The following is a 112,980-nucleotide window of genomic DNA, read 5'->3' as shown; positions in this document are numbered from 1 at the left end:
TCCAGTGAAGAAGCTCGTTTTTGCGTTGTGCTTCATGGTGGCGCTGGGCGCCGTCGCGGGGTGTGCCTCGACGACCGCAACGGCCGACGGCGAGCGCCCGACCATCGGCAGCAGCAGCGGGGTGACGGTGTTCGGCACCATCGACGCGGCCGTCAGCGGCACGCGCAACCGCTCGTCGCGCGACTAGCGCCGCGCTAACGCATCAGCAGCGCCTGCCGCAGCAGCCGCGCCGCGCGGTTGCGAATGCGCCCGGGGGCGGTGCGCAGCGGTCCCTTCGGGCTCACCTTCGCGGTCGCGCAGGCCCAGAGGAAGTCTTCGAGGATGGGCGTGTCGTCCACCGTCTCGGTGCTGCCGTACTTGTGGAATTCCGGGTGCCACTGGGTGGCGGCGATGTAGCTTCGGCCACGCCCCTCTTTGCGGCGGATGGCTTCGGGTACGTGGTCGGGAATGCTCCAGGCTTCGACCTCGAACCCGGGAGCGAGATCCTTCACGCCCTGGTGGTGGATGCTGTTGACGCGCGCTCGCTCCATGCCCGGGTAAAGCTTCGCCAGCCGCGAGCCGGGCGCGACGCCGATTTCGTGAAAGTTCTGGTCGTAAGTGACGGGGTCGCGGTGGCGCAGTGCGTTGGGATGCTGCGCCTCGATGTCCTGGTAGAGCGTCCCGCCGAAGGCGACGTTGATGAGCTGCAGGCCGCGGCACACGCCGAAGATGGGCTTGCCCGCCTCCTCGAAGGCCTCGACCAGCGCGAGGTCGTAGAGGTCGCGCACGCGGTCGCCGACCCAGGCGTCCTTCAGCGGCACCTCGCCGTAGCTGCCGGGCCAGACGTCCGCACCGCCGTGCATCACCACGCCGTCGAGCCATTCGGCATAGTGCGAGAGCTTGGTGTCGCCGCGCGCCGTCTCGCCGGTGGGGCAGGGCACCATCACCACCATCGCGCCGGCCGACATCAGCCAGTGCGTGATCGACTGCTCGACATACTGCAGCGTCTTGTTGGTGAACAGCGAGCGCGCCGGGTCGGCGTGGGAGAAGCAGGCGGACAAGCCGATCTTCAATCGGCCGGAAACGGTTTGTGGCATCGCATCAAGGCGCCGCGCGGACCGCCGCGGCTTCGGTAACAGTGAGAGTATTGTGAAACGTTCCAAAGCCCCTCGCCGTGGACAGCACACCCGCCGCTGCGTCGGACACGGCCCCGGCGATAGGATCGCGGTCTTTGGCGTGCGACTCGACACACAGGAGTGACCGAATGAAGACCATCCAGGGCCCTGCCATCTTCCTGGCCCAGTTCGCGGGCGACAGCGCCCCCTTCAATTCGCTCGACGCCATCGCCGGCTGGGCCGCTGGCCTGGGCTACAGGGGCGTGCAGATCCCGAGCTGGGACTCCCGGCTCTTCGACCTGCGCCTGGCTGCGGAGAGCAAGACCTACTGCGAGGAGGTGCAGGGCACGCTGGCACGGCACGGCGTTCGGATCACGGAGCTCTCGACCCACCTGCAGGGGCAGTTGGTGGCGGTGCACCCGGCCTACGACGCAGGTTTCGATGGCTTTGCGGCACCCGAGGTACGCAACGATCCGGTGAAGCGCCAGGTCTGGGCCGTGGAGCAGCTGCGGCTTGCGGCCAAGGCTTCGGCGAACCTCGGGCTCACGGCACACGCCACGTTTTCGGGCGCCCTCGCCTGGCCCTACTTCTACTCCTGGCCGCCACGCCCGCCGGGATTGATCGAGGAGGCTTTCGCCGAACTCGCGCGGCGCTGGCTGCCGATCCTCAACGCCTTCGACGATGCAGGCGTCGATGTCTGCTACGAGATCCACCCGGGTGAGGACCTGCACGATGGCGTGAGCTACGAGATGTTCCTGGAGCGCGTAGGCCAGCATCCTCGCGCGTGCCTGCTCTACGACCCGAGCCATTTCGTGCTGCAGCAGCTCGACTATCTCGCCTACATCGACCATTACCACGAGCGGATCAAGATCTTCCATGTGAAGGATGCGGAGTTCAATCCGACCGGCAAGCAAGGCGTCTACGGCGGCTTCCAGCCGTGGATCGACCGTGCCGGGCGCTTCCGCTCCCTGGGCGATGGCCAGGTCGACTTCGGCGCGATCTTCTCGAAGATGGCGGCGTACGATTTCCCCGGCTGGGCGGTGCTGGAGTGGGAGTGCTGCCTCAAGCACCCGGAGGACGGCGCGCGCGAGGGCGCGCAGTTCATCGCCGACCACATCATCCGCGTGGCCGACCGGGCCTTCGACGACTTCGCGGCCGGTGCCGTCGACAGCGCCGCCAATCGCCGGATGCTGGGCATCCGAAGTTAGGGCCTGCCGGAAGCCCTCAAATCCCTGCTGGCTTGCGCAGCGTCTTCATGCGGTCCACCGCGTGGACGCGCACCTTGCGCGTCTCTGAACCCTGCTGCACCGTGAGCTCCACTTCGGCATCGGGCGCCGCGCGCTTCCAGAGCTGCTTGTAGAACGCCTCGAGCGTGGCCACCTGGACGCCGTCCACCTCCAGCACCACGTCCCCCGGGTGGAGCCCGGCCGCCAGCGCGGGCCCCTGGCGGTCGACGCGCACGATCTCGACATGGCCGTCGCGCTCCGACGACGACAGGCCCAGCCAGGGCCGAATGCTCGCGCGGCTGCGGCCGGTGGCCTGCATTTCGTCCAGCACCGGCCGCAGCAGCTCGACCGGCACGAACATGTTCCCCGGGATCACCCGCTGCTCCTGGCCCTGCGCCGTCTCCAGCACGAACAGGCTGCCGATGCCCAGCAGCTCGCCATTGCGATTGAAAAGAGGAGCCCCGCTGTGGTTGGGCACAGGGGGACTGGTGAAGAGGGCCGACTCGATGTGGTATTCCCAGTAGCCCGAGAAGGGCCGCACGGCCACCAGCTGGGTGAAGCCCACCTCGGTGCCGCTGTCGCCGCCGGTGGCGACCAGCAGGGGCTCGCCGGGGCTCAGGCCGCCTACGCCGGCGAGGGGCACCGGCGCGATGCCCCGCAAGGGCACCAATGGCCGCAAAAGGCCGAAGCCGGTCGCCAGGTCGTATGCGACCTGGCGCGCGGGCAGGGTGCGATCGTCCTGCGTGACGACCTCGATGGTCTCGGCTTCGAGCAGCAGATAGCCGATGGTGAGGATCAGCCCGTCGGGACCGATCACCACGCCGGAGCCGGAGCGCCGCGCGCCCAGGCTTTCGGCCGAGGTGGCGCCCTCGGTTGCGGTGACGCGCAGCGCCACGACGGCATCGCCCGCGCGCTGCAGGGCCTGGAGCTGGGCGGAGGAAGCGTAGGGCCGGGGCGGCGAGGCGGCCAGGGCCAGTGGCGCTGCGGAGAGCAGGAGCAGCCAGAAGATCCCGGCAACGAGCATCTGGAGCCGCCGGGACGACGCTGGATCTTTCATGGCCGCGCTCCTCGGAACGATGGTTGATGCGATGGTGCGCCGCGGACTGCACCCTCGCAAGCCTGCTCCGCGATGTCGTTCCGCGGTCCATGGGCTTTGGCGCCGGCGGTTGACGGCTCGAGCAACAGTCATGCCACAGCGGTTAGAATGTGGGGTTCGCTTCGATAGTCGACGAAGCATTCGTCACTCCCCGGCCGACCTGGGTTCCTCAGGTTCACTCTCGGCCGGCACACGCAGTGTGTTGGTGCACCAGACCGGGTGCCCATGAATGCCGCCACTGCCTTCGTACTCCATTGAAGCGAATAGAGCGCGCTGTCCGCTCCGGTGGGCGCCAGATCCGGTCGGCCCGCGCCCTTCTCACTGTTTCAGGCGCAAGGCGGTGTCGCCTTGCGCAGGCGCCCATTCGCAATCATCCACGCAACATTCAGAGGTCCTCATGCCCAAGGAAGAACTGATCGAAATGAACGGTGCAGTCACCGAAGTGCTGCCCGACTCCCGCTATCGCGTGACCCTGGACAACGGTCATCAACTGATCGCCTACAGCGGCGGCAAGATGCGCAAGCACCACATCCGCATCCTGGCCGGCGACAAGGTCTCGCTGGAGCTCTCGCCCTATGACCTGACCAAGGGCCGCATCACGTTCCGGCACCTGGAGCGCCGTGGCCCGCCGCCGACCGGCGGCAACAACGGCCCGCGCCGCTGAGCACTGACGTGACCGGTCCCGCCGTCGACTTCTCGACGCTGCCGCTTTCGCCGCCCGTGCTGGCGAACCTGCGGCAGCTCGGCTACCTGCAGATGACGCCGATCCAGGCGGCCAGCCTGCCGGCGGCACTCGGCGGCGCGGACCTCATCGCCCAAGCCAGGACCGGCAGCGGCAAGACCGCCGCGTTCGCACTCCCGCTGCTGGCGCGGCTCGACCCCCGCCGCTTCGAGGTGCAGGCCCTGGTGCTGTGTCCGACGCGCGAGCTGGCCGACCAGGTCACGGCCGAGATCCGTCGCCTGGCCCGCGCCGAGGAAAACATCAAGGTGGTCACGCTGTGCGGCGGCGTGGCGCTGCGCGGCCAGCTGTCCAGCCTCGCGCACGGCGCTCACGTCGTGGTCGGCACGCCCGGCCGCGTGCTCGATCACCTGGAGCGCGACAGCCTCAAGCTCGACGCACTCGGCACGCTGGTCCTCGACGAGGCCGACCGCATGCTCGACATGGGCTTCCTCGACGACATAGCGATGGTGGTGCGCCAATGCCCGAAGGAGCGCCAGACGCTGCTCTTCTCCGCCACCTATCCCGAGGGCATCGCCAAACTCGCTGCGCAGTTCATGAAGAACCCGCAGCAGATCGCTGTGGCGGCGACGCAGCATGAAGAAGCCAAGATCCGCCAGCGCTGGTACGAGGTGGAAGACAGTCAGAGGCTGCACGCCGTCGGCCTGCTGCTGAACAGTTTCCGGCCGCAGAGCACGCTTGCCTTCTGCAACACCAAGCAGCAGTGTCGCGACCTGGCACAGGTGCTCCAGGCCCAGGGCTTCAGCGCACTCGCCCTGTTCGGCGAGCTCGAGCAGCGCGAGCGCGACCAGGTCCTGGTGCAGTTCGCCAACCGCAGCTGCTCGGTGCTTGTCGCCACCGACGTCGCGGCGCGCGGGCTGGACATCGCGCAGCTCGAGGCCGTGATCAACGTCGACGTGACGCCCGACCCCGAGGTCCATGTCCACCGCATCGGCCGAACCGGCCGAGCCGGCGCCGAAGGTCTGGCGCTCAACCTGGCCAGCCTGGACGAGATGGGCCGCGTCGGCAAGATCGAGCAGCTCCAGGACCGTGCTTCCGAGTGGCACCCGCTGGCCGAGCTGGCCGCAGCCGCGAGCGATGCCGAAGGCCCCCTGCAGCCGCCCATGGCCACGCTGCAGATCACTGGCGGCCGCAAGGACAAGATCCGCGCTGGCGATGTGCTCGGCGCGCTGACCGGCGAGGCCGGCTTCACCCGCGAGCAGGTCGGCAAGATCAGCATCAACGAATTTTCGACCTACGTTGCAGTCGACCGGCGCATCGCGCGCGAGGCCGCGCACAAGCTTTCGACGGGTCGCGTCAAGGGCCGTTCCGTCAAGGTTCGGCTGCTCGATGTGGCCTAATGTCGCCCTTCCCTCTTTTTTGACCGAGCCTTCCATGACCCAGAAGATCCGCACCGAGGCCGACCGCAAGGCCACCCCCAAGCCCGTTCCAGCGTCCGGCTACACTCTGCCCAGGACGGGCGGAGGCCAGAAGGTGAGCCTGGAGCGCGGCACCGCGACCCGCAGCAAGAAGAATCCGGGCAAGCGGGCCAAGAAGGGCGGCTGAGCCCGACCGCCTTCTTCCTTCACACGAACGACGCGCCCAAGGGCGCGTTTTTTCTTGGGTGCCAGCACATGTCCGACGACTACCAGATCCACATCCCGCCTTCCTTTTTCGCGCTCTACACGGACGCGCGGCAGCGGCTGTCGCAACCCATTGCCACCGTGCGGGAGCGCTATGAGGTCTGCGAGGACCTGTCCAACCACCTCGTCTCGCATGCGCAGGTGCTGAACCATGTCGAGGTGCCATCGGAAGCGGAGATCCTCGCACGCATCCACGACGGCCTGAGCACGCCGGAGGCCGGCGTGTCCGCTGCCGAAGCCCTCTGGATCGTCCGGCGGTTGGCCGAACTGCTCGGCTGGAACGGCGAGCCTTTCGAGCAGCCGCCCACGCGCCACTGAGGCCCGCTCGCAAGGTTTTCCGTGGTTGAGGCGCTGACGATCCTTATCATGCGGGTGGGCCGAGGACAAGAGCAGTTGCTAGCATGCGCCTGCGGAGACAAAGGCCGAGCCTTCGCTCGACACTCTCCTTGGGAATCCCCATGAAAAAAGCAGGACTCGTCGGTCTGGGCGCCATGGGCGCTGGCATCGCGGCCACGCTGCGCGGCAAAGGCTATGAAATGCATGTGTGCGATGCGCGTCCAGGAGCTGCCATCGCCTTTGCCGAGCAGGGCGGCGTCGCCTGGGCCACGCCGGCACAGGTGGCGACCGAATGCGAGCTGCTGGTGTCGGTCGTGGTCAACGCCGAGCAGACCGAGGCCGTGCTGTTCGGCGAGCAGGGCGCGGCTGCCGCGATGAAACCTGGCAGCGTGTTCGTGATGTGTTCCACGGTGGACCCGAACTGGTCGATGGCGCTCGAGGAGCGCCTCGGCGCCGCGGGCATCCACTACGTCGACGCGCCGATCTCGGGCGGCGCCGCCAAGGCCGCGAGCGGCCAGATGACGGTGATGAGCTCGGCCAGGCCCGAGGCCTATGCCAGGGCCGATGCACTGCTCGACGCGATGGCGGGCAAGGTCTACCGTTTAGGCGACCGTGCGGGCGCCGGCAGCAAGGTGAAGATCATCAACCAGCTGCTGGCCGGCGTGCACATCGCCGCTGCGGCCGAGGCGATGGCGCTGGGCCTGCGGGAGGGCGTGGCCGCCGAGGCGCTGTACGAGGTCATCACGCACAGCGCCGGCAACAGCTGGATGTTCGAGAACCGCATGGCCCATGTCATTGCTGGCGACTACGCGCCGCTGTCGGCGGTCGACATCTTCGTCAAGGACCTCGGCCTGGTGCTCGACACGGCACGGGCCAGCAAGTTTCCGCTGCCGCTCGCCTCGACCGCGCACCAGATGTTCATGCAGGCCTCCAGCGCTGGCTTCGCCCGGGAGGACGACAGCGCCGTGATCAAGATCTTTCCAGGCATCGAACTGCCCACGCCTTCCAATACCGACAAGAACAAGCCATGACCTTGCTGCTGGGCTGCATCGCCGACGATTTCACCGGCGCCACCGATCTTGCCAACAACCTGGTGCGCGCCGGCATGCGCGTGGTCCAGGCCATCGGCGTGCCGAGTGCGCCGCTTGCCGCCGATGTGGATGCGGTGGTGGTGGCGCTCAAGTCGCGCACCATCGCGCCGGCAGAGGCGGTTGCGCAGTCGCTGGCCGCCATGCAGTGGCTGCAGGCGGAGGGCGCGCGTCAGATCTACTTCAAATACTGCTCCACCTTCGACAGCACGCCGGCAGGCAACATCGGGCCGGTGACCGAAGCCCTGATGGAGGCCCTGGGTTGCGACTTCACCATCGCCACGCCCGCCTTCCCGGACAACAAGCGCACCGTGTTCAAGGGCTACCTGTTTGCGGGCGAGGTGCTGCTCAACGAGAGCGGGATGCAGAACCATCCGCTGACGCCGATGACCGACCCCAACCTCGTTCGGGTGCTGCAGGCGCAGACCCGCCGCAAGGTCGGGCTGATCGACCATGCAGTGGTCGCCCGCGGGCCGGACGCGATCCGGGAGCGCGTCGGAGCGTTGCGCGCAGAGGGCGTAGGCATTGCCATCGTCGACGCGGTCTCGAACGAAGACCTGCTGCGGCTCGGGCCAGCCCTGGCGGACATGCCGCTGGTGACGGCCGGTTCGGGCGTCGCCATCGGGTTGCCGGGCAACTTCGGTATCGCGCCCTCCGCGAAGGCCGGCGTGCTGCCCCCGGCAGGCGGCTTGCGCGCCGTGGTGTCCGGCAGCTGCTCGGTGGCCACCAACCGGCAGGTGCGCCACTTCATCGAATCCGGCCGGCCGGCGCTGGCGATCGACCCGCTGCGGATCGCGGAGGGCGTCGATGTCGTGGCCGAGGCCCTGGCCTGGGCCGCTCCCTTGATCGAAGACGGCCCGGTGCTGGTCTACTCGACGGCGGAATCCGCAGCCGTGCAGTCGGTTCAGGGCCGGCTCGGAGTCGACGAGGCCGGCGCGATGGTGGAGCGCACCCTCGCCGCCGTCGCGCGCGGCCTCGTCGCGCAGGGCGTGCGGCAGCTGGTGGTGGCCGGCGGCGAGACCTCCGGTGCCTGCGTCCAGGCGCTGGGCATCGGGCAGCTGCAGATCGGCGCGCAGATTGATCCGGGGGTGCCCTGGTGCCACGCCCAAGTGGAGGGCGGCGCCGGCCTGCACATCGCGTTGAAGTCCGGCAACTTCGGCACCGACGACTTCTTCACCAAAGCATTTACATTGCTCGAATGAATGAAAACCAGGCGCGCGAAGAGATCTGCCGCATCGGCCGCAGCCTGTTCGAGCGCGGCCATGTGCACGCCACCGCCGGCAACATCAGCGTGCGGCTGGACGACGGCTATCTCATTACCCCGACCGATGCCTGCCTGGGCTTCCTCGATCCTGCGACACTTGCCCGGCTCGACGCCGGCCTGAACCAGACCAGCGGCGACCGGGCCAGCAAGACCATCGCGCTGCACGCGCGCATTCACGCCGCCGCCACGCGCTTTGATCCCGCCACGCGCTGCGTGATCCACACCCACAGCACGCACTGCGTGGCGCTCACGCTGGATGCGCCGGGCGAGGAGCTGCTGCCGGCGCTCACGCCCTATTTCGTGATGAAGGTCGGCCATGTGCCGTTGATCGCCTACCACCGCCCAGGCGCGCCCGAAGCGGCCGAGCAGGTGGCGCAGGCCATCGGGCGCTACGGCGAGCGCGGCACCCCGATTCGCGCGGTGATGCTGGAGCGGCTGGGGCCCAACGTCTGGCACGACACGCCGGCCGCCGCCATGGCCGTGCTGGAAGAGCTTGAAGAGACTGCCCGGCTGTGGCTATTGAACAAGCAGTCGGCGCTCCCGCTCGCGCCGCCCCGGATCGAAGAGCTGCGCCGTCATTTGGGCGCGCGCTGGTAAGAGCACGAAGGACACATCCCATGCCGCGATTTGCCGCCAACCTCTCGATGCTCTATCCCGAGCTCGATTTCCTCCAGCGCTTCGAGGCCGCAGCGAAAGATGGCTTCCAGGCTGTCGAGTACCTCTTCCCCTATTCCTGCGACCCGCGCGAACTTGCAGCGCGGCTCTCGGCCAACGGCTTGCAGCAGGTGCTCTTCAACGCGCCGCCCGGCGATTGGGAGGGCGGCGAGCGCGGTCTGGCCTGTCTTCCAGGGCGCGAGGCCGAGTTCCGCGAAAGCCTGCTGAAGGCCTTGGACTATGCGGAGGCCCTGGGCTGCCCCCGCGTGCACGTGATGGCGGGCCTGGTGCCGGAAAGCGTGGAGCGCGAGGCGGTGCAGCCCACCTACATCGACAACCTGGGCTGGGCCGCGGCCGAGGCGGCGAAAGCGGGGCGCGACCTGCTGATCGAACCCATCAACACGCGCGACATACCGCGCTTCTTCCTCAACCGCCAGGACCATGCGCACGAGATCGCCGAGGCGGTGGGCGCGCCCAACGTCAAGGTGCAGATGGACCTGTACCACTGTCAGATCGTCGAAGGCGACGTGGCGATGAAGATCCGCAAGTACCTGCCCACCGGACGTGTCGGCCATTTCCAGATCGCGGGCGTGCCGGAGCGTCACGAGCCTGACGTCGGCGAGCTGAACCATCCTTACCTGTTCCGGGTGATCGACGAGGTGGCGGCGCAATGCGGCTGGGAGGGCTGGGTCGGCTGCGAATACCGGCCGGCGCGCGGCGCCGTAGCCCGCGGCACTTCCGACGGGCTGGGCTGGCTGCGGGCGCTGCCGCACGCATGAAGCTCGACGCGGTACGGATCCCGCCGCGGCTGCGCGGCTTCGTGGCGGAGGGGGCGGAAGTCTTCGACGTGGTGCTCGACGGCGCCCGGGTCGCCGCCATCGCGCCCAGCCGACAGCCGGCGCACGGCACGCTGCTGAGCGCGCTGGTCGATGCGCACGTGCATATCGACAAGAACTACACCGTGCAAGACGTCGGTGCAGCTGAGGGAAGCCTGTTCACCGCGATCGACCGAACGGCCGCGCACCGCGCCGGATGGACCGCCGAGGCGCTGCGTGCGCGCATGACGCGCGCACTCGACCAGGCCTGGCGTGCCGGCACGCGTGCGCTGCGCACGCACCTGGATTGGTTCGGCGACGACGCGCCAGCCTCGCTCGCCGTCTTCGAGGCGCTGCGCGCGCAGTGGCGGGACCGCATCGCGCTGCAGTTCGTCGCGCTCGTGCCGCTCGATGCGTACGCCGACCCCGCTGCCGGCGAGCGCATCGCGCAGGCCGTACATGGCGCGGGCGGCGTGCTGGGCGCCTTCGTCTATCGCAACGAGGGCATCGTCCACAAGCTTGGGCGGGTCTTCGACCTGGCGCAGCAGTACGGCCTTGCGCTGGACTTCCACGTGGACGAAGGCCTGGATGCCGACGCCACCGGCCTGCGCAGCATCGCGCAGCTGGCGATCTCGCGCGGATGGCACGGGCGCGTCGTCTGCGGCCATGCCTGCTCGCTGTCGATCCAGGACGAGGCATTCGCCCGCGACACCCTCGCCAAGTGCGCCGAAGCAGGGCTGCACCTGGTGGCCCTGCCCACCACCAACCTCTACTTGCAGGGCGCCTGGGACCGCACGCCGGTGCCACGCGGCATCACGCGCATCCGCGAGGCGGCAGCGCTGGGTCTGCGCGCCAGCCTGGCCAGCGACAACGTGCAGGATGCCTTCTATCCCTACGGCGGCTACGACCTGGTCGAGACCTTCGGCCTCGGCGTTCAAGTGGCACACCTGGCACCGGCTGTCGACTGGCTGGACGCAGTCACCGTCAGCCCCGCGCGTGCACTGGGACTGCCCTGGGACGGCCGCATCGCGCCGGGCTGCCCGGCCGACCTCGTCCTGCTGGCGGCGCGCAACGAGTACGAACTGCTGGACGCGGCCGGACGGCGGCGCACCGTCATCCGCGCCGGCCAACGCCTCCAGCAAGGCGGATGAGCACAGGCCCGGCGATGGCCAACCAAGCCGTCGACAGCGCATCGAAAAGTTGCGCGCAAATCTCGCAGATCGTGGCATTCCGCACAACTGCCGCCCTCGTTCTTGCGTAATCCCCTAAGACCCTGAGCGCTGCGAATCGTTATCCGGATGAGCCCGGCACGATTGATGCATTGCATCGGCGAGCGGGGTTCCGCGCCACCTTTATCGATTCAGGGCACCAAGCTTTGCCGCCCGCAGGAGACGATCATGTCGCACAGTTCTTCTTCGATGCAGACTGCAGCCGCGTTCGAGATCCGGTTTCAGTCGCTGTTCAACCACGGCCGCGCGCTGGCCTTTCCCTGCGACAGCACGGGCGTGGTCAACCTCGACGCAATGAGCGAGAGGGCGCGCAACAACTATCTCTTCGCTCGCGGGATGATCGGGCGCGAGTACGCGACGCCCTTCATCCAGCCTCGCGAGCCTCACTGAGCCGCAAATGACCAAACCGTCAGATCGCTGACGCGATTTGACGGTCCGTTTCGTCGCAGCCGGCCAGCTGCTGATGACGACGGGCGCATCAGGTGTTGTCCGACAAGGGAAAGGAGGCCCTCCGGCAACAACAGACCTTCCGCTTCCGAAGGCTCGCGGGCTGCATGGTTCGACCGAACAGACGCCCCTGGGCCTTGCTGACGCAAGGAGTCCGACATGAACATTCCGACGCCCGCGCAGGCGACCGCCTCGTGTGCCGCCATCATCTCGTCGGAGCACAACGGCCCTGGCCGCCGTTGGCTTGGAGCGCTGAAATGAGCGCCGTCGCCCTCGTGTTCCCCGATCGGCAGAGGCCGATGCCCGCCATTGTCTTCGGCAGCCTGCTGGACTTGGTGCGCTTGCGCAGCGCACCCGCGCAAGCCGAAGTCTGCGACGCCTGCCAGACCATCAATGCGCGCCACGCGCGCTTCTGCAAAGGCTGTGACGGCAAGCTGCCGGCCTATTTCGCGATGGTCGAAGGCGAGGCCCATCCCTCGCCACTGATCGCGGGGAACGATGCCCAGTCCCGCAGCTCCCGCTACGGCATCCTGGCGCTGGTCGGGCTGTGGGGCACCGTGACCGCGGTTGCGTTGCTCCTCGCCCACGGCCCGCGCGATGCGGGTGTGCCATCGCGGCCCCTGGAGCACGCGGCGCTGCCGGCACCCATCGAACGCGCGGTGGCGTTTGTCGATCCGCCGGCCGCAGCCGAGACTGCGCGGCTGGCGCAGAGGCTCGTGCCGGTGTCGGCAACCCCGACCGATGCGATGCCGCTGTTGCCGACACTCGAGGCCGCCGCCCCAGACCTGTTACCTGAGTCACTCGTTGCCCCTCGGATGGGGCGGACGTCGTCCCCCGTGCCCGCGAAGCCGCGCCCGGTGCGAAACGCTGGCGTCGAGAGTCCTCTTGCCCGCTGCGGAGGCCTGAACTTCATCGCCCGTGCGGTCTGCATGAACAACCAGTGCGCTCGCCCCGAGATGCGTCGCAGCGCCTCGTGTGTCGAGACGGTGCGGCAGCAAAGGCTGGACGAAGCGCGGCGGAACCCGACCTTGATGGGCTGATGCCGTTGGTTCGGGCGGATGACGGGTCAGCCTACCGCCGCGTGCCCTGCCGCCTGCGCCAGCACCCGCGCCGTTGCCTGGGCTGCCACCTCGAGGCGCCGCACGTCGCGTTCGGACAGGTCGACGGTGCGTTCGACCGCGAAGCCGCACAGCGTCCCATAGATGCTGCCGTCCGGCATCACCACCGGCACGCTGATGTGGGTGCCGATCGGCTTGGTTACCTCCGGGAGGAGTTGACGAGTGCGCAGCACGCGCAGATCGTGCGCAAGACGGGGCACGCGGCCGTCGAGTACCTGTTGGCAGATGCTGTCTTCCATGGCATGGGAGCCGCCCACGTGGATGATGCCCCTCGCCGGGGCGGTGGCGACGTGCCGGAACACGCGCCGACCCTGGACGAACTCGGAGATGAAGAACACGTCCATGCCGAGCTGTTCGCGAATGAGCTCCAGCATCGAGGACAGGGCCTGGACCACGAGCGGGCCGTCACAGTCCAGCGCGTCGAAGACCGGCTCGCCGCCATCCGATGGGCTGCTGCCGAAGCCGCCAATGTCCTCGCTCTTGTTGTGCATGTTCGCCCCTCCTGGCTGGGGTCGATCCTAATGCGTCGAAGTAAAACGGGGTAGAACGCGTGGGGTCTGCGCAACTGCACCGTTGGCGCCGTGGGCCTACGATCTGCACAGTTCGCGCCTTCCCTGTTCGAGGAGGAACACCATGTGCATCCAGTCGAAACCACGTGACAGGCCATCGGCTCGAGATCATCACCGGGCCGGGCAGTGATACCTGAGCCGGCGGATTGCGAGGTGTTGGTCGTCGGCGCTGGCCCGGCCGGCAGCGCTTGCGCCCAGATGCTGGCGCGCGCGGGGCTGGATGTGCTGTTGGTCGATCGGCAGGAGTTCCCGCGCGAGAAGGTCTGCGGCGACGGGTTGATTCCCGATGCCCAGTGCGCGCTGGCCCGCCTGGGTGTGTTGGATGCCGTGCTGGCGCGCGCCACCGTGGCCGGCCACGTGGCCTGTGTCGCGCCAAGTGGCTTGCGGGTGGAAGTGCCGGCGAGCCTGGCAGTGCTGCGGCGCCGCGAGCTCGACGAGATCGTGCGCCGTGCTGCCTTGGAGGCGGGAGCGCGCTGGTTCGCGCCGGCGCGCTTCGAGGCGCCGCTGCCCGATGCGGCCGGGCGCGTGGCGGGTGCGCGCCTACGGCTGCGTGACGGCACCGTGCGTGCGCTGCGCGCGCGTTGGACCGTCCTGGCCACCGGGGCGGCAGCGCCGCCGCTGCTCGCGGCGGGGATGTGCAGCCGGCGCGCGCCCAGCGGCATCGCCCTGCGGGGCTACGTGAGGAACGAAGCCGCCACCGGCCGCATCCGCCAGCTCGAAGTGGTCTGGCATCGCGCGCTGCGGGGCGGGTATGGCTGGATCTTTCCGTGCGGCGCAGGCGGGTTCAACGTCGGCGTGGGCTTGCTGGACGGCCACAAAGGCATCGAGCCGGACCTCAACCTGCGCGAGCTGTTCGCCACCTTCACGCGCGAGCACGCGCCCGCGCGCGACCTGATGCAGGGCGGCTGCCTGAACGGCGAGCTGAAGGGCGCACCCTTGCGCTGCTCGCTGGAAGGCGCGCGCTGGTCGCGGCCCGGCCTGCTGGTGGCGGGCGAGGCGGCGGGCAGCACCTATTCGTTCACCGGTGAAGGCATCGGGAAGGCACTGGAGACCGGCATGCTGGCGGCCGAGGCGATCGCGGGGCCCGGCTTTGCGGCCGATGCCGCAGTCGGCGAACGATACGAGACGGCTCTGAAGGCACTCAAGCCGCGCTTCGCCGCCTACGAGCATGCCAATCGCGTCAACAACCATCCCTTGATTGCCGACTTCGTGATCTGGCGCGCCCAGCGCAGTCCGGGGATCGTCCGCAGGCTCAGCGGGGTGCTCGACGAGAGCTACAACCCTCGCCAACTGGTGACGGCCCGCGGGCTGCTGCGCCTGCTCCTGCCCGTGAGCTGAACGCGCAAGGGGCTCAACGCTTCGTCGCGAGCGCGCGGCCCAGCGCGAACACCGAGTTGGGCGCGTTCACCCGCGGTCGCTTCGTGGCCGGCGCGGCGGCAGGTACGCGCTTGACGGCAGAGCCGTCTTCGACCTTCACGCCCTTGGCCAGCTGTTCCATGACCAGGCTCTGCAGCGTGACGGAGTCGAGGAATTCCACCGTGCGGCGATTCAGCGAGGCCCAGAGTTCCTCGGTGCTGCAGCGCCCGTCGGCGTCCGCGTCGGGCCGGGCTTTCTCGGAGGGCTCCTCCTCGATCGAGAAGATGATGTCGGCTACCGTGATGTCGGATGCCTTGCGGCCCAGCGAATAGCCGCCGCCTGGGCCTCGGGTGGATTCGACCAGCTTGTGGCGGCGCAGCTTGCCGAACAGCTGTTCCAGGTACGACAGCGAGATGCGCTGCCGCTGGCTGATGGCCGCCAGCGTCACCGGTCCCGTGCGCTCACGCAGCGCCAGGTCGATCATGGCTGTGACTGCGAAACGGCCTTTGGTGGTCAGTCGCATGGAAGGGCTTCCTGTTTGTTGTGCGGGTCCGGGCTGCTGTTGTCGTGGTGGACGCGGGGTCCTTGTATGCAGCCGATCATGCCTTGGGAGTCTGAGTCACGGATTAGGTTCCCAGCCCGGGCAGGCACCTGATGCTACCGCGCCCGGCGCCGCAGCCCCAACTTTTCCGCCATGCGCTCCTGGTGCTCGACCGGGCTTTGATGTTGGTGCGGGCGATCACCCTCTTCCAGCGCCTCTGCTCGCCGGCAGCAGCTTAGCGCCGCACAACGTAGCGCGTCACCACCGGTAGCGTCTCGCCCTGGTGGAATGCCAGGCGCCGCTCGCGCAGTGCCATGTCGGCAGCGGTGGCGCGGTGGAATCGACGCAGGTGCTCGGTCCACGACTCGTCGACGATCTCCTCGACATAGCGCCCGGGCTCGGCGATGTCGTGCAGCAGCTCCCAGCCGATCGCACCCTGGCTCAGGCGAGCGCGGCGGGTCTGATGCATCACCACGTGGAAGGCGGCGGCGCGCGCCGGATCGATCATGTATTCGATGGTGACCACCACGCGGCCTTCCTCCCCCGGCGCCTCGCTTGGCGGGCCCTTGGTCCAGCCCTTGTGGGCGGGCGTGGTGTCGTCCTCCTCGCCGACGCCGTCGGTCACGTGGCGGATGGCCAGCAGCATGGCGACGGTGCCGCTCGCCGCTGCAATGCCAAGGCTGACGTAGAGCGAGGAAAGCTCCGCCACCTGGCCCCAGAGTGCCGCGCCGAAGGCGCTGGCCCCCATGATGGCCATCTGGTAGGTGGCCATGCCACGCGCGCGCACCCAGTCCGGCAGCGCCAATTGGGCGGATACCGAGAGCGAATTGGCGACCGTGATCCAGGCCATGCCGCCAAGGAACATCGCCGGAACCGCGACCCAGGCGGTGGGCGCCACCGCCATCACTGCGGTGGCGGCGGACTGCAGCATCGTGCCTCGGATCACCAGCTGGTCGCGCGTGAGCGCCTGGCGCAGCCGCGGAAGGAACATCACCGCGAGGATCGCGCCCGAGCCCATCGCGGCGAGCAGCAGCGTGAAGGTGCCGGCGCCGCCGCCGCGCAGGTTGCGCGCGAGCAGCGGCAGCAGCGCCAGCAGCGCGGTGGAATGCAGGAAGAAGATCGAGATGCGCGTGAGCACTGCACGCATCCGCTGCGACTGTCGAACGAACTGCACGCCCACGCGCATGGCGCTGATCAGCTTCTCGCGGCCCAGCGGGTTCGGCTTGTGCTCGCGCCGCCAGCGCAGCACGATGAAGCCGGAAATCAGGCACAGCGCCGCGTTGAGCCCGAACACCCACACCGTGCCCGCGCTCGCAATCAGCGTGCCGGCCAACAGCGGGCCGACGATGCGCGAGGCGTTCATGGCGACGCCGTTGAGACCGAGCGCGGCCGGCAGTTGGGTACGCGGCACCAGCTCGGGCACGATGGCCGAGAACACCGGCCAGCGCAGCGCCAGCCCAATGCCATTGGCAAAGGTCAGGGCCAGCAGCAGCGGCGCATTCATGAGGTCCATCACCACCGCACCGCAAAGAACGATGGCAGCGCCGGCGAGCCAGAACTGGGTGGCGACGAGCCAGCGCCGCCGGTCCAGGATGTCTGCCAGCGCGCCGCTGGGCAACCCGAGCAGGAATACCGGGAGGGTGGAAGCCGACTGGACCAGCGCGACCCACATCGGCGAGGTGGTCAGCGAGGTCATCATCCAGGCCGCCGCCACGTCGTTCATCCACATGCAGATGTTGGCCACCAGCCAGGTGCTCCACAGCATGCGGAACACCGGCAGCTTGAGCGGCTCGAAGGGGCCGACGCGCGGCAGCTGCACGCGCTTCGGGGCGACGGGGGTTTCCTCGGTCGAGATGGGTGGCATGTGCCGTTATTGTCCGGTCCCTGGCCTGCCGGGCTTGCCAGTCTTGCGCGCGAGATGTCCCAGCGGCAGCGCACGGCTGGCCTTGACCTCGCCGAGCGAGAAGCTGGTGTGCAGATCCTTCACGTTGGGCAGGTGCATGAGGCTGTTGAGTGCGAAGCGGGAGAAGCCATCCAGGTCCTCGGCCACCACCTGCAGCTCGAACATGCCGGTGCCGCTGATGTAGTGGCAGGCCACCACCTCGGGCAGCTTGCGGATCGCCTCCTCGATCTTGCGCGTGACTTCGCCGGTGGCGCGGTCGGTGTCCAGGCGCACGAAGGCCAGCACGCCCAGGCCGATCTTGTGACGGTCGATCTCGGCGTGATAGCCGCGGATGTAGCCGGCCGCTTCCAGCGCGCGCACCCGGCGCCAGCACGGCGCGGCCGACAGCCCCACCCGCTGAGCCAGTTCGGCGTTGGTGAGCCGGGCATCCGCCTGCAGTTCTTGCAGGATAGCGAGGTCAAACTTGTCGATGCTTTCCATCCGACGGTATCTTAAGCAAGATCCTTTCAAACAGGGGTGTTGAACGGGCAAAAAACGCAAACACCTATCAAGACGCCAGGCATACACTTTGCGAGCATGATGGCTCGGGAGTGTTCCTACCCGAACGCTTCGCCTCTACCCAAACCGCCACGCCCACAAGGCACAGCCACGGAGACAACGACGATGAACGCACCGCTGCCCCAGCACATTCGCGAGGCTCTCGAAACGGTCACGCTCGACGACAAATACAGCTTGGACTATGGCCGCGCCTTCATGAGCGGCGTGCAAGCTTTGGTCAAGCTGCCCATGCTTCAGCGCCTGCGCGACCAGCAGGCCGGCAAGAACACGGCGGGCTTCATCAGCGGGTACCGTGGTTCGCCGCTCGGCGGCTACGACCAGGCGCTTTGGAAGGCGAGCAAGTACCTCAAGGAACGGCACATCGTGTTCCAGCCGGGCGTGAACGAAGAGCTCGCAGCCACGGCGCTCTGGGGCACACAGCAGCTGGGCTTCGCGCCGCCGGGCACCAACAAGTACGACGGCGTGTTCGGCATCTGGTATGGCAAGGGCCCGGGCGTGGACCGCTGTTCCGACGTCTTCAAGCACGCCAATATGGCAGGCACCACGCCTTGGGGCGGCGTCATCGCAGTCGCCGGCGACGATCACATCTCCAAGAGCTCCACCGCGGCGCACCAGAGCGATCACATCTTCAAGGCCTGCGGCACGCCGGTCTTCTTCCCTGCCAATGTGCAGGAGATCCTCGACCTCGGCATTCACGCGTTCGCCATGAGCCGCTTTGCCGGCATCTGGTCGGGCATGAAGACGATCCAGGAGATCGTCGAATCCAGCGCGACCGCGATGATCGACCCCGAGCGCGTCGAGATCGTGGTGCCCACCGACTTCCAGATGCCCCCCGGCGGCCTGCACATCCGATGGCCGGACCATGCGCTGGAGCAGGAAGCACGGCTGATGCACTACAAGTGGTATGCCGCGCTGGCGTACATACGTGCAAACCGGCTCAACCACAACGTGATCGAGGGGCCGCATGACCGCTTCGGCATCATGGCCAGCGGCAAGGCCTACAACGATACGCGCCAGGCCCTGATCGACCTCGGACTGGACGACGCGGCCTGCCGCCAGTTGGGCATCCGGCTGCACAAGGTGGCCGTGGTGTGGCCGCTCGAAGCCCAGCTCACGCGCGACTTTGCCACCGGGCTGCAGGAGATCCTGGTGGTGGAGGAAAAGCGCCAGGTCATCGAGTACCAGCTCAAGGAAGAGCTCTACAACTGGCGGGCCGACGTGCGGCCCAACGTGGTCGGCAAGTTCGACGAGGGCGAGGTGCACGAGGTCGAAGGCTACTCAGGGGGCGAATGGTCGATGCCCAATCCGACGGCCCACACGCTTCTGCGTGCCAATGCCGACCTGAACCCCGCACTGATCGCCAAGGCCATCGCCACGCGCCTGAAGAAGACCGGCATCCTCGCGGCCGCCGGAGCGGACATGGCGGCGCGCATCGACGCGCAGCTCGCCATCCTCGAGGCCAAGGAGCGCGCGATGGCTGCACCGCAGACCGTGGGCGTGGCCGACGCTGCGCGCCAACCGTGGTTCTGCTCGGGCTGCCCGCACAACACCAGCACCGTGGTGCCCGAGGGCTCGCGCGCCATGGCTGGCATCGGCTGCCACTTCATGGCGACCTGGATGGACCGTTCGACGCTCGGCTTCACGCAGATGGGTGGCGAGGGCGTGCCATGGGTAGGCCAGCAGCCCTTCACCACCGAGCCGCACATCTTCGCCAACCTCGGCGACGGCACCTATTTCCACAGCGGCCTGCTGGCGATCCGACAGAGCATCGCAGCCGGCGTCAACATCACCTACAAGATCCTCTACAACGACGCGGTCGCCATGACCGGCGGACAACAGATTGGCGAGCGCCCCGAGGGCCATTCGGTGCTGCAGATCGCGGAGAGCCTCCATGCCGAGGGGGCGGCCAAGGTGGTGGTGGTGACCGACGAGCCCGAGAAGTATGAAGGTGTCAACATCCCCGGACAGGACGTGAAGGTGCGCCACCGCGATGAGCTGGACGAGCTCCAGCGCGAGTTCCGGGAGATCAAGGGCACCACCGCCATCATCTACGACCAGACCTGCGCGACCGAGAAGCGCCGCCGCCGCAAGCGCGGCACGGCGGTCGATCCGGCGAAGCGGGTTGTGATCAACGAGCTGGTGTGCGAAGGCTGCGGCGACTGCAGCGTGAAGAGCAATTGCCTGTCGGTGGAGCCGCTGGAGACCGAGTTCGGCCGCAAGCGCACCATCAACCAGAGCACCTGCAACAAGGACATGAGCTGCCTCAAGGGCTTCTGCCCGAGCTTCGTGACTGTCGAGGGGGGGCAGCTCAAGAAGAAGGCGAAGAACAAGGCGTCCATGCCGGTCGAGCTGGGCGCACTGGTCGAGCCAGCGCTGCCTTCGCTCGCGGGCAGCAAGGTCTGGGGCATCGTGGTCGCCGGCGTCGGTGGCACCGGCGTGATCACCATCGGCCAGCTGCTGGGCATGGCGGCCCACATCGAAGGCAAGGGCATCGTCACGCAGGACGCCGCAGGCCTCGCGCAGAAGGGCGGCGCCACCTGGAGCCATGTGCTGATCGGCGACACGCAGGACGACATCCGCACCACCCGCGTCGGCACTGCCGCCGCCGACCTGGTGCTGGCCTGCGATCCGCTGGTCAGCGTCAACGCCGAGACCCTGGCGCGCATGCGCGAGGGCCGCACTCACGTGGCGCTCAACAGCCACAGCACTCCCACTGCGGCCTTCGTGCGCAACGCCAACTGGCAGAACCCGCAGGACGCCTGCGCCGCCGAGATCGCGCGCTCGGTGGGCGCCGAGGGCCTCGGTGCCTTCGATGCCGACGCCGCCGCGACTTCGCTGATGGGCGACACCATCTACGTCAACCCGATGCTCCTGGGCTATGCCTGGCAGAAGGGCTGGATTCCGCTCGAGCACGCATCGCTGATGCGCGCGATCGAACTGAACGCGGTAGCGATCGAGAACAACAAGGCCGCCTTCGAATGGGGCCGCCAGGCGGCGCAGCGCCCCGAGGAATTGCGCAAGCGCGTCGCTCCCGGCCAGGTGGTCGAGTTCAAGAAGCGTGAAACGGTCGAGAACCTGGTGGCTCGCCGCGTCGAGTTCCTCACGGCTTACCAGAACACGGCCTATGCCGGGCAGTACAAGGCCTTCGTGGCCAAGGTGCAGCAGGCCGAGGCGTCGCTGGGCAAGTCCAGCCTCGCCGAAACCGTGGCGCGCTACCTGTTCAAGCTGATGGCCTACAAGGACGAGTACGAGGTCGCGCGCCTGCACAGCGACCGCGGCTTCCTGGAACGGGTCGAGGGCATGTTCGAGGGCGACTACAAGCTCAACTACCACCTCGCCCCGCCGATGATTGCCCAGCGCAACGCCAAGGGCGAGTTGCAGAAGCAGAAGTTCGGTCCGGCGATGTTGACCGGCTTCCGCCTGCTCGCGAAGCTCAAGGGCCTGCGCGGCACGGCTCTCGATCCCTTCGGCCGCACGGACGAACGCAGGACCGAGCGCGCGCTGGTCGGCGAGTACCGCGCGAGCATCGAGGAGCTGCTGTCCGGCCTCGACGCCAGCAATCATGCGCTGGCCCTCGAGATTGCAAGCCTGCCCGAGCAGATCCGCGGCTACGGCCATGTGAAGGAGCGCAATTTGAAGGCGGCGCGCATCCGCTGGGCCGAGTTGATGGCCAAGTGGCGCAACCCGCAAGCTGCCCTCGTCGCCGCCTGAGGCTTGCAGGAGGGCGACCGGCGAGGCGGCACTCAAAGCCCTGTTCACCCTGCCGGCTTAGCTCCGGCGGGGTGAGCGCCGCCGAATACAATGCGCGATGTTCTGCGGGGCCCAGCCCCGCCTCAGCGCGTCTGTTCCATGGCCCATGCCATGCACTGCGCAGAATCGCGAGCCCCCAGGGGGCCGCACTCATACCTTCCTCTCTGCTGGAGACTTCCCTTGTTCATTTCCTCCGCTTTCGCCCAGACCGCGCCTGCTGCTGCCGGTGGCAGCGACATGATGTCCTCCCTCGGCAGCATGCTGCCGCTGGTGCTGATGTTCGTGGTGCTGTATTTCGTGATGATCCGCCCGCAGATGAAGCGCCAGAAGGAATCGCGCGCCATGATCGATGCCTTGGCCAAGGGCGACGAGGTCGCTACCGCCGGGGGCCTGCTCGGCAAGATCACGCAGATCGGCGAGCAGTACCTGACGGTGGAGATCGCCAAGGGCGTCGAGGTGCAGCTGCAGCGCAGCGCGGTGGTCCAGGTCCTGCCCAAAGGTGCAATTAAGTAAGGAGAAAACGTGGGTGCTTCGCGCCGCGTCCTTCGAGGTTGACTAGATGAACCGTTACCCGGTCTGGAAGTACGCGATCATCGTCGTCGTGCTGCTCGTGGGGCTGATCTATGCCCTTCCCAATTTCTTCGGCGAGGCGCCTGCGGTGCAGGTGTCCTCGGGCAAGTCGATCGTCAAGATCGACGCCGGGACTCAGGCTCGCGTGGCCGAGGCATTGAAGGCGGCCGGCCTCACGCCGGACCTGCTGACGCTCGACGCCAACTCGGTGCGGGCGCGCTTTGCCACCACGGACGACCAGCTGAAGGCCCGCGACGTGCTGCAGCGCACGCTGGTGCCGGACCCGAGCGATCCGCCCTACGTCGTGGCCCTCAACCTGGTGTCGCGTTCGCCCGCCTGGCTGACCGCCCTGCATGCCTATCCCATGTACCTGGGCCTGGATCTGCGCGGCGGCGTCGACTTCCTGCTGCAGGTCGACATGAAGGGCGCCATCGACAAGAAGGCGGAATCCTTCTCCAATGACCTGCGCTCGGGGCTGCGCGACAAGAACATCCGCGGCGCCGCGGTCACACGCAACGGCCAGGCCATCGAGGTGCGTTTCCGCGACGCCGCGGCGCTGGCGGCAACCAAGGCGCTGATCCAGGACCAGTTCCCCGACCTCGCCACCACCGACAGCCAGGATGGCAGCGAGTGGCGGCTCACGGCCACGATCAAGCCCGAGGCGGCGCGCCGGCTGCAGGACGCGGCGCTCAAGCAGAACATCACGACGCTGCACAACCGGATCAACGAGCTGGGCGTGGCCGAGCCGGTGATCCAGCAGCAAGGGCTGGACCGCATCGTGGTGCAGCTGCCGGGCGTGCAGGACACGGCCAAGGCCAAGGACATCCTGGGGCGCACCGCCACCCTCGAGATGCGCCTGGTGGATGAGTCCGCCGAGGGTCGCGCAGCCGAGACCGGCAGCGGCCCGGTGCCCTTCGGCTCCGAGAAATTCCTCGACCGCGAGGGCCGCACGGTGATCGTCAAGAAGCAGGTCCTGGTGACCGGCGAGAACCTCACCGACGCCCAGCCCGGCTTCGACTCCCAGACCCAGCAGCCCAAGGTCGACCTGACCATGGACGCCAAGGGCGGCCGCATCATGCGCGACGTCAGCCGGGAGAACTACCGCAAGCGCATGGCCATGCTGATCTTCGAGAAGGGCAAGGGCGAGGTGCTCACGGCGCCTTCGATCAATGGCGAGCTGGGCAACCGCTTCCAGATCTCGGGTTCGATGAACGTAGTGGAAGCCAACGACCTGGCACTGCTGCTGCGCGCCGGCTCGCTTGCTGCGCCGATGGAGATCATCCAGGAGCGCACCATCGGCCCGAGCCTGGGCGCCGACAACATCCAGAAGGGTTTCGACAGCGTGATGTACGGCTTCGCCGCGATCATGGTGTTCATGTGCGTCTACTACATGCTGTTCGGCCTGTTCTCGTCGGTCGCGCTGGCGGTCAACCTGCTGCTGCTGGTGGCCATCCTTTCCATGCTGCAGGCCACGCTCACACTGCCTGGCATCGCCGCCATGGCGCTGGCGATCGGCGTGGCCATCGACTCCAACGTGCTGATCAACGAGCGCGTTCGCGAGGAATTGCGCAATGGCGCCTCGCCGCAAGCCGCCATCCACGCGGGCTACGAGCGCGCCTGGGGCACCATCCTCGACTCCAATGTCACCACGCTGATCGCCGGCGTTGCCCTGCTGGCCTTCGGCTCGGGGCCGGTGCGCGGCTTCGCGGTCGTGCATTGCATCGGCATCGTCACCTCGATGTTCTCGGCCGTGTTCTTCTCGCGCGGCCTCGTGAATCTCTGGTACGGCCGCAAGAAGAAGCTCAAGAGCCTGTCCATCGGCACGGTCTGGAAGCCAGGCGCCGACAACGCCGCCGCAGCGGCCAAGTAAGGGAGCACTGAACCATGGAGTTCTTCCGAATCCACCGCACGATCCCGTTCATGCGCTATGCGCTGGTGCTGAACGCGATCTCCGTCCTCACCTTCCTGCTGGCCGTCTTCTTCCTGTTCCACCGCGGCCTGCACCTGTCGGTGGAGTTCACCGGCGGTACAGTCATGGAGGTCGCCTACCAGCAGTCGGTGGACGTGGGCAAGGTGCGCGAGACCATTGCCAAGCTCGGCTACCCCGACGTGCAGGTGCAGAACTACGGCACCTCGCGCGACATCCAGATCCGCCTGCCGGTGCAGAAGGGCCAGACCTCGGCGCAGCAGAGCGAGCAGGTGATCGGGGCGCTGAAGGCGGTCGACGCCTCCGCCACCCTGCGCGGCAACGAATTTGTCGGCCCTCAGGTGGGCGAGGAGCTCACCACCAACGGCCTCAAGGCGCTGGGCATGGTGGTGGTCGGCATCATGATCTACCTGGCCTTCCGCTTCGAATGGAAGTTCGCGCTCGCCACGGTGCTGGCCAATCTCCACGACGTGGTCATCATCCTGGGGTTCTTCGCCTTCTTCCAATGGGAGTTCTCCCTGGCGGTGCTGGCGGCGGTGCTGGCGGTGCTGGGCTACTCGGTCAATGAGTCGGTCGTGATCTTCGACCGGGTGCGCGAGAATTTCCGGCGCTACCGCAAGATGACGACTCGCGAGGTGATCGATAACGCGATCACCTCCACCATCAGCCGCACCATCATTACCCACGGCTCGACGCAGCTCGTGGTGCTGTCGATGTTTTTCTTCGGCGGCCCGACACTGCACTATTTCGCCTTGGCGCTGACCATCGGCATTCTGTTCGGCATCTACTCTTCCGCGTTCGTGGCGGCCGCGATCGCGATGTGGCTGGGCGTGAAGCGCGAGGACCTGGTCAAGACGGCATCCAAGCAAGGCGATCCGGACGACCCGAACGCCGGCGCCACGGTGTGACCGGCGCGGCACCTGGCTGGCCGGGCTGTGCGAATTCGGGTTGGCGAGATGCATCCGGTGCCCTTGTGCGGTTACGCTTCACGATGCAAGCTCGAAGTTGTTGAGCCGTTCCAATTGCCGTCTTCGCCTCTCACATGATCTCGCGGTCACCCGCCTCTTCCCAGCAGCTCGCCCGTGAGACCCGCGAGCGGTTCGTTGCCGCCACGGAAGGGGCGATCGCACCCATCGCTCTTGCGGTCCGCGAGCGGCTGGCAGCGCTGGCCGGGATGACCGCCAGCGTCCGCGAGATGCAGCAGCACCGCGACGACTACCTGGCCTACCAGGCCCAGGGCTCCAGCTGGGTGCCGATGTCGCAGAGCGCATGGCGCAAGGCGCTGATTGGCGTCGTCCAGAGCGGCTCCACCGGTGGGCTGCGCCTTGAGCTGATCGGCGACGAGGTGGTGGAGACCAACATCCTGTCGTCGCGCCTGGCACAGTCCATCCAGGACAAGGCCCAGTTCGAGCTCAACGACTTGCGCCTGCGCATCCAGCACCTGGAAGGAACCGGCGAGCTGGACCCCAAGGACGTGCTCAAGCCCGAGGCGCTGGCCCGGACTCTGGTCGACCAGTGGCTGGCCGCCGGATTGAGCCGTGAGACCTGGGCCCGCGTGCAGGATGTGGTGCAGCAGCGCCTGGTCGAGGTGGTGGTGGCGGCTTACAAAGACGCCAATGCCTTCCTGATCGAACGCGGCGTGATGCCTGAGATCGATCTGAAAAGTTTCGTCAAGCGAACCGGTAGCGCGGGTTCCAACAGCGCGCCGCTGGGCGGCAGTTTTGCACGCTCCTCCCAGCCGGGCAGCGCCTCCTTCAACATGGGCGGTGCTCAAGCGATGCCGGGCGGTTTCGGCGCGGCCCCGGGCAGCTTCGCCCCGGCGGCGATCGGCGTGGGTGCGGGTCGCGGGCCAGGCACGGCGGGCGGCGACACCCTGGTCGCCACCGGCGGCTCCCCACTGGTAATGGCACGCCAGCGCGCGCAAGGCGTGCTGCTCAACCTCAAGCGTTTCGTGACTGCTCGCATCGGCGGCGACCTGAGCCAGATGCGCACGCCGGGCACCCAGGGGCCGGCTGCCGGCTCCGCAGGAGGTCCGGGCGGTCGTGGCGCTGGCGTCGGCCTGGCCGCGCCGGCTTTTGCCGCCGCCATCGCCGACGCCGAGGCCGCTTACCAGGCGATGGCGTCGCAGTACGTGGTCGGCGACGAGGCCACGGCGATGCACCAGACGGCGGCCGAGCTCCGCCGGCGTACCAGCGAGCTCAAGAAGAAGGCGCCGACCACCGCCGACAAGGCCACGGTCGAGATCGTGGCGCTGATGTTCCAGGCCATCCTGGCCGAGGAGCGCATCCCGTTTTCGGCGCGCGTCTGGTTTGCGCGCCTGCAGATGCCGGTGCTGTGAGTCGCGATCGCCGAACCGGAGTTCTTCGGCACGCTGCAGCATCCGGCGCGCATGCTGATCGACCGCATGGGTTCCTGCGTGATGGGTTTCGATGCCGCAGCCATTTCGGGCAGTGCGCTGGAGGGCGAGATCCGCCGCGTGGTGCAGGTGATCGAGCAATACCCGGAGACCGGCCAGCGGGTATTCAAGCTGGTGTTCGACGAATTCGTCGCCTTCCTCAACAAGTACCTGACGCAAAGCGATGCAACCCAGCGCGTGATGAGCGTGGCGCAGCAGGTCGAGCAGAAGGAGACGATGGCGATCCAGTACACCATCGAGTTGCGCAAGATGCTCAACGACATGCCGGTGCGCGAGGAGATCCGTGAGTTCCTGTTCAAGATCTGGGCTGAGGTGTTGGCGATCGCGGCGCTGCGCTATGGCGCCCAGGACGATCAGACCGTCACCCTCAAGCGCGCTGCGTCCGATCTGGTGTGGGCTGCCAGTGCCAAGCCCAACCGCAACGATCGCGCCCGTGTGATCCAGGACCTGCCCCAGCTGCTGCAGCGCCTGCGCCAGGGCATGAGCCTGCTGGGCATCGAGGGCGAGCCGCAGGAGGCGCAGATCAAGGTCATCGGCTCGACGCTTTCCGATGCATTCCTGTCCAAGACCGAGGCCATTCCGCCGGCCAAGATCGAAGCCATGGCCAAGCGCCTGGCCAATCTCGAGGATTTCGTCACGGACGCGGGCGATGCAACCGACCTGCCGCTGGATGCCGCGAGCATCGAACTGCTGCTGGGTGTGGACGCCGCCTCCCTCGAGGTTGTCCCCGATACCGGCACCAAGGTCGGCGAGGACATGCTCCAGTGGGCACACGAGCTGCAGGTCGGCACCTGGTTCATGCTCGACCACAACGACCGGGTCAGCCAGGTCCAGTTCGTCTGGCGCAGTGAGCGCAAGCAGCTGCACCTGTTCGCCTCCAGCGACGGGCGAAGCTTCCTGATTCAGGTGGGGCGGCTGGCGTCCTATCTGCAGGCCGGACTGCTGGTGCCCGCCGAGGAAGAAACCCTCACCGTGCGGGCTACCCGTGAAGCGCTGGCCAAGCTGGACGCGAATCCGGAGCGGCTCTTGAACTGAGGCCAGCAGCTCAATGGGCGACGCGGTCCACCGTGTTGTCGCAGAGCTCGTCGAGCACGAGAGTGTCGGGCTCGACGCCGGTGCTCCAATGCACCATCAGCACGATGATCTTGAGCTCGCCGAGCTCCAGCGGATCGCCTGTCGTGGCCATGGCGCGATCGATCACGATCTCGCGCAAGCCAGTCGGCAGCACGCCCGAGGACTCCAGGAAGCTGACGAAGCCGAGGCACTCTGCGCCCAGGTGTTCCTGCTCGGCCATCGAATAGATGCGCATGGAGCCCGGCGATTCGGGCATCGCCGCCGGACCTTCCAGGCTCACCGTGGCGCTGGTGCCCTCGGTATGTCGGGTGAGCTGGATGCCCTGGGTGGCGAGACTCAGCCCGTCGAGCCAGTGCAAGGCGTCGCGGATCTCCTGGGGATCGAAGCCCTGGGCGCTGAGTTTGCGGCCCAGTTGCTCGGCCTGGGGACAGGCATCGCCCCGCCAGTAGTTTTCGTACACGTACACGAGCACTTCGAACATGGAGCCAATATAGCCCAGGTTCGAGTCGGCGCGGTTGCCTTCCCAGCGCGACGCAAGAAGCGCTCAGCCTTGGGCGACTCGCTGGAACAGGCCGCCGGGCATCCGGGCGACGTGGCCGGCGAGCTCGAGCTCCAGCAGTTGCGCCTGCAGGGCGGCAACCGTGTGGCCCGTGCGCGCACACAGTGCATCCAGGCTTGCCGGGTCGTAGCCCATCGCCTGCAGCAAGCCTCCGTCCGGGCAAGCGGACTCTTCTTCCCGCGGCGGCATGGCTGGCGAGGGGGCCGCGTCGAAGCGCAGCTCCTCGAGCACGTCGCCAACCGTCTCGACCAGCTTGGCCCCCTGCCGGATCAGGGCATGGCAGCCGCGCGACTGAGGCGAATGGATAGAACCCGGAATGGCGAACACCTCCTTGCCCTGCTCGCTCGCGAGCCGCGCAGTGATCAGCGAGCCCGACTGCAGCGCCGCTTCCACCACCAGCGTGCCGCGCGAGAGGCCCGCGATGATGCGATTGCGCCTCGGGAAGTTCTGGTTGAGCGGCGGCGTGCCCAACGGGAATTCGCTCACGATCAGCCCGCGTTCGGCAATGCGTTGCGCCAGCGCGTGGTGCCGCGCGGGGTAGACACGGTCCAGCCCGGTACCGACCACGGCGACGGTCGCCGGCCGGAGCGCATCGGTGGCGGCGTCCAATGCGCCCTCGTGCGCCGCGCCGTCGATGCCGAGCGCCAGCCCTGACACCACCGAAATGCCAGCATCGCCGAAAGCTCGGGCAAAGGCCCGCGCATTCGAGGTGCCCTGCGCCGTCGGATTGCGGCTGCCCACCATCGCGATGCTGCGCACCAACTGTGCGAGCTCGAGCGGCGCCGGCCCGATCAGGTAGAGCACCAGAGGGGGATCGGCCATCTCGAGCAGCGAGGCCGGATAGGCAGGATCGCCCAGCGCGATGACGCGGTGCGTCGCGCCCTGCGGGCCGTTGCTCCCGAGCCACTCGAGGGTGCGGTCGACCAATGCGCCGAGTTCCGTCGGCGCATCGAGCAGCGCGCCGGCCTGGACGTCGGTCACGACCTGCCGGAGTGTCGTGGCGGGTTGGGCAAAGATCTCCGCGGGCAGGCCGAAGGCCGCGAGCAGCTTGCGCGCAGCCGTGTTGCCGATGCCCGGCGTCAGCGTGAGCCGCAGCCAGCCCGCGAGTTCGGCGCGTTCCACGCGAGGCTGAGCCGGGTCAGGGGTTGATCAGCAGGTCGCCGATGCGCGGCGCGTCGTTGATCTCGAGCACCAGTGCATACGAAACCCGCTCGAAGGGGCGGAACACCATGAGGAGGCCGATGCGCTCGTTCGGCAGCTTCAGCATTTCCTTGGCGGCGCCGGTCTTGTCGACGATGGTGTCGCCGTTCTTGAGGATGGCGAGCACATGCCCGTTCTCGATGCCATCGATGGTGCCCTTGTTGATGGCCACCACCTGGTTCTGGGCGGCGAACTGCACGGCGTTGCCATAGACCGAGACGATGCGGCCGTCGGCGATGGTTTGCGCCGGCGCGCGCGGCACGTAGCTCAGCAGCTGGCGCGGCGGCTCGGGCAGCAGGCGGTCGCCAGCGCGCATTTCCTCGCGTGCAGCGACGATGTCGATGGTGGCCGGCACCGGGTACACGACCTCCTTGCCCTCCACCTCTGCCTTGGCGCTCGATTCGCCGCGCTGCAGCTGGGCCTTGCCCAGGTACTGCGCCTCGTAGCCGAGGATTTCGCCCGTCCCGGGGTCCTTGAGCGGTGTCGCATTGCGGAAAACGCGGTAGGTCCGGATCGGGCCGGGCGCTTCCATCAGCGGTGCGTCGGGCTCACCGCGTGCATAGGCGCGGTCACCGCGCGCCAGCACCACGCGGCTGTCGTTGCCCGCGACGATGCGCGGGGCGGTTGCCAGTGTCGCGGCGTCGACCACCACAGGCTCTGCCAGGAAAGGTTCGATCACGCTGGGATTCAGCGTGGGCAGTGCCATGTCCGCCAGCGACTCGTACCGCGTGCGTGGCGAGAGCTTGATGGTGCCGCCTTCGGGCGCGCCGCTGCCGCCGCGTCGCATCGCGAGCCGCGCGCGACCGCCGCTCTTGTCGAGGTAGAGCACCTGGCCGGGATAAATGCGGTGCGGGTTCTGGATCTCGCCCATGTTCATGCCCCACAGCTCGGGCCAGCGCCATGGGCTGCGCAGATAAAGGCGGGAGATGGCCCAGAGCGTGTCGCGCGGCTTGACCGTGTACTCGTCGGGTGCGTTCGGTGCCAGTTCGGACAGAGGTACGCCGGCCTGAGCCGCCTGCTGCGCCGTCGTGCGCTGCTGCGGAGTCACGGGGTAGCTCTGCGCCTGGGCCGTCGCCCCCAGGCCCGCCATGGTGATCGCCGCCAGCGTGGCGAGGAGGTTCGGACGCAGGCTGTGGTTCATGCGGTGTTTCTTCATGGTCGGAGGGTGTAAGCGCACGGACCCCCGCTGGGCGAACGGATGCTCACAATTTGAAACCAATTTTGCGCTGAAGCCCTTGATGGGGCAACGTTTTCGAGCTGCCCAGCCTCTGGGCGTCGCGGAAATGGCGAAAATAACGACAATATTTCCTTCCGTCCATGGCCAAACGAAACATCCTGAGCTATCCCGACCCGCGCCTGCACAAGGTGGCCAAGCCGGTGCAAGGGGTCGATGCACGCATGAAGACTCTGGTGGCCGACATGCTCGAAACCATGTACGACGCCAATGGCATCGGCTTGGCGGCCACGCAGGTCGATGTGCACGAACGCCTCGTCGTGATCGACGTGTCCGAGGAGCGAAACGAACCGGTGGTCTTGATCAACCCCGAGATCGTCTGGGCCAGTGATGAAAAAGTCCTCAATGAGGAGGGCTGCCTTTCAGTGCCCGGCATCTACGACGGCGTGGAGCGTTCCACCGCAGTGCGCGTGACGGCACTCGATGCCGAGGGCGAACCGCGCACCATCGAGGCCGAGGGCCTGCTGGCGGTTTGCATCCAGCACGAGCTCGACCACCTCCTGGGTAAGGTGTTCGTGGAATACCTTTCGCCCTTGAAGCGCAACCGCATCAAGAGCAAGCTGCTCAAGCAGCAGCGCGAGGACCAGCGCCTCGATGAGCGGGAAGGCCGGCGTTGACTTTGTCCCTGCGCACCGCACCGGCGGCGCTCCTAGCGGCGGCGCTGATTGCTGGCTGCGCCGGCGAGCCCACGCGCCTGGCCATGGGCAGCTCGCGCGAGCAGACGCTGAGCGAACTGGGCGCGCCGACGGCGGTCTACGCGCTTCCAGGCGGTGGCGAGCGGCTGCAGTATTCGCGCGCGCCGGCGGGCTTCGAGGTCAACAACGTCGATCTCGATGCAAGCCGGCACGTGGTCGCCGTGCGGCAAGAGCTCGACGAGCGCCTCTTCGACCGCACCATCGAGCCCAATGTCGGCCGCTGGCGCGAGGCCGACGTGCTGCGCACCTACGGCCGCCCTTTCGAGATCACGCGGGTGAGCTCTTTCGACGGCAATATCTGGACTTGGCGCTACAAGTGGCAGAACTCGCCGCGGCTGCTCTACATCTACATCGATCCGACCGGCGTCGTGCAGCGCTATCACACGGGTGACGACCTGATGCTCGAGTTGCTGGCGCCGTTGTGAGGGCCGCATGAGGATCGCATTCGCGGGCACGCCCGAGTTCGCCCGCGTCGCGCTGGAGGCAATTGCAGCGGCCGGCTTCGAGATCGTGCTGGTGCTGACACAGCCCGACCGCCCTGCAGGCCGCGGCATGAAGCTGCAGGCCTCGCCAGTGAAGCAACTCGCGGTCGCCCGCGGCTGGCCCGTGGCGCAGCCGCGCAGTCTACGGCTTGACGGCAAGTACCCCGAAGACGCGGCTGCGGCGCAAGCCGCGATGCTCGACGCCAACCCGGATGCAATGGTGGTCGCGGCCTACGGCCTGATCCTGCCGCAATGGGTACTCGACGCGCCCCGGCTGGGCTGCCTGAACATCCACGCCAGCCTGTTGCCCCGCTGGCGGGGAGCCGCCCCGATCCATCGCGCGATTGAAGCCGGCGATGCGCAGACCGGCATCACCATCATGCAGATGGACGCCGGGCTCGACACGGGCGATATGCTGCTGCGCGAATCGCTCCCGATCGGCGACGCCAGCACCGCGCATTTGCACGACCAGCTGGCCGCGCTGGGCGGTCGATTGATCGTGGATGCGCTGGAGCAGGCCGAGGCCGGAACGCTGCGTCCCGAGCCCCAGCCTGCCGAAGGCGTGAGCTACGCGCACAAGGTCGAGAAGCACGAAGCGCAGATCGACTGGACGCACGACGCAGCTGCCATCGTGCGTCGAATCCGCGCCTTCGACCCCTTTCCCGGCGCCAGCAGCGCACTGGATGGCGAGACCCTCAAGCTCTGGGCCGCGCAGGCGCAGCCCGGTTCGCGGGCGCAGCCGCCCGGAACCGTGCTGGCCGTCGAGCCGACCGGTGTCGTCGTAGCAGCTGGAGAAGGCGTGGTGATGCTGACCGAACTCCAGCGTCCCGGCGGCAAGCGCCTGCCTGTGGCCGACTTCCTGCGCGGCTTCGATCTGAAGCCGGGGCAGGTCCTCGGCTGATGTTCTTTCTCGGTTCCATTCGCCGGCTCCCCGAGTTCCGCCAGGGCGCGCTCGACATGTCCGCGGTCGCCCTCGGCACCGGCGCCTGGGGCTTGATGACCGGCGTGGCGATGGTCAAGGCGGGCATGAGCGTTTTCGAGGCGATGGCGATGACGCTGCTGGTCTATGCCGGCAGCTCGCAGTTGGCCGCCATTCCACTGCTGATTGCCGGCGCTCCGGCGTGGGTCATCCTCGCCACCGGCTTCTGCGTCAACCTGCGCTTCGTGGTGTTCAGCCTGCATCTGCGGCCATACCTCCTGCACATGCCGCGCTGGCGACGCATGACGCACGGCTATCTCACGGCCGACATGACCTACGCCGTCTTTACCCGCCGCTACGCGCAGCCGCCCTCCAACACGGCCGAGCAGCGTGCGCAAGAGGCCTACCTGACGGGCAACTACTTCGTGGTCTGGTCTTCGTGGATGGGCCTGAGCCTGATCGGCATCCTGCTCGCGAACCTGATCCCCCAGAGCTGGGGGCTGGGCTTCGCCGGCGTGCTCTGCCTGGTCGCGGTGGTCTGCTCGATGGCCACCACGCGCCTGCGCATCCTCGCGGCCCTGATCGCCGGTGCGACCGCGGTCGCCGCCTACGCCTTGCCGCTCAAGCTCAACATCGTCGCGGGCATCGGCGTGGCGGTGCTGCTGTGCTTCTGGCTGGAGAAGCAGTTCGGGCTCGACCCCGATGCGGAGGATGACCAATGAACCTGGGCGCAGGGGGCACCACCGACCCCTGGACCCTGGCCGTGATCCTCGGCCTGGCGTGCGTGACGGTGCTCACACGCTGCTTCTTCTTCATCCTCGACCGTCCCTGGGGCCTGCCCGACTGGGCGCACCGCGCGCTGCACTACGCCCCGGTGGCGGCGCTTGCGGCGGTGATCATTCCCGAGATCGTCATGACGCAGGGCCAGCTGATCTCGACCTGGCACGATGCGCGGCTATACGGTGCGGCAGCCGGCGCCGCCTACTTCTTCTGGCGAGGCGGCGTGCTGGGCACGATGCTCGCCGGCATGGCGGTCTACCTCCCGCTGCACCTCGGCCTTGGGTGGTGATCAATCCAGCTGCACGCCCGGGCAGGCCGACTTCCGTGTGCTGCGGCTTCTGCTCGCGCGTGTGGGACGCGGAAGCGAAGGAGACTTGCTTTTATGCGATGTTCCCGGCTTCTCGCGCGGCGGCGATGCATTGCAGCAGCGTCGCCTGATCCCCGCACTGGTTGGCCAGCAGCAGTACCAGGCGGGCGTTCAGGTCCGCGCTCTGTTGCTCGGTCAAGCCTTCGTGCGCGGCCAGCCATTCGGCGTAGAAGCCGTCGGGGTCGTGGATTCGGGGTTCGGTGATCATGGGTCGTGTGACGCCTCAGTCGTGTGCCAGGGCGATGTGAATGGCGGCGGCGAGATCCGCCGGCGTGGGGTCGCGCAACAGCGCGGCGAGATAGGCGTCGGGGCGCAGCAGGCAGAGGTTTCCCGCGGCGTGCGCGCCCAGGTGCTTCGCCAGTGCCTCTGTGGGCTCGAGCGTGGGCAGGTCGCTGTCACCGCCGACGGCGACGAGCTGCAGTGGCAGCGAACCCGCCGTGTCGGCCATTGCCCGCACCTGCTCCTGCGCCGGCGCGAACCACAGCCCGAGGCAGCGCGTGCCATCGGCCAGCAGCTGCATCAGGGTGCACGGCCGGCCGTCGCGCCAGCGCATCGGCAGGTTCTGCACGCAGCGCCCGCCCTCGGGCAGCTGCGGCCCCGCGGGATAGTCGTTGGCCACCGACATGCGCCCGGTGTTGACCAGCGCGCGTGCAAACGGGTGGTGAGAGGCCAAGGCGACCACCGCGCGGCGGATCGTGCGCTCGGCGGGCGTTCGCGGCGCCAGGAAGCGCGCCGAGCGGCTCGTGACCTGGAGATTCTGCGCCGCGGCGGGCCTGCGCTCGGCGTCGTAAGTGTCGAGCAGCGCCCCGCCCGCGTGTCCTTGCGCGACCAGGGCCAGCTTCCAGCCGAGGTTGGCCGCGTCCTGGATGCCGCTGTTGCCGCCGCGCGCGCCGAAGGGGCTCACCACATGCGCAGAATCGCCGATGAAGAAAAGGCGCCCATGGCGGAAGCGGTCGAGCAGGTGGTCGCGGTAGCCGTAAGGCCCGATCCAGACAAACTCGAACTCCACGCCGGGCCCGAGCTGCTCGCGCAGCCGCGCTCCCGCGACTTCCGGTTTGCTGACGTGGGCCGTGTCGCAATCCTCGGGCATCTGATAGTCGATGCGCCAGACGCCGTCGGCCATCAGGTGTTGCCAGACCGCGCGGCCTTCGTTGAAGGGGGCATCCACCCAGGTCCAGCGCTCCACCGGCAGCGGCTTCTTGAAGCGCACGTCGCTGATGCACCAGCGGTCGGTACTGCGCGACGGGTGGGCCTCGAGCCCCAGCTGCGTGCGGATCGGGCTGTTGGCGCCGGTCGCGTCGATCAGCCAGTCGGCGTCGATCGCGTACTGGCCGGCGGGCGTCTCGACCTCGACGCGCACGCCGTCATCGCGCGGCACAGCGTGCGTCACGCGGTTCTTCCATCGCAGCTCGACGCCACCCAGTTCCAGGATGCGGTCGACGAGGAACCACTCGACATAGAACTGCTGCAGGTTGATGAAGGGCGGCTGCGCCGAGACGCTGTGGGCCTGCAGGTTGAAGTTGTAGACCTCGGTGTCGCCCGAAAAGGTGCGGCCGAAGGACCAGGTGATGCCCTTGTCCGCGATGCGCTCGTAGATGCCCAGCCTTTCGAAGATCTCCAGGCTCTTCTGCGCATAGCAGATGCCGCGCGAGGACGCGCCGCGCACGCCCACCGTGTCGTCCTCGTCCAGCAACAGGGCGCGCACGCCCCGCTTTGCGAGGTCGCAGGCCAGCGTCAGGCCGGCCAGGCCACCGCCGACGATGACGATCGGATGGCGCACGACGGCACCGCTGTCGAGCTCTGGCGGCGGGACGAAGGGCCAGCGCGGCAGCTCGTACCCGGGTGCGAGGCGCAACTCTTCCATTCCTGTCCTCACAAGGCGCGCGCCCAATCCGCGATCGCATCGGCCGCGCGCGGCACCAGCTCGGGTTGGGCCGCGAGGTAGTGGTTGCCGCCGACGATATCGACGTTGCGGATGCGGTCGCCGCCCGCCTTCATCCATGCATCGCGCGTGCTCGGGAAAGTGGACTGGTCGGCCGTGTACGTCAGCAGCAGCTTCGGCACGCGCGTGCGCGCGAGGTTCGAGGGACCGTCGGACTGCGAGCGCGAGGACCATTGCGAGAGAAAGGCCGTCAGCGAGGTCGTGCGACCCATCGCGTTGGCCGAATAATTGACCTGCCGGGCATCGCCCCAGACGCTGCCCGGGGCTCGGTCGTTGGGATCGATGGAGAGGTCCACGCAGCGCGGATCGGCATGAGTGCGGTAGACGATGAAAGCCTGGTCGCGCGGCGCCCCCGGCGTGCCGCGCAGCAGGCGCAGACGCTCCAGCGCCCAGGCTTCGAGGCGGTCGAGGCGCGCCTTCTGCGCGGCACTGAAGCGAGCGAGGAAGTCGGCGTCGTAGGGGACCCGATGGCGTCGGTCGTACATGTCGAGCTCAGGGTCGACCGACAGAGGATCGTGCTCGTCGGTGACGGACGGATCGATCCAGTCGCGCATCAGCTTCGAGCGACCCTGGTGCGCCGCGCACAGCGCGATGCCGTCGGCCGGCGGCAGGTCGTCAGGGTGCAGGTGCGTGGGGTCGCCATCGGGAAAGTGTTGGGCCGTGAGCTGCTCGGCCTGCGCCTGGTAGAAGCTCGAAAGCGCCGCGCCGCCCGAGTTGCCGATCAGCACCACCTTTTCGTAGCCCAGGCCGCGCAGGAACTGCACGCCCGCGCCGAGGTCCTGGATGGCACGCTCCATCAGCAGCACCGTGTCGTTGCCCATGTAGCGCGAGTTGAGGCCCATGCAGCAGATCCCGCGCTCGGCCAGCGGGCCGATCAGGTAATGCCCCATGAAGTTGCTGGTGGGGTGCATCACGATCGCGGCGATCTTCTTCGGCCCGGCTGGCGCGCGGTAAGCGCCGTAGATGCGCGGACGCAGCATCTGCAGGCCCGACTGGCTTTCCAGCGCGGCGCCGGGCTTGACGTCGATGACGGCGAGCTGCAGTTCCGTCATGCCGCCGCCTTTGCACGCAGCTCGGCCTTGCGCAGCGTCCAGGCGTCGAGCTCGGCGCGGGCACGCAGCGCGTGTGCCTCCATCTCGGCCTGTGGAACAGTCGGCGTGGTCAGCTCCACGCGGATGCCGTTCGGGTCGAAGAAGTAGATCGACTCGATGATGTGGTGGTCGGTAACGCCGAGCACCTCCACGCCGGCAGCCTCGAGCCGCGCCTTGGCGGCGAGCAGGTCCGCCACTGAATCGACGCGAAGCGCGATGTGGTTGACCCAGGCCGGGGTGTTGGGCGAGGGCAGGGCGGCCACGTCGTCGCCCAGGTCGAAGAAGGCGATGTACGAGCCGTCGCGCATCTGGAAGAAGATGTGCACGTAGGGGCAGTACTCGCCGGTGCTTGGCACATGGTCGCTCTTGATCACGTGTGCCAGCGGCAGGCCCAGGAGGTCCTCGTAGAAGCGCCGTGTTTCCTCGCTGTCGCGGCAGCGCCAGGCGAAATGGTGCAGGCCGCGCACGGGCACGGGCGCGGGCAAGGGCGGATCGGCGAGCGGCGCGGTCTCGGCAGGGGGCATGGCTTGTCTCCGTGGGGAACAGACCGGATTGGGCCCTTCTTCTTCTCATGATTCAATCGAAATAAATTCATCGATTGATGAAGTGGGACCATGAATCTGACCCTGCGCCAACTGCGCGCCTTCGACGCCGTTGCCGAGATCGGCAGCTTCACCGCAGCGGCCGCGCGCCTGCACCTCACGCAGTCGGCGCTGAGCGTGCTGGTGCGCGAGCTGGAGCGCGAGATGGGTGTGCAGCTCTTCGATCGGCACACCCGGCGTGTGCTGCTATCGGAGGCCGGCCGCGCCTTTCAGCCTTCGGTGCAGCGCTTGCTCGGCGACCTCGCCGGTGCGGTGGCCGGCGTGACCGATCTGCGCGACCAGAAGCGCGGCGTGCTCCGGCTGGCCGCGCCGCAGCTGATGGCCTGCACGCTGATGCCCCGCGTGATCGCGGCCTACCGCGCGCGCCATCCGGGCGTCGATGTGCGGCTGATCGACACGCTGCCCGAGCACCTGCTGGCCGGGCTGGCCTCGGGCGAAGCGGAGCTCGCGGTGGGCCAGGACGTGGATGTGGACGCCGCGGCCATCGAGCGCCGCACGCTGTTCCGTGATCGCCACTGGCTGATCTGCCCGCAGGATCACGCGTTCGCGCGGCGGCGGCAGGTGCGCTGGAGCGAGCTCGGCCCCTACACCTTCATCGCACCCACGCGCGACTTCCGCCAGCGCGTGCTGCCCGAACTGGAGGCCGACGCGCGCGCCTTCCTGATGCGGGCTTCGACGCAGGAGGTGTCGTACATGACGACCGCGTTGGGCATGGTGGCGTCGGGGCTGGGACTGACGGTTTGTCCGACCTACTCGGCCTCCCTGGTGGAGGCTCACGGACTGCGCATGGTCAAGCTCGACCGGCCCGACTTCCATCGCGAAGTCTGCGTCTACGCGGCTGCGCGGCGCTCGCTGTCGCCTGCGGCGGCAGGCTTCGTCCAGATCCTCGAGCGCTTCGCGCAGAAGCCCCGGCAGTCGCGTTGATACGGATTCCCGCGCCGCCAAACCTACAATCGCCGTTCGCCGCCTGTCGAGGTTCTTCCGCCGCTTTCATCCCCCTTCCTACCCATGAACGTCCTTCGATTCACCGATCTTGTCGCGCAAGGCAAAGTCGCCGGCCAGCGCGTGTTCATCCGAGCCGACCTCAATGTGCCGCAGGACGATGCGGGCAACATCACCGAGGACACCCGCATCCGTGCTTCGGTGCCTTGTATCCGCCAGGCGCTGGAGGCTGGCGCAGCGGTGATGGTCACCTCCCACCTCGGCCGCCCGACCGAGGGGCAGTTCAAGCCGGAGGATTCGCTGGCGCCAGTCGCAAGGCGTCTCGGCGAGTTGCTGGGCCGCGAGGTGCCGCTGGTGGCGGACTGGGTCGGCGGCGTGCAGGTCGCGCCGGGCCAGGTCGTGCTGCTGGAGAACTGCCGCCTCAACAAGGGCGAGAAGAAGAACGACGAGGCGCTGGCCCGCAAGCTGGCCGCGCTCACCGACATCTACGTCAACGATGCCTTCGGCACGGCGCATCGCGCCGAGGCCACCACCTACGGCATCGCCCAATTCGCGAAGATCGCCTGCGCCGGCCCGCTGCTGGCGGCCGAGATCGACGCCATCACCAAGGCGCTGGCGCAGCCCAAGCGGCCGCTGGTGGCGATCGTCGCGGGCTCCAAGGTCAGCACCAAGCTCACCATCCTCGAGAGCCTGGCCCGCAAGGTCGACCAGCTGATCGTGGGCGGCGGCATCGCCAACACCTTCATGCTGGCGTCGGGCCTTCCGATCGGCAAGTCGCTTGCCGAGGCCGACCTGCAGGACCAGGCCAAGGCCGTGATCGACGCCATGCGTGCGCGCGGCGCCGCGGTGCCGATCCCGGTCGACGTGGTCACGGCGAAGTCCTTCTCCGCCGATGCACCCGCCACGGTAAAGGACGCCGACGCGGTGGCCGACGATGACCTGATCCTCGACATCGGCCCCAAGACCGCCGAGATCCTGGCGGCGCAGCTGCGCGAGGCAGGGACGATCGTCTGGAACGGCCCGGTCGGCGTGTTCGAATTCGACGCCTTCTCCAAGGGGACCGAGGCCATCGCTCGCGCCATTGCCGACAGCAGTGCCTTCTCGATCGCCGGCGGCGGCGACACGCTGGCCGCCATCGCCAAGTACGGCATCGAAGACCGGGTCGGCTACATCTCGACCGGCGGCGGCGCCTTCCTCGAAGTGCTCGAAGGCAAGACCCTGCCCGCTTTCGAAATCCTGGAGAAGCGGGCGGTCGGTTGAGCTCGGCGCGCGGCAGCGGCGAAAGTCGCGCCCCGGGGGACTATCGCCGGACCTACAAAGTGTATACAGTATGGAATACAAACCGGAGACCCGCAGCATGAGCATGAGCACGACCCGCCTTCCCCGCCACGCCACTAAGATCGTCGCCACGCTCGGCCCGGCCTCGAGCACGCCCGAGCTGCTCGAGCAGATGATCCACCACAAGGTCAGCGTGGTACGGCTCAACTTCAGCCACGGGACGGCGCAGGACCACATCAGCCGTGCCACCATGGTGCGCGAGGCCGCACGCAAGGTGGGCCGCGAGGTGGCGATCATGGCCGACCTGCAGGGACCGAAGATCCGGGTCGGGAAGTTCGCGGAGGGCAAGATCTGGCTCGAGCCGGGGGCGAAGTTCGTGCTCGACGGCGCGCGCACCGAACTCGGCGACGTCCACGCCGTGGGCCTGGACTACAAGGACCTGCCGCGCGATGTAAAGGCGGGCGACAGCCTGCTGCTGAACGACGGCCTCATCGTGCTCACCGTCGATGCCGTCAAGGGTGACGCGGTGCACACCACGGTGCGCCTGGGCGGCGAGCTCTCGAACAACAAGGGCATCAACAAGCAAGGCGGCGGTCTCACGGCGCCAGCGTTGACGGCCAAGGACATGGAGGACATCAAGACCGCCATGAGCTTCCAGGCCGACTACGTGGCCGTGAGCTTTCCCAAGAACGCGACCGACATGGAAATGGCACGTCAGCTGTGCAACGTCGCGGCGGCCGAGTTCGGCCACAAGCCTGGGCTTATCGCCAAGATCGAACGCGCCGAGGCGATTCCCAAGCTGGATGAGATCCTGCGTGCCAGCGACGGCATCATGGTCGCGCGCGGCGACCTCGCGGTCGAGGTCGGCAACGCCGCCGTCCCTGCGCTGCAGAAGAAGATGATCCGCATGGCGCGCGAGATGGACAAGGTCGTCATCACGGCAACCCAGATGATGGAGTCGATGATCAGCAACCCGGTGCCCACCCGCGCCGAGGTCAGCGACGTGGCCAATGCGGTGCTCGACGGCACCGACGCGGTGATGCTTTCGGCCGAGACGGCCTCCGGCCGCTACCCGCTCGAGACCGTGCAGGAGATGAGCCGCATCTGCGAGGCCGCCGAAGCCGCCGAGGACCCGCACCTCGATGCGGATTTCAGCGGCCAGGCCTACAGCCGCATCGACCAGTCGATCGCCATGGGTGCGCTCTTCACCGCGCACCACCTGGGCGCCAAGGCCATCGTGGCGCTGACCGAGTCGGGCTCCACCCCCCTGTGGATGAGCCGGCACCGCGCGCACATCCCGATGTACGCCTTGACCTCGCGCCTGGTCACCCAGCGCAAGATGGCGCTCTACCGCAACGTGCGTCCGCTGCTGATGGACGCCGAGAGCGACCGCGACACGGCGCTGCTGCAGGCAGAGGCCCACCTCAAGAAGCGGGGCATCGTGCAGACGGGCGACATCTACGCCATCACCTGCGGCGAGCCCATGGGGGCGCCGGGCGGCACCAACATGCTCAAGATCTGCAGAGTCGGGTGAAGCGTAGCGTTCCGGGCGACGCGTCGGAGCCGTCCGACAGGGGTGCTCAGTAGAATCGCGGTAGTTTTTCCTTCTTAATCTTCCCCGCGAGGTACACCCATGGCACTTGTCTCGATGCGCGAACTGCTGGACCACGCCGCGGCCAACGGCTACGGAATCCCGGCCTACAACGTCAACAACCTGGAACAGGTGCAGGCCGTGATGGAAGCGGCCAAGGAAACCGGCGCACCGGTGATCCTCCAGGCCAGTGCAGGCGCGCGCAAGTACGCGGGCGAGCCTTTCATCAAGCACCTGATCCTCGCCGCCGTCGAGGCCTATCCGAACATTCCGCTGGTGATGCACCAGGACCACGGCCAGAGCCCCGACGTGTGCCAGGGCGCGATCAATCTGGGCTTCTCCTCGGTCATGATGGACGGCTCACTGGAGGCCGACGGCAAGACCATCGCCAGCTACGACTACAACGTCGAGGTCACGCGCAAGGTGGTCGACACGGCGCACAAGGTCGGGGTCACTGTCGAGGGCGAGCTGGGCTGCCTGGGCTCTCTCGAGACCATGAAGGGCGACAAGGAAGACGGCCACGGCACCGACGCCACCATGACGCGCGAGCAGCTGCTGACCGACCCGGAGCAGGCCGCCGACTTCGTCAAGAAGACGCAGCTCGACGCGCTCGCGATCGCCATCGGCACCAGCCACGGCGCCTACAAGTTCACCCGCAAGCCCACTGGCGACATCCTGGCAATCGACCGCATCAAGGAAATCCACCGCCGCATCCCCAACACCCACCTGGTGATGCACGGATCGTCTTCCGTTCCACAGGACCTTCTGGCCATCATCCGCCAGTACGGCGGCAACATGAAGGAAACCTACGGCGTGCCGGTCGAGGAGATCCAGGAAGCCATCAAGTACGGCGTGCGCAAGATCAACATCGACACGGACATCCGCCTGGCGATGACCGGCGCGGTACGCAAGTTCCTGGCCGAGAACCCTGAAAAGTTCGACGCTCGCGAATGGCTCAAGCCCGCCCGCGAGGCCGCCAAGCAGATCTGCAAGCAGCGCTACATCGAATTCGGCTGCGAAGGCCAGGGCGCGAAGATCAAGGGCGAGACCCTGCAGGTCGTGGCCGCCAAGTACGCCAAGGGCGAGCTCGCGCAAGAAGTGGTCTGAGCGCTTCGCTTTTCTGCCGAAGCCACCCTCGCGGTGGCTTTTTTCATCGCCGGGCCGCCCCAAGGTGAAAAACCCCCTCGGGGGGCAGCGACCACGCGAAGTGAGGCAGCGTGGGGGGCATTTTTCACGCGCACAATCTCGCTCGTCCCGTATCCGCCGTTCCATCATCGCCATGACCACCGTCCACACTTCCTCCATCCAGAGCCTGCCCCTGCTTGCGCGCGGCAAGGTGCGCGACAACTACGCGGTCGGCGAGGACCGCATCCTGATGGTGGCCAGCGACCGCCTCTCGGCCTTCGACGTGATCATGGGCGAGCCGATCCCGGGCAAGGGCGTGATCCTGACGCAGATGGCGCTGTGGTGGTTCGACCGGCTGGGCCACCTGTGCCCGAACCACCTGACCGGCGAGGCGCCCGAGAGCGTGGTGACGGCCGCCGAGGTGCCGCAGGTGCGCGACCGCTCGATGCTGGTCAAGCGTCTCAAGCCCATCCCGGTCGAGGCGGTGGTCCGCGGCTATCTCGCGGGCAGCGGCTGGAAGGAATACCAGGAGAACCGTTCGGTCTGCGGCGTGCCCCTGCCCGAGGGGCTGGGCAACGCCAGCAAGCTGCCCCAGCCGATCTTCACCCCCGCGGCCAAGGCGGCAGCGGGGGCGCACGACGAGAACATCAGCTACGAGCGCGTCGTCGACGTGGTCGGCCCATCGCTGGCACAGCAGATCCGCGACACCAGCATCGCCATCTACGAGACGGCGGCCGCCATTGCGCTGGCCAGGGGCATGATCATCGCCGATACGAAGTTCGAGTTCGGCCTCGACGAGGCCGGCACGCTGGTGCTGATGGACGAGGTGCTGACCCCCGACAGCTCGCGCTACTGGCCTATCGAGGGCTATCAGGCCGCGCTCGCCGCAGGCGCCAACCCGCCGAGCTACGACAAGCAGTTCGTGCGCGACTGGCTGGAGGGGGTCAAGGTCAATGGCAAGCCATGGGACAAGACCCCGCCGGCGCCGCGGCTGCCCGCCGGGGTGATCGAGAAGACGGCCGCCAAGTACCGCGAAGCGCTGGACCGGCTGACCGGCTGACCAGGCGAGTCGCCTGGAGCGCCGGCCGGCCGCCGAAGGTGAATAAGTCACAAATCCACGGGCAATAGTCACCGCACGGCGAAGCCACGATTTCACACACTTGTCCTCATTCCAACGGATGAGGAAAGTGCCATGAACGCGACGATTGCCGAACTGCCCACCCCCCAAGACGAAGTCCGCGCCGCAGCCCCGTTGTCAGAGGCGTTGCAGGCCACCCTGCTCGCACGCGCGCTCGACGAGATCGACCATGGGCTGCTGCTCGTCGATCTGAGTGGCCGGGTGCTGCATGCCAACCAGCCCGCGCGACGCGAGCTGGCGGGTGGCCGCGCGCTGCGGACCGTCGATGGGCTGTTGTGTGCGGCGCTGCCCGCCTGGCAGGCCAAGCTGCGGCAGGCGCTGAAGGACGCGGAGCGCGACTGCCGCAGCATCGTGGAGCTCGACCCCGAGGGCGAGACGCTCTCGCTCGCCTTCGTGCCGCTGGCGCATGGCAGCGCGAGGGTGGACGCGGTGTTGATCATTTGCAGCCGCCGCGCCAACTGCGAGACGCTCACCGTGCAGATGTTCGCCCGTGCCAAGCGCCTGACGCCGGCAGAGCAGGCCGTGTTGACGCAGCTGTGCGCGGGCCGCGGCGCGCAGGAGATCGCCTGCGAGCAGGGGATTCGCGTGTCCACCGTTCGCACCCACATCAAGAACGTGAGGCAGAAGACCGGCCGCGGCAGCGTCCGCGAGATCGTCCGCGAACTGTCGCGCATGCCCCAGATCGTGTCGTCACTGCGGCTGGCCGGCTGAACGGCTGGCGCGCGGCGCCTTGCCCGTCGCGCCGGCGATCGCGCCGCAGCGGGTGCGGGCCGTATAGTCCGCGCATGCCGCCGACGCCCGCTGCACCACGCGCCGACCCCCTCGCCGACTTGCGGCCCCCGCTGCAGAAGCTCGCCGCCGTTGGCGTTCAGCGCCGCTACCGGGCCCACGCCATGCTCATCGAGGAGGGCGACCAGGGCGGCTCCGTCTACATCGTGCTCTCGGGGCAACTGCGCGCCTTCGTCTCCGATGCGCGCGGGCGCGAGGTAACGCTGGCCCTGCACGGCCCGGGCGAGTATGTGGGCGAGATGTCGCTCGATGGCGGGCCTCGCTCGGCCAGCGTTCAGGCGGTGGGGCCGACGGTGTGCGTGGTCGTGACGCGAGAGACCATGCTTCGGCATCTGGCGCTCGACCCGGAATTGGCGCGCGAGCTCATCATGCGGCTGATCCGTCGCGCGAGACTGGCCACGGAGAGTGCCAGGAGCATGGGGTTGCTGGATGTCTACAGCCGCCTGCGGGCACTGCTGGAGGACCGATCGCAGCCGCAGCCGGACGGAACCCTGCAGATGGAGAGGCTCACCCACCGGGCAATGGCCAGCGAAATCGGATGTTCGCGCGAGATGGTGAGCCGGCTGCTGAAGGACCTGGAGGGCGGCGGCTACGTCGCGGTGCTCGGGGGGCTGCTGGTCCTGCTCAAGCCTCTGCCGGCGAAATGGTGAGTGCGGCGCGGCTCAGCGCGCTCCGCCACTGCTCAACGTTGCGACCGTTCGCCCGCTCGCGTCCAGCAGCGACAGCTTGGACATCCCCTGCAGCCGGTAGCTCGCCGTCGCCTGAAGCGCGGCAAAGAACTGGGTCTCGTTGATGGTGCTGGCCTCGTTGGGGCAGGCCATGCGCGTGGCGCCCAGCTGTCGCACCCTGAGCGTGCTGCCGCTGCGCTCGTAAGTGCCGGTGACGCGGTTGCAGCCGCCCGAGCCTGTCATCCTTCCGCTGCTCCGGTCGAACTGGATCTGGGCATTGCGCGCCGGATCACTGCTCGGCTCGATCAGCTCGCTGCCGAGCTGCTCCAGCTGCCACACCGGCCCTTCGATCGGCTCGTCGAGGGTGATGCCGCTGCCGCAGCCGCTCACCAGCAGCGATGCAAACAGGGCTGTCGTCAAGAAGAGGAAGCGCATGGCCGGACTTTCTTTGCAACATGTCGAAACCCGCCCATCGTATGCGAGCCCGTTCAGCGCGCCAATGTCATCGGCAGCCGGTAGGCTGGATCGCCGACGGCGAGGATGAGCCTGCGCTCACTTTGACGGGGGCACCTGCTCGCGGGTTTGCGTACTAGCTCAGCACCACACTGCTGAGCCGGCGCCGGTAAGTCGCCACCGTCGGATCGTCCGGCGGGATCTGGCCGTCCGCCACCTTGGGCCTGGGCGGCTCGATGATCTCGAGGATCGCGATGTAGGTCTTGCGCGCCAGTTCCTCGTTCCAGTTCTTGTCCCGCATGAGGATGTCGAGCAGCTCGTCCATCGCCTCGGTCCAGCGCTGCCCGGCCATCAGCAGCCGCGCCCGGTCGAAGCGGGCCTGGAAGTCGCGCTTGTTGGCGGCGATGCGCGCCTCAGCATCGGCGATCGCCGGTGCCGTGCCCGAGCCCGGTGCCGAGAAATCGATCGCATCCATCCAACGCTGCAGGGCGTCGAGTCGGCGGACCGTCGCCGCCTTGGCAATCACCGGCGCGAAAGCCACCTTGGCATCGTCGATGCGCGCTTGCTGGAGCAGCAGCTTGATGTAGTCGAAGCGCGCGTCGTCGTTGGACGGGTCGGTGGCGAGCGCCTGCTGCAGCCGTTCGAGCGCGCCCTCGGTGTCGCCCTCGGCCAGCGCGTCCTGCGCGGCCTCTTCGTGCTCCGCGGCCTCGAGCTCGTCCTCGCCGGGCACGTGCTTGTCGAGGAAGGCGCGGATCTGGTCGGCGGGAATGGCGCCGACGAAGCCGTCGATCGGCTGGCCATCCTTGAACATCACGCAGAACGGGATGCTGCGCACGCCGAACATCTGGCTGAGCTGCTGGGAAATCTGGGGCACCTTGTCGGCGTCGAGCTTGGCGAGCGTGAAACGCCCGCCATACTCGGCCTCCAGCTTCTCGAGCACCGGCCCGAGCTGCTTGCAGGGGCCGCACCACTCGGCCCAGATGTCGAGCAGCACCGGGGTGGTCATCGAGCTTTCGATCAGCTCGGTCTGGAAGTTTTCGAGGGTGATGTCGATCATCGCGAGAAGCTGGGGGTGAAACGTAAAATTGAAACCATGAAGCAAGCCATACAGGTCGGCGTCGTGATGGGCTCGAACTCCGATTGGGAGACGATGCGCAGCGCGGTCGAGATTCTCCAGCAATTCGGTATCGCCCACGAGGCTCGGGTGGTCTCTGCCCACAGAATGCCGGACGAACTCTTCGCCTACGCCGAGAGCGCCGCAGCCCGCAACCTGGTGGCCATCATCGCGGGCGCCGGCGGCGCGGCGCACCTCCCCGGCATGCTGGCGGCCAAGACGACGGTGCCGGTGCTGGGCGTGCCGGTCGCGAGCCGCCACCTGCACGGCGTCGATTCGCTCTACAGCATCGTGCAGATGCCCAAGGGCGTGCCGGTCGCGACCTTCGCCATCGGCAATGCCGGAGCGGCCAATGCGGCCTTGTTCGCGGTCGCGATGCTGGCCGTGGCCGATCCGGGCCTGCGCGAGCGGCTCGATGCCTTCCGGGCAAACCAGACCGAAGCCGCAAGAGCGATGACATTGCCGCCGCCCGACGCTGCGGCGGTGTCCCCCTTCTCGCCGCAGGGCGGAGGCGCACTGTGACCCCTATCCTGCCCGGTGCCACGCTCGGCGTGGTGGGCGGTGGCCAGCTCGGCCGCATGTTCGTGCATGCGGCGCAGCGTATGGGCTATCTCACCGCCGTGCTCGACCCCGATGCCGACAGCCCCGCCGGGCGCGTGAGCCATCATCACATCCACACCGATTACGCCGACGTCGACGGCCTCGCGCGGCTCGCCGGCCTGGCCGATGCCATCACCACCGAGTTCGAGAACGTGCCGGCCGCTTCGCTGGAGCATCTCGCGGTGGCCAGGCCGGTCCGGCCCGGCGCCACCGCGGTGGCGATCGCGCAGGACCGTGTGCGCGAGAAGAGCCATTTTGTCGGCTGCGGCGTGGACTGCGCGCCCTACGCGGTCATCGAGTCGGCCGAGCAGATCGTACTCGTGCCGCCGAACCTGCTGCCGGGCATCCTCAAGACCGCGCGTCTCGGCTACGACGGCAAGGGCCAGCAGCGTGTCGACAACCGCGACGAACTGGCCGCCGCCTGGGAACGCGCCGGCCAGGTGCCCTGCGTGCTGGAGAAGCTGCTGCCGCTGGACTTCGAGTGCTCTGTCATCGTCGCGCGCGGGCATGACGGGCAGATCGTGCACTTCCCGCCCCAGCGCAACCTGCATCGTGGCGGCATCCTAGCGGTGACCGAGGTGCACGCGAACAACATTCCGGAGGCGACCGCACGGCTGGCCGTCGAATCGGCCGTGGCCATAGCGGAAGGCCTGCAATACGTCGGTGTGCTGTGCGTCGAGTTCTTCGTGCTGGCCGACGGGGCCCTCGTCGTCAACGAAATGGCGCCGCGCCCGCACAACAGCGGCCACTGGACGCTCGATGCCTGCGACGTCTCGCAGTTCGAGTTGCAGGTGCGCACCCTCGCCGGCCTGCCGCTCAATCCACCGCGCCAGCACAGCCCCGCACTGATGCTCAACCTGCTGGGCGACCTCTGGTTCCCGGAGGACGAACCCAAGCCCATGCAGCCCCGCTGGGCCGACGTGCTGGCCTTGCCGGGCACGCACCTGCACCTCTATGGCAAGGCCGAAGCGCGCCGTGGCCGCAAGATGGGCCATCTCACCATCACCGGCGACGACATCGAGGCGATCCGCAGCACGGCCGATTTCGCCGCCGCGCTGCTGGGCCTGCCGATTCCACTCTCCGAATAGTTGATCGCGATGACGATCCGCGACGGCCATTCGCCCGAAGTCATCCAGGAAGCCGCTCGCGTGTTGCGCGCCGGCGGCCTGGTCGCCTTTCCGACGGAAACCGTCTACGGGCTTGGCGCCGATGCGGCGAGCGACGATGCGGTGGCCGGCATCTTCTCGGCCAAGGGCCGGCCCAGCGACCATCCACTGATCGTCCATGTGGCGGCCGGCGTCAAGGGCACGGAGGCGCTGTCGCGTTTCGCCCAGCCGCTGCCGCCCTTCGCGCAAAAGCTGGTGCAGGCCTTCTGGCCTGGTCCGCTCACCTTGATTGTCACGCGCCAGCCCGGCGTCGCCGCCGCCGCGGCCGGCGGGCAGGACACCGTCGGCCTGCGCTGCCCAGCCCATCCCGTTGCGCAGGCCCTGCTGGTTGCCTGTGCCGAGCAAGGCGTGTCCGGCGTGGCGGGGCCGAGCGCGAACCGCTTCGGCCGCGTGAGCCCCACCACCGCCTTGCATGTGCAGCAGGAGTTCGGCGACGCGCTGCTGGTGATCGATGGCGGCCCCTGCGAGGTGGGCATCGAATCCACCATCGTCGACTGCAGCCGCGGGCAGCCGGTGCTGCTGCGACCCGGTGCGATCACCCGCACCCAGATCGAGGCCGCCTGCGGCGAGCCGCTGCGCGACAGGCACGCGCTGGCGGCTCCCGATCCGCGCGCTTCGGGCACGCTGGAGGCGCACTACGCGCCCAGTGCCAAGCTGCGGCTGATGGACGCCAGGGCGCTGCAGGCCGGCCTCGACGTGCTGGGCGCCAACGCTGCGCACCTGGCCGTGTGGTCGCGCAGTCCGCTCAAGTGCCGCTCGCAGCGTGTGCTGCTGCGGCGCATGCCCGACGATGCCGCGGCCGTCGCCCAGCAACTGTTCGCGGTGCTGCGCACCTTCGATGCCGAAGGCACCAAGCTGATCTGGGTGGAGACGCCACCCACCGGTCCCGAGTGGGAAGGCGTTCGCGACCGGCTGCAGCGCGCCGCCGCAGCCTGAGCCCCTTTCGTTACTTCACCGTGTCGAACAGGGCCCGTGCGCGCACGTGGCAGAAGGGCGGCTCGTAGGTGCCGTGGTAGGCGCCGAAGTAGGTTGCGTAGGCGGCCGTCGTCGGATCGGTCGGCGCCTTGCCGCCGGGTCCATACGTTGCCTGGATCTGCGCATCCACGTCCACCGTCGTGACAGTGGTCACGCCGCGTGCATCGAAGTCCGCCTTCGCCGGCACCATGTGCACCGCCGGCGGCACGGTCGGATCGCCGGCGCCGCCGCACAGCAGCGTCTTCGCGCGGGGGCTCCAGCCGAGCAGGTCGTTCTTCTTGGCGTCGAGGAAGAGCGCGTTGTTCGGATTGGTCTGGACGTCCACGAGGAAGGCGCTCTGGAACAGCGCGTCGCGTGCCTGGTTCGGCGTCTCGCCATTGGCGCCGGGCAGGCTGCCGCTGGTCACGAGCGTGGTGTAGTTCAGCGTCGGGCTGGGCAGCAGGTTCTCGATGTAGCTGGCGTAGGGCTGCTTGTAGACCGTGTTCACGTCCGTGTAGACGTCGCCGTACACCTTCTGGTAAGAATTGACGATGAAGGGCACGAAGAACTGGTAGCCCGCGATCGCCTGGGGCAGCTTGAACGAGCCCGACATGTTGTAGGGCCCCGCCAGGTGCGCCCCGGCCACCACGTTGAATTCCGTGGCGTTGTCGCGCTCGGCAGCCCGGTGCGCCGCCATCGACGAGTGCCCGCCCTGCGAATAGCCGGTGAACATCACCTTGCCCGAGAGCGAACCGCCCGCGCTCGCCACGGCGGCACGGGCCGCCCTCACCGAGTCGAGGACCGTGCGGGCTTCCGAGTCGGCATGCAGATACGGGTGGTAGGGGAAGGTGGATTTGGCATAGCCAAGATAGTCGGTGGCCACCACCGCGTAGCCCTGTGCCGCGTACATCGCGGTCAGCATGAAGGTCTCCGGGTCCTGCGGGTTCACGAGCGTGCGCGGCTTCTGCACGTCGGTGCCCTTGGCGTAGGCCACCAGCGGTACCGCGTTGGCGCAGGTTCCCGCAGGCATCAGCAGCACGCCCGACGCGTTGGTGACCTCGCCCTTCGGGCCCACGGTGCTGTAGTTGAGCGAAATCACGTTGACATCGCACCGCGCTTTGCCGCTCAGCGCCTGCAGGCCGCTCTGGGCGGTGCCGCCGTCGATCTGTGAGGTCGTCAGTGTCGTGACGATGACGGGCGGCTCCTTGAGCGCGCCGGTGCCTGGACCGGCGCTGCCCCCACCCGTCCCCGCGCCGACGAAGGCGAAACCGCCGCCGTCACCGCCGCCACCGCAGGCGGCGAGCAGGCTGGCCGCCACCAAGGCGCTCAGAAGATGCAGACGAGGATTCATGGGCTGTCTCCGATGGATGTGTTCGCTGGTAAGAGGAGGCACGAAGCGCCCGATCCTAGGCCCGCGCCCTTCGAACCAGGACAAGGGAAACCCCAAGCGCGGCATGGGTCCGGTCACCTCGGCGACGCGGGCCCACTCAGTTGTCCTGTGCTGCCCATTCGACCAGCGCATCGAAGGCTGGCCGCGCGGCGCCCGCGCTGGCGTGGTTCGCGATCGCGATCACCACCCAGCGCCGGCCACTTGCGCCGTGCACATAACCCGCGATGGCTGCGGAGTCTCGCAGGCTCCCGGTCTTCAGGTGAGCCGCGCCGCCACGGCGCAGCGTGCGCTTGCGCAGCGTGCCGTCCACGCCCATGGCCGGCAGCGAGGACACCAGCTCGGGCATCTGGGCCGAGCGCCAGGCCACTTGCAGCATCTTCGCGAGCGCCGCCGCGCTGATGCGCTCCTCGCGCGACAGGCCCGAACCGTTGTCGAACACGGGCTGGCCTTCACCGGTGCCGATGCGATCGTTCCACCACTGGCGCAGCGTTGCGCGCGCGCCTTCCAGCGTGCCGCGCCGCTTCTGCTGCAGCCCGAGCGTGAGGAAGAGCTGCTGCGCCATCACGTTGTTGCTGTACTTGTTGATGTCGCGCACCACCTCGGCGAGCGGCGGCGACTCGAACACGAAGGCCGGCCTGAGACCGGACGGAACAGGGCCCTCGCGCACCTGGCCCTTCAGGCGGGCACCCATCTCGGCCCACATCCCGCCGACCGCACGCATCGCATAGCTTCGCGGGTCCGCGTAGGCCACCGCCCAGGTCTTCTCGCCGCAGGCCGCGGGGTAGCTGCCTGCGAAGCCCATGCGCGCCGGATCGCCGAACGCCGGCGCCAGCGCGGCACGCCAGTCACCGCACTCGCCGGCCGAAAGCGGTACCGTGGACGGCGTGCTCACGCCGCTCAGGAAGGGCTCGAAGTTGACCTGCGCCGTCTGCCCGTCGCGGTTCGGCTGGAAGGTCATCACCACCGATTTGAAATTGATCAGCAGTGCATCGGGCGCGGCGTTGTACGGGCGCTGGCCTTCGCCGTCGAACGCGGCCGGGTCGGTCTCGGGCACTTCGAAGGCGCTGCGGTCGAGAACGATGTCGCCGGCGATGGTGTGGATGCCCAGCCCCTGCACGCGTCGCAGCAGCAGCCACAGCCGCTCCAGCACCAGCTTGGGATCGCCCTGGCCCTGGATGTAGAGGTTGCCGGCCAGCACCCCGTCCCGGACGGGTCCGTCGACGTACACCGGCGTGTTCCAGGTGAAGGCCGGGCCCAGCAGGTCGAGCGCAGCGTAGGTGGTGACCAGCTTCATGACCGAGGCCGGATTCACCGGCACCTGTGTGCGCCAGGCAAGCCTCGGCGGGCGCACACCGTCGGCGTCGGCCACCAGCATCGTGACGGCGTCGCGCGGCACCCGTGCACGCGCCAGCGCGGCCTCCACGTCGCCCGGAAGGGGTTGGGCCAGCGCGGGCGCCGAAGCCAGTGAGGCGAACAGGATGAGCAGGCGGGCGGCGCGCTGCGCCAGAAGCTTCGGGGCGTGAGGCATTGCGCGATTATCCGGAGCCATCGACCCGCATGCCCCCGTACGGCATGGCGCGTGGTCGCACCGGGATAATCGCGTGATGGCCGCACAAACGAAGCTTCTGGCGTTCGACACCAGCACCGAGTGGCTGTCGGTCGCGGTGCGCCACGGCGAATGCCTGGTCTCGCGCACCAGCGCGGGCGGCCCCCAAGCCTCCGGCAGCCTGATCCCGCTGATCCAGGAACTGCTTGCCGAAGCCGGCCTCGCCATGGCCGAGCTCGACGCGATCGCCTTCGGGCGCGGCCCCGGTTCCTTCACCGGCTTGCGCACCGCCTGCTCGGTCGCGCAGGGCCTGGGCTATGGCGCGGGTGTCCCGCTGCTGCCCGTCGACACGCTGCACGCGGTGGCCGAGGAGGCGCGCCACCGTTTCGGCGCCACGCGCGTGGTCGCGTTGCTCGATGCGCGCATGGATGAGCTCTACGCCGCCGACTACGATTTTGGGCCGCCCGCGCAAGCGGACGCCGAGCCGCGGCTCCTGGCGCCTGAGCAGGTGCAGGTGCCGCCGGGCTGGGTGCTCGCCGGGAATGTCTTCGCCGCCTATGGCGAGCGCCTGCCGACAGCCGCGGCGTACCACGAGGTGCTCCCCACTGCCGAGGCAATGTTGAGGCTTGCGCCTGGATTGCTTGCCGCCGGTGGGGCGGTCGCTCCCGCGCAGGCATGGCCGCTGTATGTTCGCGATAAAGTCGCACAAACCACCCAGGAGCGCGCCGCCCTCAAGGCGGCACGAACCACTTGATCGACATGAGCCGCACGGTCGTTTTGAAGGTCAATAGCACCGCAGCCCACAGCGCGGGGGTGATCGAATGAGCGCAGTCCTTCAGCCGCGTGAAGCCCGCCTCGAACCGATCACGATCGAGCGGATTCAGGCCGTATGCGCGATCGAACGCAGCGCCTACACCCACCCCTGGACGCCGGCCAACTTCGGCGATTCGATCATCGCGGGCTACCACTGCCAATGCCTGGTAGCCCCGGCCGTCCTGCCGGACGAGGCCGTGCCGCCACGGCGGCCGCGCGCGCTCTGGAGCCGGCTGGCGGGGCAGACCGGCGAGACGCTGATCGGCTATTTCGTCGCCATGAAGGGCGTCGACGAGGTGCATCTCCTCAACATTACAGTGGCGCCAATCTTCCAGGGCCAGGGCTGGGCGCCGCTGATGCTGGAGGCGCTGTCGGGCTGGTCGCGCGGCCAGAACGCGCAGTGGCTCTGGCTCGAGGTGCGAGCCAGCAACCTGCGAGCGCTGGCCATCTATGAGCGCCACGGCTTCCGGCGGGTCGGCGTGCGCAAAGGCTACTACCCGGCCGAAGGCCAGGCGCGCGAGGACGCGGTGGTGATGAGCCTGCGCCTCAATGAATCCGGCAGCGCCTGGGGCAGCTTGAAGTAGAAGACAGGACATGAACGGTACCCTGAACCTGGACGCGCGACAGCGCGCGATGCTCGAAGAGATGGGCATCAAGCTCTGGTGGCCCGCAGCGGCACGGATGGATGCGCCGCCGGCCGTGGAAGCGCCGTCGGAGCGAAGCGCGCCCGAGGAGGCCATCGCTGCGCCGGTGCCCGTTCGCGCCGCCGTGCCAACGCCGAGCTCCGCGCCACCTGCTGCGCCTCGTCCCTTGGCCGCGCCCTCCGGCGCGAGCGTGCTGATCGAGGCCACGCGCCATCTCTACGGCCCCGAGAAGAAGGGCGGCTGGCTGATCGTCGCCGACATGCCCCCTGAGCTCGACGGCCGTCATGGCGAGCCCTTCTCCGGTGATGCCGGCCGTCTGTTCGAGGCCATGCTGCGGGCCCTGCAACTGCATGGCGGTGGCGCGCCCGTGCGCCTGATGCGCACCCACCGCGGCGTCGCCTCGGGCCAGCCGGGCAGCCCGCGTCCCATCGCCGAGGGCCTGGCCGATGTCGGGCCGGCGCCCCAGGTGGTCCTGGCGATGGGACCACTGGCCGCGCAGAGCCTGCTGCAAAGCGGCGAGCCGCTGGGCCGCCTGCGCGGCCAGCCGGCGCGCATTGCCACGCCGGGGTGGGAGGACGTTCCCGTCGTCGTGACCTACCACCCGGCCTACCTGCTGCGCAATCCGGCCGACAAGGCCCGCGCGTGGGCCGACCTATGCCTGGCTGCAGCGCAATTGCCGCCGCCGCCGAACTGAGCGCCTGCCGGGTGGGCGCCTAGAATTCCGCCCCATGATCTTCCTGGACAAGCTGCGCGCCGCCGAGCGCCGCAACGGCTCGCTGCTGTGCGTCGGCCTCGACCCCGAACCCGCCAGGTTCCCCGCCCGCCTGAAGGGCGACGCCAACAAGATCTACGACTTCTGCGCCGCCATCGTCGATGCCACGGCCGACCTGGTGATCGCCTTCAAGCCGCAGATCGCCTACTTTGCCGCGTACCGGGCCGAGGACCAGCTCGAAAAGCTGATGGAGCACCTGCGCCGCAACGCCCCCCAGGTGCCGGTCATCCTCGATGCCAAGCGTGGCGACATCGGCTCCACCGCCGAGCAGTACGCGCGCGAGGCCTTCGAGCGCTACGGCGCCGACGCGGTCACACTCTCGCCCTTCATGGGTTTCGATTCGGTCGAGCCTTACCTGCGCCACGAGGGCAAGGGTGCCTTCCTGCTGTGCCGCACCAGCAATCCCGGCGGCGACGACCTGCAGGCGCAGCGTCTCGCCAGCGTGGAAGGCGAGCCCTTCCTGTATGAACACATTGCGAAGCTGGTGCAGGGCCCGTGGAACCTGAACGGCCAGCTGGGCCTGGTGGTCGGCGCCACCTATCCCGCCGAGATCGAGCGGGTCCGCGCGCTTGCGCCGACCGTGCCGCTCCTGATTCCCGGCGTTGGCGCCCAGGGCGGGGATGCGGTCGCGACGGTGCGCGCGGGCTGGCGCGCCGATGCACCGATCGTGGTCAGTTCCTCGCGCGCCATTTGTTATGCATCGGCCGGCGAGGACTTTGCACAAGCCGCACGGGAAGAGGCGTTTCGTACTCGCGACGGTCTCGAGCAGGCGAAGAACTGAAGCCACCTTTCTCGCGGCCTGCGGGGTCGTTCGCCGCTTGGAAAAATGAACATCTAGTAGCCCGCACCGTACGATTCGTACTCGGTACGTAGAAGACCGATCGGCAGTTTTCCATGGCATCGTCAGCCATGAAACCGTGATACGAGGCGCTGCCATACTGAGCTCCCGCATTTCCAACGGAGACTCCAATGAATTACCAAGGCAGCTGCCATTGCGGCCGGATCGCCTTCGAGGTCGAGGGCGAGATCCAGGGCGCGATGGCGTGCAACTGCTCGATCTGCCAGCGCAAGGGCTCGCTGATGTGGTTCGTGCCACACGACAAGCTGGTGCTCAAGACCCCGCCCGAGGACATGAGCACCTACCTGTTCAACAAGCACGTCATCTCGCACCGCTTCTGCCCGGTTTGCGGCATCCACCCCTTCGGCGAGGGCACCGACCCCAAGGGCAACAAGATGGCGGCCATCAACATCCGATGCATCGAGGGGATCGACCTTGATGCGGTGCCGGTGCAGCATTTCGACGGGCGCTCCAAGTGAGCCCACCCGAGCTCGAGGCCTATCTGCACGCACACATCCCGCTGTCGAAGGCCATGCAGGTGAGCGTGCAAATGGCGGACGAGGCGGCCGTCGTGCTCGCGGCACCGCTGGCACCCAATATCAACCACCGCGAGACGGTGTTCGGCGGCAGCGCCTCGGCAGTGGCCATCCTCGCCGCATGGTCGCTGCTGCACACCCGGCTCCAGCGCGCCGGCATTGCGAGCCGGCTGGTGATCCAGCGCAACAGCATGGACTATGGGCTGCCCATCACCGGGGACTTCACGGCGCGATCGTTCGTCCCCGAAGAGGTCGAGACCTGGCCGGCCTTCCTGCGCATGCTGACGCGCAAGGCGCGGGGTCGCATCGCAGTGGGAGCGGTACTGGAACAGAAGGGCCGCGAGGTCGGCCGCCTCGAAGGCGAATTTGTGGCGCTCGGCGCATCGGCGGGCTGAAACGGCCGTTGCCTTCCGTCGGCCGGCGCGCCACAGTAGACCGACCATGACCATCCCTTCTTTCCCCTTCGAAGGCGGCTGCACCTGCCGCGCCGTGCGCTATTGCATGACGACGCGCCCCCTCATCGTCCATTGCTGTCATTGCCGCTGGTGCCAGCGCGAGAGCGGCAGCGCCTTCGCGCTCAACGCGATGATCGAGGCCGACCGCCTTCAGTTGCTGGAAGGTGAGCCGGCAATGGTGCTCACGCCCTCGTTGAGCGGCAAGGGACAGAAGATCGCCCGCTGCCCCCATTGCCGGGTCGCGCTGTGGAGCCACTACGCGGGCGCGGGCGAGGCGGTGTGCTTCGTGCGCGTCGGCACGCTCGACAGGCCGGACCAGCTCCCGCCCGACATCCACATCTTCACATCGTCGAAGCAGCCCTGGGTGCAACTGCCGCCCGGCGTGCCTGCAGTGCCCGAGTACTACCGCAGCGCGGAGCATTGGCCGGCCGAGAGCCTGGAGCGCGGCCGGGCCCTGAAGGCCGCGCGCGCCGCCGCCGGCGGCTGAAGCTGATGCAGGCCCCTCAGCGCCCTGCCGCGCCCAGCCGTTGCGAGACCTCGCCGGCGCAGCGCTTGAGCGCCTGCGCAACCGACCCCTCCCAGCTGGCGTCGAAGACCGCCGTGGTTCCTATCGCCGTGATCGCCAGCGCAATTGCGCCCGTGTGGTCGAACACCGGCGCCGACATCGCGCTCACCCCCGGCACGATCTCGCCATCGGAGCGGCTCATGCCGTGTTCGCGCACCGCGTGCAGCTGGGCCTCGAAGGCCTTCCAGTCCGGCAGCGGCGGCGCCGGCGGCATGCCCACGTGGCGCTCCGGCCGGGCGCTGCTCTTCTCGCGGCGGCGCTCCTTGTCCAGCATGCGCCTGACCTCGTCGGCCTCGAGGTAAGCGGCAAACAGCCGACCCGACGCAGTACTCGTCAGCGAGAACACCGTGCCGTGCCGCATGCTCACATGCAGGGCGGCCGGCGATTCGGCCACCCGCACGATGGTGGCGCCGCGATCGCCCCACACCGCGATCGCCGTGGTGTGGCCGATCTCCTGCGCGAGCCCGGCCACCAGCGGCGTTGCGACGTGCACCGGGTCGGCCTGCTGCAGGCTGATCAATCCCAGTTGCAAGGCAAGCGGACCGAGCAGATAGTGGCCATTGGCGCGGTCCTGTTCGATCAGCCCGAGCCGGCTGAAGCTGACCAGGTAGGGGTGCGCCTTGGCGGGAGACATGTCGGCCTCGCGGGCCAGGTCCTTCAGGGCCATGGGTTGGCCGTGGTGCACCAGTGCGCGCAGCAGCTGGCCGCCCACCTCGATGCTCTGGATGCCGCGCTGCGCGCGATCGCTGTTGTCAGTGGCCATGACCGTCTCGCGTTTGTTCATGCAGAAGGCATTAGACATGAACGGAAAGCGGGACTACACTGCGCTTTCATTCGTTCCATACGAATTAGTTCAACTTAGACGAATTCCGAAAAAGGAGACCCCGATGAGCCAGACCAAGGTTTTCGCCAGCCAGGCCGACCTCGAAGAAAAGAAGATCACCTTCAGCCAGATCTCCGAACACGCCTGGGCCTACACCGCCGAGGGCGACCCCAACACCGGCATCATCATTGGCGACGACGCCGTGCTCGTGGCAGACACCCAGGCCACGCCCGCGATGGCGGCCGACGTGGTGCGGCGCATCCGCGAGGTGACCGACAAGCCCATCAAGTACGTGGTGCTCACCCACTACCACGCGGTGCGCGTGCTGGGCGCGAGCGCGTACCAGCCGCAGGAAATCCTGGCGAGCCAGGACACCTACGACCTGATCGTCGAGCGCGGCGAGGCCGACAAGGCGAGCGAGATCGGTCGCTTCCCGCGCCTGTTCCAGAATGTCGAGACGGTGCCCGCGGGCATGACCTGGCCCACGATGACCTTCAGCGGCAAGATGACCCTGTGGCTGGGCAAGCTCGAGGTGCAGCTGATCCAGCTCGGCCGCGGCCATACCAAGGGCGACACGGTGGTCTGGCTGCCGGGCGAGAAGGCCCTGCTGTCGGGCGACCTGGTCGAGTTCGATGCCACGCCGTATGCCGGCGACGCCTATTTCCAGGACTGGCCGAAGACGCTGGACAACATCGCCGCGCTGGAGCCCAAGGCCCTGGTGCCCGGCCGCGGCGCCGCGCTCACCACGCCGGAAGAAGTGGCCAGGGGCCTGGCGGGCACGCGCAGCTTCATCGCCGATGTCTACGAGAGCGTGCAGGTCGGCGTGAAGGCGGGGCGCGACCTCAACGCCGTCTACCAGGAGACCTACGTGAAGCTGAAGCCCAAGTACAGCCAGTGGGTGATCTTCGACCACTGCATGCCCTTCGACGTGAGCCGCGCCTACGACGAAGCCTCGGGCCACCGCGATCCGCGGGTGTGGACGGCCGAGCGGGACGTCGAGATGTGGAAGGCGCTCGAAGGCTGAGGCATCGCGGAGACAAGACCGTGGACGCAACTGCTCCCGTCGATTACCAATCGCTGCGGTTCGACTATCACCGCCATCCCGACCAGGACGCCGTGCCGCCCGCGCGCCATCCGGTGGTGGTGGTCGGCGCCGGGCCGGTCGGCCTCGCACTCGCCATCGACCTCGCCCAGCAGCAGGTGCCTGTCGTCCTGCTCGACAACGACTGCACGCTGTCCACGGGCTCGCGCGCCATCTGCTTCGCCAAGCGCACGCTCGAGGTCTTCGATCGCCTCGGCTGCGGCGAGCGCATGGTGGCCAAGGGCGTGTCGTGGAATGTCGGCAAGGTCTTCTTCAGGGACGAGCAGATCTACCGCTTCGACCTGTTGCCGGAGCCCGGCCATGAGCGGCCTGCCTTCATCAACCTCCAGCAGTACTACGTCGAAGGCTACCTGGCGGAGCGCGCCGCAGAGCTGCCGCTGGTGGACCTGCGCTGGAACAACAAGGTGGTGGGCATCGACAACGGTGCCGCCGGCGTGCTGCTGGAGATCGAGACGCCCGAGGGCAGCTACCGCCTCGCCGCCGACTACGTCGCGGCCTGCGATGGCTCGCGCTCCAACCTGCGCCAGCTGCTCGGCCAGGAGGCGAAAGGCCGCGTGTTCCGCGACCGCTTCCTGATCGCCGATATCAGCATGGATGCCGACCGCCCGCCGCCGGGCCGCCCCCAGACGGGCGAGCGCCCCCTTGGGGGACACGAAGTGCCGAGCGTGGGGGCCGAAGCCCTCACCGAGCGCCGCTTCTGGTTCGACCCGCCTTTCCATCCGAACCAGAGCGTGCTGCTGCACAAGCAGGCAGATGGTATGTGGCGCGTGGACTTCCAGCTCGGCTGGGACGCCGATCCCGTGGAAGAACGCAGGCACGAGCGCATCATCCCGCGCGTGCGTGCGCTGCTCGACAGCATCGGCCTCGAGCGGGTCCAGTTCAGCATCGGCTGGGCCAGCGTCTACACCTTCGCCTGCCAGCGCATGGAGCGCTTCCGGCACGGCCGCGTGCTGTTCGCCGGCGACTCGGCGCACGGCGTCTCGCCCTTCGGCGCGCGCGGCGCCAACTCCGGCGTGCAGGACGCAGACAACCTCGCCTGGAAACTGGCGGCCGTCGTGAAGCGCGAGGCCCCCGACGCGCTGCTCGACAGCTACGGCAGCGAGCGCGAGTACGCCGCGGACGAGAACATCCGCAACTCCACCCGGGCCACCGACTTCATCACGCCCAAGAGCCCGGTCAGCCGCCTGTTCCGTGACGCGGTGCTCGAGCTGTCGAAGACCCAGCCCTTTGCCCGCGCGCTGGTCAACAGCGGCCGCCTCTCGGTCCCGACCACCTTGCATGGGTCGCCGCTGAACACGGCCGACGTGGATGCCTTCGAAGGCAAGATGGTGCCCGGCTCGCCGGCCGACGACGCGCCCATCGTGCGTGCCGACGGCAGCACTGGCTGGCTGTTGCGCGCGCTGCCGGGCCGCTTTACAGCCCTGGTCTTCGGCGAGGACGAGACGGCAGAGCGCAGCCTTGCGGCCATCGCCGCGGCCGACCGGCCGTTGCAGGTCGTGCGCGTGGCCGCTTGCGGCGAGGGCGAGCTCGCCGCGCAGCGCTACGACGCGCAGCCGGGCACCGTTTACCTGCTGCGCCCTGACCAGCATGTTTGCGCGCGCTGGCGTGCACCCGGGCCGCAGGCGCTGCGCGACGCCTTCGACCGGGCGCTGGCCAAGGGCGCGAGGAGCCGCGCATGAAGAAGGACGACGAGCTGATCACTGCCCCGAACCTGGGCGCCGCGGACGACTTCTATGAAGCCCTGCTGGCGGCGCACGAAGGCCTCAGTACCGACGAAAGCCACGACTTCAATGCGCGCCTGGTGCTGGTGCTGGCCAACCACATCGGCTCGCTTGCCGTGCTGAAGCGCGCGCTCGCGGCCGCCGCGAAAACCCCGCGGGGCGACGCGCCCCGCACCTGAAGAGGACACCTCACCCATGAGCAACGATTCCGCGGCCGAGCGCCGCTACCTGAGCGGCTTCGGCAACGAGCACGCGAGCGAGGCCGTCGCCGGTGCCTTGCCGCAGGGCCGCAACAGCCCGCAGCGCGCGCCCTTCGACCTGTACCCCGAGCTGATCTCGGGCACCGCTTTCACTGCGCCGCGCCACGAGAACCGGCGCAGCTGGATGTACCGTCGCCAGCCCTCGGTGGTTTCGGGCCGCTACGAGGCCTACGCGCAGCCCACCTGGCAGACCGGGCCCGACCGCGGCATCGCGCTGGCGCCCGAGCCCATGCGCTGGCACCCGATGCCCTTCACCGGCGCCGAGGCCGACTTCGTCGACGGCATGCACACCCTCGCCGCCAATGGCGACGTCGAGGCGCAGCAGGGGGTGGCCGCCCACGTCTACCTCGCGAGCAAATCGATGCAGCGCCGTGCCTTCGTCAATGCCGACGGCGAGCTGTTGGTCGTGCCGCAGCAGGGCCGGCTGGTCATCACCACCGAGATGGGCGTGCTCGACGTCAAGCCCGGCGAGATCGCCCTGCTGCCGCGCGGCGTGGTCTTCAAGGTCGCGCTGCCGGATTCGGAAGCTGGCGCGGGCCCCTCGCGTGGCTATGTCTGCGAGAACTACGGCGCGCAGTTCCGCCTGCCGGAGCTGGGGCCGATCGGCTCCAACGGCCTGGCCAATGCGCGCGACTTCCAGGCGCCTGTCGCCGCCTTCGAGGGCGAGGCGGGCGGCTACGAGCTCGTCAAGAAATCGGCCGGCCGCCTCTGGCGCGCGCCGATGAAGCACTCGCCCTTCAACGTGGTGGCCTGGCACGGCAATCTCGCGCCGGTGAAGTACGACACAGCCCACTTCATGACCATCGGCTCGATCAGCTTCGACCACCCGGACCCGTCGATCTTCACGGTGCTGACCTCGCCTTCGGACACGCCCGGCACCGCCAACTGCGACTTCGTGATCTTCCCGCCGCGCTGGCTCGTGGCTGAAGACACCTTCCGCCCGCCCTGGTACCACCGCAACCTCATGAGCGAGTTCATGGGCCTGGTCTACGGCGAATACGACGCCAAGCCCGGCGGCTTCAAGCCCGGCGGCGCCAGCCTGCACAACGCGATGGTGCCGCACGGCCCCGACGAGGAGGCTTTCGAGAAAGCCAGTGGCGCCGACCTCAAGCCGCACAAGCTCGACAACACCCTCGCTTTCATGTTCGAGAGCCGCTATCGCTTCATCCCCACCGCCTGGGCCCTCCAGAGCCCGGCGCTCGACAACGACTACGCCGACTGCTGGGCCGGCCTGCAGGACCGATTCAAGCCATGAACAACGCACTGAACACCACCCATGACCCCCAGCTGCGCAGCTGGGTCGCTTCCGCCAACCAGGCCGATTGCGACTTCCCGATCCAGAACCTGCCCTACGGCCGCTTTCGGCCCACCGGCAGCGGCGAGGCCTTCCGCATCGGCGTCGCCATCGGGGACCAGGTGCTCGACCTCAAGGCCACCGGGCTCATCCACACCGACGACATGAATGTGTTGATGGCCAAGGGCCCGGCCGAGCGCCAGGCCTTGCGCGCCGCCATTTCCGCCGGCCTGGCCGAAGGAAGCGCGCAGGCCACCGATTGGGGCAGGGCCCTGCTGGCCCAGTCGGCCGTCGAGATGGCCGTTCCCTGCCGCATCGGCGACTACACCGACTTCTATACCGGCATTCATCACGCCCGCACCGTGGGCAGCCTGTTCCGCCCGGACGCGCCGCTGCTGCCGAACTACCAGTGGGTGCCGATCGGCTACCACGGCCGCGCCTCCTCGATCGGGGTGAGCGGCCAGCACTTCAAGCGGCCGAAGGGACAGACCAAGGCGCCCGACGCCGCCGCGCCGGCGTTCGGGCCCTCGAAGCGGCTCGACTACGAGCTCGAGCTCGGGTTCCTGGTGGCCCAGGGCAATGCGCTGGGCGAGCCCATCGCCATCGCCGATGCCGAGGCGCACCTGTTCGGCGTCACCCTGCTCAACGACTGGTCGGCGCGCGACATCCAGGCCTGGGAATACCAGCCGCTGGGCCCTTTCCTGGCCAAGAACTTCGCCAGCACCCTGTCGCCCTGGATCGTCACCTTGGAGGCGCTCGCGCCCTTCCGCGCGCCGTTCGAGCGCCCGGCCGGCGATCCGCAGCCACTGCCATACCTGGATGCGCCCGGCAACCGCGCCGCGGGCGCGCTCGACGTCGTGCTGGAGGCCTGGCTGCAGACCGCCCGCATGCGCGAAGCGGGCGAGGCGCCCGTCCGCCTGACGCGCGGCAACGCCCGCGAGGCCGCCTACTGGACACCGGCACAGCTGGTCACGCACCACACCGTGAATGGCTGCAACCTGCAGGCCGGCGACCTGCTGGGCTCCGGCACCCTCTCGGGTCCGAAGCCCGACGAAGCCGGCTCGCTGCTGGAGCTCACCCTCGGCGGCAAGCAGCCCATCCAGTTGCCGAACGGCGAGCGCCGCAGCTTTCTCGAAGACGGCGACACGCTGACCTTGCGCGGCTGGTGCGAGCGCGAAGGCGCGGTACGCATCGGGCTGGGCGAGGTCAGCGCGACCATCGAGCCGGCCGGCGCTTGAGCGCGCCGACCCGTGCAGCTGCAGCCGTCGGACGGGGCCCTCTCCTACGCGCATCCCCTGGGCAGCTGCCGATACTGGGGCGCCGTGAATTTGGGGGACCCTTGCCGTGAATGTGCTGATCGTCGACGACAACAAGGCCGCAGCCGATCTGCTGCGCGAACTGCTGACCTTGCAGGATCACGAGGTGCATTGCAGCTACTGCGCGCAGGATGCGATGGACGCTGCCGCGGCGACCGACTTCGATGCAGCCTTGGTCGATCTGGTCCTGCCGGATTTCTCGGGCGCAGAGGTGGCACGGCGCATGCGCGCCGACAAGGGCGACAGGCAACTGTTGCTTGTAGCTGTCTCGGGGTATGGCAAGGAGGACTCCGGCGACGCCGCCGCGCCGGGTCTGTTCGACCACCACCTGCAGAAGCCCATCGACTTCGAGGTGCTCGACCGTATCCTGGTGCCGTCCGCCGCTCGATAGGGCGGCGCCGCCAGAAGCCCGAGACCCTTCCATCCAGCCCTAAGGTGCGGCCGTGGAGGCCTGCCGCTTCCCCGCGCCGTCTTGGGCACGCAGCCTGGACCACGCCCGGATGCAGCCCAGCAGGACTTCAGGGTCGGCCGGCTTGACGAAGTGGTGGTCGAAGCCGGCGCCGATTGCGGCCGCGCGATCCTCGTTCTGCCCATAGCCCGTCACCGCAATCAGAAGGGCGCCGGCCAAGTCGGGCATGGCGCGCATCCGGCGTGCGACCTCGTAGCCATCGAGCAGCGGCAAGCCGATGTCCAGCACCACCACGGCAGGGCTGTGCGTCGTGGCGGCGCCGAGCGCCTCTTCGCCGTCGTGGGCGGTCCGGACCACATGGCCTTCCAGTTCGAGCATCGTGGCAATGCCGATGGCTGCGTCTCGGTTGTCGTCGACGACCAGGATGTGCAGGGGCTCGCTGCGCGAGGCTGCCGTTGTCGGCAGGGGCGCTGCCGGGTCGGCAAGCTGCACCGCGCCGACGCGCGGCAGCCGCAGCCTGAACTCGGAGCCCCGGTCCCGGCCTTCGCTGAAGGCCTCGATCCGGCCGCCGTGCATTTCGGTGAGCCGCCGCGCCAGCGTCAGGCCGATGCCCAGCCCACCCTGCGCCCGGTCGAGGCCGCGCTCGCCCTGCTCGAAGAGCTCGAAGATGCGCGGCAGCAGCTCGGCGTCGATGCCGATGCCCTGGTCGCGCACCGACAGGACAACCTCGTCCTCCTCCAGCCAGGAAACCAGCTCGATGCCGGTGCCCTCGGGGCTGTACTTGGCGGCGTTGTGCAGCAGGTTGGCGATCACCTGCGTGAGCCTCGCCATGTCCCCCAGCAGCCAGGCCGGCTGCTGGGGCACCACCATCCGCAAGGCCTGCCGGCGGCCGTCGATGAAGGGCTGTACCGTCTCCACGCTTTGCGCGACCACGGTGTTCAGGTCCAGGGTCTCGTGCTTCAGCACGATCTTGCCCTGGCTGATCCGCGCCACGTCCAGCAGCTCCTCGATCAGCCGGGTCAGCTGCTTGAGCTGCCGCTCGGCGATGTCCAGTGCCCAGGTCACCTTGGGGTGCGGCGCCGCGACGCGGCGGATCACCTGAACCGCGGTGTGGATGGGCGCCAGCGGGTTGCGCAGCTCGTGCGACATCATCGCGAGGAACTCGTCCTTGCGCTGGTTGGTGCGCTGGAGTTCCTCCTGCGCGGCCTGCCGCTCCAGCATTTCCCGCTGCAGCACGAGATAGAGGCGGGCATTCTCGAAGGCGGTGGCGGCCCGCCCGGCCAGCTCCTCGATCAGGCCGTCCTCGGTGGCGCCGCGTTCGCCCGCGTCGCTCCAGGCGACCAGCACCACGCCCAGCACGCGCTCGCCGAAGACCAGCGGCACCGCCTGCGCCGAGCGCAAGGGCGGCAAGGCGTCGCCTCCCGTCGTGAAGCCGAGGGCCGCGGGCGTGAGTGCAGCCAGCGCCGCTTCGTCGAGGCGGACGGCTCGACGCTCGTGCGCTGCGCTGCCCAGGGCGGCCCGCAGGTGCTCGTCCAGGCGGGATTCGAGTCCGCTCGACAACTGCAACTTCGCGCCCTGCGCCTGGGCCGCGGCCACCATCTCGCCGGCGCCGAGGTCGGGGTCGACCAGCAGCGCCAGAGCCAGCGGCGCCTGCCCGGGCACCAGCAGCTCGGCCAGTTGGCGCATTGCGACGCCGATCTGCAGCGAGCCGCTGAGCACCCGGCTCGCATGGGCCAGGAAGGCCGAGCGCCGGTCGCTCTCCTCGGCGACGCGACGCGCCGCCTGCGCCGCCATCACGGCCGCACGCGCATCGGCCTGGCGCCGGACCTGGCGCCGCATCTGGTGCAGCGCGACGAAGACCGAGACCTTGCTGCGCAGGATCTCCGGCACGACCGGCGACAGGATGTAGTCCACCGCGCCCAGCGAGTAGCCACGCGCCGTCTGCATCTCGTCGGCGTAGGAGGTGATGAAGATGATCGGCGTGTGCGCGCAGCGGCGGTGCTGGCGGATCAGCGTTGCGGTCTCGAAGCCGTCGATGCCGGGCATGTTGACGTCCAGCAGGATCACCGCGAACTCGCGCTGCAGGATCTCGCGCAATGCGTCGGCGCCCGAGCGCACGAGCACCAGGTTCTGGTCCAGCTCCTCGAGGACGGTGCGGAACACCAGCAGCTTCTCGGGCAGGTCGTCCACCACCAGGATGTCGGCCTTCTCCTCGCCGGCAATGGGGTCGAGGTCCGCGTCGTCGGGGAGCGGGACGGATTCGCCTATTTGCACAGCCAACCCCGAAGAACCATCAGCAGGTAGGCCGTGTCGACCGGCTTCGACAGGTAGTCCCAGGCGCCGGCCTCGATGCACTTCTCGCGGTCTCCCTTCATGGCCTTGGCCGTCACGGCCACGAGCGGCAACTGCTTGCCGCGCGGCAGCTTGCGCAGCTCGCGCATGGTCTGCATGCCGTCCATCTCCGGCATCATGATGTCCATCAGCACGATGTCGATGGAGGGGTCCTCTTTCACCAGGCGGATCGCATCGCGGCCGTTCTCCGCCGACACGATGGCCATGCCCTGTGCGTCCAGCACGGCCGCCAGCGCGAAGATGTTGCGCATGTCGTCGTCGACGATCAGCACCTTCCGGCCCGCCAGGGAATCAGAGGCCTGGTGCGTCGCTTCCACGGCGCGCCGCTCGCGCTCGGACATCCGGGCCATGTCGCGATGCAGGCTGAAGGCGGTGGCGTCGATCAGCGCTTCCAGCGAATCGGCAACCCGCATCACGGCGCCGGCGGGACCGCGCTCCCAACCCGGCACGGGGTGGCCAGGCGGCGGCTTGAAGAGGAGCACCGGCAACTGCCGGAGAGCCGCGGGGCGACCTTCAACGAACTCCGCCACGTCCGCGCGGCCGAGGCCATCCAGACAGCCGTCTGTCGCGAGAGCGTCGATGTCGCCGGACGCGAGCGCGCGGCGAGCCGCGTCGGCGCTTTCCGCGATCACGATCTCGATGTCGCCGCGGGGCAGGGCGGCAGCATAGCTGTCGCGCTGGGCACTCGGCTGCATCGCGACCAGCAGCTTGCGGCTCGGGGCCTCGACGAAGCTATTCAACTGCGCCAGTGCCGCGTCCACCTCGTCGATCGACTGCAGCGGCTTGGCCAGGAAGCCGACGGCGCCGGACGCCATCGCCCGTTCGCGCGAGTCGTCGGTCGACACGACGCAAATCGGGATGTGCCTTGTCGCCAGGTCCGCCTTCAGGCGTTCCAGGATGCGCCAGCCCTCCATGTCGGGCAGGTAGATGTCGAGCGTCATGAGCATCGGCCGGTGGTCGCGCGCCAGCGCCAGCGCGCCTGCGCCGCTGGGGCTTACCAGGCCCTTGTAGCCGGCGCGGCGCGCTGCCTGCAGCAGCATCCTGGCGAAGGCGAGGTCGTTCTCCACGACCAGGAGGACCTTCTCGCCCGGCAGGATGTTGTCCCGATCGTCGTTGGCGATATTGAGCGAGGACAGCTCGCCCGTGGTCTCCGGCTCGACGTGCGGCGTGGGGACCGGCTCGTCGGCCGGGTGCGCGCGGCGCGCAGGCTTGCGCGCCTCGGCCCGCCGGTCGTGCCCGGAGGCGGCGGACCGGCCCAGGCGGGCGCCGCGCGGCGAGCTGTAGCTCTGCGGCAGGTACAGCGTGAAGGTGCTGCCCTGCGCCGGCGCACTCGCCAGCCGGATCTCGCCGCCCAGCAGCCGTGCCAGCTCGCGGCTGATCGCCAGGCCCAGCCCGGTGCCGCCGTACTTGCGGGAGGTCGAGCCGTCCGCCTGCTGGAAGGCCTCGAACACGATTTGCTGCTTGTCCGCGGAAATCCCGATGCCGGTGTCGGCGACCGAGAAGGCCATGACCCGGCCGGCACGGTTGAGGCTCTCGTTGTCGGCCGACCAGCCGCTGTCGACCATGGACACCGTCATGGCCACCGAGCCCTGGTGCGTGAACTTGAAGGCGTTGGACAGCAGGTTCTTGATGATCTGCTGCAGCCGCTTGACGTCCGTCACGAGGGTCTCGGGCAGCGGCCCCGCGGAACGGATGTCGAAGTCCACGTGCTTGGCCTCGGCCACATGGCGGAAGCTGCGCTCCACCGAGCGCTGCAGGTCGTCGATCCTGAGCTCGCTGAGCTCCACCGCCACCGTGCCCGACTCGATCTTCGACAGGTCGAGGATGTCGTTGATCAGCATCAGCAGGTCGTTGCCCGAGAGGTGGATGGTCTTGGCGAACTCGACCTGCCGGGCCGTCAGGTTGCCCTCGCTGTTCTTGCAGAGCTGGTCCGACAGGATGAGCAGGCTGTTGAGCGGCGTGCGCAGCTCGTGCGACATGTTGGCCAGGAACTCGGACTTGTACTTGGAGGTGAGCGCGAGCTGCTCGGCCTTTTCCTCCAGCGCCTGGCGGGCCTGCTCCACCTCCTGGTTCTTGCGCTCCACCTCCTGGTTCTGGTGCACCAGCAGGCGCGCCTTTTCCTGCAGCGCCTCGTTGGTCTGCTGCAGCTCCTGCTGGCGGCTCTGCAGCTCCTCGGCCAGCGACTGCGACTGCGTGAGCAGGTCCTCGGTGCGCATGTTGGCCGAGATCGTGTTGATCACGATGCCGATCGACTCGGTCAACTGGTCCAGGAAGGCCTGGTGCGACGGATTGAAGCGCTCCAGCGAGGCCAGCTCCAGCACCCCGCGCACCTCGCCCTCGAAGATCACCGGCAGCACGATCACGTCCATGGCCGCGCCTTCCGACAGGCCGGTCGCGATACGGAACGCCGTGCTCGGCACGTTGGTCAGCAGGATCTTGGTCTTCTCGACGGCGCACTGGCCGACCAGGCCCTGGCCCAGGTCGATTTCCTTCCCGTGCACCGCCTGGCCGCCCGAGGCGTAGCTGGCGAAGAGCTTCAGCCGGGGCGTCGCCGTGTTGGTGGTCAGCATGTAGAACTCCGCCTGCTGCGCTCCCACCACGGGCGCCAGCTCGGAGAGGATCAGCTGCCCCACCGTGAGCAGGTCCTTCTGCCCCTGCAGCATTCGGCTGAACTTGGCCAGGTTGGTCTTGAGCCAGTCCTGCTCGGTGTTCTTCTGGGTGGTGTCCTTCAGGTTGCGGATCATCTCGTTGATCGTGTCCTTCAGGGCCGCGACCTCGCCGCGCGCCTCCACCGTGATGGAGCGCGTCAGGTCGCCCTGTGTCACGGCGGTCGCCACCTCCGCGATGGCGCGCACCTGGGTCGTCAGGTTGGCGGCCAGCTGGTTCACGTTCTCGGTCAGGCCCTTCCAGGTGCCGGCGGCGCCGGGCACCTTGGCCTGGCCGCCGAGCTTGCCCTCGACGCCCACCTCGCGCGCCACCGTCGTCACCTGGTCGGCGAAGGTGGCCAGCGTGTCGGTCATGCTGTTGATGGTCTCGGTCAACGCCGCGATCTCGCCCTTGGCTTCGACCATGAGCTTCTGCTGGAGGTCGCCGTTGGCCACGGCTGTCACCACCTTGGCGATGCCGCGCACCTGCCCGGTCAGGTTGCCGGCCATGAAGTTGACGTTGTCGGTGAGGTCCTTCCAGGTGCCGGAGACGTCGCGCACCTGGGCCTGGCCGCCCAGCCGGCCCTCGGTCCCGACCTCGCGCGCCACCCGCGTCACCTCGGCGGCGAAGGAGGAGAGCTGGTCCACCATGGTGTTGATGGTGGCCTTGAGCTCGAGGATCTCGCCCTTCACGTCCACGGTGATCTTCTTGGAGAGGTCGCCCGCGGCCACGGCCTTGGTCACGTCGGCGATGTTGCGCACCTGCGAGGTGAGGTTCGAGGCCATCGAGTTCACCGAGTCGGTGAGGTCCTTCCAGGTGCCGGCCACGCCCTGCACATCGGCCTGGCCGCCCAGCTTGCCTTCGGTGCCCACTTCGCGCGCCACCCGCGTCACTTCGGCGGCGAAGGAATTGAGCTGGTCCACCATGGTGTTGACGGTGTTCTTCAGCTCCAGGATCTCCCCCTTCACGGCCACCGTGATCTTCTTGGAGAGATCGCCCTTGGCGACGGCGGTGGTCACGTCGGCGATGTTGCGCACCTGGTCGGTCAGGTTGCCGGCCATCGAGTTGACCGACTCGGTGAGGTCCTTCCAGGTGCCGGCGACGCCCTGCACGTCGGCCTGGCCGCCCAGCTTGCCTTCGGTGCCCACCTCGCGCGCCACCCGCGTCACTTCGGCCGCGAAGGAATTGAGCTGGTCCACCATGGTGTTGATGGTGTTCTTCAGCTCGGATATCTCGCCTTTCACGTCCACCGTGATCTTCTTGGACAGGTCGCCCGCGGCCACCGCCTTGGTCACGTCGGCGATGTTGCGCACCTGCGAGGTCAGGTTGCCGGCCATGAAGTTGACCGACTCGGTGAGGTCCTTCCAGGTGCCCGCGACGCCCTGCACGTCGGCCTGGCCGCCCAGCTTGCCTTCGGTGCCCACCTCGCGCGCCACCCGCGTCACCTCGGCGGCGAAGGAGTTGAGCTGGTCGACCATGGTGTTGACGGTGTTCTTCAGCTCCAGGATCTCGCCCTTCACGTCCACCGTGATCTTCTTGGAGAGGTCGCCCGCCGCCACCGCCTTGGTCACGTCGGCGATGTTGCGCACCTGGCTGGTCAGGTTGCCGGCCATCGAGTTCACCGAATCGGTCAGGTCCTTCCAGGTGCCCGAGACGCCTTCGACCCGCGCCTGGCCGCCCAGCGACCCCTCGGTGCCCACCTCGCGGGCCACCCGCGTCACCTCGGAGGCGAACGAGCGCAGCTGGTCGACCATGGTGTTGATCGTGTTGCGCAGCGTCAGGAACTCGCCCTTCACGTCCACGTCGATCTTCTTGGACAGGTCGCCCTTGGCCACGGCGGTGGTCACGTCGGCGATGTTGCGCACCTGGTCGGTCAGGTTGCCCGCCATCGAGTTGACGGAGTCGGTCAGGTCCTTCCAGGTACCGGCCACGCCCTTGACCTTGGCCTGGCCGCCCAGCTTGCCCTCGGTGCCCACCTCGCGCGCGACCCGCGTCACCTCGGCGGAGAAGTTGCCGAGCTGTTCCACCATCTTGTTGATGGTCTTGGCGGTGCGCAGGAACTCGCCCTCCAGCGGCCGGCCGTCCACCTCCAGCGCCATGCTCTTGGACAGGTCGCCCTGCGCCACTGCCCCGATCACGCGCGCGACCTCGGTGGTGGGGTGGACCAGGTCGTCGATCAGGGCATTGACGCACTCGATCGACTCGCCCCAGAAGCCGCGGGTCTCGAACATGGCCGCACGCTGCTTGAGCTGGCCCTCCTTGCCGACCACCTGGCGCAGCCGCACCAGCTCGGCGGCCAGCATCGCGTTCTGCTCGACCACGTCGTTGAAGACATCGGCCACCTTGCCGGACAGGCCGGTCCAGTGCTGCGGCAGGCGGATCTCGGCGTCACCCTTGCGAAAGCGCGTCAGCGCATCGAGCAGGATGGCCATTTCCTCCAGCGACCCGGTCGCGATCGATTTGTCCAGGACGTTCATTCTTTTTCTCCGCCATGTGAGGGGCGTCAAACGCAGATGTGCCGGGCAGTGTATCGACGGCCGTCCTGAGTCCACGTCAGACAGATCGCACAAAACGGGCGCGCTGCTCGCCCGTCCCTGACCCGCCCGCCAGCCAGCTAGCTAGCTCTGGCCGGATGCGGCGCGCGAGGCGGTGAGGTGAACGCGCACCCGCTCGGCCAGGACCGTATCGTCGGAGGTGCCGGGTACGTAGGGGCTCACCGGCAGCGGCCGGCCGTGCGAGTCGACCGACACGAAGACGATCAGGCATTCGGCCGTCTTCTGCATCTCGCCTCCCTTCATGTCGCCGCTGCGCACCTCCACCACGATGTTCATGCTGCTGGTGCCGGTGTAGGCCAGCCGGGCATCGACCTCGACCAGGTCGCCGATCATGATCGGGTGGTGGAAGCGGATGCTGCCGATGAACACCGTCACGCAGTAGCGCTTGGACCAGGTGGTCGCGCAGGCGTAGCCCGCTTCGTCGATCCACTTCATGACAGTGCCGCCGTGGACCTTGCCGCCGAAGTTGACGGTGCTGGGCTCGGCGAGGAAGCGCAGGGTGATGCTGTTCATGGGGGCGTCTCGGTGGTGAGGAGGAAGGTGGGCGGCGGGAGTGCGGCGATTATGCGAGCCCCGTTGCCTTTCCCGGGCCGAAGAGGCGCGCCACCGTGCGCCGCAGCCAGGCGTTGCCGGGGTCGGCGTGGAAGCGCTCGTGCCAGTGCTGCTTGACCGCATAGTGCGGCAGCGCGAAGGGCGGCTCCAGCAGCTTCACCGGCTCCTGGGTGGCGAGCACCTCGCCCAGGATGCGCGGCACGATCACGATCAGCTCGGTGTGGGCCACGATGCGCGCCACGCTCAGGAAGCTGGACAGCGCCACCACCACCTCACGCTTCACACCCAGGCGAGCGATGGTCTTGTCGACGATCGCGTGCCCGGTGCCGGAAGAAGAGATCACCGCGTGCGCCTCGGCCTCGAAGCGCTTGCGCGTGAGTCGCTCGCCGATGCGTGGATGGTTGCGCGCTGCCAGGCAGACGAACTTCTGCATGAAGAGCGTCTGCTGGTAGAAGCCCGCGTCCAGCTGCGGCATGAAGCCCACCGCCAGGTCCACCTCGCCATCGGCCAGCCGCCTGCCGCTGTCGGTGGAGATGATCTCGGTCTCGATGCGCACCCCGGGAGCCGTTCGGCGCAGGTGATCGAGCAGGCCGGGCAGCAGCACCACCTCGCTGATGTCCGTCATGCAGATACGGAAGTTGCGCTGCGCCCGGGCCGGGTCGAAGCTGCTGCGGCTGCCGCGCGCCTGTTCGATCTGCGACAGCGCCTCGCGCACGTGCGGCAGCATGCGCTGCGCATAGGGCGTCGGTTGCATCCCCTGCGCGGTGCGCGCGAACAGCCGGTCGTCGAAGTGCGCCCGCAGCTTGTTGAGCATGGTGCTGGCGGCGGCCTGCGCCAGCCCCAGGCGCTCGGCGGCTTTCGAGACGCTGCCGGTCTTGTAGATCTCGTCGAAGACGGCGAGCCATTCGAGATCGAGCTTGGCCATGGGTGTTCCTTTCCTCCGAGTGCGCCCATTATCGAAAAACAAGATCCGGAGTATTGGCCGCAGGTCTTGAAGAAATAGTGGTCCAGGCGAACAATGGCTCCAAAGGCGCAGGTCGCCCGGAGACACACCCCATGAACACCGCCTCCCAGGCGACCCGCGGCGACGCCGCCCAGCGCCATGACTACTACGAGCGCATCCGGCCGCTGAACCTCACGCCGTTGTGGGAATCGCTGCATGCGCTGGTGCCGCGCGAGCCGCAGACGCCCTGCGTCCCCGCGCTCTGGCGCTACGACGAGATCCGCCCGCTGCTGATGGAATCGGCCGCACTCATCACCGCCGAGGAAGCGGTGCGCCGCGTGCTGGTGCTGGAGAACCCGGCGATCCCCGGCCGCTCCTCGATCACCCAGTCGCTGTATGCCGGCCTGCAACTGATCATGCCCGGTGAGGTCGCGCCCTCGCACCGCCATGTGCAGTCGGCGCTGCGCTTCATCGTCGACGGCCAGGGGGCCTACACCACGGTGGGTGGGGAGCGCACCACCATGTTCCCGGGCGACTTCATCATCACGCCCTCGTGGGCCTGGCACGACCACGGCAACGAGGGCATCGGCGGCGTGAGCGAGCCGGTGGTCTGGCTCGACGGCCTCGACATTCCGATGCTGCGCTTCTTCGACGCCGGCTTCGCCGAGAACGACGACGCCAAGGTGCAGCACGTGGCCCGGCCCGAAGGCAACAGCCTGGCGCGCTTCGGCCACAACATGGTGCCGGTGCGGCACGACCATGTCGCGCCGACCTCGCCGATCTTCAACTACCCCTATGCGCGCAGCCGCGAGGCGCTGGCCCAGTTGCAGAAGCAGGAGGCGCCCGACGCCTGGATGGGGCACAAGCTGCGCTACGTCAATCCGCTGACCGGCGGCGCGCCGATGCCCACCATCGGGACGAACCTGCAGCTGCTGCCCAAGGGCTTCGCCGGCAAGACACACCGGGCCACGGACGGAACGGTCTACAGCGTGGTCGAAGGGCGCGGCACGGCCGAGATCGGCGGCCAGCGCTTCGACTTCGGACCGCGCGACACCTTCGTCGTGCCTTCGTGGGCGCCGCTGCGCCTCTCGGCGGCCGAGGACGCCGTGCTGTTCAGCTTCTCCGACCGTCCGGTGCAGCAAGCGATGGGCGTGCTGCGCGAGGCCTTCCTGCAGGACGCCTGACATCGCGCCGTCCGCGCGGCGGCATCTTTTTCTTTCCCGAACCACGTGCCGCACTGCGGCGGGAGCTTCCATGTCCTATGTCATCACGCCGCCGGCGACGGTCGGTCTCCCGATTGTCGGAACGTCCGACCTGTTCCCGGTGCGCCGCGTCTATTGCGTGGGCCGCAACTACGCGGCGCATGCACGCGAGATGGGCTTCGACCCGGACCGCGAGCCGCCCTTCTTCTTCTGCAAGCCCAACGACGATGCGTCGGTGGTGCCGGTGCCGGCCGGCGAGACGGTGGGCATCCCCTATCCGGGCCAGACCGCCAACTACCACTACGAGGCCGAACTGGTGGTGCTGATCGGCCAGGCCGGCCGGGACATCGCGGTCGAAGACGCCGCGCAGCACATCTATGGCTACGCGGTCGGCCTGGACATGACGCGCCGCGACCTGCAGATGAGGATGCGCGAGCAGGGCCGGCCCTGGGAGATCGGCAAGGCCTTCGACTTCTCGGCGCCCGTCGGGCCGGTGCGCAGGCGCGCCGACACGGGGGAGATCGACGGCGGCGCGATCACGCTGGAGGTGAACGGCGAGACGCGCCAGAAGAGCGACATCCGCAACCTGATCTGGTCGGTCAACGAGGTGATCGCCAATCTCTCGACGCTGTTCACGCTGCAGCCCGGTGACCTGATCTTCACCGGCACGCCCGAGGGCGTGGGCCCGGTGCAGCGCGGCCAGACCATGCACGTGCGCATCGACGGCCTCGATCCCATCTCCGTGCGCGTGGATCGATGAGCACCCCACGACAAGGAAAGCCCTCCGTGCTGCTGGTCGGCGGCGGCATCGGCGGCATGGCGGCGGCGCTGGCGCTGGCGCGGCTGGGCATGACCATCGAGCTGCTGGAGCAAAGCGCTGCCATCGGCGAGATCGGCGCCGGCCTCCAGCTCGGCCCCAATGCCTTCGCCGCGCTCGATGCACTGGGCGTCGGCGAGGCGGTGCGCCGTGGCTCGGTGTTCACCGACCGGCTGGTGATGATGGATGCGGTCGACTGCAGCGAGGTCGCCTCGGTCCCGGTCGGTGAAGCCTTCCGCGCGCGCTTCGGCAATCCTTATGCGGTGAGCCACCGCGCCGACCTGCACGGTGCGATCCACGAGGCTGTCAAGCAGCACCCGCTGATCCGCTTCCACACCTCGGCGCAGGTCGAGCAGCTCGACATCGGCGAGCGGGGCGTGACGGCGGTCACCCGCGACGGGCGGCGCTTCCAGGCCGACGCCATCGTCGGATGCGACGGCGTCAAGTCGGTGGTGCGCAGCAAGCTGATCGGCGATGCGCCGCGCGTCTCGGGCCACGTGGTCTACCGCGCCGTGGTGCCGGCCGCCGACATGCCGGAGGACCTGCGCTGGAACGCGCCGGTGGTCTGGGCCGGCCCGAACTGCCACCTCGTTCACTATCCGCTGCGCCACGGCGAGCAGTACAACCTGGTGGTGACCTTTCACAGCCGCTACGACGAGGAATGGGGCGTGACCGACGGCAGCAAGGAGGAGGTGCTCTCGTATTTCGAGGGCGTGCACGCGCGCCCTCGCCAGCTGCTGGACCGGCCCACCTCCTGGCGCCGCTGGAGCACCGCCGACCGCGAGCCGGTCGCGAACTGGAGCCAGGGCGCGGCCACGCTGCTGGGCGACGCGGCGCATCCGATGATGCAGTACCTCGCGCAGGGCGCCTGCATGGCCCTCGAGGACGCGGTGACGCTGGGCGCTGCCGTCGAGGCCTGCGACTTCGACCTGCCTGCGGCGTTCCAGCTCTATTCGGCTGCGCGCGTGGCGCGCACCGCACGCGTCGTGCTGTCGGTGCGCGAGATGGGCCGGCTCTACCACGCCAAGGGCGTGGAGCGGCTGGTGCGCAACAGCCTGTGGGTCGGCCGCACGCAGGAACGCTTCTACGATGCGGTGGAATGGCTCTACGCATGGAACCCCGCAGCGTGCTTGGAGGCATGACTCACCCCCAGGTTGGCTCACCGAACGGGCCTGGCTTCGCCGGCCAATGATGTTGCGCAGATATTTATTCAAACTGGAGACGAATCGCCATGAAAACCATCCTCTCGCTGGCTGCGGCCCTGGTCACGACGACTGCGCTCGCGCAGCCTGCCGAGTACCCGAGCAAGCCCGTCACCCTGGTCACGCCCTTCGCGGCGGGCAGCGGCCCCGACGCGGTGCTGCGCCTGGTGGCCGACAAGCTCGGCCGCCTGTGGAACCAGCGCGTGGTGGTGGACAACAAGCCGGGTGGCGGCGGGTTCATCGCCATCGAGCAGGCCCGGCGCGCGGCCCCTGACGGCTACACCCTCCTGCAGCTCGACAGCGAACATGTCGCGGCCCTGCCGCACCTGTACAAGTCGCGCAACTTCGTGACGCTCCAGCACTTCGACCCGGTGGCCTCGCTGTTCCGCACGCCCTTCTTCGTCGCGGTGCCCAGCGACTCGAAGTGGAAGAACATGAGCGACCTGGTCGCCGCCGCCAAGGCCGCCCCGCTGAGCTACGGCTCCTGGGGCGTCGGCAGCCCGGGGCACCTCGGGGCGCAGCAGCTGGAGGCGCTGACCGGGGTGCAGATGCAGCACGTGCCCTACCGCGAGGTCTCGCAGCTCTACACCAACGTGGGTTCGGGCGAAGTGCCGTGGGCCTTCGCCAGCATCCCTTCGAGCCAGGGCGTCTACAAGGCCGGCAAGCTGCGCTACATCGCGGTCGCCACGCCCAAGCGCGTCCCGCAGATGCCCGACGTGCCCACGATGGCCGAGGCCGGCGGCCCCGCCAGCCTGGAGGTCACGTCCTTCGTCTCGCTGCTCGCGCCCAAGGGCGTGCCGGCGGCCGTCCAGGCAAAGATCAACGCGGACGTCGCCAAGGTCATCGCCGACCCGGAGATCCGCGCCCGATTCGACACCTTCGCCTTCGAGCCGCTGGCCTGGTCGCCCGAGGAGATCCGGCGCCAGGCGGAAGCCAAATCCAAGGTCTACGGCGAACTCGTGCGGCGCGGGAACATCAGTCTCGAGTAACTGTCGCTCGCCCCCAGGTTGGCTCACTTCGTGTAGCCGCCCACCCCCTGCGAGGAGCCATGGCAGCGGCCCGGCAAAGCCGGTTCCCTGGAAGGGGCACGTATCCTCGAGGGTTTCTCATCCATCTCACTGTCTCCAAATGCAAACTTCAAAACGCGTCCTCCTGATCGCCGCCTGCGTGCTGCCGCTGGCCGCGGCCGCGCAGACCGCTGCCTGGCCCACCAAGCCGATTCGCCTGGTCGTTGGCTTCCCGGGCGGCTCGACGCCGGACATCGCCGCGCGCACTATCGCCGAGCCACTGGGCAAGGCGCTGGGCCAGCCGGTCGTGGTCGACAACAAGCCGGGCGCCTCAGGGAATATCGCGGCCGACCAGGTGGCCAAGGCGACCGACGATCACACCCTGGGCGTGGTGATCAACGGCAACCTGACCTCGTCGAAGATGCTCTACCCGAAGCTGCCCTACGACCCGGCCAAGGACTTCACCTATCTCTCGCTGCTGACCACCGCTCCGCTGGTGCTGGTGGCGCAGAACAGCCTGCCGACGGGCGCCGCCTTCTTCGAGGCCGGCCGCAAGAGCGGCGACAAATGGAGCTACGGCTCGGTGGGCGTCGGCTCCGTGGGCCATCTCGGCATGGAGCTGCTCAAGAGCCGCGTGCCGGGCCTGAAGGCCGTGCACGTGCCTTACCAGGGCAACCCGCAGGTCATGACCGACCTGATCGGCAACCAGATCCAGATGGCGCTCATCCCGCCCGGCATCGCCATGCCCCAGGTCAAGGCCGGCAAGGTGAAAGCCATCGGCATCACCAGCGGCCGCAGCGCGCTGGTGCCCGAGCTGCCGCCGCTGGCCGACGCCGGCGTGAAGGACTTCAGCCTCGAGGTCTGGACCGCCCTGCTGGGCCCTGCCAATCTCTCCAAGACGGCGCAGGACCGCATCACGCGCGAGCTGGCCGTTGTGATGAAGTCGCCCGAGGTGCGGCAGAAGCTGTTCGAGCAGGGCTGGCAGGCCGTGGGCACCTCGCCTGACGGCATGCGCACCCGCGTGAAGGAAGAAGCGGCGGTGATGACCAAGATCATCTCCACGCAAGGAATCAAGATTCAATAGATCCCCCCAGGCTTCGCGCACTTCGTGTCGCTTCGCCAACCCCCTTCCGGGGGCGACACCAGCGGCCCGGCAACGCCGGTCCCGCGGTGTTCCCGTAAGGGGGCCGACCCCATCGAGGCATCAGATGAATTCGACTCTTCATGAACCTGCGCGCGAATTGCCGGTCTTCGGCGAGTACGACGTTGTCGTGGTCGGCGGTGGCCCTGCCGGCCTGGCCGCGGCGGTGAGCGCGGCACGCCACGGCGCGCGCACGTTGCTGGTGGAACGCTACGGCTTTCTCGGTGGCATGGGCACGGCCGGCGGCGTGACCAACTTTGCCGGCCTCTACGGCAAGCGTGGCGGCGAGATGACCCAGCTGGTCCACGGCGTCGTCGACGAGCTGCTGGCGCGCATGGACGCAATGGGCGGGCTCAACAAGCCGCAGGACGGCATGCAGGGCCGCATACGCGTGCGCTCCTACGACACCTCGGTCTACAAGTGCGCAGCCGACCAACTGCTGCTCGAGGCCGGGGTCGAGCTGCTGTTCCACGCGCTGGCCGCGCAGGTGGTGATGGACGGCGCTCGCATTGCCGCACTGGCGGTCGAGACCAAGTCCGGCCGCGTCGCGATCCGCGCCAACGCCTTCATCGATGCCAGTGGCGACGCCGATGTGGCCGCCTTCGCAGGCGTGCCCTTCGCGGTCGGCGATGGGCACGGCAGCGGGCTCTTTCCCTCGACCATGTTCCGCGTCGGCCATGTGGATGCGCCGCGTGCGCTGGCCGCGGTGGGCGAGTTCAAGGCCATCAACGACCTGATGGCGAAGGCGCTGGAGCGCAGTCCCGGGGCCTACCGTTTCCCGCGCGAGGGCGCGATCCTCCGGCCGCAGATCGATCCGCGCGAATGGCGCGCCAACGTCACCCAGATCCGCAACGCCAGGGGCGATGCGATGAACGGCGTGGACGCGCGCGAGCTCAGCGCGGGCGAGATCGAGGGACGGCGCCAGATCGGCGAGTACTTCCGCTTTCTCAAGGCCGAGGTGCCGGGCTTCGAGCAGTCGGCCATCGTCGAGATCGCGCCGCAGGTGGGCATCCGCGAGACGCGGCGCATCGAAGGCCTCTATGCGCTTTCGGGCGAAGACATCCTTTCGTCGGCGCGCTTCGACGACAGCATCGGCATCAATGCCTGGCCGATGGAGATGCATGCGGCGGGCAAGATCGAGTGGGCCTTCCCGCGCGACGAGCAGCGCACCTACAACCAGTTGCCGTGGCGCATGCTGGTGCCGCGCGGCGTCGACAACCTGCTGGTGGCCGGCCGCTGCGCGTCGATGACGCACGAGGGCCAGTCGGCTGCGCGCGCGAGCGGCGGCTGCTTCGTGATGGGGCAGGCGGCAGGCACGGCGGCGGCTTCGCTGGGGACCTCCCGCTTCGCCGCGGTCGACGTGGCGGCGCTGCAGAAGACGCTGGCCACGGACGGCGTCGACCTCGATCGTTGAGCGAGTCCCGTCCGGATCTTCGGGAGGCGGTTTTCGCTTCAGCTGCGAGCGCTGCCGTCCGACACCGCCCGGGGCGTTTCGGTCCTAGCGTGGAGCCTTCCCAGCGGGAGGTATCCATGAAGCAGCGAGAGGATGACCCGGCAGCCAAGCGCGCGTTCCGCCGCATGGCCATCTTTGCGGTCGCGCTGATCCTCGGCGGCATCCTGCTGGTGTTCCTGTGGATGAAAGACTCGGCCGTGAACACGGGACAGCTGCCAAAGGCCTGGCCCGGGTTGCTGCATGACAGCGCGCATGCGGTGACCTGAACTGAACGTTCCGAATTGGCGGGATGACAGCCGCGGGACAGATGCGCGGCAAGCTCTTTGCTATCGTCGCTGTTCCCTTGCCGCGATTTCCCCACCATGACCGACCCTGCCACTGCCGCCCGCCTCGTCGGCGAACTCGTAGAACTGATGCGGCTGGAGCCGTTGGGCGATGACCACTTTCTCGCCCAGAGCGAGGACATCGGCACCCCGGCCGTGTTCGGCGGCCAGGTGCTGGGCCAGTCGCTGGTGGCGGCCAGCCGCACCGTGGCCGCCGACCGGCCCGTGCATTCGATGCATGCCTACTTCCTGCTGCCCGGCGAGCATGCGCCCATCGAGTACGCGGTCGACCGCGTGCGCGATGGGCGCAGCTTCAGCACGCGGCATGTGGTGGCGCGCCAGCGCAATCGCATCATCTTCGAGATGTCGGCCTCCTTCCAGACGGTGGACGAGGGCATCGAGCACCAGTTGCCGATGCCCGCGGAGGCCGGCCCCGAAGGCCTGCTGAGCGAAGTGGAACAGCGCCGTGCGCTCGGCGACCGGCTGCCCGAGCGCTGGCGCAACGCCGCCATCGCGCCACACGGCATCGAATACCGCCGCGTCGATCCCGACGACCTGCTCACGCCGGCACCGCGACCGCCACAGGCCGCACTGTGGATGCGCGCGATCGCACCGCTGCCCGACGATCCTGTCGTGCACCGCGCGCTGCTCGCCTATGCGTCCGACCACGGCCTGCTGCGCGCCGCGATGCTGCCCCACGGCCTGAGCTTCATGAGCGGCCGGGTGCGCCCGGCCAGCCTCGACCACGCGATGTGGTTTCACCGCGATTTCCGCATGGACGACTGGCTGCTCTATGTGATCGACTCGCCCAGCGCGGGCGGCGCACGCGGCCTGTCGCGCGGCAGCCTGTTCACCCGCGACGGCCGGCTGGTCGCTTCGGCCGTGCAGGAAGGGATGATCCGCGTGATGCCCGAAGGAAGCCCCTGGGCCATCAGCGGCGGCGCGGCGCCGATCTGAGGAGCCAGGGCGGCCATCGGGCCTGGCGCCTGCGGCGTGCAGGCGCATCCGCCGGTGCACTCAGCGGAAGGGATTCGCCGTCGCGAACCAGAGGCCGATGCCGGTGGCGATGATGAATGCGCCATCGGTCACGCCCGCGATCAGGAAGAAAAGCGTCTGCAGCTGGTCCTTGAGCTCGGGCTGCCGTGCCGTGCCTTCCAGCAGCTTCGAGCCGACGATACCGATGCCGATGCAGGAGCCTACGGCGGCGATGCCGATGAGAAGCGCGACGGCGAGGGGGAGGATGTCGAAGCCTTGGGTCATGTTGCTCTTTCGTGGCCTTGAGATTTCGGCCCGGTGGCTGCCGGCACCACCGCGGTTCCGGCCTGCCTCCAATGTCGCGGAGCCGGTGCGTGGCGTCGATGACCTCGGAGGTCAAGGCGGCTGACCGCCGCGGCGCATCGGCGCAGGGAGAATGAGCTGGAAGGGTGGCGGCCTCAGCCGGGCAACAAGCGCTTCAGGTACCTGCCCGTATGACTGGCTTCGTTGGCCGCCAGCGCTTCCGGCGTGCCCTCGCCCACCACCGAGCCGCCGCCTGCGCCGCCTTCGGGGCCCATGTCGATCAGCCAGTCGGCGGTCTTGATCACGTCGAGGTTGTGCTCGATCACCACGATGGTGTTGCCCGCGTCGCGCAACTGGTGCAGCACCTTGAGCAGGAGCTCGATGTCGGCGAAGTGCAGGCCGGTGGTCGGCTCATCGAGGATGTAGAGGGTGCGGCCAGTGTCGCGCTTGCTGAGCTCCAGCGCCAGCTTGACGCGCTGCGCCTCGCCGCCCGAAAGCGTGGTGGCCGCCTGGCCGAGCTTGATATAGCTCAGGCCGACGTCCAGCAGCGTGCGCAACTTGCGCTCGATGGTGGGCACGGCCTTCAGGAACTCGTGCGCGGCCTCGACCGTCATGTCCAGGATCTGCGCGATGTTGCGGCCCTTGTACTGGACCTCCAGCGTCTCGCGGTTGTAGCGCTGGCCGTGGCAGACCTCGCAGGGCACGTAGACATCGGGCAGGAAGTGCATCTCGACCTTGACCACGCCGTCGCCCTGGCAGGCCTCGCAGCGGCCACCGGCGACGTTGAAGCTGAAGCGGCCGGGACCGTAGCCGCGCTCGCGCGCGGTGTTGGTCTCGGCCATCAGCTCGCGGATCGGCGTGAACAGGCCGGTATAGGTGGCAGGGTTGCTGCGCGGCGTGCGGCCGATGGGCGACTGGTCGACGTTGATGACCTTGTCGAAGTACTCGATGCCCTCCACCGTCTCGTGCGCGGCCGGCTCTTCGTGTGCGCGATAGAGCGTGCGCGCGACTGCGGCGTAGAGGGTGTCGTTGACCAGCGTCGACTTGCCCGAGCCCGACACGCCGGTCACGCAGGTGAAGAGGCCGACGGGGAAGGCCACGCTGACGTTCTTCAGGTTGTTGCCGGTCGCGCCGACCACACGGATCTCCTGCAGGTCGGTCTGGCTGGCGAGGTGCGCGGCTTCGCGGGCCGCGCGCCGCTCGGCGGCCGGGCTCATGGGGAAGCGCGAGGCCTTCTTCGGCTCGGGAGACGCCGCCTTGGCGAGCACGGGCAGCCAGGGCGTGCGGCGCTTGGGCACCGCGATTTTCCTGGTGCCCGAGAGGTATTGGCCGGTCAGTGAATCGGGATTTGCCGCCACTTGCGCGTAGCTGCCCTGCGCCATCACGCGCCCGCCGTGCACGCCGGCGCCCGGGCCCATGTCGATCACGTGGTCGGCGGCATGGATCATGTCCTCGTCGTGCTCGACCACGATCACGCTGTTGCCGATGTCGCGCAGATGCTTGAGCGTGCCGATCAGCCGGTCGTTGTCCCGCTGGTGCAGGCCGATGCTGGGCTCGTCGAGCACGTACATCACGCCCGTCAGGCCGGAGCCGATCTGCGAGGCCAGGCGGATGCGCTGCGCCTCGCCGCCCGAGAGCGTCTCGGCGCTGCGGTCGAGGCTCAGGTAGTTGAGGCCCACGTCGTTCAGGAACTTGAGCCGCAGGCCGATCTCGCGCACCACCTTGTCGGCGATCTCGGCCTTGGCGCCGTGAAGGCGCAGCTTCTGGAAATAGGCCAGGCTCTCGCGCAGCGTGGCGTGGCTGATCTCGTAGATCGCCATGCGCTGCGCGCCGCCCTCCGAATCGTCGACCAGGTACACATGGCGCGCCTCGCGCCGCAGCCGCGTGCCGGCGCACTCGGGGCAGGGCTGCAGGTTGCGAAAGCGCGAGAGCTCCTCGCGCACCATGGCCGAATCGGTCTCGCGGTAGCGCCGCGCCATGTTGGGGATCACGCCTTCGAACGGGTGCTTGCGCACCAGCTTCCTGCCGGCCTGCTGGCCGCTTTCCATGGTGTAGGAGAACTTGATCTCCTCCTCGGCCGAGCCGTGCAGCACCGCCTGCTGCACCGAGGCCGGCAGTTCCTCGAAAGGCGTGTCGACGCTGAACTTGTAATGCTTGGCCACGCTCTCCAGCATGCTGAAGTAGTAGCCGTTGCGCCGGTCCCAGCCCTTGATGGCGCCGCTGGCCAGGCTCAGCGAAGCGAAGGCGACCACGCGCTGCGGATCGAAGAACTCCCGGTGGCCCAGGCCATCGCAGCTCGGGCAGGCGCCCACCGGCGAGTTGAACGAGAACAGGCGCGGTTCGAGCTCGGCCAGCGAGTAGTGGCAGACCGGGCAGGCGAACTTGGCGTTGAACAGGTGTTCCTTCGTGCTGCCGTCCTCGTGCATCTCCAGCGCAATGGCGCGGCCTTCAGCCAGGCGCAGCGCGTTCTCGAAGCTCTCGGCCAGGCGCTGCTGCATGTCGGGGCGGGCGCGCAGGCGGTCGATCACCACATCGATGTCGTGCTTCTCCGTCTTCTTGAGCTTCGGCAGGTCGTTGTACTCGTACGTCTGGCCATCGACGCGGAAGCGCACGTAACCCTGGGCCTGCATCTCTGCGAAGAGTTCGAGGAATTCGCCCTTCTTCTCGCGGGCGACCGGGGCCAGGATCATCAGGCGCGGCTCGTCCGGAATGGCCATGACCGAGTCCACCATCTGCGAGACGGTCTGCGCCTGCAGCGGCAGGTCGTGGTCGGGGCAGTAAGGCGTGCCGGCGCGGGCATACAGCAGGCGCAGGTAGTCGTGGATCTCGGTCACCGTGCCCACGGTGGAGCGCGGGTTGTGGCTGGTTGCCTTCTGCTCGATGCTGATCGCAGGCGACAGGCCCTCGATCATGTCGACATCGGGCTTGTCCATCAGTTGCAGGAACTGGCGCGCATAGGCCGACAGGCTTTCCACATAGCGGCGCTGGCCCTCGGCGTAGAGCGTGTCGAAGGCCAGGCTGGACTTGCCCGAGCCTGAAAGGCCGGTGATCACCACCAGCTTGTTGCGCGGAATATCGAGGTCGACATTCTTCAGGTTGTGCGTGCGAGCGCCGCGAATGCTGATGCGCTGCTGCGCGAGCGCGGCGCCCAAGTAGGCGCCGCTGGCGCTGTCGCCGAGAGAGGCGCCGCTGGCGCTATCCAGGAGGGTGGAATTCACAGGACGGTCGATTTTGGACAACCGAGCATGATAAATCCCCGGGCTCGTCAGGGCGCGTGGGCGGTTTTGGCGGACTGCTGCGAGGATTCGGACGGCTTCACCACCGGCGATGGGGAGCCGATCGCTCCTGCCACCATGTGCTCGGCGAGCAACTCGTACAGCGGGTGGCTGATCATGCGCGACACCAGGCTGGCCAGCATGGCCGAGGCCATCAGGCTCAGCACCATCGAATGGCCATCGACCATCTCCATCACGATGATGAACGCCGTGAGCGGGGTCTGCGTCACCGCTGCGAGGAAGCCGGCCATGCCCAAAGCGATCAGTGCCGGGCCGAGGCTGGCGCCGGTAAGCTGCGAGATTCCGTTGCCGATGCCCGCGCCGATGGTCAGCGCCGGCGCAAAGATGCCGCCGGGCACACCGCACCAGGCGGTCAGCCAGGTCGCGATGAACTTGAGCAGAGTATGGAGGGGCGAGAGTTCCTCGTGGCTGGCCAGCATGCCCTTCACGGTTTCGGAGCCGGCGCCGAAGGTTGCGCCGCCTGTCACCAGGCCGATCAGCGCTATCAGCAGGCCGCCTGCTGCGGCGAAGCGCAGCGGCCAGCGCGCGCGGACGCGGTTCAGCTGCCCCGGCGCGCCGGTCAGCGAGGCGGCCATCAGGCGCGAGAACAGGCCGCCGGCCACGCCGCTCGCCAGCGTGACCGCCAGGCCAGGCCCCAGTGCCGACCAGCCCAGATAAGGCACCCGGATGATGCCGAAGTAGCTGAGATTGCCGAATACGGACACCGCCACCAGGCCCGCCAGCACGATGGCGGTGATGATCAGGCCGCTGGCGCGCGTCTCCAGCCGCCCGTACAGTTCCTCGATCGCGAACACCACGCCCGCCAGCGGTGCATTGAAGGCGGCTGCGATCCCGGCCGCGCCGCCGGCGACCAGCAACGCGCGCGCATCGATGTTGGTCGAGGGCGAGAGCCAGCGGCGCGCATGCTGCATCACTCCGGCCGCCACCTGCACGGAAGGCCCTTCGCGGCCGATCGACAGGCCCGCCGCCAGGCCGGCGATCGCCAGTCCGATCTTGGCGATGGTGAGTCGCAGCGACACCAGCCGGCCACGCCGTTCCGGCGGAAAGGCCGGGTGCAGCGCGGCTTTGACCTGCGGGATGCCCGAGCCAGCCGCCCCCGGAAACCATCGGCGCGTGGCCCATACGATGGCGACGGTGAGGCCCGGCGTCCACAGCAGCAATGCCCAGGGCTGCGCCTGGTGCAGCCGACGGAAAAGGCCGAAGGCCGCGTCGCTTCCGAGGGTGAAGCCCACCACGAACAGGCCTGCGGCCACCGCATAGGCCAGCACGATGGCGCGATCGAGCCAAAGGCGGCCGCTGGACAGCTCGGCACGCAGGTTCTCGAGGAAATCAGGTTCGCGGTTCATCGAAGCCGTTCATTCTCGCAGCAGCGGTGCCGGCATTGGCGGCCAGACGGATGCCGGCTTTCATGCGGCACAATGTCGCGTTACCCGTCTTCCGTCCACTCATCCCCAGGGGCAACACATATGGCATCGGTCAACAAAGTCATCCTCGTCGGCAACCTCGGGCGGGACCCGGAAACCCGCACCTTCCCGAGCGGTGACCAGATCTGCAACGTGACCCTCGCCACCACCGACAAGTGGAAGGACAAGCAGAGCGGCGAAATGCGTGAAGCCACCGAGTGGCACCGCCTCGTATTCAATGGCCGTCTGGCCGAGATCGCGGCGCAGTACCTGCGCAAGGGCTCGCAGATCTATGTCGAGGGCCAGATCCGCACGCGCAAGTACACCGACAAGGACGGCGTCGAGAAGTACGCCACCGACATCCGCGTCGACCAGATGCAGATGCTGGGCAGCCGCCAGGGGCAGGGTGCACCCTCGGGCGAGGACGACGGCGGCTATGGCGGTGGGTATTCGCAGGGTGGCGGTGGTGGTGGCGGCTACTCGCGCCCACCCGCCGCGGCACCGCGCCCACCGGCCGCCTCGCCGGCTGCACGCCAGACGCCTGCCAAGTCCTCGTCCGGCTTCGACGACATGGACGACGACATTCCTTTCTGACGAGATCCTTCCACTTCGCCTCCTAAGGCGCAGGGCTTGACGGCCCTGCGCCTTTTTTGTTGCGTCCATTCGGCGGTAGCGCAGGCCAGGAGTCGGTCGCGCTCGTGCAGCAGGGGCGCGAAGGGCGAGCGCAAGTCGCGCAGATCCTGATGAATTGTCACGGCAATTGTTTCCAACCGTGACTCTTAAGCACCATACGCATCGCTTGGCTACAACCCTTAACGACTTCAGCGATGACTCCGTCTCTCCGATGCGCATTGATTTGCACGGCCGCAGTGCTGAGTGCCTGCGCGCTCGCACCGGGTGTGGACTTCAGTGGGACTGTCGCAGGGCCGTCCGCGAGTTCAGGTTCCCCGTCCACCGATGCTGCAGACCTGCCGCCGCCCGGAGCATTGCAAAGCATCACACCCGAACTGCTCCGCAATCAACGCGCTGCTCAGGCGACAGCGGTTAGCGCACATGTCAAGCGCCTGTTCGGTATCGCACAGCCGTACCGTATCGGCAGCGGTGACATCTTGAACATCGTCGTTTGGGACCACCCCGACCTGGTGCTCGCGCCTGCGGGTTCCCTCACCACCGACGCCATCACTGGCTCTCCCGTCAGCAACGGCTACAACGTGGCGCCGGACGGGACGATCCAGTTTCCCTATGTGGGCAGTTTCAAGGTCGCTGGACTCACTGAAACAGAGGTGCGCGACCGCCTGATCACACGTCTGGCCAAGTACTTCAGCGAGCCGAAGGTCACGGCCCGCATCCAGTCCTACCGGGCCGGCCGAGTGTATGTCGATGGTGAGGTGCGCGCGCCAGGCCTGCAGGCCATCAACGACATCCCGATGACTTTGCCGGAGGCAATCCATCGGGCCGGGGGTTTCACGGCCGAGGCCGATCGCTCCTCCCTCAGCGTCTCACGCGGCGGCGCTACGACCGTGATCGACCTGCCGCGGCTGACGGCTCTGGGGGTCAACCCGACCGACATCCTCCTTGTCGCCGGCGACCTGGTGCGGGTGCTCAGCCGCGAGGATGCGAAGGTCTATGTGATGGGTGAGGTTACGCGCCCCGTCGCCCAGCCGCTGCGCAACGGACGACTCACGCTCAACCAGGCGCTCGGCGAAGCGGGCGGTGTCAGCACCACGACAGGGAATCCGCGGCAGATCTATGTGGTGCGGGCCGCTGCAGCCGGCGCGCCGGAGATCTTTCACCTTGATGCGAGTGCCCCGGTGGCCTACGCGTTGGCGGAGGGCTTCGAACTCAAGGCGCGCGACGTCGTATATGTCGATCCCGTGCCTCTCGTGCGCTGGAACCGCGTCATCAGTCTGATCCTTCCGAGTGCGCAGGTGGTCAACGTGGCCAACAACGTCAAATGACGCGACACATCCTCATCCTGTGCTCGGGCAACATTTGCCGTAGCCCGGTTGCCGCGGCGCTGCTGGCGCATGAGCTTCCCGGAAAGACGATCAGATCGGCGGGCCTTGCCGCTCCGGTCGGTGCGCCAGCCGATCCCTTGGCGATCGAGTTCGCGGCAGCACGGGGGCTCGATCTTTCCGTTCATCGCGCCCAGCTCGTGACCTTTGCGATGTGCCGGGCCGCCGACCTCGTGCTGGTGATGGAGCAACGCCATGCCGCCGAGCTCAGGCGGCGATATCCCCAGGTATGGGGAAAGGTGTTCAGGCTGGGCGAGGCAGCCGGCTCCGACATCGCTGATCCGTACCGCAAATCCCGCAAAACCTTCGAAGCAGCCTGTATCGACGTCGCCGCCGGCGTCACCGCGTGGGTACGGCGCATCCGAGAGCTGGATTGCAGCCGCGGTCTGCCACGACAGCCCGTCGTCCATTGCGAATGAACACCCCTGCTCCCATCACCGGAAACGCGCCGCTGCTATCGCGGCCGAAAGACGAGATCAGCCTGCTCGAGCTGCTTGACGTGGTTCTCGACAACCGTTGGCTCATCGCAGCTGTGACCGTGCTGGGTCTCCTCTTCGGCGTGGCTTATGCGTTGCTCGCCACGCCCGTCTTTCGAGCCAGCACCATGGTGCAGGTGGAAGAAAGCAAGGGTGGCGCTGGCACGTTGCTAGGCGACGCTGCCAGCCTGTTCGATATCCGCTCTCCCGCCTCGGCCGAGATGCAGATCCTTCGCTCGCGCCTGGTGCTCGGGCAGACGGTGGAAAACCTGGGACTCGACGTGGAGGTGAGCCCGAAATATCTGCCGATCTTCGGATCCTGGCTGGCGCGTCATGCAAGCGAGCCATCCGACCCCGGCTTCCTGATGTTGGCGGGCTATGTGAGCGGCAACGAGTCGTTGCGGGTTGACCGCTTCGAGGTGCCCGAGGCGCTGGAAGGCGAGCGCTTTCGTGTGCGACTGACTGCGCAAGGCTACGAGCTGCTGTCGCCTGACAACGAGCGTTTGGGCGCGCAGCGAATCGGGCAGCCGCTGGCGTTTTCGATGGTCGGCGAGCAAGGCCTGTTGCTGGTGAGCGCTGCACAGGGCAAGCCGGGCGCTGAATTCGACCTCACGCGCCATGTCCGCCTGGAGATCATCGAACAGCTCCAAAAGGACCTCGTGATCGCGGAAGAGGGCAAGCAGTCCGGCGTGATCCGGGTCAGTCTCGAAGGTAGAGATTCCCGCGAGATTGCCCGCGTGCTCAATGAGATCGGCACGCTCTACGTGCGGCAGAACGTAGAGCGCAAGGTCGCCGAGGCGGAAAAGTCGTTGGGCTTTCTGAGCACCTTCCTGCCCGAATTGCGCAAGCAGTTGGAGGCGGCCGAGACCAAGTTCAGCCAGTTCCGAAATCGCAACAATAGCTTCGACCTGGACACCGAGGGAAAGCTGATCCTTGAGGAGGCGGTCAAGCTGCAGGCGGGTGTAGTCGAACTGCAGCAGAAGCGCAACGAATTGCGCGCGCGCTACACCGCGGAGCACTACAGCATTCGTACGATCGATGCGCAGATCGCCGGTCTCCAACGCGAGTTGGCTGAAGTGAACAAGCGTATCAAGACGCTCCCCGACGTAGAGCAGGAACTTCTGCGCCTCACGCGAGACGTGAAGGTCAACAGCGAGCTATACCTGAAGCTGCTCGACAACGCGCAGCAGCTGCGGCTGGTGAAGGAGGGCAAGGTCGCAAATGTGCGCATCGTGGATGCGGCCGCTTCGCCGAGAAAGCCGGCGAAGCCCTTGCGCGCTCTGTCGGTCCTGCTTGCAGCCACTCTTGGCCTGATGGGTGGCTTCGCATTGGCCTTCGTGCGCAGCAGCTTGCGGCCCGGCCTCAAGGACCCGGCCGAGATCGAGCAACGCACCGGACTGCATGTATTTGCTACCGTGCCGCATTCCGATGCGCAGGCGAAGCTCGTGCGTGAAGCCAGCAAATCCGTCACCAGGCGTCCGATGCTCGCCACGGCGAATCCCCAGGACGCGGTGGTGGAAAGCCTTCGAAGTTTCCGAACGGCGCTGCAGTTCACCATGCTGGACTCAGCCGTCAACATCATCCTGATCAGCGGCCCGACGCCGGGAGTCGGCAAGTCCTTTGTGAGCGCAAATCTGGCGGCCGTCCTTGGCGCAGCCGACAAGAAGGTCCTGCTGATCGACGGTGATTTGCGTAAGGGTCGTTTGAACCACGACATCGGCGTAAATCGCAAGGAAGGCTTGAGCGAAGTTATCAGCGGCAGCTTGCCGTGGGACAAGGCGGTGCATCGTGAGATAGCGCCCAACGTGGATTTCCTTTCGACCGGGGTGTTGCCGCCGAATGCGGCCGAACTGCTGATGAAGCCTTCGGTCCAGGCATTTCTGCAACAGGCCGCCAGGCACTACGACTGGGTCATCGTCGATACACCGCCGGTCCTGGCAGCGTCCGATACCGCCATTCTCGCGCCGATGGCCGGCGCAATCTTTCTGGTGGCGCGAGCCGATGCAAGCAGTGCAGGCGAGCTGCAGGAATCGGCAAAGCGACTGCTTGGTGCCGGCGCCACGGTCAACGGGGTGATCTTCAACGACCTCGATACGACCAGGCGCCGGTACGGGGGTTCGAAATTCGGGGCGTACCGCTATGTCAACTATCAATACTGATACAGCCCATGTTCACAGACACGCAAAGTCCGCAGCCTGTCGCCCAGCGGGAATCGAGGAAATGATGAGACATGTACGGGATGAAGTGTTCGATGTGGCCTGCGGGGCGCGCCAAGGTGCCGGTAAGAGCGCGGTCGTCGAAACGGCGCAGTCGCTGATCGCCGAGAGCGAAGCGATCGCCATCGTCGGCCTGGGCTATGTGGGCCTGCCGCTTGCCGTCGAATTCGGCAAGGTGCGCACAGTGATTGGATTCGACATCGCTACATCGCGCATTGCAGAGCTGCAGTCCGGCAAGGACGCGACGCTGGAAGTCGGCCCCAACGAAATGCGCGCCGCGAGCAAACTTCGGTTCAGTAGTTGCGTCAAGGACATCGCGGGGTGCCGCGTCTACATCATCACGGTGCCCACGCCTGTGGACCTTGCGAACCGGCCCGACCTCAGCGCCTTGATCGCTGCCACCGAGACCGTGGCCCGTGTCATGTCGAGTGGTGCGATCGTCATCTACGAGTCGACTGTGTTTCCCGGTGCGACCGAGGAGGTGTGCGTGCCGGCGCTGGAGAGAGTGTCGGGCAAGAAGTTCAATGTCGACTTCTTTTGTGGCTACAGCCCGGAGCGCATCAATCCGGGCGACAAGGAGCGCCGCCTGTCCACCATCAAGAAGGTGACCAGTGGCAGCACGCCCGAGGTGGCAGATGCAGTTGACCGGCTGTACGGCCAGATCATCAGCGCCGGAACTCACATGGCCAGCAGTATCAAGGTGGCCGAGGCCGCGAAGGTGATCGAGAACACCCAGCGAGATCTGAACATCGCCCTCATGAACGAGCTGAGTCTCATCTTCCGCAAGCTCGGGATCGACACGTTGGAGGTCCTGCAGGCTGCAGGCACCAAATGGAACTTTCTGCCGTTCCGGCCGGGATTGGTCGGGGGGCACTGCATAGGCGTGGACCCCTACTACTTGACGCACAAGGCGGAGCAGGTGGGCTACCACCCCCAGGTGATCCTGGCTGGTCGCCGTATCAACGACCACATGGCCGTCCATGTGGCCGACGAAGTCGTCAAGCTCATGCTGCGCAAGAACCTTCCAGTGCTGAACAGCAAGGTGCTGGTGCTGGGCCTGAGCTTTAAGGAGAACTGTCCGGACGTGCGCAATACCAAGGTGATCGACATCGTTCGAACCCTCCAGGGCTACAACATGCAGGTGAGCGTATTCGATCCGTGGATCGACGTGGTCGAGGCGGAGCAGGAGCATGGTCTGCGTTGTTTGAGTGAGATACCTGCTCCGGGCCAATACTCCGCCGTGGTGCTGGCAGTGAGCCATCGCCAGTTCATCGCGCTCGGAGAAGCCGGCGTCAGGGCGCTGGGCCAACCCGGTGCCGTGTTGTTCGATGTAAAGGGTGTCCTTCCGGCAGGCGTTGCCGACGGACGACTTTGAGAGGGCGAGGCATAGGATGGCCGGCTCCTCAGGCTCGAGCGCGTACGAGCGCCTGCAGCAGCGCCTCATTGCGCAGCCTCGCACTTGGCTCGTCACGGGTGTGGCCGGCTTCATCGGCAGCAACCTGCTGGAGAGCTTGCTCAGGCTCGAACAGCGCGTGGTGGGCCTGGACAACTTCACCACCGGCCACCAGCGCAACCTCCGTGAAGTGGAAACCTCGGTCCTTTCCCGGCAGTGGAACAACTTCAGCTTGCTGGAGGGAGATATCCGAAATCCGGACGACTGTCGACGGGCATGCGAGGGCGTGCAGCATGTCCTGCACCAGGCCGCGCTGGGCAGCGTTCCACGCAGCCTGGCAGATCCTGTGGCGACGAACGCCGTTAACGTCACCGGCTTCCTGAACATGCTCGACGCGGCGCGCCAGGCGCAAGTCAAGAGCTTCGTCTATGCCGCCAGCAGCAGCACCTACGGTGACCATCCGCAACTGCCAAAGGTGGAGGACGTCATCGGCAAACCACTGAGCCCCTATGCCGTCACGAAATTCGTGAACGAGCTCTACGCCGATGTGTTCTACAGGTGCTACGGTTTCAGCACGGTCGGCCTGCGGTACTTCAACGTGTTCGGCAAACGCCAGGATCCGAATGGCGCCTATGCCGCCGTGATTCCCAGATGGACCGCGGCGCTCGTTCGTGGCGAGCCGGTGTACATCAATGGGGACGGCGAAACAAGCCGCGATTTTTGCTACGTCGTCAATGCTGTCCAGGCCAATCTGCTGGCCGCGACAACGGAAGACCCGGCAGCGAAGAACCAGATCTACAACGTGGCCGTGGGTGCTCGCACTACCTTGAACTCGTTGTTCGCCCTCCTGTGCAAGAACCTGGGCGAACTCGGTCTCTCTCCTCATGCTCGGCCGCTCTATCGCGACTTCCGCGCGGGTGACGTACGCCACAGCCTCGCCGATATTTCAAAAGCCCGAAACTTATTGAGCTACGAGCCGACCCACACCGTCGCGCGGGGTCTGCCTGAGGCTATTCAGTGGTACCTGGCATGCGAATGATGATGTGGGCCGTGCGTCCTTGGAGAGGGTGGCCCTTCACCGACCATCGCGTCCGTGCAGAAGCAAGGCACTGAGCATGCGTTTGTCGAATGTCGCCTGGAACGCCGGTGGCCTGCTGCTCCCCTTGGCCGTCGCAGCGCTCACCGTTCCTCAAATGCTCGAACGACTGGGTCATGAGCGGTTCGGCCTGCTGACGCTCGCTTGGGGACTGATCGGGTATGCCGGCGCCATGGATCTCGGAATTGGCCGGGCCCTGACTCAGAGGGTCGCCGGGCTGCGCGGCATGGGGGAGTTCGGCAGCATCCCCGACGTGCTGGCAACTGCGGGGCGAATCACGCTATTCGCCGGCCTCTTGGGCGGCATCTTGATCGCCTTGGCCGCAGCGCTGGGAGTAGGCGCCTGGGTCCGTACCGACAGCACACCGACCGGCGAAATCAGGGACGCGATCCTGCTGCTAGCGATCGCCCTGCCTGCACAAGCCATGACGGCCACGTACCGAGGCATGAATGAAGGCTTCCTGAAGTTCAAAGAGATCAGCCTTCTGCGCGCGGGATTGGGCGTCATCAATTTTGGTGGCCCCTATCTTGTGTCTCTCTTGACGACGCAATTGCCGTGGCTCGTTTCGACGCTCGTTGTCAGTCGTTGGCTCGCACTCGTCGTATTTCGCCACCTGGCCATCGGATGCCTGGAGTCCGGTGGGGGTGTGAAACGGCATGGAGCTTATTCGAACCGCGTTGCCGCGTCTCTCTTTTCCTTTGGCGCCTGGGTCACCCTGAGCGGCGTCGTGAGTCCGATATTGGTTCAGGCAGATCGGTTCCTCATTGCTTCAGCTATCTCGGCGGCGGCGGTGTCCATCTATGTCTTGCCCTACGAGGTGGTGGTCCAAAGCCTGGTCCTGGCGGGGGCGGTGTCATCTGTCATGTTTCCTGGATTGAGCCAGCTCATTCGAGAGAAGCCAGATCAATGGCCTTCCTATTTCAAGAAATGGCTGTGGAGGATTGCCGTGACAATGGCCATCGTCTGTTCCGCTCTATTACTCCTATTGCCCAAGTTCTTGTCGCTCTGGATCAAGGACGATCTGAGGCCCGAGTCCGTCGTAATAGGCCAGGTGTTGTGCATCGGCGTTTTTGCCAACGCCATCGGTTCGATGTTCTACGCATTGCTCCACGCAAAAGGGCGAGCAGATATCACCGCTAAACTGCACCTTGCGGAATTGCCGATATTTATCGGTTTCCTGACCTTCATGGTCGTCTCACACGGCGTCATCGGCGCGGCATGGGCGTGGGTCGGCCGCATGGTACTGGACGCAGGATTGCTGGCGGGATTTGCGAGGTTCGGGCGTGCTTGAGGCATTGTTGTTTTTGACGGCTGCCGGTCTGGCGCTGGCGTGCGATCGACGCCTCGGATTTGGAAATCCATTTCAAATCTATTTTTTGGTGTGGCTTTCAATCCTCGCCGCATACTATCTTTTTCGCGCCACCTTTGTCCCCGTCCCGGCTGAATACCTGCTGCTGATTTTAACGGCTAAAGCGTTGGCACTGCTGTTACTGCTGGTGGTTCGCACTAGATCATCAAGTCAAGCATGCGCCGACGGGTGTCCGCATTTCGGTATTCGGACGCACCTGCTTGCCGTCGCTCAGGTGCTGGTCTGTCTGGCAGCGCCGTTGACCTACCTGCGCGCGAGAGAGCTTGCCGGCGGGGCGGACATTTTTACGGTAGTTGGATATATCACCCTCCGATCCGCGATGACGGAGGGCGGTGGGCAAATTGGATTTCTGGCCTATTTCTCAATACTGTCCTATGCAGTGACTTCGCTCACTGTGCTTGCATGCAAGAACCATGCGGCGAGCCTGTCTCGGTTGATGATCTCGGCGGCAGTAAGCTTGTTCTATGTCTATGTGAGCACTGGAAGAACCCATGTTCTGCTTTTGTTTTCCTTGACGTTGATGCCGCTGATCATGCTTGAGGTTGTTCGACTGAAGGGGCTGTTGATTGCATTCTTTTTCACAGGTGCAAGTTTCGTTCTTATTGCGACCATGACCGCTAAAGGAATTTCCGTGGATGCGGAATTTTCGGAAAATGCAGCTTCGCTTGCTGAAAACCTGAGGGCGTACACAGTAGCCCCTTTCGTGGCAATGTCGGAACTCATGCAGGCCGACCGCCCGATGGAGTGGGGTGCAAACACGTTCCGGTTTCTCATCTCTGTCTTGTATGCTGTGGGAGGGAGCGAAATGCCGCCTCCTGCGCTGATTCGGGACTATGTGCTTGTTCCGGATCCGACCAACGTCTATACCGTTTACGACGTCTATTTTCGTGACTTTTCCTATGTCGGAATCTTGATTCCGCCATTGCTTCTGACACTTCATTGGTGGCTGTATAGCCGGGCGCGTACGGTTGGAGGAAAGTGGGTGTTTTATTACGCGGGTTCGGTATACCCGCTTGCAACTCAATTTTTCCAGGACCAATACTTCTCTCTGTTGTCAATTTGGATTCAAATAGGGTTCTGGTTTTGGATATTCCTTGTGCCCGACAACAACTTGCAGGAAGACTTGCGGCCTAGCTATGCTTGATATTGTATTGGTCAACTGGAATTCCGGGCGCCAACTTCTGGATGCTGTTCTCAGCATTGTCAACTATCATGCAGGGCTGGTTACCAACGTGGTCGTCGTGGATAATAATTCGACCGACGGATCATTGGAGGCACTAAAGGAGCAATTGCATGCCCTTCCTTTTTGCCTGCAGTTTGTTGAGAATCGCGTGAATGAAGGGTTTGGCGCGGCGTGCAACCGAGGCGCTCGGCTATGCAATGGGGACTATTTGCTTTTTCTCAATCCCGATGCAAAGCTGTTTGTCGGTTCTCTGGCGGCGCCGCTGGCCTATATCCAAAGCGCCGAGAACAGTAATGTTGGCATCTGCGGCGTGCAGCTCTTGAATGAGCGGCAGGTCGTGGCTCGCAGCTGTGCCCGGTTTCCGAGCGCGGCCGCCTTTGTGGCGGAGGCTGTCGGGCTGAGCAAATTTCCCGGACTTCACTCGCTCGGCCATCACATGACCGAATGGCGCCATACCAGCACGCGTCAGGTGGACCATGTCATCGGCGCTTTTTATCTTATTCGACGGCACTTGTTCGACTCCCTGAGCGGCTTCGACGAGCGATTTTTTGTCTACCTGGAAGATCTGGATCTTTCGCTTCGGGCCCGTCGAGCAGGCTGGCGCTGTGTCTACTACGTCGGGGCCCAGGCTTTTCATGCCGGCGGCGGTACTTCACGGCAGGTCAAGGCGACACGCCTCTTCTACTCGCTACGCAGCCGCCTGCTCTACGGCTTCAAGCACTTCTCTCCGCCGCAAGCATGGACCGTGGTGGGTGTGACTTTGCTGCTGGAGCCTGTTCCCCGCCTCTTTTGGTCTCTCTTGCGGGGAAGCGCGGGCGATGCGCGCGACACCCTGCGCGGGTATGTCATGTTGTGGCGGGCGTTGCCGAGACTTCTCGGCTCCGAGCGGCGATGAATGTTCTTCTGCTCACTCGATATGGGCGCATGGGTGCGTCTTCCCGACTGCGCACGTTGCAGTATGTGCCGTGGCTCGAAGCGGCGGGCATGACCTGCACGGTGCAGGCGCTTTTCTCGGACGAAATGCTTCAGGCCAAGTACCAGGCTGGTGGGTATCGGCTCTCAGCGGTGCTGTCGGCGTATGGGGCTCGCCTGAAGGTGCTCCTCGAGCGGCACGAATTCGATCTTGTATGGATCGAGAAAGAAGCCTTGCCATGGTTGCCGGCCTGGGCCGAGCGCCTCTTGCTGCGTGGCACACCGTATGTACTCGATTTCGACGATGCGATTTTCCACAACTACGACAACCATCGGTCCCCGATCGTCCGGCGTTTACTGGGGCGTCGCATCGACCGATTGATGAACGGCGCGCGGCTGGTGATCGGCGGCAACGAGTACCTGGCTCGCCGCGCGCGCGAAGCGGGCGCCCGATGGGTGGAAACGATGTCCACTGTGGTCGATCTGGAGCGCTACGTGGTCCCGGACCCTGCATGCGGCACTCACCCGCGGTTCGTATGGGTGGGCTCGCCCTCGACAGCCCGCTATCTGGAGGACCTCAGGCAGCCATTGACCGAATTGGCAAGTCGCTGCGCCTACACGCTGAGGGTCATCGGCAGCAATGTCGATCTGCCAGGCGTCAGCGTCGAGTGCGTGACATGGACGGAAGCGACGGAGGTCAAGGCAATTGCCGAATGCGACATCGGCCTGATGCCGCTGGCCGATACGCCGTGGGAGAAGGGCAAATGCGGGTACAAGTTGATCCAGTACATGGCCTGTGGGCTGCCAGTGGTCGCATCGCCCATCGGCGTCAACAGCGCCCTCGTGCAGGAGGGGGAGAACGGCTATCTTGCGGCGTCGCCCGACGAGTGGGTTAGTGCGCTCTGGCGAATGATCAACGACGCCGCCATCCGCAGGTCAATGGGTGCGGCCGGCCGACAGCGCGTCGAATCTCAACACTGTCTTCAACGTACTGCACCTCGCCTTTGCGACATGCTGTTCGGCGCCGCAGGCTATGGGGGGGTGTCTGCATGAAGCTGGTCGGCGAACGGCACACGAAGCATCTGCTGTTTATCGTGTCCGAGGATTGGTACTTCGTGTCGCATCGCCTGCATCTGGCGGTGCGTGCCGCGCGTGACGGTTATCGGGTGGGCGTGCTGTGCCGGGTGTCCAGTCATCGGGCGTTTCTCGAAGAGATCGGCCTCGAGGTGTTCGCCTGGACGCTGCAGCGGCGGTCGAGGAATCCTCTGGCCGAGTGGCGCGCCGTGTGCGAAGTGCGCGCAGTGCTGCGCAGCTTCCAGCCGGATCTCGTCCACGCCGTAGCGCTGAAGCCTGTCCTCTACAGCGCGCTTGCCGCGTTGGGGCGACCCTGCGGCAAGGTGTTCGCGCTTGGAGGATTGGGGTTCGTGTTCTCGTCGCGCCAACTGTTGGCTCGGACTCTGCGGCCCGTAATCGCGATGGCACTTCGCATGGCGTTTCGCGGGGCATTGAGTCGACTGATCTTGCAGAACCCGGACGATGCCGCGCTGTTGTTGCAGGCCACGTCGATTGCGCCTGAGAAGGTGCGTCTGATCAGAGGCGCTGGAGTCGACGTGGCAGCATTCGCCGTCACCACGGAACCGCAGGGCAAGGTACTGGTGGTACTTCCGGCCCGCATGCTTTGGGACAAGGGCGTTGGTGAGTTCGTCCAGGCTGCGCGCATCTTGCGCGAGCGCGGCGTCGACGCCCGTTTTGCCCTGGTTGGAGATCGCGACGAGCACAATCCCGCATGCGTGCCGCTTCACAGCTTGCGCGCTTGGGAGGCTGAAGGCATTGTCGAATGCTGGGGGCACTGCCAAGACATGCCCGCCATCCTGGCTCAGGCACACATCGTTTGCCTGCCTTCTCACCGCGAAGGTTTGCCCAAGGTCCTACTCGAAGCAGCCAGTTGTGCAAGGCCGATCGTTGCCTTCGATGTCCCGGGATGCCGTGAAACCGTAGTGCCCGGCAGCAATGGGCTGCTGGTGCCACTGGGCGATGTCGCAGCGTTGGCAGACGCAATTGAAGCGCTGGTGGCGGACGCCCCGTTGCGACGAAGGATGGGGGCGCAAGGTCGCCTGATGGCGGAGCGGCAGTTCTCGCAGGAACGCGTTGCGGATCAGACGATGCATGTATGGCGCGAGGTGGCAGCGTGAAGATCCTGGTGACAGGAGCGACTGGCTTCGTAGGTGGCGCACTCGTGCGACGCCTCGTAGCTCACGAATCACCGCACCTCCTGCGTGTCGACGTGGCACTAAGGCGGCCGGAAAGGGCCTTGCCTGCGGGTGCGGCGCAGCACCTGGTGGGCGATCTTTCCGGCGATACGAACTGGCAAGAGGCCATTGAAGGGGTCTCAATCGTTGTGCATTGCGCAGCGCGCGCGCATGTGGTCGGTCCAGCCGGCGATTCTCTGGCTGCATTCCGCGCGGTGAATGTCGACGGGACGCTGCATCTTGCTCGCTGCGCAGCCGCCGCGGGTGTGAAGCGCTTCATCTTTCTCAGCTCGATCAAGGTCCACGGTGAGGCGACAGTCGCAGGATCACCGTTGCGGCACGACGATGCGTGCCATCCGAAAGATGCCTACGGTTTGAGCAAGCTCGAGGCCGAGACGGGGTTGCGCAGGCTTACGCAAGGCACGGGAATGGAGCTGGTGGTCATCCGACCCCCATTGGTGTACGGCCCAGGCGTCAGGGCGAACTTTGCGGCGCTGATGAATTGGGTACGGCGCGGTTGGCCATTGCCGCTGGCTGCCGTCCACAACCGTCGCAGCCTGGTTGGGATCGACAACCTGGTCGATCTGATCGTCACCTGTCTGACGCACGACGCTGCCCCTGGACAGGTGCTTCTCGTCTCTGACGGCGAGGATGTTTCGACGACCCAGTTGCTGCGCCGCATGGGAAGCGCCATGGGACGGCCCGCGCGCCTGTTTCCCATGCCCTGCACTTGGTTGACGTTGGCTGCCGCGATGGTCGGCCGATCGGATATCGCACAGCGTCTTTTGGGTTCTCTGCAAGTGGACGACAGTCGAACGCGCGAACTTTTGGACTGGCGCCCTCCGCTGAGTCTGGATGAGGGGCTCAAGAGGGCAGCAGGGGTGCTGGCGTGAAGCGAGTGGTCGATCTGTCGTTGGCCGTCACTGCTGCCGTGGTGTTGGCCGTGCCGCTGTTGTTGCTGGCGCTCCTGGTTCGTTGGACCTCGAAAGGACCGGCCTTGTACTGGTCGGATCGCGTGGGGCGCCATAACAGGCTATTCAGGATGCCCAAGTTCCGCAGCATGCGAGTCGGCACGCCCGCCGTGGCCACGCACATGTTGAGTGACGCGACAAAACATCTCACTCCGATCGGGAGCTTCCTGCGCCGAAGCAGCATCGACGAGTTGCCTCAGCTGTGGAGCATTCTGAAGGGTGACATGAGCTTCGTCGGTCCCCGTCCCGCGTTGTTCAACCAGGGGGACCTCATTGAACAGCGTGCCCAGTACGGAGTCCATGAATTGATGCCTGGTCTCACAGGGTGGGCACAGGTGAATGGTCGGGACGAGCTCCCGATTCCGCAGAAGGTGGCCCTCGATGTCGAATACCTGCAACGACGGTCGGTCTGGTTTGACCTCCGAATAATCTGGATTACGGGGCACAAGGTCCTCAAGCGCGACGGGGTGCGTCACTGATGAAATACCTGTCGACCTATGAACAGATGCGGCGCGCTGCTTTCTGGGGCTGTGCACTTGCGATTCTGATCCTGTCGCTCATGCCCCCTGTGCCCAAGATGCCGACAACCGGGTGGGACAAGAGCAACCACATGCTCGCATTTGCCGTGCTCATGTTGCTCGGCCGCTGCGCCTATCCGGGTCGCATGGCATTCCTTGCATGCGGCCTCCTGGCTTACGGCGCTCTGATCGAGCTGCTGCAATCGCTCACGCCCGCCCGCTTTGCCGAGTGGGGGGATCTGCTGGCAGACGCCCTCGGACTCATCGCCGGCTGGGCTCTCGGCCAGATGATGGCCTGGCTCATCGCCAGGCGACTTGCATCGAGGTCGAGCGATGAATGAGCACACCAAATTCCTGACACGGGCCGCGGCCCCCTTGCTGGCGCTGCCCCGCTTCGCCAAGCGTGCGCTGGTACTGGGGATGGACGCCTGCCTCTGCGTGTTCACGGTCTGGCTCGCACTTTCGCTGCGGTTCGATACATGGGTGGTCCTGTCCAACCGCTACACATGGGCTGTCGGGGTCTCTCTCTCGCTGGCCCTGCCGCTGTTCGTCAAGTTCGGCCTGTATCGCGCCATCTTCCGCTACAGCGGGTGGCCAGCCGTCGCGGCGGTCACGAAGGCGGTGGCGATCTACGCCGCTGGCTACGGCCTGGTGTTCGCGGCGATCGGCGTGCCGGGTGTGCCGCGCACGATCGGCCTGATCCAGCCGCTGCTGCTGCTGCTGGCAGTGAGCGCGTCGCGTCTTCTTGCCCGTGGCTGGCTGGGCGGGATCTATCAAGGGCTGCTGAGCAAGCGGGAACTCCCCCGAGTGCTGATCTACGGCGCAGGCGATGCCGGGCGCAAGCTCGCCCAGGCCCTGTCGGCCACCAGCGAGCTGCGCCTGCTGGGCTTCCTCGACGACGGCAAGCACCTGCAAGGCGGCCTGATCCATGGGCTGCCCGTCCACGACCCCGCAACGCTGAAAACGCAGGTATCCGCGCTGCGCATCAGCGACATCTTTCTGGCGATCCCATCGGTCTCGCGCCAGCGGCGTCACGAGATCCTGGAGCAGGTACGGCAGGCCAGGGTTTCGGTGCGCACGCTGCCGGGCCTGATGGAGCTCGCCCAGGGCAAGGTCCAGGTGAGCGATCTTCGTGAACTGGACGTCGAAGACCTGCTGGGGCGCAACGCCGTCGCACCCCATCCTCTCCTGCTCGGCAAGAACATCCGCGGCAAGGTGGTGCTGGTGACGGGTGCCGGTGGCTCCATCGGCAGCGAGCTGTGCCGCCAGATCCTCAAGGGCGGCGTCGCCACGCTGCTGCTGGTTGAGCGCTCGGAGTTCGCGCTCTACACGGTCCACGGCGAACTGCTGCGAGGACTGGAAGACAGCGGCGGGGACGCGCCGCGGATCGTGCCCTTGCTCGCCTCGGTGGCGGACGCGCGCCGCATGCGCGAGATCATGGCGGCCTGGCATCCGCATACCGTCTACCATGCCGCGGCCTACAAGCACGTGCCGCTGGTGGAGCACAACCCTGCCGAGGGGGTTCGCAACAACGTCTTCGGTACGCTGATCACGGCTGGCGCTGCGGCCGCGCACGGCGTCCGGGATTTCGTGCTCATCAGCACGGACAAGGCCGTGCGGCCCACCAACATCATGGGCTGCAGCAAGCGCTTGGCCGAGATGGGCCTGCAGGCACTGGCCGAGCAGGCATCGCGCCGGCCCAAGGGCACGCGCTTCTCGATGGTGCGCTTCGGCAACGTGCTGGACTCTTCGGGCTCCGTGGTGCCGCTGTTCCGACAGCAGATCCGCAATGGCGGCCCCATCACGCTGACGCACCTCGACATCACCCGCTACTTCATGACCATTCCCGAGGCGGCCCAACTGGTCATCCAGGCCGGTGCCATGGCCACTGGCGGCGAGGTGTTCGTGCTGGACATGGGCGAGCCGATCAGGATTGCGGATCTTGCCCGCCGCATGGTCGAACTCTCCGGGATGACCGTGCGGGATGCCGGCAACCCGGCGGGAGACATCGAGATCCGGGTGGTCGGCCTGCGCCCCGGCGAGAAGCTCTACGAAGAGCTGCTGATCGGCGACAACCCGCTGCCCACGCCGCATTCCCGGATTCTCAAGGCGCGGGATGACTTCCTGCCGTGGGGTCAACTGTCTCCGCAGCTGGAGCGGCTGAAGGCTGCCCTCGAGATCAACGACGCGCCTTCAATCCGGCAGCAGCTGCAGCAAATGGTCCTCGGCTATCGGCCGCGGGGCGAGGTGGTGGACTGGGTCCACCTCGAGCAACGCGCGGAGCTCGCCGTCGCAGGTCTTTGAGCCGAGCGCCCGGCCTTGCTCAGGCCAGCAACCTGTCCACGATCAGCTGCCAATGCACCGCGTCGACCGGCGTGATCGAGAGCCGATTGCCCCTGCGCAGCACCACCATGTCGGCCAACTCGGGCGTCGCGCGCATCTCCGGCAGCCCCAGCAGCCGGGTCTTGCGAAGCGCCTGCACGTCCAGCAGCAGCCAGCGCGGATGCTCAGGCTTCGATGCTGGGTCGTAATAGGGCGATTCGGGGTCGAACTGCGTCGGATCGGGCCGCGTGCCGGAGGCCACGCGCGCAATGCCCACGATGCCCGGCTGCGCGCAGCTCGAGTGATAGAACAGCACGCCGTCGCCGGCCTGCATCTCGTCGCGCATCAGATTGCGCGCCTGCCAGCCGCGCACGCCGGTCCACGGGACGGTGGCGTTGGGCGCGGCCAGCGCGTCGTCGATCGAGCAATCGTCGGGTTCGGACTTCATCAACCAGAACTTGGACATGGCGGCATCTGCTTCGGTGGATGGCAACAGCACGACCTTTTATCAGAACCCGGAAATGGCCTGCGCCAGCACGATCATCGTGATCGCGCCATGATGCGCGACCATGGTGCCCTTCTCCATCCTCGACCTTTCCCCCATTACCGAAGGCAGCGACGCCGCGCAGTCCTTCCGCAACTCCCTCGGCTTGGCGCAGCACGGGGAGAAGCTGGGCTACCGACGCTATTGGCTGGCCGAGCACCATGGCATGCCCGGCATCGCGAGCGCGGCCACGGCCGTGCTGCTGGCCCATATCGGCGCCGGCACCTCCACCATCCGCATCGGCGCCGGCGGCGTGATGCTGCCCAACCATTCACCGCTGGTGATCGCCGAGCAGTTCGGCACGCTGGAGTCGCTCTATCCGGGCCGCATCGACCTTGGGCTGGGTCGGGCACCGGGCTCGGACCAACGCACCTCGCGGGCCTTGCGGCGCGACCTGCAATCCGATGCAGACCAGTTCCCGCAGGACGTGGTCGAGTTGATGGACTTCATGTCCAAGGACCCGCAGCAGTCCGTGCGGGCGGTGCCGGGCGCTGGGCTGGAGGTGCCGGTGTGGATCCTCGGCTCGAGCACCTTCGGCGCGCAGCTCGCTGCGCACCTGGGCCTGCCCTATGCCTTCGCCTCGCATTTCGCGCCGCAGCAGCTGATGCAAGCCGTCCGCATCTACCGCGACACCTTCAAGCCCTCCAAGCAGCTCGCACGGCCTCATGTGATGCTGGGCTTCAACGTGTTCGCGGCAGAGACAGACGAGGAAGCCGAGTTCCGCTCCAGCTCCTGGCAGCAGGCCTTCGTCAACCTGCGCAGCGGCCGACCGGGCCAACTGCCGCCTCCGGTGGAGAACTATCGCGCGCGTATCGGGCCGGCGGAGAACGCGCTGCTCGACTCGGTGCTGTCCTGTGCGGCGGTGGGGTCGAAGGAGACGGTGCGCTCAGGCGTGAAGGCCTTCATCGAGCGGACGGGAGCCGACGAGTTGATGATCACCTCGCAGGTGTTCGATCACGAAGCGCGCTTGAGGTCCTACGAGATCCTCGCCGGGGTCCGGGATTGATTCCCTCTCCCTTGTGAGAGGGCGGGGGTGGGGCACTCGGCGGTTGTTGAAGCGCTGCATCTGAGCGAAGGTCCGGTGCCCTCGGTCCAACCCTCTCCCGGACGGAGAGGGAGCAAGTCCAAGGGAAAGTCAGTTCAGCGCGGCAGCGCGCTTGGAGGCGGGGGTCTTGCGTGGTGCTTTCGGTACTGCAGCGCGCACGGCGTTCGCTGTCACCTTTTTCTTCGCCACCACCTTCGGTGACGCCCGCTTCTTCGCGGGAGCCTTCGACACAACGGCAGCAACCGGCATCTCGACGGGCGCGGCCGCAGCAGCCTGCGCCGCGTTCTCCACGATCAGCCCGAACAGCTTCTTGTGCTCGGCCACCACATAGTCACCCAGGTCTGTCACATCCGGCACCGCGCGGCGGCAGGCGGTGAGGCCGAAATCGAGCGCGCCGTTGTAGCTCTGCACCGTCATGTTCAGCGCGAGCCCGTGGCCCGGGATCGAAACCGGGAAGTAGGACGCGACCTTGGCACCCGCGAAATAGAGTGCGAAGGAAGGCCCCGGCACGTTGGAGATCGCCACGTTGGCGACCGGCGGCAGCTTGTCAGGCAACCCTGAGCGGCCGTAGAGCGACGCCAGGCCCGACATCAGCGAGGGCACGCCCAGCGAGGGGAAATCGGTCGGAATCGCGGCTTTGACATTGCCGGTGAGCTTCTTGCCCTCGCTCGAAGATTCGTGGATCGCCGCGAGGCGCTCCAGCGGATCGGCGATGTCCGTGGCCAGGCTCACCAGCATCACCGAGACCTGGTTGTTGAGGTCGGTGTTGCCCTCGCTGCGCAGCGACACCGGCACGGCTGCGATCAGCGGCTTGGCCGGCTTGCAGCCGTAGTCAGCCAGGTAGCGGCGCAGCGCGCCTGCGCAGATCGCCAGCACGATGTCGTTGAGGCTGGTGCCGGTGGCCTTCGACATCTGCTTGACTTCCGCCAGCGGGACCGAGCGCGCGGCAAAGGAGCGCTGGTTGGTGATCGAAACGTTGAGCGGCGTGCGCGGCGCGGTGCGCAATGCTTTGGGCAGCTCGAACTTGCGCTGGCCGGTCCCTTCCGACACCGGCATCAGCACGTTGCCGATGGCCTTGGCGGTGGCCGGGATCGACTGGATCAGCTTCACGTACTGCTGCACCGCGTTGCTCAGCGCGGCCGTGGCCAGCTCGGCCATGCCGAGCTGCGACGCATCGGGCCGGCGCGTCACGCGCGGGGCCTTCACCGGCGCCGGCGTATCGGAGATGTCGAACAGCGCCTTGGCTACCGCCACACCAGCCTGGCCGTCGATCGCGGCATGGTGCATCTTGCTGTAGAGCGCCACCTGGCCGGTCTGCAAACCCTCGATGATGTGCATCTCCCACAGCGGGCGGCTGCGGTCCAGCAGCGAGGAATGCAGCCGCCCCACGAGGCGCTCCAGCTGCGCCAGGGTACCGGGCCTCGGCATGATCACGTGATGGATATGGTGGTCCAGGTCCAGGTCGTCGTCGTCCACCCACACCGGGTTGGCCAGGTCGAAAGGCATCATCGCCAGCTTGCGCACGAACACTGCGGCGAGGTGCAGGCGCCCGCTGAGGTACTTCTTGGCATCCTCGGCGAAATCGCCGTCGTAGCCGGGCGGAAGGTCGATCAGATGCAGGCTTCCGACGTGCATCGGCGATTCGGGGGTTTCGAGGTGCAGGAACGAAGCGTCCATGCCGCTGAGATGATCCATGCGTGTCTCCTTGGCGGACGCCTCGGCGCCCGCCGGCGTTGTTGTGCTTCCGATCGGCGTTGCAGTGTGAACCTTGGCGCCGCTTCTTTCAACTGGGAGGACCTGCAGAGGCGGCCCGCGTTGCGCGACCCGTGATTACCCGCGCACCGGCAACGGCATGTCCGGGCTGGGACAATCGCGGCCCATGGACAAGCAGCGCATCGTGGTGGGCCTGAGCGGCGGAGTCGACTCCGCGGTCACGGCGCACCTGCTCAAGCAGCAGGGCCATGAGGTGATCGGCATCTTCATGAAGAACTGGGAGGACGACGACGACAGCGAATATTGTTCGTCGAACATCGACTTCATCGATGCCGCCAGCGTGGCTGACGTGCTGGGCATCGAAATCGAGCACGTCAACTTCGCGGCCGACTACAAGGACCGTGTCTTCGCCGAATTCCTGCGCGAGTACCAGGCCGGCCGTACCCCCAACCCGGACGTGCTGTGCAATGCCGAGATCAAGTTCAAGGCTTTCCTTGATCATGCGATGCGTCTTGGCGCGGAAAAGATTGCCACCGGTCACTATGCGCGCGTGCGCTTCAATGCCGCGAGCGGCCGGTACGAGCTGCTCAAGGGCCTCGATCCGGCGAAGGACCAGAGCTATTTCCTGCACCGTTTGAACCAGCAGCAGCTGGCGAAGACGATGTTCCCTGTCGGCGAGCTGCACAAGACAGAAGTACGCCGCATCGCCGATGACATCGGGCTGCCCAACGCCAGGAAGAAGGACTCGACCGGCATCTGCTTCATCGGCGAGCGACCGTTCCGGGAATTCCTCAACCGCTACATCTCGAAGGAACCGGGCCCGATCCGGGACGAGCAAGGCAGGCGCATCGGCGAGCACCAGGGCCTGAGCTTCTACACCCTTGGCCAGCGCCAGGGCTTGGGCATCGGTGGCCTCAAGCCCAAAGGCGCGCAGCGGGGCGCCGGCGAGCATGCGCCCTGGTTCGTTGCGCGCAAGGACATCGAAAAGAACACGCTGTGGGTGGTGCAGGGCCACGACCATCCCTGGCTGCAGTCGCCTGCGCTGGACGCCGACGATGCGAGCTGGGTTGCCGGCGTGGCGCCGTCCGCGGGCGTCTATGCGGCGAAGTCGCGCTACCGGCAAGCCGATGCCGGCTGCACGCTGGTCGAGGGCGCCAATGGGGCGTTCCGTCTTGCCTTTGCCGAGCCCCAATGGGCGGTAACGCCGGGGCAGTCGGCCGTGCTCTACGACCGCGAGGTTTGCCTGGGCGGCGGGGTCATCTCGCGGGCCGGCTGACCTTCATCGGAATTCTGGCTGCCTGCTCTGCTGCGAGTCGCTGCTGGAGCGGCGATGCGCCGCTCAGTCGTCGCCGCCGCCGTTCACGGACGGGTGGACGTGGATGAGATCCAGCGGATAGCGGCGCCCCGCCAGATAGTCGTCCACGCATTGCAACAGCAGCGGGCTGCGATGCCGCTCGCGGTTCGCTCGCAGCTCCTCGGCCGTCAGCCACAAGGTGCGCACGATGCCGTGGTCCAGCGCGCGGCCCGGGTCGAGAGGCCCCAGCGTGCCGCAGAAGGCGAAGCGCATGTAGGTGGTGTCCTCGCCGCGGGCGCTGCGCTGGCGCGACATGTAGATGCCCACCAGCGCAGTCGGGGTGAAGCGGTGCGCGGTTTCTTCCAGCGTCTCGCGCGCGCAGCCTTCGGCCGGCGACTCGCCGGGGTCCAGGTGGCCTGCAGGCGAGTTCAACCGCAGGCCATCGCTCGTCTCTTCCTCGACCACGAGGAAGCGGCCGGCCCGCTCGATCACCGCCGCGACGGTGACGTTGGGCTTCCAGCGAAACGCCATCAGCGCACCATCAGCGCAATACGTAGCCCGAGAAGCGCCAGACCCGGTCGTCGCCCAGCTGGAAGGTCACCAGCTCGCGCACGGTGGCGTTCGCCTTGTTGGCAAAGCGGGTCTCGTATTCGATGCTCACGTATTGGCCGGCGAGCTCCTGGTTGCTTTCGGCGACCACCTGCCGGTTGATGGCGACCCAGGTGCGTTGCTGCGCGGCGCCCAGCGGGGTGCGTGCCTTGGCGACCTGGTTCACGAAGTCGTCGCGGCTCACGCGCTTGCGGGCCGCCGGCGTGGCGCCGTCCCAGAGTTCGCCGGTCTTGTTCTGGTCGATCATCTGGATCGCCTGCAGGCCGCCGCGGACCAGGTCGCTCGGTTCCGCATCCTGTGCACTGGCGATCTGCAGCCAGCCACCGAGCAGGACAACTGCCAGAAGGGTTCGGAACATCTGTTTCATCGCGGCTTCACTCCTTGGTTGATCATTCTGCTGCCCCCGCCGTGGGATACGGCGACTCGGCCTCGCCGCCGGCGAAGTACTCCAGCCGGTAGCCCAGGCCGTAGACGGAGGCCAGGATCATGCCGTTGGCGGGGCGCAGATCCAGCTGGGCACGCAGCCGCGACACATGCGTGTCGAGCGAACGCGAACCGGTTTCGAGCCCTTTCCCCCACACGGTCAGCATCAGGTACTCGCGCGGCAGCAGTCGACCGATATTGCGAAAGAGAAGCAACGCGAGGTCGTACTCGCGCTGTTTCAACCGCACCGGTTCCCCGCGCAGGCGGATCGTACCGGTGAGCGGGGAGAAGTGATAGGGCCCGTAGTCCAGCTCTCTTTCGAAACGCGTGGGATATGCACGGCGCAGCAGGGCGTGCACGCGCGCCTGCAGTTCGGCACTGCCCAGGGGCTTGATCATGAAGTCGTCGGCGCCGGCCAGCAGAGCCGAGGTCAGTCGGGCCTTGTGCTCGGGGCCCGCCGTGAGGAGCAGCGGCAGCCGGTTGCCGAAGCGCTCGCGCAGGCGCCGGACCATTGCGATTCCTGCGACTTCAGGGGGGCGCCAGCCAAGCACCAGCAGGTCGTATCGCTGCGCGCGCAGCCCGCGCAGCAAAGACTTGCCGCTGGCATAGCCGTGGCACTCGTAACCGCTGATCGCCATCATGCGCTGGATCGATTCGATCTCGCGCGGCTCATCGTCGAGCATCGCTATTCGCATAGCTTCCCCCTGAAGATTCTTGTTCCACGCTGCCGGCCATTCTGGGCGCCGGTCGAGCGCGGATCGCACTGTACAGGATGCGGGTGCCGAATTGAAAGCAGGTGTGCGTGCATGGCGACGGCGCACCAGCAGGTCCGCGCACCCCGGCGACAGTGCGGGTGCCGTGCGGCTGTCATCTTCATGTAAGCTCGGCGCGAATTCCAACGTTCCCCGAGGAGATCCCCATGCTGCTAGGCGTGCCGGCCGAGACTGTGCCCGGCGAAACCCGAGTGGCCGTCACATCGGAGACGGCCAGGAAGCTTGTTGCGCAGGGGCACACGGTGCGCGTGCAGTCCGGCGCTGGCGTTGCTGCGTCCATCACCGATGCTGCCTACCAGGGCGCTGGAGCCGAGATCACCGATGCCCCCGGCGCCTTTGCCTGCGAGCTCGTCCTCAAGGTGCGCTCCCCCTCCGGGGCCGAGGTTGCACTCATGAAGCCCGGCACCGTCGTCGTGGGCATGCTCAACCCCTTCGATCCCGAGGGCCTGCAAAGGCTCGCTGCCGGCGGCCTCACCGCCTTCGCCCTCGAAGCCGCCCCCCGCACCACCCGCGCCCAGAGCATGGACGTGCTCTCCTCCCAGGCCAACATCGCCGGCTACAAGGCCGTCATCATCGCCGCCGACAGGTACCAGCGCTTCTTCCCCATGCTCATGACCGCCGCCGGCACCGTCAAGGCCGCCCGCGTCGTCATCCTCGGCGTCGGCGTTGCCGGCCTGCAGGCCATCGCCACCGCCAAGCGCCTGGGCGCCGTCATCGAGGCCTCCGACGTGCGCCCCTCCGTCAAGGAGCAGGTCGAGTCCCTGGGCGCCAAGTTCATCGATGTCTCCTACGACACCGATGAAGAGAAGGAAGCTGCCCAGGGCGTCGGCGGCTACGCCAAGCCCATGCCCCAGAGCTGGCTCGACCGGCAGAAGATCGAAGTGGCCAAGCGCGTCGCCCAGGCCGACATCGTCATCACCACCGCGCTCATCCCCGGCCGCCCCGCCCCCGTGCTCGTCACCGAGGACATGGTCAAGGCCATGAAGCCCGGCAGCGTCGTCGTCGACCTCGCCGCCCCCAAGGCGGCAACTGCCCCCTGACCGAGCCCGGGCGCACCGTCGTCAAGCACGGCGTCACGCTCGTGGGCGAGACCAACCTGCCCGCCCTCGTGGCCGCCGACGCCTCCTCGCTCTACGCGCGCAACGTCCTCGACTTCCTCAAGCTCGTGCTCCCCAAGGAGGGCGGCTTCAAGATCGACCTCGAAGACGACATCGTCGCCGCCTGCCTCATGAGCAGGGACGGCCAAGTGACCCGCAAGTAAGAACGAGGAAGCACAGCCCATGGACCCCGTCTCCCACACCGTCATCAACCTGATCATCTTCGTGCTCGCCATCTACGTGGGCTACCACGTCGTCTGGACCGTCACCCCCGCGCTGCACACCCCCCTGATGGCCGTGACCAACGCCATCTCCGCCATCGTCATCGTCGGCGCCATGCTCGCAGCCGCCCTCACCACCAGCTGGCTGGGCAAGGGCATGGGCGTGCTGGCCGTGGCGCTCGCCGCGGTCAACGTCTTCGGCGGCTTCCTCGTCACCCGGCGCATGCTCGAGATGTTCAGGAAGAAGGACAAGAAGGCCGCCCCCGCAGCCGCCAAGGCGGGGGGCCACTGACCATGTCGATGAACATCGTCACCCTGCTGTACCTGGTCGCCAGCGTCTGCTTCATCCAGGCCCTCAAGGGCCTGAGCCATCCCACCACCTCCATCCGCGGCAACCTCTTCGGCATGGCGGGCATGACCATCGCCATCCTCACCACCGCCGCGCTGATCGTGCAGCTCGCCGGCGGCAAGGGCCAGGGCATGGCCTGGGTGCTGCTGGGCCTGGTCGTGGGCGGCGGCTACGGCGCCTGGCGCGCCAAGACCGTCGAGATGACCCAGATGCCCGAGCTGGTGGCCTTCTTCCACAGCATGATCGGCCTGGCGGCCGTCTTCATCGCAGTGGCCGCCGTGGTCGAGCCCTGGGCCTTCGGCATCACGCCGCCTCCGGTCGCCGCGGTCCTCGGCGCCAACACCCCCGAAGGCGCGTACCTGGTCGACGGCTTCGCGCGCTTCGCCATTCCCGCGGGCAACCGCCTCGAGCTCTTCCTGGGTGCCGCCATCGGTGCCATCACCTTCAGCGGCTCCGTCATCGCCTTCGGCAAGCTCTCGGGCAAGTACAAGTTCCGCCTGTTCCAGGGCGCACCGGTGCAGTTCAAGGGCCAGCACATGCTCAACCTGGTGCTCGGGCTGCTGACCATCGGGCTCGGGCTGGTCTACATGGCCACCGAGAGCTGGAGCGCCTTCTTCCTGATGCTGCTGCTGGCCTTCGTGATGGGCGTGCTGATCATCATCCCGATCGGCGGGGCGGACATGCCGGTGGTGGTCTCGATGCTCAACAGCTACTCGGGCTGGGCGGCCGCGGGCATCGGCTTCAGCTTGAACAACGCGATGCTCATCGTGGCCGGCTCGTTGGTGGGCAGCTCCGGCGCGATCCTGAGCTACATCATGTGCAAGGCGATGAACCGCTCGTTCTTCAACGTGATCCTGGGCGGCTTCGGCGGCGAGGCGACGGCTGCCACCGGCGCAGCCAAGGAGCAGCGCCCGGTCAAGAGCGGCAGTGCGGACGATGCGGCCTACATGCTCTCCAACGCCGAGACGGTGATCATCGTGCCGGGCTACGGCCTGGCGGTGGCGCGTGCGCAGCACGCGGTCAACGAGCTGGCGCAAAAGCTCACCGAGAAGGGCGTGACGGTGAAGTACGCGATCCACCCGGTGGCCGGGCGCATGCCGGGGCACATGAACGTGCTGCTGGCCGAGGCCGAGGTGCCCTACGACCAGGTGTTCGAGATGGAGGACATCAACGGCGAGTTCGCGCAGGCCGACGTGGCGATCATCCTGGGGGCCAACGACGTGGTGAACCCTGCTGCGCTCACCAAGGGCACGCCGATCTACGGCATGCCGATCCTGGAGGCGTACAAGGCCAAGACGGTGATCGTGAACAAGCGCTCGATGGCCGCGGGTTATGCCGGGCTGGACAACGAGCTGTTCTACATGGACAAGACCATGATGGTCTTCGGCGACGCCAAGAAGGTGGTCGAGGACATGGGCAAGGCGATCGAGTAAGAGTGGCGGCGCACCGTGTGCACGCCGCCCGAGCCGAGAAGGCCGGGCGGCGTTTCCGTAACCAGAATCCAAAAAAATCGTTGAGGAGACATATCGATGACAGACCGTCCCTGGCTCAGCAGCTACCCGCAAGGCGTACCGGCCGACATCGACGCTTCGCACTACCCCTCGCTGGTTGCGCTCATGGAGGAGAGCTTCTCGAAGTTCGCAGATCGCACGGCCTACAGCTTCATGGGCAAGGACATGGGCTACGGCGAGGTCGACAAGCTGAGCCGCGCCTTCGCCAGCTACCTGCAGGGCCTGGGCCTGGCCAAGGGCGATCGCGTCGCTGTGATGATGCCCAACTGCCTGCAGTACCCCATCGCGGTCTGCGGCATCCTGCGCGCCGGCCTGATCCTGGTGAACGTGAACCCGCTCTACACGCCGCGCGAGCTGGAGCATCAGCTCAAGGACTCGGGCTCCAAGGCGATCGTGATCATGGAGAACTTCGGCCACACGTTGCAGCAGTGCATCGGTGCCACGCCGGTCAAGCACGTGATGCTGAGCGGCATGGGCGACAGGCTCGGCCTGCTCAAGGGCGCGCTGGTCAACTACGTGGTGCGCAACGTCAAGAAGATGGTGCCCGCGTACAGCCTGCCTGGCGCCGTGCGCTTCAACGACGCGCTGGACAAGGGGAAGGGGCGCACGCTGCAGACGGCGGCCATCGGACCCGATGACGTTGCGGTGCTGCAATACACCGGCGGCACCACCGGCGTCTCGAAGGGCGCGGTGCTGCTGCACCGGAACGTGATCGCCAACGTGCTGCAGTCCGAGGCCTGGAACGATCCGGTCATGCAGAAGGTGCCGGCCGGCGAGCAGCCGACCAGCGTGTGCGCGCTGCCGCTCTATCACATCTTCGCCTTCACCGTGAACATGATGCTGTCCATGCGCACTGGCGGCAAGCTGATCCTGATTCCGAATCCGCGAGACATCCCGGCCGTGCTCAAGGAGCTGTCCAAGCACACCTTCCACAGCTTCCCGGCGG

General features: G+C 67.3%; 104 protein-coding genes and 2 pseudogenes (1 of these 106 only partly in view). 76 read left to right on the top strand and 30 right to left on the bottom strand.

Annotation, left to right across the window (positions count from 1 at the left end):
• The first annotated feature begins 4 nt into the window (after nt 1–4).
• Nucleotides 5–187 (top strand): hypothetical protein, encoded by a 183-nt coding sequence (locus G3W89_RS26845; protein ID WP_162572186.1) that lies wholly within the window; start codon nt 5–7, stop codon nt 185–187.
• A gap of 7 nt (nt 188–194) precedes the next feature.
• Here the strand turns inward: G3W89_RS26845 and G3W89_RS26840 are convergent, their stop codons facing one another.
• Nucleotides 195–1,076 (bottom strand): gamma-glutamyl-gamma-aminobutyrate hydrolase family protein, encoded by an 882-nt coding sequence (locus G3W89_RS26840; RefSeq protein ID WP_162576999.1) that lies wholly within the window; start codon nt 1,074–1,076, stop codon nt 195–197.
• A 167-nt stretch (nt 1,077–1,243) separates the two neighbouring features.
• Between G3W89_RS26840 and G3W89_RS26835 the strand changes: the two genes are divergently transcribed.
• Nucleotides 1,244–2,302 (top strand): sugar phosphate isomerase/epimerase family protein, encoded by a 1,059-nt coding sequence (locus G3W89_RS26835; RefSeq protein WP_162576998.1) that lies wholly within the window; start codon nt 1,244–1,246, stop codon nt 2,300–2,302.
• Between the two features lie 16 nt (nt 2,303–2,318).
• On the opposite strand, the gene G3W89_RS26830 is transcribed toward G3W89_RS26835, so the two are convergent.
• Entirely contained in the window at nt 2,319–3,377 is a 1,059-nt protein-coding gene (locus G3W89_RS26830; protein WP_232076765.1) for a S1C family serine protease, read from the bottom strand.
• A gap of 436 nt (nt 3,378–3,813) precedes the next feature.
• Here G3W89_RS26830 and infA point away from each other — a divergent pair, with 436 nt between their 5' ends.
• The 11 genes from infA (at nt 3,814) to G3W89_RS26780 (ending at nt 12,650) form a co-directional block, all read left to right on the top strand.
• Nucleotides 3,814–4,080 (top strand): translation initiation factor IF-1, encoded by a 267-nt coding sequence (gene infA, locus G3W89_RS26825; RefSeq protein WP_068679401.1) that lies wholly within the window; start codon nt 3,814–3,816, stop codon nt 4,078–4,080.
• 8 nt (nt 4,081–4,088) lie between these two features.
• Nucleotides 4,089–5,495: an ATP-dependent RNA helicase DbpA gene (gene dbpA / locus G3W89_RS26820; protein ID WP_232076764.1), complete on the top strand. Its 1,407-nt coding sequence runs from the start codon at nt 4,089–4,091 to the stop codon at nt 5,493–5,495.
• Between the two features lie 34 nt (nt 5,496–5,529).
• Nucleotides 5,530–5,700, top strand: coding sequence for a hypothetical protein (locus tag G3W89_RS33030; RefSeq protein WP_174258293.1), 171 nt, complete (start codon nt 5,530–5,532; stop codon nt 5,698–5,700).
• A 68-nt stretch (nt 5,701–5,768) separates the two neighbouring features.
• Nucleotides 5,769–6,095 (top strand): hypothetical protein, encoded by a 327-nt coding sequence (locus G3W89_RS26815; protein ID WP_162576997.1) that lies wholly within the window; start codon nt 5,769–5,771, stop codon nt 6,093–6,095.
• 83 nt (nt 6,096–6,178) lie between these two features.
• A complete protein-coding gene (gene ltnD / locus G3W89_RS26810) occupies nt 6,179–7,144 on the top strand; it encodes an L-threonate dehydrogenase (protein ID WP_162576996.1) in 966 nt (321 codons plus the stop codon).
• Nucleotides 7,141–8,403 carry a 3-oxo-tetronate kinase gene (gene otnK / locus G3W89_RS26805; RefSeq protein ID WP_162576995.1) on the top strand — a complete coding sequence of 421 codons (1,263 nt, stop codon included), beginning with the start codon at nt 7,141–7,143 and terminating at the stop codon, nt 8,401–8,403. Before ltnD ends, otnK begins: the two co-directional genes overlap by 4 nt.
• On the top strand, nt 8,400–9,062 hold the full coding sequence (locus G3W89_RS26800; protein WP_162576994.1) for a class II aldolase/adducin family protein: 663 nt from the start codon (nt 8,400–8,402) through the stop codon (nt 9,060–9,062). Before otnK ends, G3W89_RS26800 begins: the two co-directional genes overlap by 4 nt.
• 20 nt (nt 9,063–9,082) lie before the next feature.
• Nucleotides 9,083–9,898 (top strand): 2-oxo-tetronate isomerase, encoded by an 816-nt coding sequence (otnI, locus tag G3W89_RS26795; protein WP_162576993.1) that lies wholly within the window; start codon nt 9,083–9,085, stop codon nt 9,896–9,898.
• Nucleotides 9,895–11,085 (top strand): amidohydrolase family protein, encoded by a 1,191-nt coding sequence (locus G3W89_RS26790; protein ID WP_162576992.1) that lies wholly within the window; start codon nt 9,895–9,897, stop codon nt 11,083–11,085. Before otnI ends, G3W89_RS26790 begins: the two co-directional genes overlap by 4 nt.
• A gap of 246 nt (nt 11,086–11,331) precedes the next feature.
• Complete coding sequence (locus G3W89_RS26785) at nt 11,332–11,553, top strand: hypothetical protein (protein WP_162576991.1); 222 nt, start codon at nt 11,332–11,334, stop codon at nt 11,551–11,553.
• Between the two features lie 314 nt (nt 11,554–11,867).
• Nucleotides 11,868–12,650 (top strand): hypothetical protein, encoded by a 783-nt coding sequence (locus G3W89_RS26780; RefSeq protein ID WP_162576990.1) that lies wholly within the window; start codon nt 11,868–11,870, stop codon nt 12,648–12,650.
• Between the two features lie 26 nt (nt 12,651–12,676).
• Here G3W89_RS26780 and G3W89_RS26775 read toward each other — a convergent pair whose 3' ends face one another.
• Nucleotides 12,677–13,219, bottom strand: coding sequence for a GAF domain-containing protein (locus tag G3W89_RS26775; RefSeq protein ID WP_162576989.1), 543 nt, complete (start codon nt 13,217–13,219; stop codon nt 12,677–12,679).
• 231 nt (nt 13,220–13,450) lie between these two features.
• Between G3W89_RS26775 and G3W89_RS26770 the strand changes: the two genes are divergently transcribed.
• A complete protein-coding gene (locus tag G3W89_RS26770; protein WP_269474990.1) occupies nt 13,451–14,635 on the top strand; it encodes an NAD(P)/FAD-dependent oxidoreductase in 1,185 nt (394 codons plus the stop codon).
• Nucleotides 14,636–14,648: 13 nt separating this feature from the next.
• On the opposite strand, the gene G3W89_RS26765 is transcribed toward G3W89_RS26770, so the two are convergent.
• The 3 genes from G3W89_RS26765 to G3W89_RS26755 all read right to left on the bottom strand — a co-directional run bounded on the left by G3W89_RS26765 (nt 14,649) and on the right by G3W89_RS26755 (nt 17,577).
• Complete coding sequence (locus G3W89_RS26765) at nt 14,649–15,176, bottom strand: Rrf2 family transcriptional regulator (protein WP_162576988.1); 528 nt, start codon at nt 15,174–15,176, stop codon at nt 14,649–14,651.
• A gap of 253 nt (nt 15,177–15,429) precedes the next feature.
• A complete protein-coding gene (locus tag G3W89_RS26760; protein ID WP_162576987.1) occupies nt 15,430–17,058 on the bottom strand; it encodes an MFS transporter in 1,629 nt (542 codons plus the stop codon).
• Nucleotides 17,059–17,064: 6 nt separating this feature from the next.
• The gene (locus G3W89_RS26755) at nt 17,065–17,577 is read right to left on the bottom strand and encodes an Lrp/AsnC family transcriptional regulator (protein WP_068679263.1); all 513 of its coding nucleotides are present in this window, start codon (nt 17,575–17,577) and stop codon (nt 17,065–17,067) included.
• A gap of 183 nt (nt 17,578–17,760) precedes the next feature.
• Here G3W89_RS26755 and G3W89_RS26750 point away from each other — a divergent pair, with 183 nt between their 5' ends.
• From G3W89_RS26750 to G3W89_RS26730, 5 genes and pseudogenes are all read left to right on the top strand, one after another.
• Nucleotides 17,761–21,366 (top strand): indolepyruvate ferredoxin oxidoreductase family protein, encoded by a 3,606-nt coding sequence (locus G3W89_RS26750; protein WP_162576986.1) that lies wholly within the window; start codon nt 17,761–17,763, stop codon nt 21,364–21,366.
• 219 nt (nt 21,367–21,585) lie between these two features.
• The gene (yajC, locus tag G3W89_RS26745; RefSeq protein WP_162576985.1) at nt 21,586–21,918 is read left to right on the top strand and encodes a preprotein translocase subunit YajC; all 333 of its coding nucleotides are present in this window, start codon (nt 21,586–21,588) and stop codon (nt 21,916–21,918) included.
• 46 nt (nt 21,919–21,964) lie between these two features.
• Entirely contained in the window at nt 21,965–23,845 is a 1,881-nt protein-coding gene (gene secD / locus G3W89_RS26740; protein ID WP_162576984.1) for a protein translocase subunit SecD, read from the top strand.
• 14 nt (nt 23,846–23,859) lie between these two features.
• Nucleotides 23,860–24,810: a protein translocase subunit SecF gene (gene secF / locus G3W89_RS26735; protein WP_162576983.1), complete on the top strand. Its 951-nt coding sequence runs from the start codon at nt 23,860–23,862 to the stop codon at nt 24,808–24,810.
• 134 nt (nt 24,811–24,944) lie between these two features.
• Nucleotides 24,945–27,353: pseudogene (locus tag G3W89_RS26730) on the top strand (DUF1631 family protein).
• A gap of 10 nt (nt 27,354–27,363) precedes the next feature.
• Here the strand turns inward: G3W89_RS26730 and G3W89_RS26725 are convergent.
• The 3 genes from G3W89_RS26725 to G3W89_RS26715 all read right to left on the bottom strand — a co-directional run bounded on the left by G3W89_RS26725 (nt 27,364) and on the right by G3W89_RS26715 (nt 30,307).
• Nucleotides 27,364–27,873 (bottom strand): DUF494 family protein, encoded by a 510-nt coding sequence (locus tag G3W89_RS26725; RefSeq protein ID WP_162576982.1) that lies wholly within the window; start codon nt 27,871–27,873, stop codon nt 27,364–27,366.
• 63 nt (nt 27,874–27,936) lie between these two features.
• Nucleotides 27,937–29,073, bottom strand: a complete 1,137-nt coding sequence (dprA, locus tag G3W89_RS26720; protein WP_162576981.1) for a DNA-processing protein DprA — start codon at nt 29,071–29,073, stop codon at nt 27,937–27,939.
• A 16-nt stretch (nt 29,074–29,089) separates the two neighbouring features.
• Nucleotides 29,090–30,307, bottom strand: a complete 1,218-nt coding sequence (locus tag G3W89_RS26715) for a LysM peptidoglycan-binding domain-containing protein (RefSeq protein WP_162576980.1) — start codon at nt 30,305–30,307, stop codon at nt 29,090–29,092.
• Between the two features lie 161 nt (nt 30,308–30,468).
• Here G3W89_RS26715 and def point away from each other — a divergent pair, with 161 nt between their 5' ends.
• The 5 genes from def to G3W89_RS26690 are packed head-to-tail and all read left to right on the top strand — an operon-like array spanning nt 30,469 to nt 33,550.
• Nucleotides 30,469–31,002, top strand: coding sequence for a peptide deformylase (gene def / locus G3W89_RS26710; protein WP_162576979.1), 534 nt, complete (start codon nt 30,469–30,471; stop codon nt 31,000–31,002).
• A complete protein-coding gene (locus G3W89_RS26705; protein WP_162576978.1) occupies nt 30,999–31,505 on the top strand; it encodes a hypothetical protein in 507 nt (168 codons plus the stop codon). The genes def and G3W89_RS26705 overlap by 4 nt, the downstream gene beginning before the upstream one ends.
• 7 nt (nt 31,506–31,512) lie before the next feature.
• Nucleotides 31,513–32,463 (top strand): methionyl-tRNA formyltransferase, encoded by a 951-nt coding sequence (gene fmt / locus G3W89_RS26700; RefSeq protein WP_162576977.1) that lies wholly within the window; start codon nt 31,513–31,515, stop codon nt 32,461–32,463.
• A complete protein-coding gene (locus G3W89_RS26695) occupies nt 32,463–33,203 on the top strand; it encodes an AzlC family ABC transporter permease (RefSeq protein WP_162576976.1) in 741 nt (246 codons plus the stop codon). Before fmt ends, G3W89_RS26695 begins: the two co-directional genes overlap by 1 nt.
• Entirely contained in the window at nt 33,200–33,550 is a 351-nt protein-coding gene (locus tag G3W89_RS26690) for an AzlD domain-containing protein (RefSeq protein ID WP_162576975.1), read from the top strand. The genes G3W89_RS26695 and G3W89_RS26690 overlap by 4 nt, the downstream gene beginning before the upstream one ends.
• A 91-nt stretch (nt 33,551–33,641) precedes the next feature.
• On the opposite strand, the gene G3W89_RS26685 is transcribed toward G3W89_RS26690, so the two are convergent.
• Genes G3W89_RS26685 through G3W89_RS26670 form a run of 4 tightly spaced genes read right to left on the bottom strand, consistent with a single transcriptional unit; the run spans nt 33,642 to nt 37,185 of the window.
• Nucleotides 33,642–33,836 carry a DUF2783 domain-containing protein gene (locus G3W89_RS26685; RefSeq protein WP_162576974.1) on the bottom strand — a complete coding sequence of 65 codons (195 nt, stop codon included), beginning with the start codon at nt 33,834–33,836 and terminating at the stop codon, nt 33,642–33,644.
• A gap of 15 nt (nt 33,837–33,851) precedes the next feature.
• Nucleotides 33,852–35,492: an FAD-dependent oxidoreductase gene (locus G3W89_RS26680; protein ID WP_162576973.1), complete on the bottom strand. Its 1,641-nt coding sequence runs from the start codon at nt 35,490–35,492 to the stop codon at nt 33,852–33,854.
• An 8-nt stretch (nt 35,493–35,500) separates the two neighbouring features.
• The gene (locus G3W89_RS26675) at nt 35,501–36,622 is read right to left on the bottom strand and encodes an alpha/beta hydrolase family protein (RefSeq protein WP_162576972.1); all 1,122 of its coding nucleotides are present in this window, start codon (nt 36,620–36,622) and stop codon (nt 35,501–35,503) included.
• Nucleotides 36,619–37,185 (bottom strand): VOC family protein, encoded by a 567-nt coding sequence (locus G3W89_RS26670; RefSeq protein WP_162576971.1) that lies wholly within the window; start codon nt 37,183–37,185, stop codon nt 36,619–36,621. The genes G3W89_RS26675 and G3W89_RS26670 overlap by 4 nt, the downstream gene beginning before the upstream one ends.
• Before the next feature lie 90 nt (nt 37,186–37,275).
• Between G3W89_RS26670 and G3W89_RS26665 the strand changes: the two genes are divergently transcribed.
• The 7 genes from G3W89_RS26665 to G3W89_RS26635 all read left to right on the top strand — a co-directional run bounded on the left by G3W89_RS26665 (nt 37,276) and on the right by G3W89_RS26635 (nt 44,776).
• Entirely contained in the window at nt 37,276–38,187 is a 912-nt protein-coding gene (locus tag G3W89_RS26665; protein ID WP_162576970.1) for a LysR family transcriptional regulator, read from the top strand.
• Nucleotides 38,188–38,271: 84 nt separating this feature from the next.
• Nucleotides 38,272–39,465: a phosphoglycerate kinase gene (locus tag G3W89_RS26660; protein WP_162576969.1), complete on the top strand. Its 1,194-nt coding sequence runs from the start codon at nt 38,272–38,274 to the stop codon at nt 39,463–39,465.
• A gap of 103 nt (nt 39,466–39,568) precedes the next feature.
• Nucleotides 39,569–41,017, top strand: coding sequence for a pyruvate kinase (pyk, locus tag G3W89_RS26655; RefSeq protein ID WP_162577666.1), 1,449 nt, complete (start codon nt 39,569–39,571; stop codon nt 41,015–41,017).
• 99 nt (nt 41,018–41,116) lie between these two features.
• On the top strand, nt 41,117–42,181 hold the full coding sequence (gene fba / locus G3W89_RS26650) for a class II fructose-bisphosphate aldolase (protein ID WP_162576968.1): 1,065 nt from the start codon (nt 41,117–41,119) through the stop codon (nt 42,179–42,181).
• A gap of 172 nt (nt 42,182–42,353) precedes the next feature.
• A complete protein-coding gene (locus G3W89_RS26645) occupies nt 42,354–43,259 on the top strand; it encodes a phosphoribosylaminoimidazolesuccinocarboxamide synthase (RefSeq protein ID WP_162576967.1) in 906 nt (301 codons plus the stop codon).
• Nucleotides 43,260–43,391: 132 nt separating this feature from the next.
• Entirely contained in the window at nt 43,392–44,048 is a 657-nt protein-coding gene (locus G3W89_RS26640) for a helix-turn-helix transcriptional regulator (protein WP_162576966.1), read from the top strand.
• A 74-nt stretch (nt 44,049–44,122) separates the two neighbouring features.
• Nucleotides 44,123–44,776, top strand: a complete 654-nt coding sequence (locus G3W89_RS26635) for a Crp/Fnr family transcriptional regulator (protein WP_162576965.1) — start codon at nt 44,123–44,125, stop codon at nt 44,774–44,776.
• 12 nt (nt 44,777–44,788) lie between these two features.
• Here G3W89_RS26635 and G3W89_RS26630 read toward each other — a convergent pair whose 3' ends face one another.
• A complete protein-coding gene (locus G3W89_RS26630; protein WP_162576964.1) occupies nt 44,789–45,229 on the bottom strand; it encodes an META domain-containing protein in 441 nt (146 codons plus the stop codon).
• Between the two features lie 154 nt (nt 45,230–45,383).
• Nucleotides 45,384–46,304, bottom strand: a complete 921-nt coding sequence (locus G3W89_RS26625) for a tetratricopeptide repeat protein (protein WP_162576963.1) — start codon at nt 46,302–46,304, stop codon at nt 45,384–45,386.
• Nucleotides 46,305–46,340: 36 nt separating this feature from the next.
• Here G3W89_RS26625 and purE point away from each other — a divergent pair, with 36 nt between their 5' ends.
• Genes purE through G3W89_RS26610 form a run of 3 tightly spaced genes read left to right on the top strand, consistent with a single transcriptional unit; the run spans nt 46,341 to nt 49,063 of the window.
• A complete protein-coding gene (gene purE, locus G3W89_RS26620) occupies nt 46,341–46,883 on the top strand; it encodes a 5-(carboxyamino)imidazole ribonucleotide mutase (RefSeq protein ID WP_162576962.1) in 543 nt (180 codons plus the stop codon).
• Entirely contained in the window at nt 46,880–48,049 is a 1,170-nt protein-coding gene (locus tag G3W89_RS26615; protein ID WP_162576961.1) for a 5-(carboxyamino)imidazole ribonucleotide synthase, read from the top strand. The genes purE and G3W89_RS26615 overlap by 4 nt, the downstream gene beginning before the upstream one ends.
• 9 nt (nt 48,050–48,058) lie before the next feature.
• Nucleotides 48,059–49,063, top strand: coding sequence for an L-threonylcarbamoyladenylate synthase (locus G3W89_RS26610; protein ID WP_162576960.1), 1,005 nt, complete (start codon nt 48,059–48,061; stop codon nt 49,061–49,063).
• A gap of 10 nt (nt 49,064–49,073) precedes the next feature.
• On the opposite strand, the gene G3W89_RS26605 is transcribed toward G3W89_RS26610, so the two are convergent.
• On the bottom strand, nt 49,074–50,432 hold the full coding sequence (locus tag G3W89_RS26605; protein WP_162576959.1) for a lipase family protein: 1,359 nt from the start codon (nt 50,430–50,432) through the stop codon (nt 49,074–49,076).
• Between the two features lie 136 nt (nt 50,433–50,568).
• The gene (dacB, locus tag G3W89_RS26600; RefSeq protein ID WP_162576958.1) at nt 50,569–51,999 is read right to left on the bottom strand and encodes a D-alanyl-D-alanine carboxypeptidase/D-alanyl-D-alanine endopeptidase; all 1,431 of its coding nucleotides are present in this window, start codon (nt 51,997–51,999) and stop codon (nt 50,569–50,571) included.
• A gap of 76 nt (nt 52,000–52,075) precedes the next feature.
• Between dacB and tsaB the strand changes: the two genes are divergently transcribed.
• From tsaB to G3W89_RS26565, 7 genes are all read left to right on the top strand, one after another.
• Nucleotides 52,076–52,771 (top strand): tRNA (adenosine(37)-N6)-threonylcarbamoyltransferase complex dimerization subunit type 1 TsaB, encoded by a 696-nt coding sequence (gene tsaB, locus G3W89_RS26595; protein WP_162576957.1) that lies wholly within the window; start codon nt 52,076–52,078, stop codon nt 52,769–52,771.
• 67 nt (nt 52,772–52,838) lie between these two features.
• Nucleotides 52,839–53,414 (top strand): ribosomal protein S18-alanine N-acetyltransferase, encoded by a 576-nt coding sequence (rimI, locus tag G3W89_RS26590; protein WP_162576956.1) that lies wholly within the window; start codon nt 52,839–52,841, stop codon nt 53,412–53,414.
• A gap of 10 nt (nt 53,415–53,424) precedes the next feature.
• A complete protein-coding gene (locus tag G3W89_RS26585; RefSeq protein WP_162576955.1) occupies nt 53,425–54,168 on the top strand; it encodes a uracil-DNA glycosylase family protein in 744 nt (247 codons plus the stop codon).
• Between the two features lie 34 nt (nt 54,169–54,202).
• On the top strand, nt 54,203–55,027 hold the full coding sequence (gene pyrF / locus G3W89_RS26580; protein WP_162576954.1) for an orotidine-5'-phosphate decarboxylase: 825 nt from the start codon (nt 54,203–54,205) through the stop codon (nt 55,025–55,027).
• Nucleotides 55,028–55,215: 188 nt separating this feature from the next.
• A complete protein-coding gene (locus tag G3W89_RS26575) occupies nt 55,216–55,563 on the top strand; it encodes a GFA family protein (protein WP_162576953.1) in 348 nt (115 codons plus the stop codon).
• Nucleotides 55,560–56,015, top strand: coding sequence for a YiiD C-terminal domain-containing protein (locus G3W89_RS26570; RefSeq protein ID WP_162576952.1), 456 nt, complete (start codon nt 55,560–55,562; stop codon nt 56,013–56,015). Before G3W89_RS26575 ends, G3W89_RS26570 begins: the two co-directional genes overlap by 4 nt.
• Nucleotides 56,016–56,061: 46 nt before the next feature.
• Nucleotides 56,062–56,562 (top strand): GFA family protein, encoded by a 501-nt coding sequence (locus tag G3W89_RS26565; RefSeq protein ID WP_162576951.1) that lies wholly within the window; start codon nt 56,062–56,064, stop codon nt 56,560–56,562.
• A gap of 16 nt (nt 56,563–56,578) precedes the next feature.
• Here the strand turns inward: G3W89_RS26565 and G3W89_RS26560 are convergent, their stop codons facing one another.
• The gene (locus G3W89_RS26560; RefSeq protein WP_162577665.1) at nt 56,579–57,403 is read right to left on the bottom strand and encodes an IclR family transcriptional regulator; all 825 of its coding nucleotides are present in this window, start codon (nt 57,401–57,403) and stop codon (nt 56,579–56,581) included.
• Between the two features lie 124 nt (nt 57,404–57,527).
• On the opposite strand from G3W89_RS26560, the gene G3W89_RS26555 reads away from it, so the two are divergent.
• From G3W89_RS26555 to G3W89_RS26530, 6 genes are all read left to right on the top strand, one after another.
• A complete protein-coding gene (locus G3W89_RS26555; protein ID WP_162576950.1) occupies nt 57,528–58,487 on the top strand; it encodes an MBL fold metallo-hydrolase in 960 nt (319 codons plus the stop codon).
• A 20-nt stretch (nt 58,488–58,507) separates the two neighbouring features.
• Nucleotides 58,508–60,244 (top strand): FAD-dependent oxidoreductase, encoded by a 1,737-nt coding sequence (locus tag G3W89_RS26550; RefSeq protein WP_162576949.1) that lies wholly within the window; start codon nt 58,508–58,510, stop codon nt 60,242–60,244.
• Nucleotides 60,241–60,465, top strand: coding sequence for a DUF2783 domain-containing protein (locus G3W89_RS26545; RefSeq protein WP_162576948.1), 225 nt, complete (start codon nt 60,241–60,243; stop codon nt 60,463–60,465). The genes G3W89_RS26550 and G3W89_RS26545 overlap by 4 nt, the downstream gene beginning before the upstream one ends.
• A 16-nt stretch (nt 60,466–60,481) precedes the next feature.
• On the top strand, nt 60,482–61,801 hold the full coding sequence (gene hmgA / locus G3W89_RS26540) for a homogentisate 1,2-dioxygenase (protein WP_162576947.1): 1,320 nt from the start codon (nt 60,482–60,484) through the stop codon (nt 61,799–61,801).
• Complete coding sequence (gene fahA, locus G3W89_RS26535) at nt 61,798–63,078, top strand: fumarylacetoacetase (protein ID WP_162576946.1); 1,281 nt, start codon at nt 61,798–61,800, stop codon at nt 63,076–63,078. The genes hmgA and fahA overlap by 4 nt, the downstream gene beginning before the upstream one ends.
• Before the next feature lie 106 nt (nt 63,079–63,184).
• Complete coding sequence (locus tag G3W89_RS26530) at nt 63,185–63,547, top strand: response regulator (protein WP_162576945.1); 363 nt, start codon at nt 63,185–63,187, stop codon at nt 63,545–63,547.
• 39 nt (nt 63,548–63,586) lie between these two features.
• On the opposite strand, the gene G3W89_RS26525 is transcribed toward G3W89_RS26530, so the two are convergent.
• From G3W89_RS26525 to G3W89_RS26510, 4 genes are all read right to left on the bottom strand, one after another.
• On the bottom strand, nt 63,587–65,839 hold the full coding sequence (locus G3W89_RS26525; RefSeq protein WP_232076866.1) for a response regulator: 2,253 nt from the start codon (nt 65,837–65,839) through the stop codon (nt 63,587–63,589).
• On the bottom strand, nt 65,830–71,040 hold the full coding sequence (locus G3W89_RS26520) for a HAMP domain-containing protein (RefSeq protein ID WP_162576943.1): 5,211 nt from the start codon (nt 71,038–71,040) through the stop codon (nt 65,830–65,832). The genes G3W89_RS26525 and G3W89_RS26520 overlap by 10 nt, the downstream gene beginning before the upstream one ends.
• Before the next feature lie 141 nt (nt 71,041–71,181).
• Entirely contained in the window at nt 71,182–71,631 is a 450-nt protein-coding gene (locus tag G3W89_RS26515; RefSeq protein WP_162576942.1) for an acyl-CoA thioesterase, read from the bottom strand.
• A gap of 49 nt (nt 71,632–71,680) precedes the next feature.
• Entirely contained in the window at nt 71,681–72,595 is a 915-nt protein-coding gene (locus G3W89_RS26510; RefSeq protein WP_162576941.1) for a LysR family transcriptional regulator, read from the bottom strand.
• Nucleotides 72,596–72,726: 131 nt separating this feature from the next.
• On the opposite strand from G3W89_RS26510, the gene gtdA reads away from it, so the two are divergent.
• The 8 genes from gtdA to G3W89_RS26470 all read left to right on the top strand — a co-directional run bounded on the left by gtdA (nt 72,727) and on the right by G3W89_RS26470 (nt 80,715).
• Entirely contained in the window at nt 72,727–73,797 is a 1,071-nt protein-coding gene (gene gtdA, locus G3W89_RS26505; RefSeq protein ID WP_162576940.1) for a gentisate 1,2-dioxygenase, read from the top strand.
• A gap of 70 nt (nt 73,798–73,867) precedes the next feature.
• Entirely contained in the window at nt 73,868–74,575 is a 708-nt protein-coding gene (locus G3W89_RS26500; protein WP_162576939.1) for a fumarylacetoacetate hydrolase family protein, read from the top strand.
• Nucleotides 74,572–75,774: a 3-hydroxybenzoate 6-monooxygenase gene (locus tag G3W89_RS26495; protein ID WP_162576938.1), complete on the top strand. Its 1,203-nt coding sequence runs from the start codon at nt 74,572–74,574 to the stop codon at nt 75,772–75,774. Before G3W89_RS26500 ends, G3W89_RS26495 begins: the two co-directional genes overlap by 4 nt.
• 89 nt (nt 75,775–75,863) lie before the next feature.
• Nucleotides 75,864–76,823 carry a Bug family tripartite tricarboxylate transporter substrate binding protein gene (locus G3W89_RS26490; RefSeq protein WP_162576937.1) on the top strand — a complete coding sequence of 320 codons (960 nt, stop codon included), beginning with the start codon at nt 75,864–75,866 and terminating at the stop codon, nt 76,821–76,823.
• A 139-nt stretch (nt 76,824–76,962) separates the two neighbouring features.
• A complete protein-coding gene (locus tag G3W89_RS26485; protein ID WP_162576936.1) occupies nt 76,963–77,925 on the top strand; it encodes a Bug family tripartite tricarboxylate transporter substrate binding protein in 963 nt (320 codons plus the stop codon).
• 124 nt (nt 77,926–78,049) lie between these two features.
• Nucleotides 78,050–79,396, top strand: a complete 1,347-nt coding sequence (locus tag G3W89_RS26480) for an FAD-dependent oxidoreductase (RefSeq protein ID WP_162576935.1) — start codon at nt 78,050–78,052, stop codon at nt 79,394–79,396.
• A 116-nt stretch (nt 79,397–79,512) separates the two neighbouring features.
• Nucleotides 79,513–79,701 (top strand): hypothetical protein, encoded by a 189-nt coding sequence (locus G3W89_RS26475; RefSeq protein WP_162576934.1) that lies wholly within the window; start codon nt 79,513–79,515, stop codon nt 79,699–79,701.
• A 96-nt stretch (nt 79,702–79,797) separates the two neighbouring features.
• Nucleotides 79,798–80,715 carry an acyl-CoA thioesterase gene (locus G3W89_RS26470; RefSeq protein WP_162576933.1) on the top strand — a complete coding sequence of 306 codons (918 nt, stop codon included), beginning with the start codon at nt 79,798–79,800 and terminating at the stop codon, nt 80,713–80,715.
• 60 nt (nt 80,716–80,775) lie between these two features.
• Here the strand turns inward: G3W89_RS26470 and atpE are convergent, their stop codons facing one another.
• The 3 genes from atpE to G3W89_RS26455 all read right to left on the bottom strand — a co-directional run bounded on the left by atpE (nt 80,776) and on the right by G3W89_RS26455 (nt 85,678).
• Nucleotides 80,776–81,018 carry a F0F1 ATP synthase subunit C gene (gene atpE / locus G3W89_RS26465; RefSeq protein ID WP_162576932.1) on the bottom strand — a complete coding sequence of 81 codons (243 nt, stop codon included), beginning with the start codon at nt 81,016–81,018 and terminating at the stop codon, nt 80,776–80,778.
• 173 nt (nt 81,019–81,191) lie between these two features.
• Entirely contained in the window at nt 81,192–84,239 is a 3,048-nt protein-coding gene (uvrA, locus tag G3W89_RS26460) for an excinuclease ABC subunit UvrA (RefSeq protein WP_162577664.1), read from the bottom strand.
• A gap of 62 nt (nt 84,240–84,301) precedes the next feature.
• Nucleotides 84,302–85,678, bottom strand: a complete 1,377-nt coding sequence (locus G3W89_RS26455; RefSeq protein WP_162576931.1) for a chloride channel protein — start codon at nt 85,676–85,678, stop codon at nt 84,302–84,304.
• A gap of 120 nt (nt 85,679–85,798) precedes the next feature.
• On the opposite strand from G3W89_RS26455, the gene ssb reads away from it, so the two are divergent.
• From ssb to G3W89_RS26380, 15 genes are all read left to right on the top strand, one after another.
• Nucleotides 85,799–86,329, top strand: coding sequence for a single-stranded DNA-binding protein (gene ssb / locus G3W89_RS26450; protein WP_162576930.1), 531 nt, complete (start codon nt 85,799–85,801; stop codon nt 86,327–86,329).
• A gap of 392 nt (nt 86,330–86,721) precedes the next feature.
• A complete protein-coding gene (locus G3W89_RS26445) occupies nt 86,722–87,693 on the top strand; it encodes a polysaccharide biosynthesis/export family protein (protein ID WP_232076762.1) in 972 nt (323 codons plus the stop codon).
• On the top strand, nt 87,690–88,169 hold the full coding sequence (locus G3W89_RS26440; protein WP_162576928.1) for a low molecular weight protein-tyrosine-phosphatase: 480 nt from the start codon (nt 87,690–87,692) through the stop codon (nt 88,167–88,169). Before G3W89_RS26445 ends, G3W89_RS26440 begins: the two co-directional genes overlap by 4 nt.
• Nucleotides 88,166–90,385, top strand: a complete 2,220-nt coding sequence (locus tag G3W89_RS26435; RefSeq protein ID WP_162576927.1) for a polysaccharide biosynthesis tyrosine autokinase — start codon at nt 88,166–88,168, stop codon at nt 90,383–90,385. The genes G3W89_RS26440 and G3W89_RS26435 overlap by 4 nt, the downstream gene beginning before the upstream one ends.
• A 61-nt stretch (nt 90,386–90,446) precedes the next feature.
• The gene (locus G3W89_RS26430) at nt 90,447–91,817 is read left to right on the top strand and encodes a nucleotide sugar dehydrogenase (protein ID WP_232076761.1); all 1,371 of its coding nucleotides are present in this window, start codon (nt 90,447–90,449) and stop codon (nt 91,815–91,817) included.
• A 16-nt stretch (nt 91,818–91,833) separates the two neighbouring features.
• The gene (locus G3W89_RS26425) at nt 91,834–92,874 is read left to right on the top strand and encodes an NAD-dependent epimerase/dehydratase family protein (protein ID WP_162576926.1); all 1,041 of its coding nucleotides are present in this window, start codon (nt 91,834–91,836) and stop codon (nt 92,872–92,874) included.
• 76 nt (nt 92,875–92,950) lie between these two features.
• On the top strand, nt 92,951–94,222 hold the full coding sequence (locus G3W89_RS26420; protein WP_162576925.1) for an oligosaccharide flippase family protein: 1,272 nt from the start codon (nt 92,951–92,953) through the stop codon (nt 94,220–94,222).
• On the top strand, nt 94,215–95,444 hold the full coding sequence (locus G3W89_RS26415) for an O-antigen polymerase (RefSeq protein ID WP_162576924.1): 1,230 nt from the start codon (nt 94,215–94,217) through the stop codon (nt 95,442–95,444). The genes G3W89_RS26420 and G3W89_RS26415 overlap by 8 nt, the downstream gene beginning before the upstream one ends.
• On the top strand, nt 95,437–96,378 hold the full coding sequence (locus G3W89_RS26410; protein ID WP_162576923.1) for a glycosyltransferase: 942 nt from the start codon (nt 95,437–95,439) through the stop codon (nt 96,376–96,378). The genes G3W89_RS26415 and G3W89_RS26410 overlap by 8 nt, the downstream gene beginning before the upstream one ends.
• A complete protein-coding gene (locus G3W89_RS26405; protein WP_162576922.1) occupies nt 96,375–97,448 on the top strand; it encodes a glycosyltransferase family 4 protein in 1,074 nt (357 codons plus the stop codon). Before G3W89_RS26410 ends, G3W89_RS26405 begins: the two co-directional genes overlap by 4 nt.
• Nucleotides 97,445–98,587, top strand: coding sequence for a glycosyltransferase family 4 protein (locus G3W89_RS26400; protein ID WP_162576921.1), 1,143 nt, complete (start codon nt 97,445–97,447; stop codon nt 98,585–98,587). Before G3W89_RS26405 ends, G3W89_RS26400 begins: the two co-directional genes overlap by 4 nt.
• Entirely contained in the window at nt 98,566–99,537 is a 972-nt protein-coding gene (locus G3W89_RS26395) for a UDP-glucose 4-epimerase family protein (protein ID WP_162576920.1), read from the top strand. Before G3W89_RS26400 ends, G3W89_RS26395 begins: the two co-directional genes overlap by 22 nt.
• Nucleotides 99,534–100,094: a sugar transferase gene (locus G3W89_RS26390; protein WP_162576919.1), complete on the top strand. Its 561-nt coding sequence runs from the start codon at nt 99,534–99,536 to the stop codon at nt 100,092–100,094. The genes G3W89_RS26395 and G3W89_RS26390 overlap by 4 nt, the downstream gene beginning before the upstream one ends.
• Nucleotides 100,094–100,474: a VanZ family protein gene (locus tag G3W89_RS26385; RefSeq protein ID WP_162576918.1), complete on the top strand. Its 381-nt coding sequence runs from the start codon at nt 100,094–100,096 to the stop codon at nt 100,472–100,474. Before G3W89_RS26390 ends, G3W89_RS26385 begins: the two co-directional genes overlap by 1 nt.
• The gene (locus G3W89_RS26380; protein ID WP_162576917.1) at nt 100,467–102,437 is read left to right on the top strand and encodes a polysaccharide biosynthesis protein; all 1,971 of its coding nucleotides are present in this window, start codon (nt 100,467–100,469) and stop codon (nt 102,435–102,437) included. The genes G3W89_RS26385 and G3W89_RS26380 overlap by 8 nt, the downstream gene beginning before the upstream one ends.
• Before the next feature lie 19 nt (nt 102,438–102,456).
• On the opposite strand, the gene G3W89_RS26375 is transcribed toward G3W89_RS26380, so the two are convergent.
• On the bottom strand, nt 102,457–102,921 hold the full coding sequence (locus tag G3W89_RS26375; RefSeq protein WP_162576916.1) for an EVE domain-containing protein: 465 nt from the start codon (nt 102,919–102,921) through the stop codon (nt 102,457–102,459).
• Between the two features lie 103 nt (nt 102,922–103,024).
• On the opposite strand from G3W89_RS26375, the gene G3W89_RS26370 reads away from it, so the two are divergent.
• Nucleotides 103,025–104,005 (top strand): LLM class flavin-dependent oxidoreductase, encoded by a 981-nt coding sequence (locus tag G3W89_RS26370; protein WP_162576915.1) that lies wholly within the window; start codon nt 103,025–103,027, stop codon nt 104,003–104,005.
• A gap of 129 nt (nt 104,006–104,134) precedes the next feature.
• On the opposite strand, the gene G3W89_RS26365 is transcribed toward G3W89_RS26370, so the two are convergent.
• Nucleotides 104,135–105,739: a WS/DGAT/MGAT family O-acyltransferase gene (locus G3W89_RS26365; protein ID WP_162576914.1), complete on the bottom strand. Its 1,605-nt coding sequence runs from the start codon at nt 105,737–105,739 to the stop codon at nt 104,135–104,137.
• Nucleotides 105,740–105,923: 184 nt separating this feature from the next.
• Here G3W89_RS26365 and mnmA point away from each other — a divergent pair, with 184 nt between their 5' ends.
• On the top strand, nt 105,924–107,033 hold the full coding sequence (gene mnmA, locus G3W89_RS26360; RefSeq protein WP_162576913.1) for a tRNA 2-thiouridine(34) synthase MnmA: 1,110 nt from the start codon (nt 105,924–105,926) through the stop codon (nt 107,031–107,033).
• A 63-nt stretch (nt 107,034–107,096) separates the two neighbouring features.
• Here mnmA and G3W89_RS26355 read toward each other — a convergent pair whose 3' ends face one another.
• From G3W89_RS26355 to G3W89_RS26345, 3 genes are read right to left on the bottom strand one after another with little or no spacing between them, the layout of a single operon-like run.
• Nucleotides 107,097–107,582, bottom strand: coding sequence for an NUDIX hydrolase (locus tag G3W89_RS26355; RefSeq protein ID WP_174258292.1), 486 nt, complete (start codon nt 107,580–107,582; stop codon nt 107,097–107,099).
• A 10-nt stretch (nt 107,583–107,592) separates the two neighbouring features.
• Entirely contained in the window at nt 107,593–108,027 is a 435-nt protein-coding gene (locus G3W89_RS26350) for a DUF4019 domain-containing protein (RefSeq protein ID WP_162576912.1), read from the bottom strand.
• Between the two features lie 22 nt (nt 108,028–108,049).
• On the bottom strand, nt 108,050–108,766 hold the full coding sequence (locus G3W89_RS26345) for a response regulator transcription factor (protein ID WP_232076760.1): 717 nt from the start codon (nt 108,764–108,766) through the stop codon (nt 108,050–108,052).
• 236 nt (nt 108,767–109,002) lie between these two features.
• Between G3W89_RS26345 and G3W89_RS26340 the strand changes: the two are divergent.
• The 4 genes and pseudogenes from G3W89_RS26340 to G3W89_RS26325 form a co-directional block, all read left to right on the top strand.
• Nucleotides 109,003–110,117: pseudogene (locus tag G3W89_RS26340) on the top strand (Re/Si-specific NAD(P)(+) transhydrogenase subunit alpha).
• 19 nt (nt 110,118–110,136) lie between these two features.
• Complete coding sequence (locus G3W89_RS26335; RefSeq protein ID WP_162576910.1) at nt 110,137–110,466, top strand: proton-translocating transhydrogenase family protein; 330 nt, start codon at nt 110,137–110,139, stop codon at nt 110,464–110,466.
• 2 nt (nt 110,467–110,468) lie between these two features.
• The gene (locus G3W89_RS26330) at nt 110,469–111,956 is read left to right on the top strand and encodes an NAD(P)(+) transhydrogenase (Re/Si-specific) subunit beta (RefSeq protein WP_162572621.1); all 1,488 of its coding nucleotides are present in this window, start codon (nt 110,469–110,471) and stop codon (nt 111,954–111,956) included.
• A 96-nt stretch (nt 111,957–112,052) separates the two neighbouring features.
• Nucleotides 112,053–112,980 carry the 5' portion of a long-chain-fatty-acid--CoA ligase gene (locus G3W89_RS26325; RefSeq protein WP_162576909.1) on the top strand. It continues 749 nt past the right edge of the window, so only the first 928 of its 1,677 coding nucleotides appear in the window; its start codon is at nt 112,053–112,055; its stop codon lies beyond the right edge, outside the window.

This window comes from Variovorax sp. PBL-H6, assembly GCF_901827155.1.
Classification (GTDB): domain Bacteria; phylum Pseudomonadota; class Gammaproteobacteria; order Burkholderiales; family Burkholderiaceae_C; genus Variovorax.
Note: the sequence above shows the minus strand (reverse complement) of the source record. Positions and strands in the feature narration are given on the sequence as shown.

Excerpts from the sequence above, each read along its gene's own strand:
- G3W89_RS26840 (WP_162576999.1), bottom strand. The coding sequence starts at position 1,076 with ATGCCACAAACCGTTTCCGGCCGATTGAAGATCGGCTTGTCCGCCTGC.
- G3W89_RS26835 (WP_162576998.1), top strand. The coding sequence starts at position 1,244 with ATGAAGACCATCCAGGGCCCTGCCATCTTCCTGGCCCAGTTCGCGGGC.
- G3W89_RS26830 (WP_232076765.1), bottom strand. The coding sequence starts at position 3,377 with ATGAAAGATCCAGCGTCGTCCCGGCGGCTCCAGATGCTCGTTGCCGGG.
- infA (WP_068679401.1), top strand. The coding sequence starts at position 3,814 with ATGCCCAAGGAAGAACTGATCGAAATGAACGGTGCAGTCACCGAAGTG.
- G3W89_RS33030 (WP_174258293.1), top strand. The coding sequence starts at position 5,530 with ATGACCCAGAAGATCCGCACCGAGGCCGACCGCAAGGCCACCCCCAAG.
- G3W89_RS26815 (WP_162576997.1), top strand. The coding sequence starts at position 5,769 with ATGTCCGACGACTACCAGATCCACATCCCGCCTTCCTTTTTCGCGCTC.
- ltnD (WP_162576996.1), top strand. The coding sequence starts at position 6,179 with ATGCGCCTGCGGAGACAAAGGCCGAGCCTTCGCTCGACACTCTCCTTG.
- otnK (WP_162576995.1), top strand. The coding sequence starts at position 7,141 with ATGACCTTGCTGCTGGGCTGCATCGCCGACGATTTCACCGGCGCCACC.
- G3W89_RS26800 (WP_162576994.1), top strand. The coding sequence starts at position 8,400 with ATGAATGAAAACCAGGCGCGCGAAGAGATCTGCCGCATCGGCCGCAGC.
- otnI (WP_162576993.1), top strand. The coding sequence starts at position 9,083 with ATGCCGCGATTTGCCGCCAACCTCTCGATGCTCTATCCCGAGCTCGAT.
- G3W89_RS26790 (WP_162576992.1), top strand. The coding sequence starts at position 9,895 with ATGAAGCTCGACGCGGTACGGATCCCGCCGCGGCTGCGCGGCTTCGTG.
- G3W89_RS26785 (WP_162576991.1), top strand. The coding sequence starts at position 11,332 with ATGTCGCACAGTTCTTCTTCGATGCAGACTGCAGCCGCGTTCGAGATC.
- G3W89_RS26780 (WP_162576990.1), top strand. The coding sequence starts at position 11,868 with ATGAGCGCCGTCGCCCTCGTGTTCCCCGATCGGCAGAGGCCGATGCCC.
- G3W89_RS26775 (WP_162576989.1), bottom strand. The coding sequence starts at position 13,219 with ATGCACAACAAGAGCGAGGACATTGGCGGCTTCGGCAGCAGCCCATCG.
- G3W89_RS26765 (WP_162576988.1), bottom strand. The coding sequence starts at position 15,176 with ATGCGACTGACCACCAAAGGCCGTTTCGCAGTCACAGCCATGATCGAC.
- G3W89_RS26760 (WP_162576987.1), bottom strand. The coding sequence starts at position 17,058 with ATGCCACCCATCTCGACCGAGGAAACCCCCGTCGCCCCGAAGCGCGTG.
- G3W89_RS26755 (WP_068679263.1), bottom strand. The coding sequence starts at position 17,577 with ATGGAAAGCATCGACAAGTTTGACCTCGCTATCCTGCAAGAACTGCAG.
- G3W89_RS26750 (WP_162576986.1), top strand. The coding sequence starts at position 17,761 with ATGAACGCACCGCTGCCCCAGCACATTCGCGAGGCTCTCGAAACGGTC.
- secD (WP_162576984.1), top strand. The coding sequence starts at position 21,965 with ATGAACCGTTACCCGGTCTGGAAGTACGCGATCATCGTCGTCGTGCTG.
- secF (WP_162576983.1), top strand. The coding sequence starts at position 23,860 with ATGGAGTTCTTCCGAATCCACCGCACGATCCCGTTCATGCGCTATGCG.
- G3W89_RS26725 (WP_162576982.1), bottom strand. The coding sequence starts at position 27,873 with ATGTTCGAAGTGCTCGTGTACGTGTACGAAAACTACTGGCGGGGCGAT.
- G3W89_RS26715 (WP_162576980.1), bottom strand. The coding sequence starts at position 30,307 with ATGAAGAAACACCGCATGAACCACAGCCTGCGTCCGAACCTCCTCGCC.
- def (WP_162576979.1), top strand. The coding sequence starts at position 30,469 with ATGGCCAAACGAAACATCCTGAGCTATCCCGACCCGCGCCTGCACAAG.
- fmt (WP_162576977.1), top strand. The coding sequence starts at position 31,513 with ATGAGGATCGCATTCGCGGGCACGCCCGAGTTCGCCCGCGTCGCGCTG.
- G3W89_RS26695 (WP_162576976.1), top strand. The coding sequence starts at position 32,463 with ATGTTCTTTCTCGGTTCCATTCGCCGGCTCCCCGAGTTCCGCCAGGGC.
- G3W89_RS26690 (WP_162576975.1), top strand. The coding sequence starts at position 33,200 with ATGAACCTGGGCGCAGGGGGCACCACCGACCCCTGGACCCTGGCCGTG.
- G3W89_RS26685 (WP_162576974.1), bottom strand. The coding sequence starts at position 33,836 with ATGATCACCGAACCCCGAATCCACGACCCCGACGGCTTCTACGCCGAA.
- G3W89_RS26680 (WP_162576973.1), bottom strand. The coding sequence starts at position 35,492 with ATGGAAGAGTTGCGCCTCGCACCCGGGTACGAGCTGCCGCGCTGGCCC.
- G3W89_RS26675 (WP_162576972.1), bottom strand. The coding sequence starts at position 36,622 with ATGACGGAACTGCAGCTCGCCGTCATCGACGTCAAGCCCGGCGCCGCG.
- G3W89_RS26670 (WP_162576971.1), bottom strand. The coding sequence starts at position 37,185 with ATGCCCCCTGCCGAGACCGCGCCGCTCGCCGATCCGCCCTTGCCCGCG.
- G3W89_RS26665 (WP_162576970.1), top strand. The coding sequence starts at position 37,276 with ATGAATCTGACCCTGCGCCAACTGCGCGCCTTCGACGCCGTTGCCGAG.
- G3W89_RS26660 (WP_162576969.1), top strand. The coding sequence starts at position 38,272 with ATGAACGTCCTTCGATTCACCGATCTTGTCGCGCAAGGCAAAGTCGCC.
- pyk (WP_162577666.1), top strand. The coding sequence starts at position 39,569 with ATGAGCACGACCCGCCTTCCCCGCCACGCCACTAAGATCGTCGCCACG.
- fba (WP_162576968.1), top strand. The coding sequence starts at position 41,117 with ATGGCACTTGTCTCGATGCGCGAACTGCTGGACCACGCCGCGGCCAAC.
- G3W89_RS26645 (WP_162576967.1), top strand. The coding sequence starts at position 42,354 with ATGACCACCGTCCACACTTCCTCCATCCAGAGCCTGCCCCTGCTTGCG.
- G3W89_RS26640 (WP_162576966.1), top strand. The coding sequence starts at position 43,392 with ATGAACGCGACGATTGCCGAACTGCCCACCCCCCAAGACGAAGTCCGC.
- G3W89_RS26635 (WP_162576965.1), top strand. The coding sequence starts at position 44,123 with ATGCCGCCGACGCCCGCTGCACCACGCGCCGACCCCCTCGCCGACTTG.
- G3W89_RS26630 (WP_162576964.1), bottom strand. The coding sequence starts at position 45,229 with ATGCGCTTCCTCTTCTTGACGACAGCCCTGTTTGCATCGCTGCTGGTG.
- G3W89_RS26625 (WP_162576963.1), bottom strand. The coding sequence starts at position 46,304 with ATGATCGACATCACCCTCGAAAACTTCCAGACCGAGCTGATCGAAAGC.
- purE (WP_162576962.1), top strand. The coding sequence starts at position 46,341 with ATGAAGCAAGCCATACAGGTCGGCGTCGTGATGGGCTCGAACTCCGAT.
- G3W89_RS26610 (WP_162576960.1), top strand. The coding sequence starts at position 48,059 with ATGACGATCCGCGACGGCCATTCGCCCGAAGTCATCCAGGAAGCCGCT.
- G3W89_RS26605 (WP_162576959.1), bottom strand. The coding sequence starts at position 50,432 with ATGAATCCTCGTCTGCATCTTCTGAGCGCCTTGGTGGCGGCCAGCCTG.
- dacB (WP_162576958.1), bottom strand. The coding sequence starts at position 51,999 with ATGCCTCACGCCCCGAAGCTTCTGGCGCAGCGCGCCGCCCGCCTGCTC.
- tsaB (WP_162576957.1), top strand. The coding sequence starts at position 52,076 with ATGGCCGCACAAACGAAGCTTCTGGCGTTCGACACCAGCACCGAGTGG.
- rimI (WP_162576956.1), top strand. The coding sequence starts at position 52,839 with ATGAGCGCAGTCCTTCAGCCGCGTGAAGCCCGCCTCGAACCGATCACG.
- G3W89_RS26585 (WP_162576955.1), top strand. The coding sequence starts at position 53,425 with ATGAACGGTACCCTGAACCTGGACGCGCGACAGCGCGCGATGCTCGAA.
- pyrF (WP_162576954.1), top strand. The coding sequence starts at position 54,203 with ATGATCTTCCTGGACAAGCTGCGCGCCGCCGAGCGCCGCAACGGCTCG.
- G3W89_RS26575 (WP_162576953.1), top strand. The coding sequence starts at position 55,216 with ATGAATTACCAAGGCAGCTGCCATTGCGGCCGGATCGCCTTCGAGGTC.
- G3W89_RS26565 (WP_162576951.1), top strand. The coding sequence starts at position 56,062 with ATGACCATCCCTTCTTTCCCCTTCGAAGGCGGCTGCACCTGCCGCGCC.
- G3W89_RS26560 (WP_162577665.1), bottom strand. The coding sequence starts at position 57,403 with ATGGCCACTGACAACAGCGATCGCGCGCAGCGCGGCATCCAGAGCATC.
- G3W89_RS26555 (WP_162576950.1), top strand. The coding sequence starts at position 57,528 with ATGAGCCAGACCAAGGTTTTCGCCAGCCAGGCCGACCTCGAAGAAAAG.
- G3W89_RS26545 (WP_162576948.1), top strand. The coding sequence starts at position 60,241 with ATGAAGAAGGACGACGAGCTGATCACTGCCCCGAACCTGGGCGCCGCG.
- hmgA (WP_162576947.1), top strand. The coding sequence starts at position 60,482 with ATGAGCAACGATTCCGCGGCCGAGCGCCGCTACCTGAGCGGCTTCGGC.
- fahA (WP_162576946.1), top strand. The coding sequence starts at position 61,798 with ATGAACAACGCACTGAACACCACCCATGACCCCCAGCTGCGCAGCTGG.
- G3W89_RS26520 (WP_162576943.1), bottom strand. The coding sequence starts at position 71,040 with ATGAACGTCCTGGACAAATCGATCGCGACCGGGTCGCTGGAGGAAATG.
- G3W89_RS26515 (WP_162576942.1), bottom strand. The coding sequence starts at position 71,631 with ATGAACAGCATCACCCTGCGCTTCCTCGCCGAGCCCAGCACCGTCAAC.
- G3W89_RS26510 (WP_162576941.1), bottom strand. The coding sequence starts at position 72,595 with ATGGCCAAGCTCGATCTCGAATGGCTCGCCGTCTTCGACGAGATCTAC.
- gtdA (WP_162576940.1), top strand. The coding sequence starts at position 72,727 with ATGAACACCGCCTCCCAGGCGACCCGCGGCGACGCCGCCCAGCGCCAT.
- G3W89_RS26500 (WP_162576939.1), top strand. The coding sequence starts at position 73,868 with ATGTCCTATGTCATCACGCCGCCGGCGACGGTCGGTCTCCCGATTGTC.
- G3W89_RS26495 (WP_162576938.1), top strand. The coding sequence starts at position 74,572 with ATGAGCACCCCACGACAAGGAAAGCCCTCCGTGCTGCTGGTCGGCGGC.
- G3W89_RS26490 (WP_162576937.1), top strand. The coding sequence starts at position 75,864 with ATGAAAACCATCCTCTCGCTGGCTGCGGCCCTGGTCACGACGACTGCG.
- G3W89_RS26485 (WP_162576936.1), top strand. The coding sequence starts at position 76,963 with ATGCAAACTTCAAAACGCGTCCTCCTGATCGCCGCCTGCGTGCTGCCG.
- G3W89_RS26480 (WP_162576935.1), top strand. The coding sequence starts at position 78,050 with ATGAATTCGACTCTTCATGAACCTGCGCGCGAATTGCCGGTCTTCGGC.
- G3W89_RS26475 (WP_162576934.1), top strand. The coding sequence starts at position 79,513 with ATGAAGCAGCGAGAGGATGACCCGGCAGCCAAGCGCGCGTTCCGCCGC.
- G3W89_RS26470 (WP_162576933.1), top strand. The coding sequence starts at position 79,798 with ATGACCGACCCTGCCACTGCCGCCCGCCTCGTCGGCGAACTCGTAGAA.
- atpE (WP_162576932.1), bottom strand. The coding sequence starts at position 81,018 with ATGACCCAAGGCTTCGACATCCTCCCCCTCGCCGTCGCGCTTCTCATC.
- G3W89_RS26455 (WP_162576931.1), bottom strand. The coding sequence starts at position 85,678 with ATGAACCGCGAACCTGATTTCCTCGAGAACCTGCGTGCCGAGCTGTCC.
- ssb (WP_162576930.1), top strand. The coding sequence starts at position 85,799 with ATGGCATCGGTCAACAAAGTCATCCTCGTCGGCAACCTCGGGCGGGAC.
- G3W89_RS26440 (WP_162576928.1), top strand. The coding sequence starts at position 87,690 with ATGACGCGACACATCCTCATCCTGTGCTCGGGCAACATTTGCCGTAGC.
- G3W89_RS26435 (WP_162576927.1), top strand. The coding sequence starts at position 88,166 with ATGAACACCCCTGCTCCCATCACCGGAAACGCGCCGCTGCTATCGCGG.
- G3W89_RS26430 (WP_232076761.1), top strand. The coding sequence starts at position 90,447 with ATGATGAGACATGTACGGGATGAAGTGTTCGATGTGGCCTGCGGGGCG.
- G3W89_RS26425 (WP_162576926.1), top strand. The coding sequence starts at position 91,834 with ATGGCCGGCTCCTCAGGCTCGAGCGCGTACGAGCGCCTGCAGCAGCGC.
- G3W89_RS26420 (WP_162576925.1), top strand. The coding sequence starts at position 92,951 with ATGCGTTTGTCGAATGTCGCCTGGAACGCCGGTGGCCTGCTGCTCCCC.
- G3W89_RS26410 (WP_162576923.1), top strand. The coding sequence starts at position 95,437 with ATGCTTGATATTGTATTGGTCAACTGGAATTCCGGGCGCCAACTTCTG.
- G3W89_RS26405 (WP_162576922.1), top strand. The coding sequence starts at position 96,375 with ATGAATGTTCTTCTGCTCACTCGATATGGGCGCATGGGTGCGTCTTCC.
- G3W89_RS26400 (WP_162576921.1), top strand. The coding sequence starts at position 97,445 with ATGAAGCTGGTCGGCGAACGGCACACGAAGCATCTGCTGTTTATCGTG.
- G3W89_RS26395 (WP_162576920.1), top strand. The coding sequence starts at position 98,566 with ATGGCGCGAGGTGGCAGCGTGAAGATCCTGGTGACAGGAGCGACTGGC.
- G3W89_RS26385 (WP_162576918.1), top strand. The coding sequence starts at position 100,094 with ATGAAATACCTGTCGACCTATGAACAGATGCGGCGCGCTGCTTTCTGG.
- G3W89_RS26380 (WP_162576917.1), top strand. The coding sequence starts at position 100,467 with ATGAATGAGCACACCAAATTCCTGACACGGGCCGCGGCCCCCTTGCTG.
- G3W89_RS26375 (WP_162576916.1), bottom strand. The coding sequence starts at position 102,921 with ATGTCCAAGTTCTGGTTGATGAAGTCCGAACCCGACGATTGCTCGATC.
- G3W89_RS26370 (WP_162576915.1), top strand. The coding sequence starts at position 103,025 with ATGGTGCCCTTCTCCATCCTCGACCTTTCCCCCATTACCGAAGGCAGC.
- G3W89_RS26365 (WP_162576914.1), bottom strand. The coding sequence starts at position 105,739 with ATGGATCATCTCAGCGGCATGGACGCTTCGTTCCTGCACCTCGAAACC.
- mnmA (WP_162576913.1), top strand. The coding sequence starts at position 105,924 with ATGGACAAGCAGCGCATCGTGGTGGGCCTGAGCGGCGGAGTCGACTCC.
- G3W89_RS26355 (WP_174258292.1), bottom strand. The coding sequence starts at position 107,582 with ATGGCGTTTCGCTGGAAGCCCAACGTCACCGTCGCGGCGGTGATCGAG.
- G3W89_RS26350 (WP_162576912.1), bottom strand. The coding sequence starts at position 108,027 with ATGAAACAGATGTTCCGAACCCTTCTGGCAGTTGTCCTGCTCGGTGGC.
- G3W89_RS26345 (WP_232076760.1), bottom strand. The coding sequence starts at position 108,766 with ATGCTCGACGATGAGCCGCGCGAGATCGAATCGATCCAGCGCATGATG.
- G3W89_RS26335 (WP_162576910.1), top strand. The coding sequence starts at position 110,137 with ATGGACCCCGTCTCCCACACCGTCATCAACCTGATCATCTTCGTGCTC.
- G3W89_RS26330 (WP_162572621.1), top strand. The coding sequence starts at position 110,469 with ATGTCGATGAACATCGTCACCCTGCTGTACCTGGTCGCCAGCGTCTGC.